This window comes from Pseudomonas sp. PA-6-3C (assembly GCF_021605825.1).
Lineage (GTDB): Bacteria > Pseudomonadota > Gammaproteobacteria > Pseudomonadales > Pseudomonadaceae > Aquipseudomonas > Aquipseudomonas edaphica.
Map to the genome: position 1 here is coordinate 56,806 of NZ_WKDV01000006.1, position 115,343 is coordinate 172,148.

Consider the following 115,343-nt stretch of genomic DNA (forward strand, 5'->3'; position numbering starts at 1 on the left):
AGTCAGCACGCATTCCTCAGTGCGCCCCAGCTTGAGTTAACCGTCAATCTGCGTTACGCCACCGCCATCGCCTGGCTGCTGGTGGAGCAGCACAGCCCTGCCCTGCCGCAGCCGGGCGATGTACTGGCAATGGCACGTATCTGGAAAGAAATTTTTCACCCACAAGGTCGGCTGCGGGACTTCACCCAAGCCTGGCAGACCTGTGTTTCACCCATGAATCAGGTCACTTGTTGACCAGGCGTTTTGCAAGATTCGGCTAAAAACCCCGATTTTGGTCGGATTGTCCTACAAAACCGCTCTATCTCCTGCATTACAGCCTATAGCGCTAACCTAAATTTATTGTTACTTTCCGCAGCGGTGATCACCACGGAGTTCTAATAATGAAAAAAGTAATGCTCAAGACCACACTTAGCCTCGCCGTTGCCATGGCCTCCACCCAACTGTTCGCGAGCGGCTTTGCCCTCAACGAGCAAAGCATCAGTGGGATGGGTACAGGTTTCGCCGGCCGCTCCTCATCTGCCGATGATGCAAGCACTGTCGCTGGCAACCCTGCCGGCATGTCACGCCTCAAGCGCGATCAAATCACTGCCGGTGTCGCAGCTATCGACGCCAAGACCGATATCAAAAACACCAGCGGTGGCCCACCCGGCAGCAGCAACGACGGTGACATGGTTCCTTTTACCAAAGTCCCGATGTTGTTTGCCGTGAAAAAAGCGACCGATGACCTGGCGTTCGGCCTGGGCGTGTATGCGCCGTTCGGCCTGATCACCAACTACGAAGACAGCTTCGGCGGCCGTTACTACGGCAAGAAGAGTGACGTTAAAGTCGTCACCCTCCAGCCGACTGTCAGCTACGCCTTCAACGAATACGTGTCCGTGGGTATCGGCCCGACGTTCAACAAGATCAGCGGTAACCTGACCTCGTCGACGCCGCTGGCGCAAACCTTCGGCCGCAATGATGGCCTGGTGGACATCAAGGGCGATGACACCGCATGGGGCTACAAAGTCGGTATCCTGGTGACGCCATGGGCGAGCACCAACATCGGCCTGACGTACACCTCCAAGGTTTCCTACAACCTGTCGGGTCACACCGATATTTCCGGCCGTGGTTTTGGTCCGTTCAACGGCGGGCGTTTTGACGCCAAGTTGAACATCACCACCCCAGAATCCTACGACATGTCCATCACCCACAAGCTGGATGACCAATGGACGTTGTATGCGGGTACCACATGGACCCGTTGGAGCCGCCTGAAAGAAATCACCGTCAACAACTCGGGCGTTTCGCCTGCACTGGGTGGCGCGGCTGGCCCGATCGGTCGCATCAACGAGCCACAGAACTGGCATGACACCTGGGCCTCGGCCATCGGTGCTTCGTTCCAGGTCAACAAACAGTGGGTACTGCGCACCGGCTTCTCGGTTGACCAATCGCCTACCAACAACACCGACCGTTCGGTGCGTATCCCGACTGGCGACCGTAAGGCTGTCAGCTTTGGTGCCGGCTTCAGCCCTACCGAAGACTGGACGATCGACGCTGCCGTCTCCTACCTGTGGGAAGAAGAAGTCAACGTCAACCGTACCGGCAAGGGCAACGCCTACAACGCCGAGTACAAAAACAGCGCTTGGGGTTACGGCCTGGGTGCGACTTACAAGTTCTGATTCACTGCGAGCCTGACCGGCTCGCCAGCTGAATCTAAAAAAGCCCCGCTCTCCTGCACAGGAGGCGGGGCTTTTTAATCGCCGACGATCAGGGTTTGGAAGCCAAGGCTTCTTCCACTGCCTTGATCAAGTCCGGGCTGTCCGGCTTGGTCAAACTGGAGAAGTTGGCAATTACCTTGCCTTGGCGGTCGACCACGTACTTGTAGAAATTCCATTTCGGCGCGCTGGTCTGCTGCGCCAGCACCTTGAACAGGTGTACCGCGTCCGGTCCTTTGACTTTTTGCGGTTCGGTCATGGTGAAGGTCACGCCGTAATTCACGTAACAGACCTTGGCGGTCTCTTCACCGGTCTTGGCTTCCTGCTTGAAGTCATCGGACGGCACGCCAATCACTTCCAGCCCCTGGCCCTTGTAGCGCTGGTACAAGGCTTCGAGGCCTTTGAACTGTGGTGCGAACCCGCAGAAGCTGGCGGTGTTGACGATAACCAGGGGTTTGCCGGCAAAGCGCTGGCACAAATCGATGGATTCCTTGGCGCGCAGCTTGGGCAATTGGCCCTCAAGCAACGGTGGGCAATCAGCGGCCATGGCAACACTGCCAATGGCCATCAGGACGGGTACTGCAAGCCAGCGCATCTGCATGTCGTGAGTCCTTAACATTTCCAGACCACGAACTTAACAGATCGACATACCCAGTTGCATCAACGCCAGCCCACCACGCTGCCAGCCCCACCAGGCCAGCAGCATCAGCACGACCAGCGCCGCTACCGTCAAACACCGTGCCGTCACACTCATGCCGCCTCCATCTGCGCCTGCAAGCGCGCCACCGGCCGCTCGCGCACCGGCCAGTTCAGCGCGGCGGCGAGCACGCTCAGCAGAATCGCCACCTGCCAGATCAAATCGTAGTTGCCGGTTCGATCATAGACCACCCCGCCCAACCAGCCGCCGAGGAACGACCCGATTTGGTGGAACAGGAACACGATCCCACCGAGCATCGAGAGGTTTCGCACACCAAACAAGGTTGCGACGGTGCCATTAGTCAGCGGCACCGTAGACAGCCACAAAAAGCCCATGGCCATGCCAAACAGGTAGGCCGTGATTTCGGTGACCGGCGCCCACAGGAACAACACAATGACGACCGCACGCAGCAGGTACAGGCCGGTAAGCAAGCGCGGCTTGGACATGCGCCCGCCGAGCCAGCCGGCGGTGTAGGTGCCGAATACATTAAACAGACCGATCAAGGCCAGCACCGTGGTGCCCACCGTGGCCGGCAAATGCTGGTCGACCAGATACGCCGGCAGGTGCACGCCGATAAACACCACCTGGAAACCGCACACAAAAAAGCCGAATGCCAGCAACCAGAAGCCGGAATGGGAACAGGCTTCCTTCAAGGCTTCACGCAAGGTTTGCTGGCCAGTCACCACCGGCAGCGGCTTGTCCTTGAGCATCGCCACCAGCGGCAGAATCAGCGCCACCATCAGCCCCAGCGCCAACAAGGCGGCCGACCAGCCCAGCCAGCCGATCAAGCCCAATGTGCCGGGCACCATGGCGAACTGACCAAAAGAGCCTGCGGCGCTGGCGATGCCCATGGCCATGCTGCGTTTTTCCGGCGGTACGGCGCGGCCCACCACGCCGAGAATCACCGAAAACGAGGTGCCCGACAGGCCGATACCAATCAGCAAGCCGGCACTTAGTGACAATGACCACGCCGAATCGGACATGCCCATCAACACCAGGCCCACGGCGTACAGTACGCCGCCGACGAACACCGTTTTGGTCGCGCCGAAACGGTCGGCCAGGGCGCCGGTAAACGGCTGCGCCAAGCCCCAGATCAGGTTCTGCAGGGCAATCGCGAAGGCAAACGTCTCACGCCCCCAGCCAAATTCGTTGCTCATCGGCGCCAGGAACAGGCCGAAACCGTGCCGCACGCCCAAGGACAACGCCAGGATCAGCGCACTCCCCACAAGGATCCAACCACTGGTGCGCCACATCGAGGTCATGTTCTTATTCTCCGCTCGCGGGTATATACCCGCTTGTAATCGAACAAACCCGCGCTCAGGCGAGTTCATCCAGCAAGGCCAGCAAGGTTTCGCGCTTTTCGGCGCCTAACTGATCAATCAATTTTTGCTGCGCCGCTTCCCACGCCGGCAACGCCGCAGCCAGCCGTTCTTCGCCGGCTTGCGTCAACAGCACCAGGCGGTTGCGCAAGTCATCACCCTCGACCAACTGCACCAGGCCTTCGCCTTCCAGCACCCGCAAGTTGCGCCCCAAGGTGCTGCGATCCAGGCCCATGGCGTCGGCCAGGCTGGAAATGCTCGGTTGGTCGAGACGCTGCAAGTTGCACAGCAAAGAATACTGGGCGACGTTGATCCCGAAGCCGTCGAGGGCGCCGTCGTAATGCCTGCTGACGCCACGGGCGGCACGTCGCAGGTTGGTGCATAAACATTGGGAGGCAAGCATGGAACGTGTATATACCCGCGATTAAGGAAATGCAAGAAAGTGTTACAGAGCCAAACCGATCAACACCGCGACTTCCAGCAACTCCAGGAGTGCGCCAGCTGTGTCGCCGGTGGTGCCACCCAGCCGGTTGACCATCAATTGGCGCAGGCCGATAAAACACAGCGCCGCCAGCAGAACAGCCATGCCGCCGCTGAAACCGCCGATCAGAATGCAGGCCAGGCCACTGAGGATCAGCACCTGTTGGCCGACAACCCGCGGTAAATGGTCCGACAGCGCCTGACCCAAACCGCCTGCACGCACATAGCGCGTGGTAAGGAACAGCGCCAGCATCGACGCCCGCCCGATCAATGGCGCCAGGATCAATGCCGCGCCATTACGTTGCTCGATCAACGCCACCAGCGCGGTGAACTTGAGCAACAGCACCAAGCCCAGGGTAACCACCGCAATCGGCCCGCTGCGCGGGTCTTTCATGATGGTCAGGGTGCGCTCGCGGTCGCCAAAACCACCGAGCCAGGCATCGGCGCTGTCCGCCAGGCCGTCCAGGTGCAGGCCACCGCTAAGCAACACCCACGCGGTCAGCAATAAGGCGGCATGCAGCAACAACGGCGCGCCCATCAATACGCTGTTCAGCGCCCATAACAGCACGCCGAACAACAGCCCGACCACGGGATAAAACAGCAGCGAACGCCCCAACTCTTGTGGCTGCGGCATGCCCGGCAAACGAATCGGCAGGCTGCTGAGAAATTGCAGGGCGATCCAGAATGGCAGCATCGTCAGGTTCCTTCCTTCAACACACCATCGGCAGCCACATGCAGGTTGAACAGCCCACCATGGCCGACCTCAACATTCAACAACTGCTCGCGCGGCAAACCTCGCGCTCGCGCCAATAGCAGACGCATCACGCCACCGTGGCTGATCAGCAACACGCGCTCACCGGCATAAGCCTGGTGCAAGCGCGAGACGGCGCTGAGGACACGGTGTGAAAAGTCACTGACCGGCTCGCCCTCAGGCGGTGTGAAGCTGTAGGGGTCGGCCCAGAACAGGCCGAGCCCTTCGGCGTCGGTTTCCATCAGCGCCGCTGCGCTATGCCCTTCCCAGGCGCCGAAGTGCAATTCCTGCAGGTCTTTTTCCAGGTTCACCGGCACATCGAGGCGTGCGCCCAACTCTTGGGCGAACAGCGCGCAACGCTGCAGCGGCGAGCTGACCAGGCGGTCCCAAGGGCCCTGCTCTGCTACGGCGGCGCGCATCTGCGCCCAGCCCTTGTCGGTGAGCGCGTCGTCAAGGCTGCCGCGCAGACCGCCACCCAGCTCGGTTTCGCCGTGGCGCAGCAGGTCCAGGTGCAAGGTCATGCCGGGCGGTCTGCCACGGCCGCTTCGGCGAATGTCGCCATTTGCCCGTGCAGCGCACACGCAAGGCGCAGCAACGGCACCGCCAGCGCCGCACCACTGCCCTCGCCCAGGCGCAGGCCGAGTTGCAGCAAGGGTTCGGCGTTGAGGCTTTGCAGTACGTGACGATGGCCCGGCTCGGCGCCACCATGGCCGAATACCAGCCATTCTCGACACGCCGGGTTCAGCCGCGTGGCGACCAGTGCGGCGACGGTGCAGATAAACCCGTCCACCAGCACGACGATGCCTTCTTGTGCGCAGGCCAGGTAGGCACCGACCAGCGCGGCAATTTCAAACCCGCCGAGGTTGAACAGGGTGTGCAATGCGTCATCGCGCTGTCCGGCATGCAGCGCCAGTGCGCGCTCGATAACTGCCACTTTGTGGCTGACGCCCTGGGCGTTCAAACCGGTGCCTGGGCCTGTAAGGTCGCTGACCTTGCAATCGAGCAGCGCACAGGCCAAGGCGCTGGCGGCGGTGGTATTACCGATGCCCATTTCACCGCCGATAAACAGCTGGGCGCCACCGGCCAAAGCGCGCCGAGCGCTATCGCGACCGGCTTGCAGCGCCAGGCAGCCCTGAGCTTCAGTCATGGCTGGGCCGTTGACGAAATTGGCCGTGCCCGCGCCGATGTTCAGGTGACGCACTCCGGGCAGGTTCAGCGAGGGCGTCACCGTGCCGAGGTCGACCACTTCCAGCTGCGCATCCAGCTGACGTGCCAACACACTGATGGCCGCGCCGCCAGTGACGAAGTTGTGCAGCATCTGCCCGGTCACTTCCTGGGGAAACGCCGACACGCCTTCTGCGACGACGCCATGGTCACCGGCAAAAATGGCGATCCACACCTGGTCCACCAACGGTTTGACCTGGCCTTGCAGGCCGGCCAGTTGCACCGCTACAGCTTCGAGCTGGCCGAGCGAACCGGCCGGTTTAGTCAGCTGTTGTTGGCGCGCCAGCGCTTGTTCGTACGCTGAGGCGTCGACAGCCTTACAAGGGTTGAGCCACCAGGTGTCAGTCATAACGCAGTACCTTTCAAAGTCAGGGGCAGGCCGGCAACCGTCAGGACAACACGCTGACACCGCTCGGCCAAGGCTTGATGCAGCCAACCGGCTTCATCCACATAGCGGCGAGTCAATTCGCCCAGCGGCACGACACCCATTCCGGTCTCGTTGCTGACAAAAATGATTTCACCCGGCAGTGCAGCCAGGGTTTGCAGCAATTGATCGCGCTCCAGCGCCAGGCGCGCCGGGTCTTCGAGCATCAGCAGGTTGGTGAGCCACAGGGTCAGGCAGTCCACTAGCAGGCAGCGATCGGCAGCAGCGTTTTCGCGCAGTACGCGGGCCAGCTCGATGGGTTCTTCAATCAGGCCCCAATGATCGGGACGCCGCGCACGGTGATGCGCGACGCGCGCGCTCATCTCGCCATCCAGCGGCTGGCTGGTGGCGATGTAGATGACGGGCAAGGTGCTGTCGCTGGCGAGTTTTTCGGCCAGGCGGCTTTTGCCGGAGCGGGCACCGCCGAGGATTAATTGATGCATGGGGTGGCACCTTGTTCGGCGGGTGGAGAGGTTGAGGTGTGCCGCGGCAAGTGGGGTGAGTCAGGTAGGCATGCAGTGGCTGAGCCATGGCCATCGCAGGCAAGCCAGCTCCCACAGAAAGGCAGATCTGCTTTTGATCTGGCTTTTGATTTTGATCTCAGTCGCCCCGTTAAACCACGCTGGCCGAACGCAGGTTTGAATCCGTGGGTAACCCGGCAGGACGCCGGGTTAGCCGCGCTGGGCCAAGGATGGCCCATCGCGGCGGCCCACGGATTCAAGCCTGCGTTCGGGTACACCGAGCCCAGGCGAGGTGCCGAGTGGTGGGGCGAAGACTTTTTGGTTACTTTTGTGTCTTTACAAAAGTGACCCGCTGTAAGAGCGGAACCATAAGTGGCCGTTACCCAGCTGAGGGATATGTACACCGACAAACCGCCATCGCAGGCAAGCCAGCTCCCACATTTGGACTGGGTGTACACCGTCAGAGCCCGCATAGCTTGCGCAACAACGCGGTATCCAGGTGGTTCTCCACCAGGTCCGCCAAACGCTCGATATCGCGCTCGCGCAAGGCGTGGTAATCCACCTCCTGCACATCCTGCAACCCAGCCCAGCGCAACAAGGCGCTGCACGCCGCGGGGCTTTCGAACAGGCCATGCAGGTAGGTGCCGAGAATCTGCCCGTCGGCACTCTGGGCGCCGTCACTGCGGCCGTCATCCAACCGCACGGCGGCGTTCGCCAGCGCTTCACCGCAAGTCACGCCGGCGTGGATCTCATAACCACTGACCTCGGCATCTTCCAGCAACAAGCGCCCACGCACATTGCGCAGCTGCTTCTCTTCCTCCAGCGTCGTACTGAACGCCAACAGCCCCAAGCCTTCACTGGAGCCAGCCGGCCCTTCCAGCCCGAGCGGGTCATGCAGCTGCTCGCCGAGCATCTGCAAGCCGCCGCAAATCCCCAGCACCTTGCCGCCATAACGCAAGTGCCGCGCCACGGCAGTGTCCCAGCCGTTGGCGCGCAAATAGGCCAAGTCACTGCGCACGCTTTTGGAGCCCGGCAGGATAATCAGGTCGGCAGGCGGAATCGGCTGGCCCGGCCCGACAAACTGCAAATCCACCTGCGGGTGCAGGCGCAGCGGGTCGAAATCGGTGTGGTTGCTGATGCGCGGCAATACCGGCACCACCACCTTGAGCACTTGGGCGGCCTTGTCGATCTGGCGCTGGTCGATGCCGTCTTCGGCTTCCAGGTGCAGGTCCATCACGTAGGGCAGTACGCCCACCACGGGCTTGCCGGTGCGCGCTTCCAACCAGTCGAGGCCAGGCTGCAGCAAGGCGATATCGCCGCGAAAACGGTTGATAATGAAGCCCTTGACCCGCGCCTGTTCGGTTGGCGAAAGCAATTCCAGAGTGCCGACCAGGTGGGCGAACACGCCGCCGCGATTGATGTCGGCAATCAGTAGCACCGGGCAATCCACAGCCTCGGCAAAACCCATATTGGCAATGTCATTGGCGCGCAGATTGATCTCGGCAGGCGACCCCGCGCCTTCCACCATCACCACCGGGTAAGCCGCGCTCAGGCGTGTGTGAGAGGCCAGCACCGCCTGCATCGCGATGGCTTTATAGTCGTGATAGGCCACAGCGTTCATGCTGGTCACGGCGCGGCCATGGATGATGACTTGGGAGCCGGTGTCGCTGTTGGGTTTGAGCAGCACCGGGTTCATGTCAGTGTGTGGCGCCAGGTTGGCGGCCTGGGCTTGCACCGCCTGGGCGCGGCCGATCTCGCCACCTTCAGCGGTCACGGCACTGTTGAGCGCCATGTTCTGCGGCTTGAACGGCGCCACCGCGATGCCTTGGCGCACCAGCCAGCGACACAGCGCGGTCACCAGGGTACTTTTGCCCGCGTCGGAGGTGGTGCCTTGCACCATCAGCGTACTCATGGTGCTTCCTTGTAGACAGCCAGGGCTTCGTCGAGTCGCAGCCAATCTGCCTCGGTATCGGGCAAGCCAAAGCGCAGGCTGCTGTCGTGGACAAACAGGCGCAGCAGAATGCCGCGCTGGGCCATGAATTCATGCATGCGTTCGGCGTGCGGGGTGATCAGCCACTGGAACAGGGCGCAGCCACCGTGGGGTTGAAAGCCGTGGCGTTCGAGCAGGTCAAACAAGCGCCGGCCCGCTTCGACACAGCGCTCACGCTGACGAACCTGCCCGGCGGTATCACGCAGGCACACTTGCCCGAGCACGCGGGTCGGCCCGCTGACGGCCCACGGCCCAACCTGCTCGGCCAACAGCCGCAGCAACCGGCGCTCAGCCAGCACGAAGCCCAGGCGCACACCGGCCAGGCCGAAAAATTTGCCGAACGAGCGCAATACAATCAGGCCGACATGATGGGTGTGGCTGGCCAGGCTGAGCTCTGGTGTGACGTCCATGAATGCCTCGTCCACCACCAGCCAACCGCCGCGTTGGGCCAGCCGCGCGTGCCAGTCCAGCAGGCGTTGCGGGCTCAGGCTAAGGCCGGTGGGGTTGTTGGGGTTAACCACCACCAGCACGTCAAGGCTGTCGAGAAAGAAGTCGACTTCCTGCTCCTGCACTTCGCGCACCACATACCCGGCGCGGCGCCAGGCTTCGGCGTGCTCGGCGTAACAGGGCGACAACACGCCAACCTTGCCGGAGCGGCGCAGACGCGGCAGCAGCTGGATCGCGGCCTGGGAGCCCGGCACCGGCAGCAGGTGGGCGGCACCGTAATAGTCGCAGGCGGCCTTTTCCAGGCCGTCGTCGGCTTCCGGCAAACGCGCCCAGGCGCGCAGCGGGATGTCCGGGATCGACCAGGGCCAGGGCGCGAGGCCGCTGGACAGGTCAAGCCAATCGGCCTCGGCAATCCCGTATTCAATCACCGCCTTACGCAGGCGCCCACCGTGCTCAAGCATACAATTGCGCCCCCGCGCAGAGGATCAACAGCCATAACCAAACGCCACGCTGCACCAGTTGCCAGCCACGGTCGATGGCGTCGGCATCGGCGGCCGGGCCTTCGCCCAACTGCGGACGCTGATGCAGCTCGCCGTGATAGATCGCCGCGCCACCCAGCTCGACGCCCAGGGCGCCCGCCCCGGCCGCCATCACCGGACCCGCGTTGGGACTGTCCCAGGTGGGGCCTTGGGTGCGCCAGCATCTGAGCGCCAAGCGAGTTTTGCCTAAAACGGCGTAGGTCAGCGCCACCAGCCGTGCAGGAATATAGTTGAGTACATCGTCGATCTTGGCGGCTGCCCAGCCGAAGCGCTCGAAGCGTTCGTTGCGATAGCCCCACATGGCGTCGAGGGTATTGCTCAGGCGGTACAGCACCACGCCCGGCACACCGGCGACCACAAACCAGAACAACGCGGCGAATACCGCGTCGCTGCCGTTCTCCAGCACTGACTCGGTGGCGGCGCGGGCGACTTCGGTGCTGTCCAGCTCGCTGGTCTGGCGACTGACCAGATAACTCACACGTTTGCGCGCTTCATCCAGGTCACCGCTGCGCAACGCCTGCGCAACCGGGATCACATGTTCACCCAGGCTGCGCATGCCGAGCGCCAGGTACAGCGCCAGGATTTCCAGGACCCAGCCGATATAGGGCGCCCACGATAACGCGGTCGCCAGCAGTGTCAGCGGCACCACGGCGATAAACCATGCGGTCACGCCGTGGCTGCGCCAGCCACGGCCACCGGTGTTGAAACGTTGCTCGATGCGCCCGGCGAAATTGCCGAACGCCACCAGCGGATGCCAGCGCCTGGGTTCACCCAGCAGCGCATCCAGCGCCACCGCAGCGACACACAGCAAGGCCACACTCATTGACTCACTCCCCACACATTCTCATACAACATGTCACTCAGCGGCCGTGGTTCGGTCCAGCCTTCGAGTTGCAACATCGGTGCCGGGTAGAACTCGGCCACCGGGCCCAGGCACAAGACGGCCAGGGGTTTGGCGCCGGGCGGCAGGCCCAGCAGGTCGGCCAGGGCTTGTGGCTCGAACAGCGAGACCCAGCCCATACCAATGCCCTCGACACGGGCGGCCAGCCAGAGATTCTGGATCGCGCAGGACAGCGACGCCATGTCCATCTCCGGCAAGGTGCGCCGGCCAAAAATATGGCGCTCGCGGTCGTCCATCAACGCGGCCACCAATACTTCGGCGCAGTCGTGGATGCCTTCGACCTTGAGCTTCATGAATTCGTCGGAGCGCTCGCCCAGGGCTTCGGCGGTGCGCACGCGTTCTTCCTCCACCAATTGCTGAATATTCCCACGCAGTTGACGGTCGCTGATGCGGATAAACCGCCAGGGTTGCATCAAGCCCACGCTGGGCGCCTGGTGTGCGGCCTGGAGCAGGCGGTGCAGCAATTCGGGCGCGACCGTGCCGCCGGTGAAGTGGCGCATGTCGCGGCGTTCGGCGATGGCGCGGTAGACGGCTTGGCGGTCGGCTTGGGGATAGGCGTTGTTGGTCATGGCCCTATCGCGGGCAAGCCCGCTCCCACATTTGCAATGCATTCCCCTGTGGGAGCTGGCTTGTCGGGTCGCCGCATCGCTGCGATAGCGGTCTCAATGCTCGGCGCGAAGAGTGCGGCCACCGCCGTTGGATTCGACGGAAAATAAAAGTGCACGTATGAAGCCGTCATCCGCCCCTGCCGATACACCGCCTCCGCCCCGCGCCCGCCATTGGGGCTCAGGCCGCGGGCAATCGGCTGCCATTCGGTGCTGGTCAGGGAATGGTGATAGGTATGGCCGCGCAGCACGCCTTCGGGCAACTCGACACTTTGCAGGGCCAGGGCGGCAAGTTTCTTTTGCATCACCGCATCGCCTTGCAGCAGGCCGACCAGTTCGGCACGGGCGCCGTCCACATCGGTGAGCGAATCCAGCAGGTAGAGCATGCCGCCACATTCAGCCAGCAGTGGTTTGCCAGCCGCATGATGGGTGCGAATAGCCGCAAGCATCCGGGTGTTTTCAGACAGTGCCTGGTGATGCAATTCGGGATAGCCGCCGGGCAAGTACAGGCTGTCGGCGTCGGGCAATTGGTGATCATGGATCGGCGAGAAAAACTTCAACTCAGCGCCCATTGCCCGCAACAGATCCAGGCTGGCGCCGTAGGTAAAAGCGAAGGCTTCATCACGGGCTACGGCAATACGCACACCGGCCAACAGCGGCTCAGCCTCAATCAGTTGCGGCGCGGCGAACGTCACCGGCGGCGGCAACGCCACTTCGCAGCTGCTGCCCAGCGCCTGGGCTGCGGCGTCCAGGCGCGCATCGAGGTCATTGAGTTCACTGGCTTGCACCAGGCCCAGGTGACGGCTCGGTAATTCAATCCCGGTTTCACGGGACAGCGCGCCATACCAGCGCAGGCCTTCGGTGAGGCTGCCCTCGAGCAGCTGCGCATGACGCAGGGTGCCAACGCGATTGGCCAGCACACCGGCGAATGGCAAGTCCGGCTGGTAGCGCGCCAGGCCCAAGGCCAAGGCACCAAAGGTCTGGGCCATGGCGGTGCCATCAATGACCCCGAGCACCGGCACACCAAAGTGCCGCGCCAGGTCGGCGCTCGACGGTGTGCCGTCAAACAGCCCCATTACGCCTTCGATGAGAATAAGGTCAGCCTCGCCGGCTGCTTCCCACAGCAAGCGGCGACTTTCTTGCTCGCCCACCATCCACATGTCCAACTGATACACCGGCGCACCGCTGGCGCGCTCGTGGATCATCGGGTCGAGAAAATCCGGCCCGCATTTGAACACGCGCACCTTGCGCCCCAGGTTGCGGTGCAAGCGGGCGAGCGCGGCGGTGACGGTGGTTTTGCCCTGGCCGGACGCCGGTGCGGCGATCAATACGGCTGGGCAATGACGGGGCTGATTCAAAGTTCGACGCCCTTCTGTGCCTTGATACCGGCTTGGAACGCGTGCTTGAGCATGCCCATTTCGGTGACGGTGTCGCCCATTTCGATCAGTTCAGGCTTGGCGCCACGGCCAGTCACCACAACGTGCTGCATGGGTGGGCGGGCCTGCAGGTCGCTGAGCACCTGGTCCAGATCGAGGTAGCCGTGCTTGAGGGCGATGTTCAACTCGTCCAGCACCACCAGGCCGATGGACGGGTCTTGCAGCAATTCGCGGGAAACCGCCCAGGCGGCTTCGGCGGCGGCGATGTCGCGCTGGCGGTCCTGGGTTTCCCAGGTGAAGCCTTCGCCCATTACATGGAAACGCACTTGCTCGGGGAAACGCCGGAAGAACAACTCTTCGCCGGTGCTGTTACGCCCCTTGATGAACTGCACCACGCCGCACTGCATGCCGTGGCCCATGGCGCGGGCGAGCATGCCGAATGCCGAGCTGCTTTTGCCTTTGCCGTTACCGGTCAGCACCAGCAGCAAGCCGCATTCGTTTGGGGAATTGGCGATACGCTCGTCGATCACGGCTTTTTTGCGCAGCATGCGCGCCAGGTGGCGTTCGTCGCGGTCGGGGGAATCAGTCATGGCAGCTCTCCGTTGGGGCTGGACAAAAACGGCGGGCAGGAAAAAGAAAAACAGACAGCCAAGCATCGCCCACCGTGATGCTGTTGGATGATCCAGGCCGGTCTCCGGGCTCATGAGTGGCGCTCTGCTGATAGCGCGAGCAGGCCAACGGCGCGCCTTCCCATATCACGCGGATACAGTGGCAAAAGGCACCGTTTTGACTCATTTACCGTTGCGGGGGCAGCGCCGGAATTGCGGCTGCGCTGTGTACAAACGCGCTCACTCACCGGCTTCCCTGTTTCACTCTGTCGGCACATGGGCCACAGAGCACCTGGAACAAGCCGCGAAGGTTAGTGGGTTGGGGGTGGAGCGTCAATTAAAGCTGGCCTTGCACTTGAACCATCCGACTGCCGCGCTTCTCTACCTTTACAGGTATTAAGGAGAAAACCATGTACAAAACCAGACTCGCCTTACTGATCATGCTGGCAGGCACCCTCGCCGCCTGCGGTGAAAGCTCTACCCTGCAGGTCTCGGACGGCACCGGGCCATCGCCCAAGCTGCCGGAGCCGAACAAAACCCTGATCCCCACCGTAAACATCGCCCCGGCGATCGGCTGGCCGGAGGGTGCCAAGCCGACAGCCGCTGCCGGGACTCAAGTAGCGGCATTTGCCGAAGGCCTGGATCACCCGCGCTGGCTCTACGTTTTGCCTAACGGGGATGTGCTGGTAGCCGAAACCAATTCGCCACCCAAACCGGATGACGCCACGGGCATTCGTGGCTGGGTGATGGAGAAGGTCATGGGCCGCGCGGGCGCGGGCGTGCCGAGCCCGAACCGCATCACACTGCTGCGCGATGCCGACCATGATGGCGTGGCCGAGACGCGCACGGTGTTTCTGGAGAACCTCAATTCACCGTTTGGCATGACCCTGGTGGGTAACGACCTGTACGTCGCCGATTCGGACAAGCTGCTGCGCTTCCCTTACCAGCCGGGTGAAACCGCGATCAAGGAGGCCGGTACCAAGGTGGTCGACCTGCCGGGCGGCAGTATCAACCACCACTGGACCAAAAATGTGGTGGCCAGCAAGGACGGCAGCAAGTTGTATGTGAGTGTCGGCTCCAACAGCAATGTCGGTGAGAACGGCCTGGCGGCGGAGGAAGGCCGAGCGGCGATCTGGGAGGTCGACCGCGCCACGGGCCAGCACCGTATCTTTGCCTCCGGTTTGCGCAACCCCAATGGCATGGCCTGGGAACCGCAGAGCGGCAAGCTGTGGACGGCGGTCAACGAGCGCGATGAAATCGGCAGCGACCTGGTGCCGGACTACATCACCTCGGTCAAGGATGGCGCGTTTTATGGCTGGCCCTTCAGTTACTACGGCCAACATGTGGACGTGCGGGTCTCACCGCAAAACCCCGACCTGGTCGCCAAGGCCATCGCCCCGGACTATGCCGTGGGGCCGCATACCGCGTCCCTTGGGTTGACGTTTGCCGAGGGCAGTAAACTCCCGGCACAGTTCAGCAACGGCGCTTTTATTGGCCAGCATGGTTCGTGGAACCGCAAACCGCACAGTGGCTACAAGGTGATCTTCGTGCCGTTCGAGGGTGGGCAACCCAAGGGGCAGCCGGTGGACGTGCTGACCGGGTTTCTCAATAAAGACGAAAAAGCCATGGGCCGGCCGGTGGGCGTGGTGATTGATCAGCAAGGGGATTTGCTGGTGGCCGATGATGTGGGGAATAAGGTGTGGCGGGTGTCGGCGGTTAAGTAACTGCCTTGTATGGGGCCCATGTGGGAGCTGGCTTGCCTGCGATGGAATCGCCTCGGTTTAACTGACAGACCGAGCCGCCTGAATCGCAGGCAAGCCAGCTCCCACACAAGCCGGCTCAGACACTTGGGCCCGAGTGGCTTAAGGATTACGCGCCAGGCTTGCCGGCAACACGCGCTTGGCGCTCAGGTAGGCATTCTGCCAATAGGCCTTGGACAAGGTGTCCAACTTCACCGTACCGCCCGTTTGCGGGGCATGTACGAATCGCCCCTCACCCACGTAGATACCTGCGTGGCTTACCCGCGAGCCGCCACCGGTGGCGAAGAAGATCAAGTCGCCGGTTTGCAGGTTGTTCTCGCTCACATCCTGAGCGCGCATCACGATCAGTTCGCGGGTGGTGCGCGGCAGGCTGATGCCGGCGGCGTCACGGTACACAAAGCCGATCAGGCCGCTGCAATCGAACCCGGAGTCCGGGGTGTTGCCGCCCCAACGGTAAGGCGTGCCGACCAGGCCCAGCGCACGGAAGAGCACGTCTTCGGCAGCTGGCGAGAAATTTTGGGTCGAATAGTTGAACACCGGCCTGGGCTTGACCGCGACAGGCGCAGGCGGCGGTGGACGGCTTGCGCAGGCGCTGAGGAGCGCGGCGCAAACAAGAAGAATGAGGCGGGCTGAGGTCGACATGGGCAGAACAATCCTGATCTGGATGCGGCTTTCGCTGCCGAACGCTGAAAACCAGAACGCGCAAGCAAAGCTCGCGCGAACGGATTACAACAATGTCCAGGGATTCTAGCGCTTACGCGTCAAACTTCAAGTATCACTTTAACTTTACTTACTAGCGGTAACCGTAGTCGGGGCCATGGCGAGGGCGCGCTTGGCTTCGATGAAGGTTTTGCTCCAGTAGCTGTCACCCAGGTTGTCGACTCGAACACCGCCACTGCGACGGCTGCTGGAGTGGATAAACTGGTTATCGCCCAAGTAGATACCGGCGTGGCTTACACGACCACGGCCTGCCGTACTAAAGAAAAGCAGATCACCGGGCTTGAGGTTGTTGCGTGCGACCAACGGTGCATCCACGTTGATCATTTCGCGTGTCGAGCGTGGCAAGTTCATGCCGGCTTCTTCACGGAACAGGTAGCCGATAAAGCCGCTGCAGTCGAAACCGGCTTCAGAGGTACCGCCGAAACGGTAACGGGTACCGATCAGGGACATGCCGCGTTCGAGGATGCTGTCGGCCAGAACGGGAAGCTGGTAAGGCTTGTTGCCGGCGAAGGCAGCCAGTTCTTTCTCAGTAGCCTGCTCTTCTTTATAAAGAGCTTCTTCATAGACAGTAGAAGACTGCGCTGCAACGAACTTTGCCTGATTTTGAACCTGTGGTTTTTGCTGCTCAGCCACGTTTTGAGTGTGGGTGGCGCAACCAAACAACAGGGTAACGAGTGCGAGAGGCACGAGGGGTGCAAAGCGATTTAGCATGGGCACGACCGTGGCTGATGTGTAAAGAAGTCGAGACTATGCCCTCTATCACATCGATTTGCAAATTCAATCGTGATCTATGTGACTTCTGGTTTGGACTATGACATCTAAGCCCTTAACACCCTATTCATGCCTGTTGCGTGGCCAAACCGGCCCAAACGCAGGTTTTCTGGCGCCTGGAAGTTGCCGAAAACCCCACTGGACAAGGGCTGGCTACCAGCCGAGGGTTTCCTTGAGAAACGGAATGGTCAGCTTGCGCTGGGCCTGCAGCGAGGCCTGATCGAGCTGTTCGAGCAAATCGAACAACGCGCTCATGCTGCGGGTGCCACGGGTAAGGATAAAGTGCCCGACCTCATCGGTCAGGTGCAGGCCACGACGCGATGCACGCAATTGCAGGGCACGCAGCTTGTCTTCGTCGGAGAGTGGGCGCATTTGAAAGATGAGCGCCAGGGTCAGGCGTGACTTGAGATCAGCCAGTTTCACCGGCAGCTCACGCGGCGAGGTGGACGCAGCAATCAACAAGCGCCGGCCGCTGTCACGCAGGCGGTTGAACAGGTGAAACAGCGCCTCTTCCCAATCTGCCTTGCCGGCGATGGCCTGCAGGTCATCCAGACACACCAGTTCGTATTGCTCAAGGTGGTCGAAGATGCCGATGCCACGGTCCATCAGCTCAGCCAGCGGCAAGTAAACCGCCGGCTCGCCCATCTGCTCGAAGCGCAGGCACGCGGCCTGCAACAGGTGGGTACGCCCCACGCCGTGTTTGCCCCACAGATAGATCAGGCTTTCAGTCCACCCGGCGTCGGCTTCGCAGAGTCGCTCGACATAGCCGAGTGCAGCGGCATTGGCGCCTGGGTAGTAATTGATAAAGGTGGCGTCGTCACGCAGACGCACACCCAAGGGCAGCTGAATCGGTTTCATGCTGACTGAACGGCTCCAAACGAACCGTTAGTGGCCTCTGTGTAAAGTTTGCAAAGTTTATACCCGTGAAGCCGGGCGCACAATGCAGCAGACCACAAGCAAAATCAAAGGTTTGCGTTAACTTGGGGCGATTTGCGCAATTTGTTTGACACCCCGCCCCAGAAACAACAAACCCGGCTTAGGCCGGGTTTGTTGCGAAACGGTTACAGGTCCGGGTCTTCAACCCCGGTATACGCATCCGAATCCTTATATAGATCATGGACGTGACGCACCAACACCATGATCACCGCCGCCACCGGCAGCGCAAGCAAGATGCCAGTAAAGCCAAACAGCTCACCACCCGCCAGGATCGCAAAGATCACCGCTACCGGGTGCAAGCCAATGCGGTCACCCACCAGCAACGGCGTCAGTACCATGCCTTCCAAAGCCTGGCCGACCATGAATACCGCCACGATCCCAAGCATCGGGTACAGGTCGCCGCCAAACTGGAACAGCCCGGCCACCAGCGCGGCGCCGATGCCAATCACAAAGCCCATGTACGGCACGATGGCGGCCAAGCCGGCGATCAAGCCGATCAACAGTCCCAGCTCCAAACCAATCGCCATCAAGCCGGCGGCATAGATGATCCCCAGCGCCAGCATTACCAGCAACTGACCGCGTACAAACGCGCCGAGCACCTCATGGCACTCTTGTGCCAGGGAAACGATGCGCTCTTCGTTATTGCGTGGCAGCAGGCTGCGGATCTTGGCCATCATGATGTCCCAGTCACGCAGCAGGTAGAACGCCACCACCGGGATCAGCACCAGGTTGGTCAGCCAGCCGATCAATGCAAGGCTGGAGGCCGTGGCCTGGCTGAGCACCACACCGACAATGTCGGTGGTCTGGCCCATATGCTCACTGATCGCGGCCTTGACCTTGTCGAACTTCCAGAAGCCATCCGCCAGCCCCAGCTTGGCCTGAGCCCACGGCATCGCCGTGTGCTGCAACCAGTCGAGCATTTGCGGCGCCAGCTCATAGAGACGGAACAGCTGCTTGGCCAGCATCGGCACCAACACCAACACCAGCACCGTGATAATCAATGTGAACAGCGCAAACACCGTCACCACACCCCAGGTGCGCGACATGCCGATTTTCTCCAGTCGATCCACCACGGGATCGAACAGGTAGGCGAGCAGCAACGCCACCAGGAACGGCGTCAGGATCGAATGCAGCAAGAACACAAAAACGCACAGCAGGACAACCCCACCAAGCCACACCCAACGACGCGTATCCGCCATAAACCACTCCATCTATCATTTGTTTCCTTCTATCTATATAGAAGGAAGATCACCTACCAACGAAAACGTAACTGCGCCTGGGGCTCCGGGGCAGCCGGCGGCTGCGTACCATCGGCCACCGGCGGTTGAACCGGCGCTTCGCCCGCAGGCACTTCCTGCAACTTGGCCAGGCTCAACTGAGTGCGCAACTGATCGGCACTGCCGTTGACCCGATACACAATGCGATTGCCATCCACCCGCTGTGGCTGAGCGCCAAAGGGTTCGAGCAGATGGCCCAAGGCGGCATAGCGCTCCAGATTCATGCCCTGCACTTCGAGCAGCTGTTCGGTGCTCACACCTGGTTTGACGGCAAAACGCGGTGCCAGTTTTTGACTGACCGCCAACATCACGGCATCGGCCACCGCGCCAGTGTCAGCGCCCTGGGCGGTGCCCTGCTCGCTTTTGTCGCCCAGCCACAGGCGCCATTTGGCCTGCCACTGGCTGCCTTCCTGGCGCGCGTGCACGGCCAGCAACGCGTCGGCGCCGTAGCGTTCGGAGGCGGCGCGCAAGGGCGTGGCATCGGCACTTTCCAGATTCGGTGCAGTGGCGACGACCTGCTCATCCAAGTCACCCAAGGGCAAACGCAACGGCAAGCCGCGGTGTTGCGCGGCACGACGCAGTGCACCGGCTATCGCCTGGCCATCACCGACCAGGCTGCTGCCGTCAGTAGAATCGTTGAGCCACCAGCCGAGGATCGACGGCCGATTGCTGCCCCAGATCGACAAGCCGGCCTCACGCAATGCGCGATCAGTGCTCACAGGGTCGAAGTCAACTTGCAGGCTTTCCGGCGGGCCGGCGTCGTAGCCGTATTGGCTGATGATTTGCTGCGGGTCTTTGCGGATCGCCGCCAGGCCTGGGCCATCGGCAGCCTTGGCATCGCCGGTCAGGCGGATCACCAGGGTTTGCACGGCGCGCTGGGTGGCCTGGTCACGCTCTTGGGGCGACTGGCTGGCAACCGGTTCAAGTACTTGATAAAGGCCATTGAGGGTTTCGGCATGACTCGCCAGGCTGACCAACGACAAGCAGCCTACAAAGAAGAAATTACACAGACGCATGGAAGATTCCCGAACGACAAATTTAGCGGCTGGAACAGACCGCGCGAACTCGGCTTGGCAAGGCTGTGACCACAGCAGCCGGTAAAACATTCACAGGGTCATGGCAGTTTTTGTACTGTCATAACGATAGCGGGTTAAAGGCTATACCTTAATACACGCCATTACCGGCACGTTTAGCATTTTTTTAACCGGCTTTTTTAACCTATATGGCCCTGCCCGTCGGCCCGAGGATGGCCGCTGCCCCTCAAGCCTGATAAAATCGCGCGCCTTCGCAGACCGTCAGCGGCTGGGCCTTTTACCAAAAGCGCCTGCCGGCTCGGTCGTTACCCAGAAATCCCCCCTAAAGGCCTGGATCATGAGCAAGCAACCCTCCCTGAGCTACAAGGACGCCGGTGTAGACATCGACGCCGGTGAAGCATTGGTCGAACGCATCAAGAGCGTCGCCAAGCGCACTGCGCGCCCCGAAGTCATGGGCGGCCTGGGCGGTTTTGGCGCCCTCTGCGAAATCCCGGCCGGCTACAAGCAGCCTGTGCTGGTGTCCGGCACCGACGGCGTGGGCACCAAGCTGCGCCTGGCGCTGAACCTGAACAAGCACGACACCATCGGTATTGACCTGGTTGCCATGTGCGTCAACGACCTGGTGGTGTGTGGCGCAGAGCCGCTGTTCTTCCTCGACTACTACGCCACCGGCAAGCTGAACGTGGACACCGCTGCTCAAGTGGTCACCGGCATCGGCGCCGGCTGCGAGCTGTCGGGTTGCTCTCTGGTCGGCGGCGAAACCGCTGAAATGCCAGGCATGTACGAAGGCGAAGACTACGACCTGGCCGGTTTCTGCGTCGGTGTTGTCGAAAAAGCTGAAATCATCGACGGTTCCAAAGTCGCAGCCGGTGACGCCCTGCTCGCCCTGCCATCGTCCGGCCCGCACTCCAACGGCTACTCGCTGATCCGCAAGATCATCGAAGTGTCCGGCGCCGACATCGAGAATACCCAGCTCGACGGCCAGCCGCTGACCGACCTGCTGATGGCCCCGACCCGCATCTACGTGAAGCCTTTGCTCAAGCTGATCAAGGACACCGGCGCCGTCAAAGCCATGGCCCACATCACCGGTGGTGGCCTGCTGGACAACATCCCGCGCGTGCTGCCTAAAGGCGCACAGGCGATTGTCGACGTGGCAAGCTGGACGCGTCCTGCCGTGTTCGACTGGCTGCAAGCGCAAGGCAATGTCAACGAAACCGAAATGCACCGCGTGCTGAACTGCGGCGTAGGCATGGTTATCTGCGTGGCTCAAGAGCACGTTGAAACCGCGCTGAACGTACTGCGTGAAGCGGGCGAGCAGCCTTGGGTTATCGGCCAGATCGCAACCGCTCCAGAAGGCGCGGCCCAGGTTGAACTGAAGAACCTCAAGGCTCACTGATGCCTGAGACCTGTGATGTCGTGGTGCTGCTCTCCGGCACCGGCAGTAACTTGCAGGCCCTGATCGACAGCACGCGCACCGGCGATAGCCCGGTGCGCATCGCTGCGGTGATCTCCAACCGCAGCGACGCCTACGGCCTGCAACGCGCCAGGGACGCGGGTATCGACACCCGCTCCCTGGATCACAAGGCTTTCGAAGGTCGCGAGGCCTTCGACAGCGCCTTGATCGAACTGATCGACGCCTTCAATCCCAAACTCGTGGTGCTTGCCGGTTTCATGCGCATCCTCAGCGCCGATTTCGTGCGGCACTACCAAGGGCGCCTGCTCAATATTCACCCGTCCCTGCTGCCCAAATACAAAGGGTTACACACACACCAACGCGCCCTTGAGGCCGGCGACACGGAGCATGGCTGCAGCGTGCACTTTGTCACCGAGGAACTCGATGGCGGGCCTCTGGTCGTACAGGCAGTGGTTCCGGTAGAGTCTGCAGATTCGGCGCAGACACTTGCGCAACGGGTTCACACCCAGGAACACAGGATTTACCCGCTGGCTGTTCGCTGGTTTGCCGAGGGACGATTGATTCTCGGCGAACAGGGTGCATTATTGGACGGTCAGTTACTCGCGGCCAGCGGCCACTTGATTCGAACCTAGGAGATTTTATGCGTCGCGCCCTGCTCTTCGCTTTTGCGCTGTTCGCCTTGCCCGCTGTGCAAGCAGCAGACCTTCACCCGTTCTCCGCCAGCTACACCGCCGACTGGAAGCAGTTGCCCATGAGCGGCTCGGCCGAGCGCAGCCTGGTCAAGAATGACAATGGCTCGTGGACCTTGAATTTCAAGGCGTCCATGATGATCGCCAGCCTCACCGAGACCAGTGTTATCCGTCTCGACAAAGATGCCCTGCAGCCCGTGAGCTACAGCTTCGAACGTGGCGGCCTGGGTAAGTCGAAGAAGATCAACCTGGACTTCGACCAGACGGCCAAGAAAGTCACCGGCTTTGAAAACAAAGACCCGGTCAACGTCGCCCTGCAAAGCGGCATGCTCGACAAGTCGACTTACCAGTTGGCACTGCAACGCGATGTGGCGGCCGGCAAGAAGAGCATGAGCTACATCGTCGTTGAAGGCACCGACACCGACACCTACGACTTCCGCGTGATCGGCCCGGAAAAAGTCCAGACCAAGGTCGGCGCCATCGATGCGATCAAGGTTGAACGTGTACGTGACCCGACGCAAAGCAAGCGCATCACCCAGATGTGGTTTGCCAAGGACCTGGGCGGCATTTTGGTAGCCTTGCGCCAGGTGGAAACCGACGGCAAGGAATACAACATCATGCTGCAGGACGGTACCGTTGATGGCCAGGCTATCAAAGGTAGCTGATACCGTGATGTGATTAAAAAGAGCCTCGCTGAATGCGGGGCTTTTTTTCGCCTGGAGGTTTTGTGTTGAAACCACTACCGCTATCGCAGGCAAGCCAGCTCCCACAGGTGAATGCATTTCAAATGTGGGAGCTGGCTTGCCTGCGATAGGGCCAACACGGTCACCACAAGACTTTAAGCCCATCCGAACATGAAACTTTTGTCATAAAACTCAGCACCCTGCGACGCAATGTCGCGATTTGCGTGGCCTGCAGCACTGTTGCATTTCCTGCAATAAATAGTTGCGCGCAAAATCGGTTTACTTAGCAAGCTAACAAAACATATAAAAGAGACCTGCGACGACTTGCCGCAGATCAACCAGAGATTGGAGCAAGCAGATGACTGTAAAAGTAACTGAACGCGACGATGCACACATGTCCCACGAAGCACTGGGCCATGGGATTCACATCTGGGATGTACATCAACAAGACCAACTGGTCGGCATGTTCCACAACGAGAACGAAGCCCACAATTATAAAAACGAGCTCGAATCTCTTGAGATGAAACGCCAGGCTGAAGGCTCCTGAAACTCTGAAATCTGCCAGTCACCCAGCCCCACACAGCAGCTGGTGTGCCTACACACAAAAACCCCGCCTTTGAGCGGGGTTTTTCGTTTCTAACAGCCACCGTTTTCCTGTGTTCTGCCACGACCGCATGAAAGCAGATACACCCTACAGAACCCCAGGCTTCGTACTACAAGTCACCTCAAAGACACTGAACCAGCCTGACTTAGCCCCTTCAACCCTGATTCCAGACCTGCATGGTCGCTCTCTCCGGCTTCGAACCGCCCTCCTTTCGCCCCTGAATAATCGTTTCCGCAAAAAGCGTAACAACAAATAGACATTTGGTAATGATTCTCGATAGTATCCGTTCGCTTTTCACTCAGCCCTACGGATAAGGAGTTCGATTTGATGCACGGACAGGTCGCCACACCGGAAAAACTACTGCTGGAACGCTGGGGTGAAGCACTCTCCACTCGCCAATTCCTGGCTAAGCACGTCACGCTTGATGCCCTGATCGATACCCTCGCACCTGCCGCCGAACGCAGCTTCCAGCGCCTGATCCAAGCCCTGTTCCGTGAAGGCCTGCTCAACCCCACCACACGCACTTATGACGAACACAATCGCTGCTGGCTGGAGCTACCCGACCACACCCGCCTATGTTTTGATCACCTGCGCCCAGGCCGCATGGCCAGCTGGGATTTGCGCGGCACGGTGAGTGTCCTGCGCGCTGGCCAGCCCGAACAAAAAATCCGATTCCCCTCGCAGTTGCTGACATTACTCAACAGCAGCCTCGAATCATCTGCCGCCCCAGACGTCTTGAGCCGCCTCAACCGGGAGATAGACGACAGCTTTATCAACGATACGCTGTGCCTCGCCTTCCACGAGCAGTGGACCCTCGAGCTGCACGCCGCAATGGCCCCCGCGCATCAAAACAATTTGCTCAGCTACCTCAAGAACAACCCAAGCGTTTCCAACCCGACATCAGTACTCGAGCAGTGGGGCACCTTGGGCCATCCATGGCACCCCAACTACAAGACGAAGTTGGGCTTGGGTACAGAGCAGGTGATTGAATTCTCGCCGGAGTTCGAGGCGCGCTTTCCGGTATTGCTCTGCGCGCTGCACCGCCAGTTCGCCCATGTCGAAAGCCTGGCCGGTACTGCAGATTACTGGCAGTGGTGGCAAAACCACTTCCCGCAGGCCGCCCGCCAACTGACAGCGCACTTAAGCGCTCAAGGCCTTGAGGCTGGCGACTACCTGCCGATGCCCGCTCACCCTTGGCAAGCTCGCCAAGAGCTGCCGCAACTGTTCGCCAATGAAATCGGTGACAGGCTGCTGGTGCTGAGCGACATCGTCGCGTTCACCGCCCACCCCACCATGTCATTCAGGACCGTGTTGCCTGAAGGCCGGTGCGACGCGCCAATGGTTAAACTTCCCGTGTCGCTGCGCTTGACCAGTGTGCAGCGCACAGTGTCGCCACGCTCCGCGCGCATGGGGCCACGGATCAGCCATTTACTGCAAACCATCCTGGCACGCGAGCCACACATTCAAAAAATCCTGAGCATCGTGCCCGAACGACTCGGCGTGCATTTCCAACCACAACCTGCCAATGACGAGCACTCCCGGCACCTGGCCGTCCTGTACCGTGACAACCCGCAGAGCCTGCTCGAACCGGGCGAAATGGCCATTCCGGTAGGCAGCCTGTTTGCCATTGATCAGCATGGGCACCCCTTGCTCAAGCAGTGGGTACGCCTGAGCAAAGGCGCTGATGACGCGCAGGCCATGCAGGCGTTTTTTAAAGACTATGCATCGATTGCAGTGCCGGCACTGCTGGGCATGTACTTGCGTTATGGCGTGGCCTTCGAGGCCCATCAGCAGAACTCCTTTATGGTCATGGGCACAAACGGGCAAGCAAACCGCCTGTTGCTGCGTGATTTCGGTGATATCCGCATCGACCGCAAGACCTTGCATGCCCATGGTCTGGACATCGAACTGCACGACCCGAAGATGACCTTGTACGACGATGCCGGCTTCGTGCGCGACAAGTTGCTGCACACCGTGTTCATGTGTCACTTGGGCGAACTGGTATTGCTCAGTGCGCGCCATTTCGATATTCCGGAGGGGCTGCTGTGGGACGAGCTGTCAGCCCAGGTCCGCGAGTGTTTCGATAATTTGCGCAGCCAGGTCGAACCCCAACGTTGGCAGACCGAACGTGCCGCGCTGCTGGAGCAGGACTGGCCAGCCAAGTCGTTTATGCGCATGCGCCTGATGGAAAGCCACGCCGATATCGTCGGACGCCTGCCGAACCCGCTGAGCACTGCCGCCAATGTCGGCTAACAACACTGCATTGCGCCTGTTGGTGGTGATTCAGTTGGTGTCGATGGGCGCCATGGAGATGAGCGGCCCCTTCTGGCCGTTGCAGATCCAGAAACTGCTGGGCGTTGCCAACGCCCAGTACACCGGCCTGCTGTCGTCGCTGGTGTATGCCGGGCCGATGATGGCGGCGATGATCCTCACGCCAATGTGGGGGCGCCTGGGTGATCGTACCGGCCACAAGCCGATGATCATTCGCGCGCTGCTGGCCCTGGCGGTATGCCAGGCGCTGGCCGCTGTCACCACCGACCCGTGGCTGCTGGTGGTCATCCGCGTGGCGCAAGGTGCGCTGGCAGGTTTTATTGCAGCAGCCCAAGCCTATGCGCTGGCGTACTGCGCCGAAGGTGGGCGCGGGCACATTCTGGCGCGGTTGCAATCGGCCACCGCCGTGGGCTCGCTGGCCGGGCCGGTGCTGGGTGGCTGGCTGATGGATATTTCCGGTTTCGCGTTGCTGTGCTACAGCGCCACGGCGGTCTGCCTGCTGTGCGCGCTGATCAGCCTGTTTCTACCCAGCGATGCGCCGCGCTCAAGACCGGTACGCGCCTCAACGCCTACGGCACTGCCCAAAGGCTGGCTCGGCGCAATGCTCGCCATCATCGTGCTGATCCAGGCCGCCAAGATGATGCCCCAACCGTTTTATGCCCTGTACGTCGCCGATGTTCTACACGCTCCTGCCTGGCTGATCGGCGCCAGCTACGCCGCCAGCGCACTGACGCTCGCGCTGTCCGCGCCGCTGTGGGGCCGCCTGTTTGACCGACACCCCGCGGCGCAAACATTACGCATCATCGAATGGGTCACGTGGTTTTGCGCCTTGACGCTGGCCTTCACGGCGATGGCCGGCGAATGGCTGGGGTTCCTCGCCAGCCGGCTGCTGTGGGGCGTGTGGCAAGGCGCGCTGCTGCCGGTCGCCTACACGTTGATCGCCAACACCGTTGCACCCAGCCAGCAAGGGTTTGCCTTGGGCCTGGGCAATAGCGCCGCAAAAGGTGGCGCGTTGTGCGGTGCACTGTTGGGTGGCGTCGGCATGGCAATGGTGGGCTTGGCGCACAGCTTTTGGCTGGTGGCACTGACCTATGCCTTGGCGGCCCTGGGTATCCGCGCCATCCGTTCGTTCACCCGAACACCTGAGACTACCGATTTTTCTGTCAATACTTCTAATAACTCAAAGGCAAGATCATGAACAAATCACAATGGGCCGTCCTGCTGCCCCTGCTCGGTTCGATAAGCGCGCCTGTCTGGGCCGATCAACCTGAAGACGCGCCAGCGGCGGCTACCAACCTGCAATTGCAGGCGACGGTCGTTTCGGCCACTCGCAGTGAAACCAGCATTGCCGCGATCCCAGGCTCGGTGCAGGTCATCGACGAAGCACAGATCCGCCAGCAGACAGCAGCAGGACGCCGGGTTGCCGATATCCTCGGGCAACTGGTCCCGGGCATAGCACCCTCCAGCGGTGGCATGAGCAACTTCGGCCAAACGCTGCGCGGGCGCAACACGCTGATCCTGATTGATGGCGTGTCCCAGAACGCCACGCGTGACAACTTCCGCCAGCTCAACAGCGTGGCACCGGAAAGCATCGAGCGCATCGAAGTGATTTCCGGCGCCAGCAGCGTCTACGGCGCCGGCGCCTCAGGCGGCATCATCAACATCATTACCAAGCGCAACAAAGGCGAAGACCTGGCCTTCAGCAGCAAGATCGGCATGACCGCCGGTAACAATTTCAGCCACAAGGGGTTTTCCTACGAAGCCTTCCAAAGTGCCACCGGCCGCAAAGGCCCGGTGGACTGGTATGTGTCGGGCAATACGGTGCAACGCAACGACCAGTTCGACGGTAACGGCAAACGCATTCCCCAGGACACGTCCCAGGGCAGCAACATGGACACCGACACCTACGACCTGCAAGGTCGCTTCGGCTACGAGCTGGATGACGACAAGAAGATCAGTCTGTCGCTGCAAGACTATAAAGATGAACAGGACACCCGCTACACCAAGAACCCACGCATCACCAGCACTGCCGTCGCGGTAAAAGGCCTGGACCTGGATGACCAACCCTTCACCCACAACCAGGCGGTCAACCTCAATTACGCCGACAAGGACTTCTACGGCCAGGGCTTGCAGGTCGAAAGTTACTGGCGGCGTGCCGATGCACTGTTCTTCCCGGACCTGTCTCGCGGTCGTGCCGGGGTGTCCGACAACAACAGTGTGCAAGACGTCTATGGTGTGCGGGCAGCGATTGATACACAAATGCCGGACATCGGCTCGGCGACCGGTAATCTGGTCTGGGGCGCCGACTATGACCATGAAACCTCGCGCCAACGCGGCGACCAATACCGGGTCAACGGCCTGAGCTATACCAAGACCGGCACCACCTTTGAGATGGGCCCGGACATCGCAACCAGCACCAAAGCCATTTTTGGTCAGCTGTCCTACGATATCGATGACTGGACCTTACGTGGCGGCATCCGTCGTGAGTGGATCGAAAGCGAAGTGTCCGACAGCATTGCCTACGGCGAGATCGTGCAGACCGGCAACCGCGCCACACTGCCGGGCGGCACCCTCAAATACGATGACACGCTCTACAACCTGGGTGCGGTGTACCACCTGAATGAAAACCAGGATGTGTTCGTCAATTTCAGCCAGGGGTTTTCCCTGCCGGATATCCAGCGCTTCCTGCGGGACGTCAACAGCAAATACGACATCCAGGACCTGAACGCCCAAGCCCTCAAGGTCGACAGTTACGAGCTGGGCTGGCGTGGCAACTGGGACAAGTGGCTGGCCAACGTCACCGCGTATGAGAACACCTCGGACGTCACCCAGTTTTATGATGCCAATGACCGTGTGTTGCGCCTGATCAACCAGAAAGAGCGCGTGCGCGGCATCGAAACCAGCCTGACCTACAACGTCACCGATCAATGGTCGGTAGGCGGCACGTACGCCTACGCCAAAGGCGAGACCCAGCAAAACGGCAAATGGATCGACCTGCCCGCCACACGTATCTCGCCTGCCAAGACCACCGCCTTTGTCGGTTATGACCGTGGCGACTACAGCCTACGCCTGCAAGGCATGCAACTGGCCGACTATGATGCCGCGGCCAAAGACAACAACGGCCGCGATATCAAAGGTTATACGCTGGTCGATCTGCTCGGTTCGGTCAGGTTGCCAGTCGGTCGCCTGGAAGGCGCGATCTACAACCTCAGTAACCGCAATTACCAGAACATGTTTGCCCAGGCCAACGCCCGTGCGCCGTACCCGAACGCTGAAGGGCGTACCTTCAGCGTGAGTTATGCAGTGGATTGGTGATCGGCTGAAGCTGCAGGTTAAAAACACAAACCCCGCCTTTTGAGCGGGGTTTGTTGTTTTTAACGCCTTACCACATCAGATCATCCGGGATCTGGTAGGCCGCGTATGGATCGTCCTCATCCGGCACCTGGCTTTCGGTGAGGATATTGAGCTGCACGATACGCTCTGGTGCGCGCTCCTGGATCTTCAGCGCCGCTTCACGCGGGATCACCTCGTAGCCGCCACCGTGGTGCACGATCGCCAGGGAGCCGTTGCTCAGTTTGTTGCGCATCAACGTGTTGACCGACAGGCGCTTGACCTTCTTGTCATCCACGAAGTTGTAGTAGTCCTCGGTAGTCAGCTTGGGCAGGCGCGAGGTTTCGATCAGTTGTTTAACCTGAGCCGTGCGGGCCTTGGCCTCGGCTTTTTCCTGCTGCTGGCGGTTCAGTTCCTGGTCGCGCTTGACCTTTTCGGCATGCGCTTCGGCGGCCAGGCGCGCCTGGGTGTCATCAGCCTCGATCTGGCCCTTGTGGACCAGGCGCTGCTGCTTCTGTTTGTCTTTGCCGACCTGCTTGGCCTGCTTTTGGTTGACCAGACCTGCTTTGAGCAACTGGTCGCGAAGGGAAAGGCTCATGGTGCTTACTCACTTAGGCAACTGCTCAACCGCAGCTGGACACATTCTTTTCCTGGCGTTTGGCTTTGCCCCACAGGGCGTCCAACTCTTCGAGGGTGCAATCTTCTATGGGTTTGTGCGTATCGCGCAATGCCTGTTCGATAAATCGGAAACGTCGTTCGAACTTGGCGTTGGCGCCACGCAGCGCGGTTTCCGGGTCGACCTTGAGGTGACGGGCCAGGTTGACCGCCGCAAACAACAGGTCACCGACCTCATCGGCGATCGCCACCGAATCGTTATCAGCCATGGCTTCGAGCACTTCATCCAGCTCTTCACGCACGTTGTCGACCACCGGCAAGGCAGCCGGCCAGTCGAAACCTACCTGGCTGGCGCGCTTTTGCAATTTGGCGGCGCGGGATAACGCGGGCAAGGCCGCAGGTACGTCATCGAGCAGGGACAATTGCTCGGGTGCGTCGGATTTTTCTGCGCGCTCCTCGGCCTTGATCTGCTCCCAGCGTTCTTTAACCTGTTCTTCGCTTAACTGGGGAATATCCAGCGGCGCGTACAAATCACCCGTCGGGAATACGTGCGGATGGCGACGAACCAGCTTGCGCGTAATGCTGTCGATTACCCCGGCAAATTCAAAGCGCCCTTCTTCCCGCGCCAGCTGGCTGTAATACACCACCTGGAACAACAGGTCGCCCAACTCGCCTTGCAGATGATCAAAGTCGCCGCGCTCGATGGCATCGGCAACCTCGTAGGCTTCTTCAAGGGTGTGCGGCACGATGGTCGCGTAGGTTTGCTTGATGTCCCACGGGCACCCGTATTGCGGGTCGCGCAGGCGATTCATCAGGTGCAGCAGGTCTTCAAGTGAATACATCGGTCAATCTCTGCCCATTGTCTGGAACCGCTGAAGATCTAATGTGGGAGCTGGCTTGCCTGCGACAGCCTCGACTCGGTCTATCAGACAGACCGAGTCGCCTGCATCGCGGGCAAGCCCGGCTCCCACAGAAAGCAGCCCACAGATATTTTCAGACCGCATCAAGGTGTGCGATTACGCCGAGTCTCGATGATGTTCGGCAACTGGGAAATCCGCCCCAGCAACCGCCCCAACGCGTCCAGCCCCGGGATCTCGATGGTCAGGGACATCAACGCGGTGTTGTCCTCTTTGTTCGAGCGGGTGTTGACCGCCAGCACGTTGATGCGCTCGTTGAGCAGCACTTGCGACACGTCACGCAGCAAACCGGAACGGTCGTAGGCACGGATGATGATGTCCACCGGGTAGGTGAGCACCGGCACCGGGCCCCAACTGACCTGGATGATGCGCTCGGGCTCGCGCCCGCCCAGTTGCAGCACCGAGGCGCAATCCTGGCGGTGAATGCTCACGCCACGCCCCTGGGTGATGTAGCCGACGATGGCATCGCCCGGCAATGGCTGGCAGCAGCCGGCCATTTGCGTCATCAGGTTGCCCACGCCCTGGATCTGGATATCGCCGCGCTTGCCAGGCTTGTAGCCGGTGGCTTTGCGCGGAATCAGTTCCAACTGCTCGCTGCCGCGCTCCGGCTCGACCAGTTGCTGGGCCAGATTGACCAATTGCGCCAGGCGCAAGTCGCCAGCACCGAGGGCTGCGAACATGTCTTCGGCGATCTTCATGTTGGCTTTTTCGGCCAATTTGTCGAAGTCCACCTGTGGCAGGCCCAGGCGCGCCAATTCGCGTTCAAGCAAGGTCTTCCCGGCCGCGACGTTCTGGTCGCGTGCCTGCAACTTGAACCAGTGAACGATCTTCGCCCGCGCCCGCGATGTGGTGATGTAGCCCAGGTTCGGGTTCAGCCAGTCGCGGCTCGGCGTGCCGTGCTTGCTGGTGATGATCTCGACCTGTTCACCGGTTTGCAGGCTGTAGTTGAGCGGCACGATGCGCCCGTTGATCTTGGCGCCCCGGCAGTTGTGGCCGATTTCGGTGTGTACGCGATAGGCGAAGTCCAGCGGCGTGGCGCCCTTGGGCAAGTCGATGGCGTGGCCGTCGGGGGTGAAGATATAGACCCGGTCCGGCTCGATATCCACCCGCAGCTGCTCGGCCAGGCCGCCGATATCGCCCAGTTCTTCGTGCCATTCCAGCACTTGGCGCAACCAGGAGATCTTCTCTTCGTACTGGTTGGACCCGGCCTTGACGTCCGTGCCCTTGTAACGCCAGTGCGCGCAAACTCCAAGCTCGGCCTCTTCGTGCATGGCGTGGGTGCGGATCTGCACTTCCAGCACCTTGCCCTCAGGGCCGATCACGGCGGTGTGCAGCGAGCGATAGCCGTTTTCCTTGGGGTTGGCGATGTAGTCGTCGAATTCCTTGGGGATGTGCCGCCACAACGTGTGCACGATGCCCAGCGCGGTGTAGCAGTCGCGCATTTCCGGCACCAGTACGCGCACGGCGCGCACGTCGTAGATCTGGCTGAAGGCCAGGCCCTTGCGCTGCATTTTGCGCCAAATGGAATAGATGTGCTTGGCGCGGCCGCTGATGTCGGCGTCGACGCCGGTGGCTTGCAACTCGGAACGCAGCTGGCCCATCACGTCGGTGATAAAGCGCTCACGGTCGAGCCGCCGCTCGTGCAACAGCGTGGCAATTTGTTTGTATTGGTCGGGTTCGAGGTAGCGGAAGGACAAATCCTCCAGCTCCCACTTGATATGGCCGATGCCCAAGCGGTGCGCCAGCGGCGCGTAGATGTCGAACACCTCGCGGGCCACGCGGTTGCGCTTTTCGTCGTCGGCGGTCTTCACCGCACGGATCGCGCAGGTACGTTCGGCCAGCTTGATCAGCGCGACGCGCACGTCGTCGACCATGGCCACCAGCATTTTGCGCAGGTTTTCGACCTGGCCCTGGGTGCCCAGCACCATGGACTGACGCGGGCTGAGGCTGGCGCTGATGGCGGCCATGCGCAGCACGCCGTCGATCAGCTTGGCCACCACCGCGCCGAAACGCTGGCTGACCGTCGGCAACGGGATATGCCCTTCACGCACGCCACGATAAAGCACGGCGGCGATCAGCGAATCCTGGTCCAGCTTGAGATCGGCGAGGATCTCGGCGATTTCCAACCCGGTGCGAAAGCTTGAAGTGCCTTCGGCCCACAGGTTCTTGGCCGCATTGTCTTGCTGTTCAGACTCACGAGCGAACTCGCAGGCTGCTTTCAAGGCTTCACGGTCCAGTGCCGGGTCGACACTGACGGCATGATCCAGCCATGCCTCGAGATTGATACTGCCGTCGGTGTTGATCGGCTGGTGTGCTCTCACCTGTACCATCTTGCTTACCTTCCCTACGACGCACCTTGGATGCGCCAAAAATCATCGCTGACCTGCTGCGTAACCCTAGCGGTGCAACCATTAGGCTAGGTACCACTCCCTGACAGGTCACGGCCCAGGAGACGACAGGCCAGTCGGATTAAACGGGCATCCTAGCCCGCTTCAAATAACGCCATGGCCTCGACATGCGCTGTTTGCGGAAACATGTCGAGGATCCCGGCACGTTTTAGCCGGTAGCCTTGCTTGACCAACTCAACCGTGTCCCGCGCCAGCGTGGCCGGGTTGCAGGACACATACACCAAGCGCTTGGCCCCCAGGGTGGCGAGCTTGCGCACAACCTCCAGGGCACCGTCACGGGGTGGGTCCAAGAGTACCGCAGAAAAGCCCTGTTTGGCCCACTCCGCGTCGGTCAAAGGCTGGGACAGATCGGCCTGAAAAAACTGCACATTATGCAAATTGTTGCTGACGGCGTTCTGCGCCGCCCGCTCGACCATGGCTTGCACGCCCTCTACCGCCACCACTTCGCGCACCTGTTTGGCCAGTGGCAGGGCAAAGTTGCCCAGCCCGCAAAACAGGTCCAGCACCCGTTCTTCGGCCTTTGGCGCCAACCACTCCAGGGCCTGGGCGACCATCGCATCGTTGACTCCGGCGTTGACCTGGACAAAATCTCCCGGACGGTAAGCCAGTTCCAGATCCCATGCCGCCAGTCTAAAACCAAGCGCCTGACCCGGCTCTACCGGCTCCGGCTGGCCCTCGCCATGCAGCCACAATTGGGCGTCATGGAAGGTGCAAAATTCTTTCAATACCTGCAGGTCCGCTTCGGACAGCGGCGCCATGTGCCGCAGCAACACGGCAATTGACGAACCACTGAACAACTCCACATGCCCCAACGCCTGTGGTTTGCTCAGGCGGCGCAGCATGTTCGGCAAACGCTGCATGATCGGTTGCAAGGCTTGTACCAGCACCGGGCAATCATCGATAGCGACGATATCCTGGCTGGCCACGGCGCGAAAACCCACCTCAAGCTGTTTGGCCTTGGCATCCCAGCGCACCGCCACACGGGCGCGGCGACGGTAGCCGAACTCCGGCCCGCTCAACGGTGCCGCCCACTCTTGCGGTTCGACACCGGCCACACGGGTCAGTTGCTCGGCGAGCATGCGCTGTTTCAGGGCAAGTTGTTCGTCATGGGGCAGGTGCTGCACGCTGCAACCGCCACAGCGGCCGAAGTGCGCGCACGGTGCCGGGCGACGCAGTTCGCTGGCCTTGAACACACGCTCGGTACGCGCCTCGACGATTTTGCCGTGGGCGCCCAACACCCGCGCTTCGACTTCTTCGCCGGCCAGCGCGCCATTAACGAACCAGGTGCGGCCTTCAAAGAACACAATGCCGCGGCCATCGTTAGCCAGGCGCTCGATGGTCAGGCGTTGCTTCTTGCCCACCGGAATCTGCGGGGCGCGGCTGCCGCCCGTCGGCTGAAAGCGCAGGCCTCTCTCGTACTTGGCCATCAGTTGGGTTCGTCGAAGATGCCGGTCGACAGGTAGCGGTCGCCTCGGTCACAGATGATCGCGACGATCACCGCGTTTTCAACTTCTTTGGACAGACGCAACATACCGGCCACAGCGCCACCGGAGGACACGCCACAGAAGATGCCTTCTTCACGCGCCAGACGGCGGGTGGTGTCTTCGGCTTCACGTTGGGCCATGTCGATGATGCGGTCCACGCGCGTCGCGTTGTAGATCTTGGGCAGGTACTCTTCAGGCCAACGACGGATACCGGGAATGGCCGCGCCTTCCATCGGTTGCAGGCCGACGATCTGGATCGCCGGGTTCTGCTCCTTGAGGTAGCGCGAGTTACCCATGATGGTGCCGGTGGTGCCCATGGAACTGACGAAATGGGTGATGCTGCCTTGGGTCTGGCGCCAGATTTCCGGGCCGGTGCTGGTGTAGTGTGCCTCGGGGTTATCGCCGTTGGCGAACTGGTCGAGCACCACGCCACGGCCTTCGGCGGCCATGCGCTCAGCGAGGTCACGCGCGCCTTCCATGCCTTCTTCCTGGGTGACCAGGATGAGTTGGGCGCCATAGGCGGTCATCGCCGCCTTGCGCTCGGCACTGCCGTTGTCGGGCATGATCAAGACCATCTTGTAACCCTTGATCGCCGCGGCCATGGCCAGGGCGATGCCGGTGTTACCCGAGGTGGCTTCGATCAGGGTGTCGCCCGGCTTGATCTGCCCACGCAGCTCGGCGCGGGTGATCATCGACAACGCCGGGCGGTCCTTGACGGAACCGGCCGGGTTGTTGCCTTCGAGCTTGAGCAGCAAGGTATTGCTGGTTTCACCCGCCATGCGTTGCAAGCGGACCAGGGGCGTGTTGCCGACGCAATCGGCGATTGTAGGGTACTGCAAGGTCATGGCGTATTCGCAATCCAGACTGCGGGGGCGAACATCATACCGGGAAAGGCCGGCGGGCCATATCACGCAAAGTGTGGTGCTTATTCAATACAGATATAAGCGCAGTCAGTCGCTGCCGACAAATGCCGCCCATTCCTGCGCCGTCAACTGCAGAACGAGGTCATTCTTGGCTGAGAGCATTGCCACAGCAATCTCGCCCCCCTTGATAAGGTAAGCATTTTCGCTCAAATCCCCGATTTTGACCTGCTCCAAAGCCTGCTGATACCGCTCATCGTACGGGCTTCGCGCCGCCTCAAACATTAAAGGGTATTTGAGCTCCAGAAACGTCACCCAATATTCTTTATCCTTGAGTAAATCCGGCCAATTTATTCGAGCCTCATCACGAATAATGCCCAGGCGATATTCATTCAACACCTGCGGATCAATTTCCACGACGGGTGTAGAAAAACGCATCGTGAGCGGCAGGGGTAGATTCAGATCCTGCGCCAGGGCGAGCCGACAACCCAGCAAGAACATGCTGTGTTCAACGCCTGAATGGGCTGGATAGTCTAAAGTGGCTCGCTGCTTGATGGACGCGATCCGATTAGATCCTCGGTAATAATTCAAAAAGTCTGCTGCCACGGCTTGACTGCCTGGTGCCAGCATCTGCAACGGCAACACTGCAAGCTCCAGATCATTCAGGCACAGCAGCCAGCCATCAGCCTGGGCCCGGATGTACTCCAAGGGCTGCTCAAACAAAACCCGTTCAATGTGTGTGTCATGGGTGGCGCAGTCAATCAATTGCCAGACTCTGCGGCTGATGTCCTCGCGCAATGCTCGATACTTGGCAGCTAAAAATGGCGGATAGGCGGCAAAAACCCCTAGCAGCACGCGAAAGTTCTGGGAATTACGATTCGCATCGATCAAAGACCAAAGCGCTCGACGTTGCGCTGTCTCGCCGGCGGGAATCGATATCAACCAGGGGTCAACGGAAGACAACACCGTGAGTGGAGCGTCCGACACGCCGAAATGAACATTCTGGTAACCCGGTCTTTGTTGGTATTGGCGGATCACCTCCAATGTGCTCGCAGCCAACTCGTTGCCCTGCAAATCCATTGCACGATGGACATTGAGGTTCAGGCCCAGATCCATTTCGGTCAGTACATGAAGCTGATTGTCGCGCAGATCGAAGGTACTCAGACGTCGCAGAGTCACCGCGCCCCGGGGCAACTGATGGATGTGTGTATTCTTGAGGTTGAGGACTTCCAACGCCTTCAGACGATACAGGTTCAGCCGGCTGCCTTGCCCCAGAGGGTTATAGGACAGGTCCAGCCAGGTCAGGCGTGTCAACTCTTTCAGACCCAGAACATCCTGCAAATTGGGCCGAATACGATTGTTCGACAAATTCAGTTGCTGCAAATACCGCAGCTCTGACAACCCTTGAGGCAGATGATCCAACAGGTTGCCATCAACAGAGAGACTGCGCAGAAACCCAAAGCACCGGAGGAACTCTGTCGGCAGTGTTTGCAACTGATTGTTCCTCAAGCTCAGCAGATCGACGTGGGAAAAGCTCGCAGTCGTCTCAGGCAGGTCATTCAGGGCAAGGTCGTCGAGGTAAAGCTCATAGGGCATACCACGTACGGACTCCTGTCGGCTCCAGCAACGTCGAATACGTTCAGAGGCTTGAAGGTGTGCGCTCAAGTTCACACTATCGCCCAGCAAGCACCATCGCTCCAGGCTGGCATTCAAGGCCTCCTGTTCAGAAAAAAGTTGATTGATGGCGGACTGTCGCTCCGCGAAGGATTCCCCCAGGTTGAGGACTCTCTCACTCGCCTCTGCATCGGTCTTGGTCGGAAACAACTTGCGCCACTGCGCCACCTGCGCAGCCGCTACGCCACCTGAACCGCCATCGCCGCTCAGCGGATAACCAATACGCCCATCACTGAGCCGTTGCGGCGGGTTAAACCAGGGGCGTGGCTCCATACCGAGCAGCTTTTCAATATTGAACCGAGAGTCGCCGAGCGCTGGCTGGGTTTCCAGTCGCCGCGCAATTTCCTGTGTCAGTTCTTCAACACCCGTCACATGGGTGTAGCCCAAGGCCTGGCGCTCCGCCGTCGGCAGTGCATTTAACAAAACCACCAGAAACTCACCGTAGCCGCCTATCGGTTGGCGCCCGCCGTTGATTTGCACCGTGTACGCCTGGTACTGACCGTCCTGCACCTCCAGCACACGCTTATGCGGCGAGTCAGTGGCGCCGATGCTGTCAATCAGACGCCCTCTTTCCCACACCTCGACCCGCAGGTTCTTTGGCCATCCATTGATGTCCGACAGTGTCCGCAGGATTAATTTCGCGCTGTCTTCATCACCGGTGATAGGCATATGTACCCCCTCCAAGGCGCGCGCCTTGCGCAGAGAATGCAACCACCAACGCACGAGTGGCGTAAGCGTCAACGGCACGCGACCGGCCTCCAGACTACTTCGCTCAGCAGGCGTGGACTGACTCACCAAGTCTTGGGCAATGACCGCAGTCAAACCGGGAAAATCGCGCTGCAGCACTTGCGCCAGAGGGTCGGACGACTGCGCGCTTTTATGACACAACGCCTTGAAAAAAAGCCGCTCCATCCTGGGTTTATTGGTCATAACCTTGGCCTCCAGCACGGACACCTGGTCCGCCCTGCTGACTCCGGCGCGCCCGACCAGTGCATCGGCATTGGCCGGCCCAATCTCTCCCAGCAGCTCATCAAGGAAATCGCGCCCCAACGCGGTGCCCTCAAGCGTCTCCATACCTTCCAGGTGCGTCTTGAGCCGCTGATGAATCGTGAAGCGCTCGACGGTCTCTCTCAAGATAGCGGGAGGCCGTTCATTACGTGCGTGCATCCGGCGCAGGATGTCCGGCGTCACTCCACTTATCTGCTGGATCTGCACAATGGCATCCGGCGTCAACGCACGAAACGATGGCCCCAGGCGATAAAACGGCTTCTGCCCGTCCCAGGTCAGCGGGTTCTCCCATTCGTGGCGCCAGGCGCCCGCGCCATTGTGGGTCAGCACGGGTGCATAGGCCTGCTCCAGCAATGGGTGTTGAATACGCCAGGGGACCAACCCTTGCCCCTGGATGACTTTGAAATAATTTCCCTCGATAAACACGAAGCGATCGTTGCCCGGGCTGTAAAGGCCGAGCGCGTCAGGCTCGGGCACCATATTTGACGTCTCGACAACGCTGGCGTATTGCCCGATCTCACGGCGTGCCGGATAAAACCTGCCATCGGCCGTACGGTTATTGAGCAAGGCCTGGGCGACTGTGTGCCGGAACTGAGAGGCAGCGCCCTGCTCGTCCCACCCCAACCGTAACAGGTCGGTTTCAGAGATTTGGCTCACGACCGTTTGATATAAATCATCGGTTTCGGTCGACCTTGGTTTGGGGGATTGAATGTCAAACAACGAGAACTGTCCGCGCCCGTGATCGATCACGACGATGGTTTTGTCCAGCGGTCCCCGCGAAACATAAGGTATCGCTTGCGCTTCAGGGCTGATGACGAGTACCTGGCCGGTCAGGTCGCGCAGTGCTTGGACGGCAAACTCCGTAGCCCAGTTCTGAATTTTCTGACTGAAGCGCCGAGGATGGAGTACGCCGTCAACCATGGTTTCTGCGCGTGCCACCTGACGGGCAGAGCGCAGCGCGGTGTAAAGCGCTTCGGGTTGCAGTTGCGATTGCAGGAGTTGTGCCTGCTGATGTTCCGACAACGGATTTCGGCGCAGCACTTCCAGCAACCGTGCCCGGCTCAATCCGGGGTGCAAGGTATGTAACTGCTCAATCACGGGGTGCGGCGGGGTAGCGCTGGCAACGCTGTCAGGCAGTAATCGAAGCACTGATGCTGGTGCGCCCGTGGCCGCGGATCGACTGGTATCGGCATACACCGTGAGTGCCTCAAACAGATCAATGCGCAACGCGTCGGCTTTATCGGCAAGTTGCTCGACCAACGTCGACCTGCGCGATAAAAAAACGTCGGGTAGCAAATCGACAATAGCCTGGGGCAAATGAGCGCTGATCCGGCGTGGCGTTGAATAAGCGAACAGTCCGCTTTCCAACACGGTGACCGTGACCACTGCCGTGGTCTTGTGATCCGCACGTTTGCTATAGCGCCGTACTTCCACGCCTTGCGGGTTTTGAATGCTCAAGGATGTGCTTTTCGGCCAATCCTTATGCTGGGTGAGTAGCGGAGCGAGAATCTCAACGGCACCGACCGCCTCGGGAAGGTTAGCGTCGGCCCCCTTGGCAGCCCAGTCGATCAGCTTGTCGACGTTAAACCGATTCACCGCCTCAACCAGCGATGCCGAGGGCGGTGCTCCATCCCATACCTGGTCCAGGTCGGCTCGCGAGCTATTACTGAGGCTGACGATCCGCTCTAACGTTTGTGTGGGTACGTCGGTGGCGCCCATCATTTTTTCAACCAGTTGGCCGCCTGTCTGACTCTTGCGCTCAGTGGTCGTCATCAGTCTGCTTTGCTGGGCCAGCCGGCTATACAACGCTTGATGCCGGCGCCTGACCGTCGGGGCCAAACGTCGGTGCAAAAACCTGCTGCTGAGCAAGTCAGCGATATCTATCGCCAATTGCACCAAGTTTGCGCGGCTATCCTCTTGCAGCGCCTGGAAAAATGTCAGCCCTATTGAAGTGAACAGGGCGAACGCTCTCAACCGCCCAAGGCCTTTCAAAGGCCCTGGCACCGGGATCAACAGCAGGTTGATGATTTCACCGAACAGCGTCTGGGAAAACTCAAGCAAGGTGGCCATGGCGCCCGGCGTTTCATGCGCCAATACCTTGAGGTTGGCTCGGCAACGCTCGATGTAAAAACGATAGAGGCTGACTGTCGGCGCGTTGTAAACGCTATCGCGCTTGTAGCCGATGTGGTTGACCTGGGTAAGCCTGCTTGCACGCCCGCACAACCGGTATAAGAACTGCGCAAATGCATTGAGCTCCTCCGGCCTGCTTTCTTTCGCCGGCCTGGCGTTCAAGCGCGCGTAGTCTGACAGCGACATGGACTGATACAACCACCCCATTTCCTTTCGCGCATGAAACGCCTTGAAGCCGACATAAAATTCATTGGCAGCCTCCGAAAACTTGTCGTAGTGCTTGAGGGCACCGCCAGGCCGGTCGGGGAAATAGCTGAACGCGCCTTTGCATCCTTTGACCGAGAAAATCACATAAGGAATGCTCAGGTAGTCACCTCTTGGCAGGTCCGTGTATACGCCAAGCAGGCCATAGCGTTCGGTCCCATTGATATTGTTCGGGCCATAGGGAATGAACAGTTTCACTTCTTGAGTGACATCCCAAGGCGACTCGCCTGACAACGCACCCACCACAGCGTGGTATTTTTCCCGGTCAACCCGGCTCCGGTCGGTGGTCCTCAAGGCCTCTATCAACGCGAATTCAAGTTCTGCAGTTGCCAGCGCCAACACCTGCGCGCCCAATAGCGTGGAGCTCTGCAGCGCGCTGTCCAGGCGCGTGCGCAATTGGGTGCCAAGATTGAGTTCGCGCACCAGCTCGATGAAATCCGCCGCGCTGATTCCGACATTCGAATCCAGATAGCTGGCCTCCTTCAGGCTGACATGCCCCGGAAAGCCCCACCCCGACAAACCGCTGTAGTTCATGCAGGCGGCCTCCCACAGGGTGACGCTGGACAGGCCCTCGCTGTCCACGCGGTCATCTATCGCGCGTGGAACTCGCAGGGTTGGGTTGTTTGGCGTCGATGTATCAGCCGGTTTCACATAGCGGGTATGGATACGCGCAACCTTGGGATCAACCTCTTTGCCGGCCAGTGCTTTCAGCCTTGCAGTCAGGCTCGCCAACAAGGTGGTTTCAAGGTCCGCGCCGAGTTGCTTGATAGCCGCTTCGAATGTGGTTTGTGCGCTGACGTAGGCCTTTTGCAAACGTATGTAGTCTTGCTGCTCTTGCTCATCAAGGCCGCCGAAAAAGCGCTCAAGTGTCTTGCGCAAAGGTAACAAGACGCGTGTTATGGACCACTCTGCGCCAGTCATCAACGGCCCTTGGGCTTGTTGTTCCTGGATATACGCAGACAACGTATCCATGGGTCGAAGTGGGAGTGTCTCTTCAGGCTCTGTCATTTTTCCCTCAAAGGGTGTGATAAATGACGAGCCTAATCAGCGGCGCTTACGCCAGGCGGTAGCTATGTAGCCTCTACGTGATTACGCTGGTAGACCGCCTCGCCCATGGCGGCAATCTGGCCTTCGATCAACGCATCGAAAGGCTTGAGCAACGCGTCAAATGAAGCCGGGGCTTCGAGTACCTGCAACGCTTGCACGATTGCTTCCACCGTCGACAAAGCGCCCGGGCCGGGTGCCTTGCGTAACCGATAACGCGACACGCGCTCGCTCGCCAGGGCCACGCGCGGCAAAGCCGCCAACAACGGGTTGAGGTGCAGCAGCTTGCGCGCCTTGCGCCAAGTGCCATCGGGCACCACCAGCAACAGCGGTTGATCGCTCGGCGTATAGGTTTGCAACGGCTCAGCATCGTCCGCCGGGAACAGCAGGCGTGCCTGATAACCCGGCGGGCTCAACAGCATGGCCAGGTCATCAAACACCTCGCCCACCACCAACTGCGCATTGTTCAAGCCCAGTGCCGCCAAGCGCGCAGTATTGAGCGCGTGATTGACCTCACTCGGGTGCTGCAACAGCAAGATGCGTGTGCGGCTGTCGAGGCTGGGGATCAGCGCGCACAGACAGTGGGTAACGGGCCTGAGGCAGCGAGGGCATTGGGGTCTGGACATGGTTTATCAGGCCTGGTTGAGCTGCGCTTTGAGCAGATCGCGGAAAGTCTGGATCAGCGGTTCGCGACTGCGGCCACGGCGCATGATCATGGAAAACGGCGCCTGGTAGCCGAAGGTTGCCGGCAACAAAACGCGCAAGTCACCCTTGTCGGCCCAGGCTTGGGCGTAGTGCTCGGGCAGGTAGCCGATATAGGCGCCGGACAGCACCAGGATCAACTGGGCTTCCATACTTTCCACGGTGGCCGCGCTGTGTTTGAAACCATGCCGCGCCAGTTCGGCCTGGCTCCAATAGCCACGGCCGACCATGCGTTGCTGGGTGATCACTTGTTCGGGGATACGCCGCTCGTTGAACAGCGGGTGGCGCGTGCTGCAATACAGCCAGTGCTGTTCGCGATACAGCGGCATGTAGATCAGCCCGCTCATGCGGTTGGAGAACGCGCCGATGGCCAGGTCCAGGCGATTGTCCTGCACGCCCAGTTGCAGCTCGTAAGGGCTCATCACCGACAGATGCAGATGCACGGCCGGGTGTTCGAGGCTGTAGGCGCCGATCACTTCGGCGAACGGCAAGGCCTTGTCGCTGACGGTGGAGTCCAGCACGCCCAGCTTGAGGGTGCCGCGCAGCTCGCCTTTGAGGGCGGCGGCGTATTGCTCGAAGCCTTCGAGTTCACCTAAGAGACGCAAGGTTTCCTGATGGAACAGCTCGCCTTTGCTGGTCAGGCTGAATCCGCCCCGGCCGCGATGGCACAGCACCAGGCCCAAGGCCGATTCGAGTTGGCTCATGTAGGTGCTGATGGCCGACGTCGACAGGTTGAGTTCGTGCTGGGCATTGGCAAAACCCTGGTGGCGCACGACGCTGACGAAGATGCGCAGGAGTTTCAGGTCGGGCAAGGCGTTGGCCATTTGTTCTCCGCGGAACACAAAAATCCTGTGGGGGCTGGCTTGCCTGCGATCGCAACAGTGAATTCAACGCCGCCATCGCAGGCAAGCCAGCTCCCACATTTGGGCCGAGTTTAACTCAAGCATTAGTTTAGAAAAATCTGAACTAAGTATTTGCCTCTGCCGATTCTTCCCGCCACGGGCTTTTCGCAGAATCGGCCCCTAATAAACAAAACAACGATGAGGCACTCCCGTGGACAAGATTTTCCACCAACCACTGGGCGGCAACGAAATGCCGCGCTTCGCCGGCATCGCCACCATGATGCGACTTCCCCACCTGCAAACGGCCAAAGGCCTGGATGCTGCCTTTATCGGCGTGCCTCTGGATATCGGCACGTCGCTGCGCGCCGGCACCCGCTTCGGGCCGCGTGAAATCCGCGCTGAATCAGTGATGATCCGCCCTTACAACATGGCCACCGGCGCCGCACCGTTCGACTCGCTGTCGGTTGCGGACATTGGCGATGTGGCGATCAACACCTTCAACCTGCTCGACGCCGTACGCATCATCGAAGAAGCCTACGACGAGATCCTTGAGCACGACGTGATCCCGATGACATTGGGCGGTGACCACACCATCACCCTGCCGATCCTGCGTGCTATCCACAAAAAGCACGGCAAGGTCGGGCTGGTGCACATCGATGCCCACGCTGACGTCAACGACCATATGTTCGGCGAGAAAATCGCCCACGGCACCACCTTCCGCCGCGCCGTGGAAGAAGGCCTGCTCGATTGCGATCGTGTTGTACAAATCGGCCTGCGTGCCCAGGGCTACACGGCCGAAGACTTCAACTGGAGCCGCAAACAGGGGTTTCGCGTGGTCCAGGCCGAAGAATGCTGGCACCACTCCCTCGCCCCCTTGATGGCCGAAGTGCGCGAAAAAGTCGGTGGCGGCCCGGTGTACCTGAGCTTTGATATCGACGGCATCGACCCCGCCTGGGCGCCCGGCACCGGCACACCGGAAATCGGCGGGCTGACCACTATTCAGGCGATCGAGATCATCCGTGGTTGCCAGGGCCTCGACCTGGTTGGTTGTGATCTGGTAGAAGTTTCGCCGCCTTACGACACCACCGGCAACACCTCGCTGCTCGGCGCCAACCTGCTGTACGAGATGCTCTGCGTACTGCCCGGCGTGGCGCACCGCTGATGAGCGCCCAAGAGGTGCTGAAAGCCGCCGCCGACCTGGTGGCGGCCTTCGCCGCTAATGACCGCGAGGCTTACTTTGGCGCGTTCACGGCCGATGCCAGCTTCGTGTTTTACACCCTGCCCCAGCCTCTGCTCAGTCGCGATGCCTACCAGGCGTTGTGGGACAGCTGGCGCGCGGACGAGGGGTTTGAAGTGCTGTCCTGCAGCTCAAGCAATGCGGTGGTCAGCCTGCAGGGTGACGCGGCGATTTTTATTCATGACGTGGCCACCGAGCTGCGCATGAACGGGGAGCAATTTTTTAGCCAGGAGCGCGAGACCATTGTCTTCAAACGGCAAGCGTCTCACCTAAAACAACAAGGCCTGTGGCTGGCCTGTCACGAACATTTGTCCGCTATGCCGGAAGGGCTGCCGCCCCCTTAGCCAATGTGATCGGAGCTGATCATGAATAATAAAAACAACGAAAACAGTATTCGCAGAATAGAAACCAACGGGGTCGAACAGATCCCGGACCACGAACGTACCGCCAGGCCCAAGGATCTGTTTCGCCTGATCTTCGGCGGTGCCAACACCTTTGCCACCGCCGTGCTGGGCTCGTTTCCGGTGCTGTTCGGTTTGTCGTTCCAGGCTGGGGTCTGGGCGATTGTGCTGGGCGTGTTGGTGGGCGCGCTGATCCTGGCGCCCATGGGCTTGTTCGGGCCGATCAATGGCACCAACAACGCCGTGTCTTCCGGCGCGCACTTTGGTGTGCATGGGCGGATTGTCGGCTCGTTTCTGTCGCTGCTGACGGCGATTGCCTTCTTCTCACTGTCGGTGTGGAGTTCGGGTGATGCGCTGGTCGGTGGTGCGAAACGCCTGATTGGCCTGCCGGAAACCGACCTGACGCTGGGCTTGGCTTACGGCCTGTTTGCCCTGCTGGTACTGACCGTGTGCATCTACGGCTTTCGCTTCATGCTGTGGGTCAACCGCATTGCGGTGTGGGCGGCGAGCCTGCTGTTTCTGCTGGGCATCTTCGCGTTCGCACCAGCGTTCGACAGCCACTTCGCCGGCACCGTCGCCATGGGCCAGGCTGGTTTTTGGGCTGCCTTTATAGGCTCGGCGCTGGTGGCCATGAGCAACCCGATTTCCTTCGGCGCGTTCCTGGGTGACTGGTCGCGCTACATCCCGCGTGAGACGCCGAAAATGCGCATCATGCTAGCGGTCGTGCTGGCGCAGATCGCCACCTTGATTCCGTTCCTGTTCGGCCTCGCCACCGCGACCATCGTGGCGATCAAGGCGCCGGACTATATCGCGGCCAACAACTATGTCGGCGGTTTGCTGGCCGTATCACCGAGCTGGTTCTTCCTGCCGGTGTGCCTGATCGCGGTGATCGGCGGCATGTCCACCGGCACCACCTCGCTGTATGGCACCGGGCTGGACATGTCCAGCGTGTTCCCGCGCTTGCTGTCGCGGGTCAAGGCCACGTTGCTGATCGGGGTGATGTCGATTGCCTTCATCTTTATCGGACGTTTCGCCGCCAACCTGGTGCAGAGCGTGTCGACCTTCGCCGTGCTGATCATCACCTGCACCACGCCGTGGATGGTGATGATGATCATCGGCCTGATCGTGCGCCGCGGCTTCTACTGCCCGGATGACTTGCAGGTGTTCACTCGCGGTGAGACCGGCGGGCGCTACTGGTTCAGCCACGGCTGGAACTGGCGCGGCCTGGGCGCCTGGGTCCCGAGCGCACTGGTGGGCCTGTGCTTCGTCAACCTGCCGGGGCAGTTTGTCGGGCCGCTGGGCAACCTGGCCGATGGCATCGATATCAGCCTGCCGGTGACGCTGGGGCTGGCGTCGGTGGTGTACCTGACCTTGCTTCGTGTGTTCCCGGAGCCGGCCGAAGTCTATGGCCCGGCCGTAGTGGCGAGGGAGCTTGCTCCCGCTGGGGTGCTTGCTCCCGCTGGGGTGCTTGCTCCCGATGGGGTGCGGAGCGGCCCTAAAAAAGCCGGCTCCAGCTTCGCTGTCGAACGGGAGCAAGCTCCCTCGCCACAGCAAGCTCCCTCACCACAGCAAGCGCCCTCGCCAGAGCAGGCTCCCTTCCTGCAGAAAACCTCTCAATAGCCTAAAAAAATAAACGGAGAACCGCCGTCATGGCTTTGGATTTATTCGTCGTACTCATCTACGCCGCCGGCATGCTCGTGCTCGGCTATTACGGCATGCGCCGTGCCAAGACCCACGAAGACTACCTGGTGGCCGGTCGTAACCTGGGCCCGTCGCTGTACATGGGTACCATGGCCGCCACGGTATTGGGCGGCGCATCCACCGTCGGCACCGTGCGTCTGGGTTATGTGCACGGCATTTCCGGCTTCTGGCTGTGCGCCGCACTGGGCGCAGGGATCATTGCGCTGAACCTGTTCCTGGCCAAGCCGCTGCTCAAGTTGAAGATCTTCACCGTCACCCAGGTGCTGGAAAAACGTTACAACCCGATGGCCCGCCAAGCGAGTGCGGTGATCATGCTGGCCTACGCGCTGATGATCGGCGTGACCTCGATCCTGGCCATCGGCACCGTGCTGCAAGTGCTGTTCGGCCTGCCGTTCTGGGTGTCGGTGCTGCTCGGCGGTGGCGTGGTGGTGGTGTATTCGACCATCGGCGGCATGTGGTCGCTGACCCTTACCGATATCGTGCAGTTCGTGATCAAGACCGTCGGCCTGATGTTTATTCTGCTGCCGATCTGCCTGTACCGCGTCGGCGGCTGGGATCAACTGGTGGCCAAGCTGCCGGCGTCGAATTTCAGCTTCACCGAAATCGGCTGGGACACGATCATCACCTACTTCATGATCTACTTCTTCGGCATCCTGATCGGCCAGGACATCTGGCAACGCGTGTTCACCGCCCGTGACGAAAAAGTCGCCCAGTACGCAGGCACGTTCGCCGGTTTCTACTGCATCCTCTACGGCCTGGCCTGTGCCCTGATCGGCATGGCCGCGCATGTGCTGCTGCCGAACCTGGACAACGTCAACAACGCCTTCGCCGCCATCGTCAAAGCCTCGCTGCCAGACGGCATCCGTGGCCTGGTGATCGCCGCCGCACTGGCCGCGATGATGTCCACCGCCAGCGCCGGCCTGCTCGCCGCTTCCACCGTACTGACCGAAGACCTGCTGCCACGCCTGCGTGGCGGCAAGCAGTCGAGCCTGAGCATCAACCGTCTGTTTACGATGCTGACCGGTATCGCCGTGCTGGGTATCGCGCTGGTGGTCAACGACGTGATCAGCGCCCTGACCCTGGCCTACAACCTGCTGGTGGGCGGCATGCTGATCCCGCTGATGGGCGCAATTTTCTGGAAGCGCGCCACCACCTCCGGCGCCATTGCATCCATGACATTGGGCTTTGTGACGGCGCTGGTGTTTATGTTCAAAGACGGCTTGGACGCGAATACGCCGATCTACTACAGCCTGGCGGTTGGGCTGGTGAGTTTTGTATTGGTGAGCTTGTTGTCACGTCGGCCAGAGGCTTCGGTGGCCAGGGCCATTTGACAGGTAACAGGATTTAAAGCGGTTTCTTCAGCGGGCGCGACGTCGGATGTCGCGCCCGTTTTTTTGCCTTGCACAAAACGACTGTGGGAGCGGGCTTGCCCGCGATAACTGTGTGTCAGTCAACTTTAAATCGACTGATACACCGCTATCGCGGGCAAGCCCGCTCCCACATTCTAAAACCTGTTGCTAACTGAGCTTAGCGGCGACGCGGACGACGCTGCTCGTCATCCGTGCGAATCGGTATCGGCTGCAGTGGCGGTTCAATCAGGCCCAGCGCAACGCCGAGGTCGTGGAGCCAGTTTTGAATTTTCTCTTTCATGGTTGCCCCCTTTGAGGGTAATGCGGCTAGGCGGGAGTTCTGTCGCCTTTTCCTACAGTGATAGTAGCTCTAAGTCTTACGTAATGCTTGAACGAAACCACAACGAACTATTACAGGATTGATCTGAATCCTGACGGATCGTTCAAGCAATCGCGCGCGCGTCTTGCAGGAAATCGGCCTTGCCCTCTTGTTGCAGATCGATCCATGCATTGAGGTTAGCGCCGAGCATGCCCTTGCGCCACATTAACCAGGTAGTAGCAGTGGCAAAAGGCCCGGTCAACGGATGAACGGACACACTGTCCTTGCCTGGCAGGCTGTCGAGCATTGATTCGGACATCAACGCCACGCCGGAACCGGCGATCACGCAGGCGAGCATGCCTTGGTAAGACTCAATCTCGATGGCGCGGCCCATGGCCACACGCTCGTGGGAAAACCAGGTTTCCAGGCGCGCACGGTAGGCGCAACTGCGTCGGAAGGTGAACACCGAGCGGCCGGCGACGTCCTGGGGGCCACGCACGGGCGGGTGATCCGCCTCGCAAATGATCACCAGGCGCTCTTCGCACAGCGGCACGCCGTCCAGCGTCGCGATCGTTATCGGGCCATCCACAAAGGCCGCGTCCAGACGCCCGGTGATCAAGCCCTCTAGCAACTCGCCGCTGGGCGCCGATTGCACCTGGAGGTTCACCATCGGATACGCCTTGTGATAGCGCGCCAACAGTTTGGGCAAATGCACTGCGGCCGTGCTGTACATGCTGCCCAATACAAAATCGCCCGCCGGCTGCCCTCCTTGCACCGCGCCGTGGGCTTCATCATGCAGCGCCAGCAGTCGAGTGCTGTAGTCCAGCAACACTTTGCCTGCGGGAGAAAGCTGCAAGCGCTGGCGTTCGCGCACGAACAACTCGACGCCCAGTTGCTCCTCCATTTGCTTGAGCCGTGTCGACAGATTCGAGGGCACGCGATGCAGGCGCTCAGCCGCGCGGGTGATGGAGCCCTCTTCCGCCACGGCCTGGAAGATGCGCAATTGACTGAACTCCATACCTTTCTCCAAAACTGAACAAGTTACTCACTATTATTCATTTTTACAGAAAGTCAATCCGCTTTAGCCTACAGGTCATTCGCTTCCCCGTAGGAAACCTGCACATGTCACCGCTGATTCGCTTAACCGCCAGCTTTATCGCCCTGATGATGGCCATGGGCATTGGCCGCTTCGCCCTCACCCCGCAGATGCCGCATTTGCTCAGCGAGGGGCAGATTGACCTGACGGGCGCGGGCCTGATTGCCGCCGCCAACTACCTGGGCTATTTCGTCGGCGCGGTGGACTCGATCTTCGCCCGCAGCCATCACCACATAAAAGCGCGTTTGTATGGCGGGCTGTGGCTGTGCGTGCTGCTGACCCTGGGGTCGTACTGGGCGCATGGCTTCTGGCCGCATTTGCTGCTGCGCTTTGGTACCGGCGTGGCGAGCGCCTGGGCGCTGGTAATGATCACCAGTTTGAGCCAGCCGCTGGCAATAGCCGCCGAGCGTCCGCGTTTGGGAGCATTGGTGTTTGCCGGGCCTGGCCTGGGGATTCTGCTGACAGGATTGCTGGCACTGGGCTCCAATCTACTGGGCGAAGACTCTGCGACCTTGTGGCTGGTCTATGGCGTGGTGGCATTGGTGATGTTGCTGGCCATCCTGCCCTTTTTACCGAAACCGACCGTGACGGTGACCCATGCCACTAGCGCGGGCAGCAACGCCAGCATCGCGCACCTGTGCTGGATCTACTTCTTGTATGGCCTGGGCTACATCATCCCCGCAACCTTCTTATCGCAGATGGCCAACGCGCAGTTCAAAGGCGCCTGGCAAGCCGACCTGTTCTGGCCGTGCTTTGGCCTGGCGGCGGCGCTGGGTGTGGTGGTGGCGAGCCTGCGTCGCAAGGACCCGGATACCACCCGCCGCTGGTTGATGACGACCTTGTGGCTGCAAGCGGCCGGGGTATTCGCCTGCCTGCTGGGCAATGGCTGGGGCCTGGCGCTGGGTGTGTTGCTGTGTGGTGCGCCGTTCCTGGCATGCATGCAACTGGTGATGGCGCGTTTGCGCGAGGTGGCGCCCCACGGCTACCAGCGCAGCACCGGGTTGCTCACCGCCAGCTTTGCCATTGGCCAATTGTGCGGCCCGTTGCTGGCCTCGGTGAGCAGCCACTTAAGCGGCGGCCTGCAACCGGCGCTGGTGATCGCCGGCTGTGGCTTGGTGGTGGCGGGCGCGGTGTTGGTCAACCGGCAACCAGCGACGTCGGCGCACGAACCTGCTCGCGCCGCGCCAGCACCAGGAAAAACAGCCCTCCCAGGAAGCACCCGGTAAACCAGGCAAAGTTGGCCATGCCCTGCAACGCGGGCGTGAAGGTGATAGCGACGCCCACCAGCGTCGCAGGCACCAAGGCTTTGACGGCGGTCCAGTTCACGCCGCCGTCGTAGTAATAACGGCCGTTGGGGCTGTCGTCGAACAGGGCATCCACGTCGATTTTCTGCTTTTTGATCAGGTAAAAATCCACAATCAAAATCCCGAACAGCGGGCCGATAAACGCAGCGAGAATGTCCAGGGTGTAGTGGATCATCAGCGGGTTGTTGAACAGGTTCCACGGCGTGATAAAGATTGAGGCCACAGCCGCGATCATGCCACCTGCGCGCCAACTGATCTTGCTCGGCGCGACGTTGGCGAAATCAAACGCGGGTGACACGAAGTTGGCGACAATGTTGATGCCGATGGTGGCGGTCACGAAGGCAAAGGCGCCGAGCAGCACGGCCATGCTGTTGTCGATGCGCGAAACCGTAGCGATTGGGTCATGCAACATTTCGCCAAACACCGGCAAAGTGCCCGAAACGATGACGACAGTCACCAGCGAGAACGCCAGAAAGTTAACCGGCAACCCCCAGAAATTGCCGCGTCGCACGTCGTGCATGCTGCGGCAGTAGCGGCTGAAATCACCGAAATTGAGCGTAGGCCCGGAGAAGTACGACACCACCAGCGCCGTCGCCACAATCACTTGGCCAAATGCCTGCCAGCCTGACAGGGATTTTTCCGCCAGGGTGAAACTGATATTCGCCCAACCTGCCCTCCACACGATCCAGCCGGCCAGGGCAAACATCACCGCATAGACCACCGGCCCCGCCCAGTCGATAAAGCGGCGGATGGATTCCATGCCAGCCCAGAATACGGCTGCCTGCAGCGTCCATAAGCTGAGGAAACCAAACCAGCCCAGGTAGGACAGGCCCGCAAAATGCGGCTCTGCATACACCGCCATCTGCGGGAAAAAGCGCAGCACTACGATAATCAAGGCACTCGACGCCAAGTACGTCTGGATACCGTACCAGGCCACGGCGATCAAACCGCGAATCACCGCCGGAATATTCGCCCCAAACACGCCAAATGCCAGCCGGCAGATGACCGGGTATGGCACCGCCGCTTGCTGGCTCGGCTTGGCCACCAGGTTGGCAATCAACTGCACGATGCAAATGCCGGTGAGCAAGGCGATCAACACCTGCCAACTGGCCAACCCGAGGGCAAACAGGCTGGCGGCGAACACGTAGCCGCCGACGCTGTGCACGTCGCTCATCCAGAAGGCGAAAATGTTGTACCAGGTCCATTTCTGCGGCAGCGGCCCGAGGTCCTGGTTGTACAGGCGCGGGCTGTAGCCTTTGGGCAATTGTTCGGTCATCGCTTGGCTCCTCGAAATACCGGCCTGCGCTGCCGTAACGGTGTGCATACGGGAGGCGGCCTGGTTTGTATACGAGGTATTCAGCAGAATATGTGCCAATGGCACACAATCCCTCTGAAACGGTGTTCCAAAGAGATTTATGAAGGGTTGTTGGCGGGGGTTATGCTCAGCAACGGTGCACGTCAATCCTGTACACAATCAATGCCGCACCCGATGTGCACACAAATAGCCGACACTGCAACAGACGGCCGTCAGGAAGGTGCCCCAGGCCATGTCCATCAGTGCCAGTCCGGCTGACCAACCTTGCAATGTGGCCCAGTTGCTCAGGTCATACGTGCCGTAGGCCACCAGGCCGAGCAGAGCGCCAAGGCCTGCTGCACGTTGCCAGCTGCCGCTGGGCAAAACCACGAACACCACACAACCGAGGGCATACAGCAGATAAAACAGCACAGCAGGCAGCAAGCGAGGCTGATCAAGCATCAGCGAGCCGAGCAGGGATCTGTAGGTCTGGCCCATGAAAACGCCGAGCCAGAGGCCGTCGAGCACCAGAAACGCGAGTAAAGTGCCGAGGTAAGCGAAGCGTATTTTGCGGGTCATGGTTGCAGCCTCCATAGGCGCCGAGCGGCACCTACAGAAGAGCAAAACGCGATCAGCTTAGTTCAATGCGATCGGCGTGAATCACAATCTGGCCCTGCTTGTAGAGCGCACCAATGGCTTTCTTGAAGTTGCCTTTGCTGACACCGAACAAATTGCTGATCACCGCCGGGTCGCTCTTGTCGCTGACCGGCAGGGTGCCGTTGTTTTCACGCAACTTGGCGAGGATCTTCGAGTTCAGGCTCGAGGCCGCTTCCTGGCCAACCGGTTGCAGGCTCAGGCTGATGTTGCCATCGGCGCGAATCTCTTTAATGAAGCCTTTCTCTTCCTTGCCCGGGCGCAGGAACTTGAACACTTCGTTCTTGTGGATCAGGCCCCAGTGCTTGTTGTTGATGATCGCCTTGAAACCCATGTCGGTGGCTTCGGCCACCAGCAGGTCGACTTCCTGGCCCACCTGGTAGTTGGCAGGTGTCTTATCCAGGTAGCGGTCAAGTCGCGCGGTGGCGGTGATGCGTTTGGTGTGCTTGTCGAGGTAGACGTGCACCACGCAGTATTCACCTGCGGTCAGCTGGCGTTTTTCTTCCGAATACGGCAGCAACAGGTCTTTTGGCAAACCCCAGTCGAGGAATACGCCGATGCTGTTGACTTCGACGACTTTCAAACTGGCGAATTCGCCGACTTGAACTTTCGGCTTTTCAGTCGTCGCGATAAGTTTGTCATCGCTGTCCAGATAAATGAAAACGTTAAGCCAGTCTTCATCTTCACTGGGAATATCTTTGGGGATATACCGATTAGGCAAGAGGATTTCGCCATCTTGCGCACCATCCAGGTACAAACCAAAGTTAGTGTGTTTAACCACTTGCAAGCTGTTGTAGCGCCCGACTAAAGCCATTTCCAGATACCTTCGTTACGTGGGCGGCATTCTACCCGAGTTGCGCCCGCCACGCGCGTGCGCCTGAAAAATCGCGGGCTGGCGTGGCCTCGTAATGGCACCGCCCCGCTCGTCTGATCAATCGATCGAATTTTACCCGCGGGCAGCAGCCGAATAAACCCTGTGGTTTCGAGTTAAAACAGTAAGTTAGGGGCTTATTTCAAGGTCAAATTTTGGCCGATTACAACGGCTTTGGTTATTCCCAGAGGATATTTGCCAAGCAATTGTCAAGTATTTCCTGTACGATGCCTGGCCAAGTTAATTTTCTACAGGTTAGTGGCCGCCATGCGCGTAAAAGCATCCAACAGCAAAGCAAAGCCAGCTCCCGCCGTTGAAACCAGCGAATCGATCAACAGCCAAATTGCTGCTTTCCTCAAGTCCGGCGGCGAAATCCAGCAAATTGCCAAGGGCGTGAGCGGCCAGACTTTCGGCCCGTCCAAGCAGATCAGCCTGGGCAAAAAGTAATACCCGCGCGTCGCATCTAGCTCCTAAGCGTCTTGCCTTCCAAGGCGCCAGGACTAGAGTCTGAAACACCCTCCTGCTACTTATCTTGATGTGCTAATCGACGAACGGGGCTCACCGCGAAGCATTCGCCGGTATGCTTGCACCCGTCTAGCACGGGCATCTGTCCGATTTTTTCATTACTGCTCCTCGCTTTTCATGGAGTGAAGCATGCTCAAGCCCTGCTTGTTTCTCATCGCAGCCCTTACAGCAAGCCCCCTCGCATACGCGCAGATTTTTCAGCGTGAACTGGGTGACTTCGACCTCAAATTAGGCACCACGCCCAGCCGCAGCATGGCCCAGGGTTTGGTCAAGCCCACCTCGCCGGGCAGCGATTCCTTCCACGGCGGCCTGGACCTGAGCCACGACAGCGGCCTGTATTTCGGCCAGTTTTCGCCCAATATGGGCCTGTCCTCGGCCAACAACCTTGAAGTCGACTCCTACATGGGCTTCAAGCGCCCCTTCGACCAGACCCTCGGCTACGAAGTCGGTATGATCCACTACAGCTACCCCAAGCTCAGCCCGCTCGACAGCCAGGAGTTCTACGGCGGCTTGAACCTGCTGGGCAATCGCTTCGGCGTGTCGTTCAGCAACGATCCGGATCGCCAGGACAGCACGCTGTTTGCCGACCTCGGCGGTACACAGCCCTTCGGCATCGGCGTCAGCATGAAGTACACCACTCACCAGCTCGGCACTCCAACTGCGGTGGAAGGCGGCACCATCAGCAGCTTCAGCGACTGGTCAGTGCAGTTCTCCCGCGCATGGAAAGGCGTTGACCTGGACCTGATCTATAGCGGCTCCAGCCTCAGCGGTGGAGACTGCTCGGCCTACTCCGGACACAATTCGCAATGCGACGGCCTGTTGACCTTGAAGGCCGCGCGGTCGTTTTATTGATGGGCTGAACTGTCGCGCCTCGCACAGGTTCACATGCATGAACCCTCCCTGCGCAAGGACACGCCCATGCTGCGTCGGATCAAATTACTGGTGGTATTACTGACGTTGAGCCTGGTGCTCGCCGGCTGCAATCGCGTGGGCCTGGCCTACCGCAACCTTGATGTGATCATCCCCTGGACGCTCAACGACTACCTGGACATGAACGCCGGGCAAAAGAGCTGGTTCAATGACACCCTCAAGGAACATCTGGCCTGGCACTGCACCACTCAACTGCCGGGCTACCTGGACTGGCTTGATCGCCTGCAACAAATGGTCGACAACAACCAGATCACCGACGCCGCGCTGCAAGCGCGCACCAGCGAAGCCAAGCAGGCGATCGCTGAAGTGGCCCGTGAGATCACCCCGTCAGCCATCCAGTTGCTGCAGGGCCTGGATGATCAACAAGTCAAAGACATGGGAGATGCGCTGGCCAAAGACCTGCGCAAGCGCCAGGACGAATACCTCAAACCGCCACTGGCTCAGCAGATCAAGGAGCGCGCCGAGCGCATGAGCAAACGCCTGGATGCGTGGATGGGGCCTTTGAGTCCCAGCCAGCAGAACCGAGTGACGGCGTGGTCAATCGCGCTGGGTGAACAGAATCAGGAATGGATCGGTAATCGCGCCCATTGGCAGGCGCAATTTATCGACGCCTTGCAGCAGCGTCACAGCGCTGACTTCCCACAGAAAATCCAACAGCTGCTGGTGGATCGCGAGAGCCTGTGGACCCCGCAATACCGCACCGCCTATGCACAGACCGAAGCCGCTGCCCGCGGCCTGATCATCGACCTGATGGCCGAAAGCACGGCGCAGCAGCGCCAGACACTCACACAAAAAATCCGCAAGGTTCGCAGTGACTTCCAGGCCCTCAAATGCCTCAAGGCCGCGTCGATTTAAAATGTGGAAGCGGGCTTGCTCGCGAATGCGGTGAATCAGTCGATGAATCTATTGACTGACACACTGTATTCGCGAGCAAGCCCGCTCCCACATTTTGATTTGGGGTGTGCTCTTTCAGGCAATCTGCGCCTTGGAAGCCACCTCGGCGAACGTCGCCGGGTCCAGCGCGTCGGCCTGCTCGTCCAGCACCTGGCGCGGGTGGTCGTTGCCCGGAATTGAGCTGTCGATCAGGGCCAGCAACTGCGCGCCCAGCGCCGTGAGGATGAAGTTCTCACCATTGCCGCCCTCTTCTTCCGGGCGCGATTCAATGAAACCGCGTTTGAACAACAGCGCTTCGTAATCGGCGGCGGTCTTTTTCAACACGTCCAGGTTACCGGTGGATTCGCCCGCCGTGGCCTTCTCGGCGGCTTCCTGCTCGGCGTATTTGCGCGGCGCAAAGCTGCCTTCGCCGTTCTGCACTTCATGCAGTAGACGTTCGATCAGATCCCAGTTGTAAGTCGTCATCCTGATTACTCCCGCGGGCAGATTAAAAAGTGGCCCGTCATAGGTAGTGACATGACCTGACACTGGCCGTTCATCCCAATAGACGAGCGTCATTTCTCTGAACTTTCCAGACGTTCGCGCCCTCAACTGAACACCACTGCCAAGGAGGTCCGACCATGAAAACCCTGATGAACCTGGCCATCGCCGCCGCCCTGCTGAGCGCCCTGCCCGCCTGGGCCTGCACGCCGGAAGAGGCCACGGCCAAACGCGAACAACTGGCCAGGGAAGTGACCAAACTGACCCAGCAAAACCCGGCCAAGGCCAAGGAAATCAACGATGAGTTGCAACACATGAACCTGGAGACTGCCAGCGCGGATCTGCCGGACAAGTGCCAACTGATCGACCAGCGCCTCAAGGAGCTGGACGAGGCGGCCGCCAAAGCAAAAAATTAACCACCACAACGGGACGCGGAGCGCCCCTGGCGGCATTCCCACGCAGAGCGTAGGAACGATCAACTGAGGGCATAAAAAAACCGGACAGCGTCCGGTTTTTTTATATCAGCGGCCTTATTCGGCAGCTGGCGCTTCTGGCTTGCGGCGCTTGAGCGGCGCCATGCCGTCCTTGCTGACGAGCGACAGGTTGTCGGTCTTCGGCCGGTTGGCAATCTTGCGCTTGGTTGGCGACTTGGCGCCGGTTTTCTTCTTGTCACCCTTGGCGTCGGTCTTTTTCTTCTTCACGCCGACGGCTTTGCCCGACGCCTTGACCTTCTTCGGCCCGGTGTAGGTGCCTTTGACTTCCTTGAGGGTGCGGCGCTCGAACGACTGCTTGAGGTAGCGTTCGATACTCGACATCAGGTTCCAGTCGCCGTGGCAGATCAGCGAGATCGCCAGACCATCATTGCCGGCGCGCCCGGTACGACCAATACGGTGCACGTATTCGTCGCCGCTGCGCGGCATGTCGAAGTTGATGACCATGTCCAGGCCATCCACGTCCAGGCCGCGGGCGGCAACGTCGGTGGCGACCAGGATCTTCACGCCGCCAGCCTTGAGGCGGTCGATGGCCAGTTTGCGATCCTTCTGGTCTTTCTCGCCGTGCAGCACGAACGCCTTGTATTCCTGAGCCACCAGACGACCGTAGATGCGGTCGGCTGCTGCACGGGTGTTGGTGAAGACGATGGCCTTCTGATAGGTCTCGTTGGCCAGCAGCCAGTTCAGGATCTGTTCTTTGTGTACGTTGTGGTCGGCCATCACGATCTGCTGACGCGTGGTCGCGTTCAGGTCGCTGACGTTGTTGACCTGCAAGTGCTCAGGGTTGTTCAGCACCTTGGCAACCATATCGCGCAAGGTCGAACCGCCGGTGGTGGCGGAGAACAGCATGGTCTGCTGGCGATTGACGCACTCGGCAACAAGACGCTGCACGTCATCGGCAAAGCCCATGTCGAGCATGCGGTCGGCTTCGTCGAGCACCAGCACTTCGACTTCCTTGAGGTCGAGGTTACCGGCGTTGAGTTGCTCGATCATCCGGCCTGGGGTGCCGATCAGGATGTCGGGCACCTTGCGCAGCATGGCGGCCTGGACCTTGAAGTCTTCACCGCCGGTGATGATGCCGGACTTGATGAAGGTGAACTGCGAAAAGCGCTCCACTTCTTTCAAGGTCTGCTGGGCCAGCTCGCGGGTCGGCAACAGGATCAGGGTCTTGATGCTCACGCGGACTTTGGCCGGGCCAATCAGGCGGTTCAGCACCGGCAGGACGAAAGCGGCGGTTTTACCGCTGCCGGTTTGTGCCGTCACCCGCAGGTCACGCCCTTGGAGCGCGAGCGGGATGGCCGCTGCTTGCACAGGCGTAGGCTCGACAAATTTAAGCTCGGCCACGGCTTTGAGCAGGCGTTCGTGCAGGGCGAATTGGGAAAACACGGGTGCTACCTCGAAGAAATACAAAATATCAGCTGCATAGGGTAACGGTTTCGGGCGCTCAAACCGAGTTTCTTTACGCGAACGAGGCTAATCAGCTGCTTTTTTGTCAGCAGATTTGTCCGCAAAACCAACTTTGTTGCACATAAATGCTCTAATCGACCCGTGTTGTCTTACAGAAGAATCGGTTTTACCCATGGATATCAAACAGCTCTGGCTCAACGTCCAAGACCTTTGGGGCGCCCTCGATGAACACCCGCTGCTGCATGCCAGCCTGGGTTTGCTGATACTGCTGGTAGTCGCCCTATTGGTCGGACGGGTAGCACGCTACCTCATCCTCCACGCCGTCAAACTGCTCGGCCGGCAACCGGCGCTGCACTGGCTCAATGACCTGCGGCATAACAAAGTCTTCCACCGCCTGGCGCAAATGACGCCCTCGCTGGTGATCCAGTTCGGCCTGTACCTGGTACCCGACCTGAGCAAGACCGCCACCCTGTTTATCGGCAATGTGGCGCTGGCGTTCACCATCCTGTTCATGACGCTGGCCGTGAGCGCCCTGCTCAACGCCTTGCTGGATATCTACGCGCGCACCGAACATGCCCGCACCCGCTCGATCAAGGGCTATGTGCAGTTGGCAAAGATGGTGCTGTTCGTGTTCGCCGCGATCATCATCGTCGCTACCTTGATCGACCGTTCGCCGCTGTTGCTGCTCTCGGGTCTGGGTGCAATGTCAGCGGTGATTTTGTTGGTGTACAAGGACACGCTGCTGTCGTTTGTGGCCAGCGTGCAGCTGACCAGCAACGACATGCTGCGGGTCGGCGACTGGATCGAGATGCCTCAGGTCGGCGCCGACGGTGACGTGGTGGATATCACCCTGCACACGGTCAAGGTGCAGAACTTCGACAAAACCATTGTCTCGATCCCCACTTGGCGCCTGATGTCCGAGTCGTTCAAAAACTGGCGCGGCATGCAGGCTTCCGGCGGGCGCCGCATCAAACGCAGCCTGTATATCGACGCCAGCGGCGTGCGCTTTTTGCGCGACGACGAAGAAGTGCGCATGACCCAGGTACACCTGCTCACCGACTACATCAGCCGCAAGCAGGCCGAACTCAAGGCCTGGAACGCAGCTCAGGGCCATAGTGCGCAACTGTCGGCCAACCGCCGCCGCATGACCAACCTCGGCACCTTCCGCGCCTACGCCCTGGCGTACCTGAAAAGCCACCCGGACATCCAGCCGAACATGACCTGCATGGTGCGCCAGATGCAAACCACCGCCCAAGGCGTGCCGCTGGAAATCTACTGCTTCACCCGCACCACGGCGTGGGCCGATTACGAGCGCATCCAGGGCGATATCTTTGATTATTTGCTGGCGGTGTTGCCGGAGTTTGGCTTGAGCCTGTATCAGCAGCCGAGTGGCAATGATTTGCGCGCGGGGATGGTGCCGGCGGTGTTGGGGGCCAGCCATTTGCCAGCCCTGGAAAACGAATCTGCCTGACGCCATCCATTCCCTGTGGGAGCGGGCTTGCCCGCGATAGCGGTGTATCAGTCGAAATATTTGCCGACTGACACCCCCTATCGCGGGCCGCTCCCACATCTGGATCAGCTTATGACCGGCACCTTGCGCACACCCAAGCGACTGATCCACACCGCCCCCAGAATCACCAAACCTCCCAACGCCAAGCGCCCCAGCGGCTCGTGCTGATTCCAGATCAGCAGGTTCAGCAACAACCCCACCGGCACATGCAGGTTGTTCATCACCGCCAATGTACCGCCGTTGACCAGGCAGGCGCCTTTGTTCCACCAGTACATGCCCAGCGCAGTGCTGACCAGCCCAAGGAACACCAGTACGCCCCATTGCAGCGGCGCTTCGGGCAAAAAGTTGCTTTTCCCGAACAGCAGAAATGCCGGCAGCACCACGATCAAGGCGCCCAGGTAGAAGTAGCCGAAGCGCCGGTAGTGCGGCAGGTCGCTCGGATAACGCGCCACCAGGTGCTTGTACATCACCTGCCCGGCGGCGTAGGTGAAGTTGGCCAGTTGCAGCAGCAAGAAGCCCATCAGGAAGTTCGGCGTGATCTGGTCGAAGCGAATCACCGCCGCGCCGCCCACGGCAACCAGCGCAGCAATCAGCGCCCAAGAGTTGAATCGGCGGTTAAGCGCGTCTTCGATCAGGGTCACGTGCAACGGCGTGAGGATGGTGAACAGCAACACTTCCGGCACCGTAAGTACGCGAAAGCTCAAGTAAAGGCATACATAGGTCACGCCGAACTGCAGCGCACCGATCAGCAACATGCCGCGCATGAAGGGTGGCGCCACCGAACGCCAACGGGTCAGCGGGATGAAGATCAACCCGGCCAATACCACGCGCACCAGCACGGCGAAGTAGCTGTCGACGTGACCGGCGAGGTATTCGCCGATCAAGCTGAAGGAAAATGCCTGAATCAGGGTGACAACCAGTAAGTAGCCCATGCGCGCCTCGTTTCGAATGGGCGGGACATTAAAGGTTTTCGCCGTTTACTGAAACTCAAGGCAAAAAAAACCCGACCTCGCTAAAGCGGCAGTCGGGCAGGAGCACTCAGGAGCAACAAGTGCAAAGGGAGGTTCGATACGCGTACTTGAAGGGTTTGCGTGGAGCGATATAAACACCACGCGATTATGTGACGATTAAAACGTCAGGCGACCTGTGCCAGCAGCGCTTTGGCGTGGTTGATGCCCTTCTCCTGGAAGTCACCGCTCAAGTTCACGCCTTCGGCATGAATGAAGGTGACGTCATGAATCCCGATAAAGGCCATGACCTGACGCAGGTACGGTTCCTGATGGTCGGAGCTGGCGCCGGTGTGGATGCCACCGCGTGCGGTCAGCACAATGGCGCGCTTGCCGGTCAGCAAACCCTGCGGGCCGGTGGCGGTGTACTTGAAGGTCACACCGGCACGCAACACGTGGTCCAGCCAGGCTTTGAGGGTGCTGGGAATGGCGAAGTTGTACATCGGCGCGGCCATCACCAGCACATCGGCGGCGAGCAATTCGTCGGTCAGTTCGTTGGAGCGGTCCAGGGACGCCTGCTCGACGCGGCTGCGCTGGTCGGCGGGTTTCATCCAGCCGCCGAGCAGGTTGGCGTCCAGGTGCGGAACCGGGTTGAGGGCCACATCACGCACAGTGATCTGATCCGCCGGGTGGGCGGCCTGCCATTGGCTGATGAACTGTTGAGTCAGCTGGCGGGAGATCGAATCCTGCTGGCGGGCGCTGCTTTCGATGATCAGAACATTGGACATGGCTGGGTAGGCTCCATCTGTAAATGCTGTAAGACGATGGAGTGAAGATTAAACAGAGCCAATTCGATAAAAAAGCGTAAAAAACTGCTATAACCCATCTATAAATTTGTTTATAAGCGGAGTATTGCTGTGGGCATGCTCCGCTGTCGGTTTATTTTGGGGTGCAGGTCAGTGCGATACGCATTTTGATAATGGCGCGGCTGAAATTCACCGTGGTGTTGGTGGTTTTCCCCGCCGCAACTGTGACCTTGCGAGTACGCGGGGCTTCCGGGCCGTTGGTAAAACGCACCTTGCACTCCGCATCATTTGAGCCGTAATTGGTCAGTCGGATCGAACTAATATTGCTGTCGACATCCGAGGCGCTGTAATCGATCTTCACACCCTGAATGTCTTTCGTCACATCGGTGCTGAATGCAAACGCGCCCATCGGCAGCAGCGCCAGCAACACACAACAGAATTTTCTCATTCGGCAGTCTCCAATAAGGACCGCCAGCTTAGGACAAGAGGAGCTCATCTTGAAAGCGCCCCGCGTTACCCTCGATCAATGGCGCACGCTGCAGGCCGTGGTCGACCACGGCGGCTTCGCCCAGGCGGCTGAAGCACTGCACCGTTCGCAGTCCTCGGTGAGCTACACCGTGGCCCGCATGCAAGACCAGCTCGGCGTGCCATTGCTGCGCATCGACGGACGCAAGGCCGTGCTCACCGAGGCCGGTGAAGTGCTGTTGCGCCGCTCGCGGCAACTGGTCAAAAACGCCAGCCAACTGGAAGACCTCGCCCATCATATGGAACAGGGCTGGGAAGCCGAAGTACGCCTGGTGGTGGACGCCGCCTACCCGAATGCACGCCTGGTGCGGGCGCTCACCGCCTTTATGCCGCAAAGCCGTGGCTGCCGCGTGCGCCTGCGTGAAGAAGTGCTGTCGGGCGTTGAAGAGCTGTTGATGGATGGCATGGCGGACCTGGCCATCAGCGGCTTCATCATTCCAGGCTACCTGGGCACCGAAATGAGCGACGTGGAATTTATCGCTGTGGCCCACCCCGACCACTCACTGCATCGCCTGAACCGCGAGTTGAGCTTCCAGGACCTGGAAAGCCAGATGCAAGTGGTGATCCGTGACTCTGGCCGCCAGCAGCCGCGCGACGTCGGCTGGCTCGGCGCCGAACAGCGCTGGACCGTCGGCAGCTTGCCCACCGCCGCCACCTTCGTCAGCAGCGGCCTGGGCTTCGCCTGGTTGCCCCGACACCTGATCGAACGCGAACTCAAGGATGGCCTGCTCAAGCAGCTGCCATTGGAAAAGGGCGGCAGCCGCAACCCGACGTTCTACCTGTACTCGAACAAAGACAAACCCCTGGGGCCGGCCACGCAGATTCTTATCGATTTGTTGCGCACCTTCGACACCGCTCCCCTGGACGCACCTTTCGCCGCCCCCCAGCAAGCCTGAAACGGAGTTCACCCATGGCCTGGTTCGACCACGAAGGCTGCAGCCTGCATTACGAGGAATACGGTCACGGCGCTCCGCTGATCCTGATCCACGGCCTGGGCTCCAGCAGCCAGGATTGGGAACTGCAGATTCCGGTCCTGGCCCGGCATTACCGCCTGATCGTGGTGGATATACGCGGTCACGGTCGCTCCGACAAACCCCGCGAACGCTACAGCATCCAGGGTTTTACCTTCGATCTGGTGGCGTTGATCGAACACCTGAACCTGCCGCCCGCCCATGTGGTGGGTTTATCCATGGGCGGCATGATCGCATTCCAGCTGGCCGTGGACGACCCCGCTCAGGTCAAGAGCCTGTGCATCGTCAACAGCGCGCCCGAGGTCAAGGTGCGCAGCGCCGATGATTACTGGCAATGGGCCAAGCGCTGGAGCCTGGCGCGCGTGCTTAGCCTTGCCACCATCGGCAAAGCGCTGGGCGATCGGCTGTTCCCCAAACCCGAGCAAGCCGACCTGCGGCGCAAAATGGCCGAACGCTGGGCAAAAAACGACAAACGTGCTTATCTCGCCAGCTTCGATGCGATTGTCGGCTGGGGCGTGCAGGAACAACTTTCCAGAATTACCTGTCCTACCCTGGTCATCAGCGCCGACCACGACTACACCCCCGTGGCGCAGAAAGAAAACTATGTAAAACTGCTGCCCGATGCGCGGCTGGTGGTAATCGAAGATTCCCGCCATGCCACGCCCTTGGATCAACCCGAAGTCTTTAACGCTACCTTGCTCGATTTTCTAAAGACAGTCGAAACCACTACCCAGGATCACTGACCCATGCTGAAAAAAATCGCCTTCTTTGCCGGCTCCGTATTGTTCGCAGCCAACCTGATGGCTGCTGAGCCTGCCAAGGCCCCTCACGTCCTGATCACCACCACCAATGGCGACATTGAAATCGAACTGGACCCGGTCAAGGCGCCGATCAGTACCAAGAACTTCCTGGCCTATGTCGACAAAGGCTTCTACACCAACACCATTTTCCACCGCGTGATCCCGGGTTTCATGGTCCAGGGCGGCGGTTTCACCGCGCAGATGTCGCAGAAGCCGACCGAAGCACCGATCAAGAACGAAGCCAGCAACGGCCTGCATAACGTTCGTGGCACCTTGTCGATGGCACGCACCAACGATCCAAATTCGGCCACCAGCCAATTCTTCATCAACGTGGCTGACAATGCCTTCCTCGACCCTGGCCGCGATGCGGGTTATGCCGTGTTCGCCAAGGTGGTCAAGGGCATGGACGTCGTCGACGTCATCGTCAACTCGCAAACCACTACCAAGCAAGGCATGCAGAACGTGCCAATCGATCCTGTTGTGATCAAGTCGGCCAAGCGCATCGACTGAGGTCCGCAGCAAGCTCCGCACGCGGCCCACAACGCCGCGTGCGCATTTGAAAGGAGAGCCCGCAACGCGGGCGTCAGACTGAATGCTCTATCGTCGCTTTGAACAACTGATCGACATTTTCCGCGACGCTCCCAGCGCCGCCCCTCCTGATAAAGTCCTGCCCTTCTACCTCTACTACCTGCGCCAGGTGTGGCCAAGTTTTGCCGCCTTGCTGGTGGTCGGCCTGATCGGCGCGTTGATCGAAGTGGCATTGTTCAGCTACCTCAGCCGCATTATCGATTTGGCCCAAGGCACGCCGCCCGCCAACTTCTTCCAGATTCACAGCGCCGAGCTGATCTGGATGGCCGTGGTTGCCCTGCTGCTGCGCCCGATCTTCAATGGCCTGCATGACTTACTGGTGCACCAGACCATCAACCCAGGCATGACCAGCCTGATCCGCTGGCAGAACCATAGCTACGTACTCAAGCAGAGCTTGAACTTCTTCCAGAACGATTTCGCCGGGCGCATTGCCCAGCGCATCATGCAAACCGGCAACTCCTTGCGCGATTCGGCAGTGGCGACGGCGGAAGCCATCTGGCATGTGTCGATCTACGCCATCAGCGCCCTGGTGCTGTTTGCCGAGGCGGACTGGCGCCTGATGATCCCGCTGATCACCTGGATCATTCTTTACAGCCTTGCGTTGCGTTACTTCGTGCCTCGCGTGAAAGAACGCTCGGTGATTTCCTCCGAGGCGCGCTCCAAATTGATGGGCCGCATTGTCGACGGCTACACCAACATCACCACCTTGAAGCTGTTCGCCCATACGCAAAATGAGCAGGAATACGCCAAGGAAGCGATCATCGAGCAGACCGAAAAAACCCAGTTGGCCGCGCGCGTGCTCACCAGCATGGACGTGGTGATCTGCACCTTGAACGGCGTGCTGATCGTCACCACCACCGGCCTGGCATTGTGGCTGTGGACGCAGTCACTGATTTCGGTGGGCGCCATCGCCCTCGCCACAGGCCTGGTGATCCGTATCGTCAACATGTCCGGCTGGATCATGTGGGTGGTCAACGGCATCTTCGAAAACATCGGCATGGTGCAGGACGGCCTGAAAACCATCGCTGCACCGCTGGCAGTGACCGACCGCGACAATGCCCCGCGCCTGAACGTGCCGCACGGCGAAGTGCGTTTCGAGCAGGTGGATTTCCACTATGGCAAAAAGAGCGGGATCATTGGCGGCCTGAACCTTCAGATCAAAGCCGGTGAGAAAATCGGCCTGATCGGCCCCTCCGGCGCGGGCAAATCAACCCTGGTCAACTTGCTGCTGCGCCTGTACGACCTGCAAGGCGGGCGCATCCTGATCGACGGCCAGAACATCGCCGAAGTCGCCCAGGAGTCCTTGCGGGCACAGATCGGCATGATCACCCAGGACACCTCGCTGCTGCACCGCTCGATCCGTGACAACTTGCTGTACGGCAAGCCGGATGCCACCGATGAGGAACTCAACGCCGCCATCCACAAAGCCCGCGCCGATGAATTCATCCCGCTGCTGTCGGATGCCGAAGGGCGCACAGGGCTGGATGCGCACGTGGGCGAGCGCGGGGTGAAACTCTCGGGCGGGCAACGTCAGCGCATTGCCATTGCGCGGGTGCTGCTCAAGGACGCGCCGCTTCTGATCATGGACGAGGCCACCTCGGCACTCGATTCGGAAGTGGAAGCGGCGATTCAGGAAAGCCTGGAGACCTTAATGCAAGGCAAGACGGTGATTGCGATTGCGCACCGGTTGTCGACCATTGCGCGCATGGACCGGCTGGTAGTGCTGGAGAAAGGCCAGATTGCCGAGACCGGCAGCCATGCCGAACTGCTGGCCCATGGCGGCTTGTATGCCAGGTTGTGGCAGCACCAAACGGGTGGGTTCGTCGGCATCGATTAAAAACACACCGCAAAACAGTGTGGGAGCTGGCTTGCCTGCGATAGCGCACTGTCAGTACCGAATTGGTTATCTGGCACACCGCAATCGCAGGCAAGCCAGCTCCCACCTTTAATCAGCGCCAAGCCCCTAATCCACGGGCCCCTGGCGCTTTTTTTATGGCCTGGATTTGTATCAAAAGCGTGCTGTAATCAGTGCAGTGCCTAGAGGGGCGCTGAAGTAAATCTGCAGGGAGCATCACTGATTTGCTGATTCGGTAGAGCTATCTATCAAGGACGTGTCGCATGTCTTTGTTCAAACGTTCAATCACAGAGGGGTTAGGTACGTTTTGGCTGGTGTTGGGCGGTTGCGGGAGTGCGGTGTTGGCCGCAGCGTTTCCCGCCGTCGGGATCGGGTTCCTCGGTGTGGCCCTGGCCTTCGGGCTGACGGTGCTGACCATGGCGTTTGCCATCGGGCATATCAGCGGGTGCCACCTCAACCCGGCAGTGTCAGTGGGGCTGGTCGTGGGCGGGCGGTTTCCGGCCAGGGAGTTACCGGCTTACATCGTCGCGCAGGTAATCGGCGCCACTGTCGCCGCTGCGCTGTTGTACTTCATTGCCAGTGGCAAGCCGGGGTTCGAACTGGCGTCGGGCCTGGCCTCCAACGGCTACGGCGAGCATTCGCCGGGTGGCTACTCGATGGCTGCGGGGTTTGTCTGTGAGCTGGTGATGACGGCGATGTTCGTGCTGATCATCCTCGGCGCCACCGACCGTCGTGCTCCGCCGGGTCTTGCACCCATCGCCATCGGCCTGGCCTTGACCTTGATCCACTTGATCTCCATTCCCGTGACCAACACTTCGGTCAACCCGGCCCGCAGTACCGGCCCGGCACTGATCGTTGGCGGATGGGCGATCCAGCAGTTGTGGATGTTCTGGCTGGCGCCGATCCTCGGTGCTGTAATCGGCGGCGTGACCTATCGATGGCTGGGCAAGGAGCAGCCAGCCTGAGGCAAACGGGTTCAGCCCTGCCGATAAGGCAGGGCTGCCCTTGCCTCTTCGGCATACGCCAGAATCCCAACCCGCTCGCGCTCCAGGAAGTCTTCCACGGCATTCTTCAAACCCGGATGGCGCAGGTAGTGCCATGACCGTGTGATCACCGGTTCAAAGCCGCGAATCAACTTGTGTTCGCCCTGGGCGCCAGCGTCAAAACGTTGCAGGCCGTGGGCGATGGCGTAGTCCATGCCTTGGTAGAAGCAGGTTTCGAAGTGCAGGCGGTCGAACTCCGCGAGGCAGCCCCAGTAGCGGCCATAGAAACTGTCGCCACCGATCAGGCTGAAGGCCATGGCCACCGGGCGTGCGCCTTGTTTGGCCAGCACCACGCGGATCGCCTCGGGCATGCGTTCGGCCAGCAGGCTGAAAAAGGCGCGGGTCAGGTAGGGTGACTGGCGACGCACCGCGTAGGTGTTGGCGTAACAGGCGTAGACAAAATCCCACTGCGCCTCGCTTAACTCGTGGCCTTGCAACCATTCAAAATCGATGCCCTGCCCCGCCACTTGCTCGCGCTCTTTGCGCATTTGTTTGCGCTTGCGTGAACTCAAGGCATCGAGGAAGTCCTGGAAGTCGCGATAGCCGCGGTTTTGCCAGTGGAACTGGCAGCCCAGGCGCTGCAACCAACCCGCCTGCCCAGCCAATGCGGCATCGGCCAACGGGTCGGTGAAGTTGATATGGGCACTGGAGAGCCCTTCGATTTCCAGATACCCGGGCAAGCTACCCAGCAGTTCAACCCCGTCCTCGGCATTCCTGGCCAACAAACGTGGGCCACTCACCGGACTGAACGGCACCGCCGTCAGCAACTTGGGGTAGTACTCGATGCCCGCGCGCGCGCACGCATCCGCCCAGCCATGATCAAACACGTACTCGCCGTAGGAGTGCCACTTGCGGTAGCTGGGCAGGGCCGCCACCAGCCGCTCGCCTTCCCAATGCAGCAAATGCTCGGGCTGCCAACCGGACTGCGGGCCCAGGCTGGCGCTGTCTTCCAGGGCACTCAGAAAGGCGTGCCGCACAAAGGGTTGGGCCTGCGGCACCAGGGCATCCCAGACTTGCGGGGCAATTGCAGACAGCTTGTCCAGGCGTTGCAGCGGCATCGGCATCCTCACTGTTTCTTGGCGTGAAAGCCTGGCGAGTATCGCCTATCGCGGCGCCAGGCACACCTCGAAACGAGCGCGACAAACCTCGAAACAATTAGTTCCAGATTAAATAATTTGTCATCTAGGTGAAATCACTTAGCCACTACTCCGTCATAAACGATCGCGATACTGACGCCTGTTTTTAGAGCGCCTGGTTCTACCAGGCGGCTATTTTCCGTCCGTCATCGGTCGGTTGTGTCCTGGATGGTTTGCCATCCCTCCTCACTTTCGGAGATTGATATGCGTCTTGCTTCCACTAAAACTGCGGCGGCCCTGTGTGGCGGCCTGTTGCTGGCCCTGAGCGTTCCGGCCAGCGCTGCAGTCGACGCTAAATTGCTCGACATGCTCAAGGCCAACGGCCAGATCACCGCTGCGCAGTACACCGAACTGCAAACGGAATTAGCCAAGGACCAGAAAGAAAAGCAGATCGCACAGCAAGCTCAACAAGAGACCAACGAGCAGATCGCGGCCACCGCGAAAAAAACCAACGACCTCAGCGTCTTCGATCAGAAGCTGGCCTGGGCCGCACGCACTCAGCTCAAGGGTGATGTGCGCTTCCGTCAGGAAACCGTGAAGATCCAGGGCGAATCCAACAACGGCGGCCGCGACAAAGACCGTCAGCGCATCCGTGCCCGCCTGGGTGCCTACACCGAAATCAACTCCCAGGTCGACACCGGCATCCGCGTAGCCACCGGCAGCAGCGACGACGCGCGCTCCACCAACCAGGACCAGGACAACTACTTCGACAAGAAGTCGATCTGGCTGGACCTGGGCTACATCGACTACCACCCGGACCAGATCAAGAACCTGCACGTGATCGGCGGCAAGATGCTGCAGCCGTGGGTAAACATGGGCGACGTGATCTGGGATAGCGACATCAACCCTGAAGGCCTGGCCGTCACCTACAAGTACCCATTGGGCGGCAGCGCCGAGCTGTTCGGCAGCCTGGGTAACTACAACCTCAAGGACAACGTAGACGGCGACGGCGTGCAATTTCGCCACGACCTGCGCCTGACCTCCGGCCAGTTGGGCACGCGCTTCTCGCTCACCGACAACCTGAAAATGACCCTGGGCGGCAGCGTCTACGCCTACCAGAACGACAAGGACAGCCGCTGCACAACCACCACCACGCCATGCGCGCTGGCGGTCAACGGCAACTCGGCCAACAACGAATTCCGTCTTTATGAAGGCTTTGCCCAAGCCGACATCGGCGGCCTGGCCGTGCCTTTGGCGTTCTACGGCCAGTACGTGAAAAACAACGATGCGGTGACCGACCAGGACACCGCCTGGTTGATCGGTGCCAAATCCAAGGTGTTCGGTTTCAACCTGGACTACAACTACCGCGATACGCAACGTGATGCAGTGGTTGGCGCCTTCACCGATTCGGACTTCGCCAACGGCACCACCGGTTCGCGCGGTCACAAGCTCAAAGTCAGCTACGACATCGACAAGAACTTCGCCCTCGGCGCCACGTACTTCCTGACCAAGGCTGACTACGCCAGCCGCACGCAGCGTGATGCCAACACCAACACCTTGCAGTTGGATGCTGAAGCCAAGTTCTAAATGTGCATGCAATAACCCTTGGGCCAGGACGGCCCGAGGGGGTTTCAACAGCCTTGCGTGGGTGGGTCGATCCCCATCATCCGTTAGACTCACCCACGCGAGCCTGCCTCTTTCCCACCGTTACTGATCTTTGAGCCTTTCGGCCACCAGCCGATCAGCCAGTGCATCAGCGTCCTTTACCGGCTCCTCCGGCATGATCTTCAAAGTCGCCTGCATCAGGCGCATCTGACGAATAAATCGCCGGCAGTTGGGGCAGAACATCAAGTGATGACGCACCAGCAAACGCTCTCGAAAGGTCAATTGCCCATCGAGGTAGTCACTGGACCGCGCCACTTGTTCCTTACAGGTCAACATTCGCCCGTTTCCTCAAAATGCTCCACCGTGGCGAAGACTTTAAGCCGTGCTCGATGCAACAGCACACGGACATTGGAGAGCGAGAGGGTCAGAAGATTACAAATCTCCTCCAACTCCAGGCCCTGACGTTCACGCAACACCAGTACGCTGCTTTGCAGCTCCGACAAGCTCAGGATTGTATGCTCCAGGCATTTGCGCAGTTCATCCTCGGTCAGCAAGGCTTCCGGGGTGTCCTGGTGCCAGGCGTAAGGCGCAACGGCCCAGTGGCCGTCGTCGGGGACGAAGCGGTCATCGCCAATGGTGCCGTGGGGCGAAGGCAAATCGTCGAGCAATACTTCCCGGCGATTCTGTTTGTAGCGGCCCTTGGCAGAATTGGCGGTGATGGTCAGCAGCCAGGTTTTGAGGCTGGAGCGCCCTTCGAACTTGGCCAGGTTGCGTACCACTGACAACCAGGCGTCTTGCACCACTTCATCGGCGTGGCGCTGGCCGACAATGGCATAGGCAACCGCGCGCATGGCGCTCTGATAGGTAGTGACCAGTTCCTTGTAGGCCCGCTGCTCGCCCTTGAGCAGCCGTTCAAGCAGGTGCGCGTCGTCCGCTGCTGCCATTCAAACCTCGATCTTGCCTTGGAAATAGGATCAATGTGGGAGCTGGCTTGCCTGCGATGCAAGCACCTCGGTGGATCAGTCACACCACAGTGATGCCATCGCAGGCAAGCCAGCTCCCACAAGATTAGCGCTTGCGCAGGATCACGCTGCCGATCGAGTAACCCGCACCGAACGAGCTGAGCACTGCAACCGAGCCCTTGGGCAGATCGTCCTGATAGGTGTGAAACGCGATCACCGAGCCCGCCGAGCTGGTATTGGCGTATGTATCAAGGATCACCGGCGCTTCTTCCACCGAGGCTTCGCGGCCCAGCAGCTTCTTCACAATCAGGTGGTTCATGCTCAGGTTGGCCTGGTGCAGCCAGAAGCGCTTCACGTCGGTCACGCTCAGTTGGTTTTCTTGCAGGTGTACACCGATCAACTCGGCAACCATCGGGCAGACATCACGGAAGACTTTGCGGCCTTCCTGCACGAACAGCTTGTCCGGCGCGCCGATGCCTTCTTCGGCGGTACGGTTGAGGAAACCGAAATTGTTGCGGATGTTATTGGAAAACTTGGTCAGCAGCTTGGTGCTGACCACGTCGAACTGGTGCTCGGAGGTCGCCAGATCAGCACGCTCAAGAATCACCGCCGTGGCCGCATCACCGAAGATGAAATGGCTGTCGCGGTCGCGAAAATTCAAGTGGCCGGTGCAGACTTCCGGGTTGACCATCAGGATCGCCCGGGCCTGGCCCAACTGAATGCTGTTGGCAGCGTTCTGGATGCCGAAGGTGGCCGAAGAACACGCCACGTTCATGTCGAAGCCGAAACCCTGGATGCCCAGGGCTTCCTGGACTTCAATGGCGATGGCCGGGTAGGCGCGCTGCAGGTTGGAGCAGGCGACAATCACGCCATCGATGTCGGCGGCGGTCTTGCCGGCGCGCTGCAGGGCTTGTTCGGCGGCGCCGACGGCCATCTGGCAGAGTACCGACCACTCGTCGTTGCTGCGCTCGGGCAGGCGCGGGGCCATGCGTTGTGGGTCAAGGATGCCGTCCTTGTCCATCACAAAGCGGCTCTTGATGCCCGACGCTTTCTCGATAAAGGCGGCGCTGGACTCGGTCAATGCCTGCACGTCACCGCGCTCAATGGCGGCAGCGTTGTCTGAATTGAACTGTTGCACGTAAGCATTGAAAGACTGCACCAGCTCTTCGTTGGAGATGCTGTTGGCCGGGGTGTACAGGCCAGTGCCGCTGATGACGACGTTATGCACGGTCGTTCCTCTAAATCTGTCAGGCAGAGAAGATATTGGTACCGTCGTACCAAACTTTAATTCGTTCGATACCCTCCAGCGGGCATCAAACTGGCAACGCTTTATCCCATCGCACCACAGTGTTTCGCGGCGTTACCGGTCTTTATGACTGCGAAGTTTGCCACAACCTCGCGCATTTGGCGCCATCCCCAGGATTAACCCCCACAGGGGTTGGGCGTTGCCTGGAGGATCGAGGAAGAACTCAGGCCTCGACCAGGCTCCACTGTTTGCTCAAACGCTTATCGGAAATCGGCACCTTGGTGCCCAACTGCTGGGCAAACAGCGACACCCTGTATTCCTCCAACCACCAGCGGTAAAGCTCCAGCTGCGGGTCGCGCTTGCCTTCCTGGGCGTGTTTGTTCAGGCGGTTCTGGTACTGCGCCCACAAGCCGCCCAATTCCGAGCTCCAGACCCGATCCTTTTGCACCTGGCTTGGCAACTTCTCCAAGCGCAGCTCGATGGCCTTGAGAAAGCGCGGCAATTCCTTGAACCACTGCGCCGGGGTTTCGCGCACAAAACCGGGATACACCAGGTTGCTGAGTTGCTGTTTGATGTCGTTCAACGCCACCGCCTGGGCCAGGTCGATCTTGCCTTTGAAGCGTTTCTGCAAGCCATGCCAGAGTTTCAGCACGTCCAGGGTCAAGCGCGCCAGGCGTTCGGCGTGTTCGGTCCAACTGCCGCGCTTGCGTTCGGCCAACGCAGCCAGACCCGCGCCGTCACGCGGCAGGCTGGCTTCGCCTTCGAGCACGCAGGTGTCGAGGCTGGCCAACAGAATATCTTCCACCAGCGCATCAATGCGCCCCAGCTCGCGGTACATCAGGCCCAGCTCAGTCAACCCAGGCAATTTGCCGCGCAGGAATTTTGCCGGTTCCGCCAGTTGCTGCATGAGCAGGCGCTGCAAGGCGCGGCGGTGCTGAAACTCGGCTTCGGCGGCAGTGGAGAAACGCCCTTCCTTGACCGTGCCGTTTTCTTCGACCAGTGCCGGATACACCGTCATCGACAGGCCAGCAATCTTTTGCTGGGTCTTTTCCGCCACGGCGGCAAACACCTTGGCTTCCACCGGCTGTTGGCTTTTCGCGGTTTGCGGTACAGCCAATGCGGCCTGGCTGGCCTCGGCGAAACGTGCGGTCAGCTCGGCCAGGTCGCGGCCTTCGCCCAGGAACTTGCCCTGGCCGTCAACCACCTCCAGGTTCATCTTCAGGTGGCTTTCCACCTGCTGCGCCGCCTCGGCCCAGGCTTCATCGCTGACCCGCGCGCCGGTCATGCGCAGCAATTCGCGGCCCAGCGCCTGGGGCAACGAGCCCTGGCCAAATTCGATACGTTGCAGGGCGGCCTTGACGAAATCCGGCACCGGCACAAAGTTCTTGCGCAGCGCCTTGGGCAAGTTGCGCACCAGCGCAATGCACTTGGCTTCGATCACACCCGGCACCAACCACTCCAGGCGCTCGGGCGGCAACGCCGGCAGCAATGGCGCCGGTACGCGCAGGGTTACGCCGTCGCGGGGGTGGTTGGGTTCAAAGTGGTAACTCAGGGCCAGTTCCAGGTCGCCCAGGTGCAGGGTGTCGGGGTAATGCGCGGCCGTGACTTCACTGGCCTCGCGGGCCAGCACGTCCTCTTCACGCATGATCAGCAGTTGCGGGTCTTTCTGGCTGTTGACCTTGTACCAACTGTCGAACGTGGCGGTCTGGTGGATCTCTGCCGGCAAGCGCGCGTCATAAAAGGCGTACAGGGTTTCTTCATCCGCCAGAATGTCGCGACGACGGGCCTTGGCCTCCAGTTCATCGAGCTGTTCCAGCAGTTGCTGGTTGGCCGTGAGGCACTTGGCGCGGGATTGAATCTCGCCGCGTACCAACCCTTCACGAATAAACAACTCGCGGGACACCACCGGGTCAATCGGCCCGTAATGTACCGGCCGGCGCCCGACCACAATCAGCCCGAACAGGGTGATCTGCTCAAACGCCACCACTTGGCCGCGCTTCTTTTCCCAGTGCGGTTCGAAGTGGTTTTTCTTGATCAGGTGCCCGGCCAGCGGCTCGATCCAGTCGGCATCGATCTTGGCGACCATGCGCGCATACAGCTTGGTGGTTTCCACCAGTTCGGCGGTCATCAGCCATTGCGGACGTTTTTTACCGATGCCCGAAGATGGGTGAATCCAGAAGCGCCGCTGCCGTGCGCCGAGGTAATCGCCGTCTTCGGTTTTCTGGCCGATCTGGCTGAGTAAACCGGACAGCACCGCCTTGTGCAGTTTCGCAAAGTCGGCCGGCTCCTTGTTGACCGTCAGCTGCATATCGCGGCAGATCAGGCTCAACTGGCGATGGGAGTCACGCCACTCGCGCAGGCGCAGGTAATTCAGGAAGTTCTTGCGGCACCAGTTACGCAACGGGCTGGCGGTCAGTGCCTGGCGCTGTTCTTCAAAGCCGCGCCACAGATTAACCAGCCCGGCGAAGTCCGAATCTGCATCCTTCCATTGCGCGTGGGCCTGGTCGGCGGCTTGCTGGCGCTCCGGCGGACGCTCGCGTGGGTCCTGGATCGACATGGCACTGGCCACAATCAACACTTCCTGCAAACTGCCAAGCTTGGCCGCTTCGAGCAGCATGCGGCCCATGCGCGGGTCCACCGGCAAGCGCGCCAACTGCCGGCCCAGGGGCGTGAGCTGGCTGTTGCGGTCGACTGCCGAGAGCTCTTGCAGCAGGTTAAAACCGTCGCTGATCGCCTTGCCATCCGGCGGCTCGATAAACGGGAAGTCAGTGATTTCGCCCAGGCGCAGGTGCAGCATCTGCAAGATCACGGCGGCGAGGTTGGTGCGCAGGATTTCCGGGTCGGTAAATTCCGGGCGGCCGATAAAATCTTCTTCGCTGTACAAGCGAATGCAAATGCCCGGCTCAACCCGGCCGCAGCGGCCTTTACGCTGGTTGGCACTGGCCTGGGAAATCGCCTCGATCGGCAGGCGCTGCACCTTGGCGCGGTAGCTGTAGCGGCTAATGCGCGCGGTGCCGCTGTCGATCACATAGCGAATGCCCGGCACGGTCAGCGAGGTTTCCGCGACGTTGGTCGCCAACACCACGCGGCGGCCTGGGTGGGACTGGAAAATCCGCTGCTGTTCGGCCGGCGACAGGCGCGCGTAGAGCGGCAGAATTTCAGTGTGCTTGAGCTGGGCCTTGCGCAGCATGTCGGCGGCGTCGCGAATTTCGCGTTCGCCCGGCAAAAACACCAGCACATCGCCGGGGCTGCGGCGTTCGCTGCGCTCATAGGCGGCAATTTCGTCGAGGGTGGCGAGGATCGCCTGGTCGACCGTCAAGTCATCCTCGACGCGGTTGCCCTCCTCGTCCTGCTCCAGCGTCAGGGGGCGATACCAGGTGTCGACCGGGAAGGTGCGGCCCGAGACCTCGACAATCGGCGCATCGTCGAAGTGCTTGGAAAAGCGCTCCAGGTCGATGGTCGCCGAGGTGATGATGACTTTCAGGTCCGGGCGACGCGGCAGCAGGGTTTTCAGGTAACCGAGCAGGAAGTCGATGTTCAGGCTGCGTTCGTGGGCTTCGTCGACGATGATGGTGTCGTAGCGTTCCAGATAACGGTCGTTCTGGGTTTCCGCCAGCAAAATACCGTCGGTCATCAGCTTGATCAGCGTGTTGGAGTCACTCTGATCTTCGAAACGCACCTGATAGCCGACCAGCGCGCCCAATGGCGTAGCAAGCTCTTCGGCAACCCGGCTGGCAACGCTGCGCGCAGCAATCCGGCGCGGCTGGGTGTGGCCGATCAGGCCGTACTGGCCGCGACCGATCTCCAGGCAGATCTTCGGCAACTGGGTGGTTTTACCCGAACCGGTTTCACCGGCAATGATCAGCACCTGATGCTTGAGCAACGCGGCCTTGATCTCGTCGCGCTTGGCGGCGATCGGCAGGCTGTCGTCATAGCGAATCACTGGCAGGCTGGCACGCCGCGCGGTGACCTGGGCGCAGGACGCCTGCATACGCGTAACCCACTGCGCCAGCTTCTGCTCGTCGGGCTTCTTGCGCAGCTCAAGCAACTGGCGCCGCAAGCGGTGGCGGTCGGCGAGCATGGCGTGATCGAGGTTTTTGAGCAGTTGGTCGATAGCGGGCGCTTGGTCAGTCATCAGGTACTTTGCAGGTCGTCTATTTATGCACGGCCGGCAAGTGTGGCAGAAAAGCAGCTGATCTGGCAGACGGCTAAGTAAACCGGATCAAATGTGGGAGCAACTGTCTTAATCCACGCTCCTCTGTGGCGAGCAGGCTTGCCCTGCGTTGGGCTGCGCAGCAGCCTCATTGTAGACACCGAGATACTCCTGAAAGAACTCTGAGTCTGTTTTTGGGGCCGCTGCGCAGCCCAACGCAGGGCAAGCCTGCTCGCCACAACAGCCCACTTCGCACAGACGTTGTTAAATTGGAGCAAGCCTCCTCCCAAACGGTATATGCGTTTACAGCGGGTCTTTGCGCCGATACGGAAACACATCAATCACCTTGCCCGCGCGAATCGCTTCCTGCAGGCCTTTCCAGTAGTCGGCGTTGTACAACTCGCCATGCAACTCGTCGAACAGCTTGCGCTGGCCGGCATCGGCAAACAGGAACGGCGGGAACTCTTCCGGGAATACGTCCAGTGGGCCGATGGAGTACCAAGGCTCCGAGGCCATTTCATCTTCGGGCGTGCGCGGCGCGGGGATGTGGCGGAAGTTGGCTTCGGTGAGAAAGCAGATCTCGTCATAGTCATAGAACACCACACGACCGTGGCGGGTGACGCCGAAGTTCTTCAGCAGCATGTCGCCGGGAAAGATGTTCGCCGCCGCCAGTTGCTTGATCGCCAGGCCGTAGTCTTCCAGGGCTTCACGCACTTGGGCGGGGTTGGCGTTGTCGAGGTAGAGGTTGAGCGGGGTCATGCGCCGCTCGGTCCAGCAGTGGCGAATCAGTACCGTATCGCCCTCCACCTGCACCGTACCAGCGGCCACTTCGAGCAGTTCGGCCAGGCATTCGGGCTCGAATTTGCTCAAGGGAAAACGGAAGTCGGCGAACTCCTGGGTGTCGGCCATGCGCCCCACGCGATCAACGCTTTTAACCAGCCGGTACTTCTCGATCACCGTGGCGCGGTTGACGTTCTTCGACGGCGAAAAACGGTCCTTGATGATCTTGAACACGGTGTTAAAACCCGGCAGCGTAAACACACTCATAACCATGCCGCGCACGCCGGGCGCCATGATGAATTGATCATCGGTGGTCGCCAGGTGGTTGATCAACGCGCGGTAGAACTCCGACTTGCCGTGCTTGTAGAAACCGATCGAGGTGTACAGCTCGGCAATATGCTTGCCAGGCAGGATGCGCTTGAGAAAGCCGATAAACTCGGCCGGCACCGGCACATCGACCATGAAGTAGGAGCGCGTGAAGGAGAAGATGATCGACACATCGGCTTCGTCGGTGATCAGCGCATCGATCTGGATGCCGCGCCCTTCGCGGTGCAACAACGGGATCACCAGTGGCCACTGCTCGTCGCGGGTAAAAATGCGCCCAACCAGATAGGCGCCTTTATTCCGGTAAAGCACCGACGAAAACAGCTCGATGCTCAGCTGCGGGTCTTTGCACACCCAATCCGGCAGGTTTTCGCGCAACTGCGCCTGGAGGCGGCGCAGGTCGCCGTCGAGGTCGGCGTAGGCTTCGCTGAAGCGGTAATCGGCGAAGATCTGCGCCAGCGTCGCCGCCAGGTCGCCCGCAGGCTTATAGGTACGCGTTTGCGCCGCACGTGCCCGGCGCAGGCTGGGCCGCGTGGTGTGGATGAACATGCAGCCGTCGCTGATCAGGTCATGGCTGAACAGCCCGCAAAAGATCGAGTTGTACCAGGTCTCGGACAGCTCATCGTCAAAGCGCAGGTCGATCAGGCCGATGTACGCGCTTTTGACCAATGGCCACTCGTCCACTGCCAGCAACGCCGCCTCATCGAAGTGGGCACGCAGACGCGCCGTGACTTCAGCGACCTTCTCTTCATACAAATTGATCCGCGCCGCCGACGCCGCCTGCCCTTGTTGCCACTGAGCCTTTTCGAAACGCTCGCGAGCGCCGTCGGTGATCTGGCGAAAGTGCTCACGGTAATCGTCGAAGCCATCGAGGATCATGCGGGCGATGGCAGGGGCGGATGGCGACATGCGGGAAACCTCGAACGGGTATCTGGATGCCTGAGCTTAGCCAGTGAATCGAGGCAGGAGAAGGATGATTTGCACATCCGAACTGTACAACTTCATGCAATTTGTACATTTATTTTCAATTTTCACCAATCGACCGTACGGTCAGCAAAAACACCATAAAGTCGCGCCGCCCACCGCTACAGGCCTCGAGCAGCGGGGCTTGACGCTCGTTGCCAGGAAACCGCGCAAACCTGTGAATTCTCAACGTATGTAACACCCTTGATACCACTTAGGGGAAACCCCGATTACCACCTTGATGGCACTTTGATATATAGCGCGCCCTTCCCAACCTAACAAGGTCTGAAGACCGACCCGGGAACCGGTTCAAATCGCCTAAGGAGCACTAAGATGTCATTGAGGAATATGCCGATCGGTCTGCGCGCCAGCCTGAGTTTTGGGGTGTTGGCCAGCATGCTGGTGATCGTCGGAATGTTTGGCCTGGGGCAGATGGCCAAGCTGCGCGAAAGCGCGTTGGTGATTGAAGAATCGTGGATGCCGAGCATCGAGAATATCCACGACGCTGCCGCCTGCATCGCCAGCATCCGCCTGGAGTCGATGCGCATGGCGACCACTGACGAATCACGGATCCGCGACAACAGCAAAAGCCTGATCGCCAACCAGCGCAGCGAACTCAACACCCTGCTGGAGCACCACGCAGACCTGCTCAGCGGCGACGACGAACGCGCCATGCTCAAGCAGCTCAACATCAATGTGAACACTTACAACAGTATCGTCAGCCAGATGGTGGAGCTGGTCGACAAGGACCAGCAGCAAGACGCCATCGACCTGCTCAGCACGCGCCTCGGCCCGCAGGGCACGCTCCTGAATAAAAGCCTGGAGGACATGATTACCTTCAACCAAAAAGGCGTGGAAACCGCAGCAGACACGGCGGCGCAGATGTATACCAGCGCGCAGTGGGTGGTCGGCCTGATCATTGTGTGCGCGCTGATCGCGACCTTGTTGCTCGCCTGGCTGCTGACCCGCAGCATCACCGCCCCGCTCGGCCAGGCCCTGGCCGTGGCGCGCACCATTGCCGGTGGTGATTTGAGCCAGCCCGTCGTGGTCAAAGGCAGCGACGAACCGGCGCAACTGTTGACGGCCCTGGCCACCATGCAGGACCAGTTGCGCACCACCCTCCATGGCATCAGCGAGTCGGCGCAGCAACTGGCGTCCGCAGCCGAAGAGATGAGTTCGGTGATGGAGCAGAGCACCCGTGGCTTGCAAGCGCAGAACGATGAGATCGAACAGGCCGCCACCGCCGTCAACGAGATGAGCGCAGCAGTGGACGAAGTCGCGGCCAATGCAGTGTCCAGCGCCGAGGCATCCAAGGCCTCCGACGAAGACAGCAAGCACGGTCATTACCAGATCAGCGAAACCATCAGCTCGATCCAGAACCTGGTGGACGAAGTGCTCGGCGCCTCGAACAAGGCCGAAGGGTTGGCCGTACAAGCCCAGGACATCAGCAAAGTGCTGGAAGTGATCCGCGGCATCGCCGGGCAAACCAACCTGCTGGCGCTGAATGCCGCCATCGAAGCCGCCCGCGCAGGTGAGGCCGGGCGTGGGTTTGCAGTGGTGGCCGACGAGGTGCGCTCGCTGGCGCAACGCACTCAGGACTCCACCGAAGAAATCGAGCAGATGATCAACGGCATCCAGCAAGGCACCCAAGGCACCGTCGAAGCGCTCAACAGCAGCGCCGAGCACGCCGGCCAGACCTTGCAGCGGGCCAACAACGCCGGCAGCGCCCTGGAAAAAATCACCGCCGCTATCTCGCAAATCAGTGAACGCAACCTGGTGATCGCCAGCGCCGCCGAGCAACAGGCGCTGGTGGCCCGCGACGTCGACCGCAGCCTGGTTAACATTCGCGACCTGTCGACCCAGACCGCCGCCGGTGCCACCCAGACCTCTGCGGCCAGCCACGAATTGTCGCGCCTGGCGGTGGACCTCAACGGCATGGTCACGCGGTTTGTCCTGTAATTAGCGATTGTGTCGCGCAGGCCACTGGGCAACACTCGCCGCCTTATTGATGTAGGAGTGTTCCGTGAGACCTGTCGACACCCTGTACCTGTTGGGGCTGGCTGCCATTTGGGGCGCCAGCTTCCTGTTCATGCGCATCATTGCGCCGGAAATCGGCACGGTGCCGACTGCGTTTTTTCGCGTGTCGATTGCTGCCGCCGGGTTGCTGGTAATTCTCACGATGATGCGCGTGAACTGGGACTTCCAGGGCAAGTTCAAAACCGTGCTGCTGCTCGGCGTGATCAACTCCGGGATTCCCGCCACCATGTACTCCGTGGCGGCCCAGGTGCTGCCGGCAGGCTACTCGGCGATCTTCAACGCCACCACGCCGTTGATGGGCGTGTTGATTGGTGGGCTGTTCTTCAGTGAACGCCTGACGCCTTCGAAAATCGCCGGTGTGTGTTTGGGCCTGTTTGGCGTAGGAGTCCTGACCCGAGCCGGGCCGGTAGCCTTTGATCTGGACTTGTTGATGGGCGCACTAGCCTGTCTGCTGGCCACCACGTGCTACGGCTTTGCCGGTTTCCTTGCGCGGCGCTGGCTCGATCAACGTGGCGGCCTGGACAGCCGGCTTGCGGCGTTGGGCAGCATGCTCGGCGCTACCCTTTTCTTACTGCCGTTCTTTGCCTACAGCGCCATCAGCCATCCACCAGCGAGCTGGGGTGGTTGGCAGGTATGGTCTTCGTTGCTGGGGTTGGGGCTGGTGTGTACGGCGTTTGCCTACATCCTGTACTTCCGTTTGCTGTCGTCCATTGGGCCGGTGAAGTCGATGACGGTGACGTTTATGATTCCGCCGTTTGGGGTGTTGTGGGGGGCGTTGTTGCTGGGGGAGCCGTTGTCGATGGCGCATTTGTATGGGGGGGTGTTGATTGGGGGGGCGTTGTGGTTGGTGTTGCGCCGAACACATTGACTAAGGCGCTGTAAAGTCAGCAGGCTTGCTGCCCTTTTTTGAACCGACAATCGTCAAAACAAACGGCCAATTACCCTCGTGTCCACTCCCAACCTGAGTGGACGCGTTAAGACTACTGAAACGAGGATTCGACTAAGGGAAGGTTTCAGCATCCACCAAACTTTTGGCATTTGTGTCTTTAGCCGAAAGTGTAGGCGGTTCGGAAATCGGCCACTCAATAGCGACATGCGCGTCATTCCACGCAAGACTGCGCTCGTGCTCCGGCGCCCAATAATCGGTCGTTTTGTAGAGAAACTCAGCCGATTCCGAAAGCACCACAAAACCATGGGCGAACCCTTCCGGTATCCAGAGCTGCGCACGGTTACTGGCACTGAGGTGGGCGCCCACCCACTTGCCGAATGTAGGCGAGCTTTGACGTAAGTCCACGGCCACGTCAAAGACTTCTCCTTGTACAACACGAACTAGCTTTCCTTGGGCCTGCTTGATCTGGTAATGCAGCCCGCGAAGTACGCCGCGCACTGACTTGGAATGGTTGTCTTGCACGAATTGAACAGGTTTTCCGACGGCCTCTTCGAAAACTTTCTGATTGAAACTTTCATAGAAAAAACCGCGCTCGTCCCCGAATACGTTCGGTTCAAACAGAAGAACATCTGGAATGGCGAGGGAAGTGGCTTTCATCTTTACGATGTCTCCAAGGTGTTATCAGAGCCGGCTTGGCGGCGGTACAGGGCAAATAAACTTAAGGCAACATCACACGATGCCGCCTTACAGTCGGCTCTTTAAAAAATCTTTTCGTGCAGCAGGCGCTTCAGGTATTTACCGTAACCGCTTTTAGAAAGCGGTGCCGCAAGCATCTCCAACTGCTCTGCATCAATCCACTTTTGACGAAATGCAATCTCTTCGGGGCAAGCCACTTTAAGCCCCTGACGATGCTCGAGCGTAGCGATGAAACTACTGGCCTCCAGCAACGAATCGTGGGTGCCGGTGTCGAGCCATGCATAACCGCGGCCCATGATTTCCACCGACAGCTTGCCGCGTTCCATATAAACACGGTTGAGATCAGTAATCTCGAGTTCGCCACGAGGTGATGGCTTGATGCTCTTGGCAATTTCAACGACGTCGTGGTCGTAGAAATAAAGGCCTGTTACCGCGTAATTTGACTTGGGTTGCAGCGGTTTCTCTTCAAGACTGATGGCTTTGCCTTGCGCATCAAAATCTACAACGCCATAACGCTCCGGATCGTTCACGTGGTAGGCAAAAACGCTGGCGCCGTCCTCACGCAGCATCGCACTCTTGAGCAGCTCATCAAAATGATGACCGTGGTAGATATTGTCACCCAACACCAAGGCAGACAGATCATTACCAATAAACTCCTCACCGATAATGAACGCTTGGGCCAGGCCGTCCGGTGATGCTTGTACGGCATAGGAGATATTCAACCCCCAATTACTGCCATCCCCCAAAAGCTGTTCGAAGCGCGGGGTGTCCTGCGGCGTGGAAATAATCAGAATGTCGCGGATACCTGCCAACATCAATGTGGTCAGCGGATAATAAATCATCGGCTTGTCATAAACGGGCAGCAGCTGCTTGGAAATAGCCAGGGTCGCAGGGTGCAGGCGTGTGCCCGAACCACCCGCCAAAATAATTCCTTTACGTTTGAGCATTTTCATTTCTCTAGAATTTCTATCAGCATCCGTGCCACACCGCCCTGCCAATCTGGCAAACGAAGTGAGAAGGCATTCTGCAATTTGTGAGTGTTAAGTCGAGAGTTGCCCGGGCGCTTGGCAGGTGTCGGATACGCAGTGGTCGCAATCGCACCTATCGATGCAGGCGCAACCTTGAGTACCACACCGGCCGCTTGCGCTTGCTCGAGTACAAAACGAGCGTAGCGGTGCCAGGTGGTCTCGCCTGCAGCCGCAAGATGGTAAACGCCTCCCAGTTGAGGGTCCATGCGCATCGCGCGGATAGCATGAGCAGTGACATCCGCCAGAAGGTCCGCGCCGGTCGGCGTGCCAAACTGATCGTCGATGACATTCAGGCTGTCACACTCGATAGCCAGGCGCAGCATGGTTTTGGCGAAGTTGTTACCTCGCGCTGCGTACACCCAACTTGTACGGAAGATAAGATGCGCGCAACCAGATGTCTGAATGGCGTGCTCACCTTGTAGCTTGGTAGTGCCATAAACGCTCAGAGGCCCCGTCGGGTCGCTTTCCTGCCAGGGCGTATCGCCGTCGCCGGCGAACACATAGTCAGTCGAATAATGCACCAGTAAGGCATTCAGCTTTCGGGCTTCTGCTGCCAATACTGCCGGAGCCTCAGCGTTGACTCGCAACGCTTGCTCAGGCTCACTTTCGGCCTTATCAACGGCAGTGTAGGCCGCGGCGTTAACAATTATGTCAGGCGCAAAGCGCTGCACAGTGGCCGCCAATCCTTTCAAGTCGGCCAAGTCACCGCAGTAATCCTGGCTTTTTGAGTCCAGCGCCAGGACTTGACCCAAAGGCGCCAAACTGCGTTGGAGTTCCCAGCCTACCTGGCCATTTTTGCCCAGCAGAAGAATCCTCATGCCATTTGGCCGGAGTAATTATTCTCCACGCAACCCGATACAAAACCTGCATCGATAAAGCCTGAACCACCGGTTACTAAAATAATCATTAAGTCACATCTTTTTCTGTAGGGTTGCAAGAACGGGCCCGAGGTTCCTCTGTCCACATCGGCCAGCCGCCCCCCAGCCTTCGTCGTGTAAAACATCTCGACGAGTAACGCACAAGTCACCCGATTGAAAACCATCGTGTGGCTGCATGCAACCATCTGAACGAGCAGGGTTGGCAAGCGCGGGATGTGACGGGTGCGCAAGGAACCCGCTCGACGCCGGATACCCGCCTCTTCTCAGCACCACCAAAATAGCGACGGTCGCTGACAGAGGGAACTCGTACAGTAACTTTGTCACCTGCAGCTTATTTTAGTTGCAGTTAGTGTCCAGATAGTACCCGCCGCCAGGCACTACCTCAACGATCGCTATTCGGGGGGAGATCAACGGGGTTGAACACGCTCTCTCAAGGCTCGCTTAAAGAAGGGATCATCCCCATCGAGTGCCGAGTTCCCGTTTCGATAACGACAATTGCAACGGCATCGGGATTGAACTGTTCAATGAGATCCGTTCGAAAAAAACCATCTTGCACGTGAGCCATCACGATCGTATCAAAATGCTTTTTCAGGAGTGGCAGCAACTCAGTTGAAAATGAATCTCTCAGGAGCAGCAGGGTTTTTCCAGTCTTGGCCTCGGTGTGAAGAACCTGCGGTGCAACCCAGCTATGGTTATCGCTTAAAAAAGTGGTTTTTTCGGGTGGATGGGTCTGCATACCCGCAAATGACACACGATCGTGCGGGACAAAATCTGATATCCCCAACATCAACGACAAATCTCTCGGAGTACCCGCCTTCGTAACCGGAACCGGGGTAAAGGCGGCCATCGGCAAAGGCTGCAGGTCGGCGAAATCTTTAGACATCCTTGTCATTAACTGCTGATAAGCAATATAGGCACCCAATCCTGTCCAATGCGTGTCGAACTCATCATAAAGTTTTTGATTTTGGCGCTCCAAGAAAATAGCTTCCCGCGGGTCGATAATTTGGTCGAAGCCTGCTTTTCTTGAAGCGTTGATGATCTCATCGATTTCGGTAGTCACGCGAACTTCAGGCATCCATTTGGGTCGATTTTCGGGATAAATATCCTCCTTGACCGGGGCCACCATGAAGTAAAACTTCGTATCTCTTTTCTTCAGATAATCTACCCGCTGCCTGAACCCACTCACCCAAGCATCAACACTCGGTTTGTCCAAAATAAGGCTACCCGACATCAGAGACAGATGACTACCGTCGTCATAAAAAAGCCAACCATTCTGCCCCACAATGATGCGTTTCGAGCCTGAGTAACCCACCGTGTATCGGACAAAATTCAGCCGCGTAATCATCTGGGTGCGAAGTGGAAACTGGTCAATCACAAACGCATCCAGTTTCGCCGGTAACGCCGCCCACTCAGGAACACTTTTCGGAAAAGGAGGGAGGCTCGCCAGCACCCTGTTTTCCGCCATTTCGGGTTCCTTAACTTTGAATAAAGGAAACACATGAACGACGGTCATTATCAGAATCACGCCAACAATCAAGAACCACCAATGGTACGTAAGCTTGGTCTCTGTTGGCAGTTCGACACTTTCGGAAACATGGCTCATATGCACGCCTTAGAATCGGAAATAAAGAAATGGGTTAAGCGTACTGCTGGCAAGCAAGAACATGCAGCATCCCCACCCAACTAGCAGAAAATAGGCTGGCAGTGCATGAACGTCCGCCGCATCTCTACCGTGCATGCCAGGCTCCGTAGAACCATTGACTTTGGTTAACCTAAGCTGTGTTCCTAACCAAGGAATAACAGGAAATGAAAGGATGGCTCCGGCGATGAGGGCCAAGACTGTTTCAGGCGTCATCCAGACCATCATGGGCTGCCATACTTGTACGGCACCTCCGAATCCCACCAGCGCCTTGATGATGATCCAAGCCTGGTCAAAACTATCGGCTCTGAAGTACACCCACCCCACCATGACTACAGCCAAAGTGTACGCCCGAGCCAGTAGAGCGGGAGCCGCTTCGAGTATGCCTTTTAAGAACACCCTCTCCAGCACGACAAACAAGCCGTGAAACATGCCCCAAAATATGAAAGTCCACGCCGCACCATGCCAAAGGCCTGTGACAAAAAAAACTATCAGCAGGTTTCGAACCGTTGAAATCTCTCCTCCACGGCTGCCCCCCAACGGAATATAAACATAGTCCCTAAACCAAAAAGATAGGGACATATGCCAGCGACGCCAAAATTCGGTTATAGACTTCGAAGAGTAAGGATAGTCAAAATTTTTGGGAAACCTGAACCCCAACATAAAGGCAAGGCCAATGGCCATATTGGAGTAGCCACAGAAATCAAAGTAGATTTGCAATGTGTAGGCCAGCGTGCCAATCCAAGCGACTACTAAGGTAACGCCCGATGGATCGAGCCCAAATAAATGGTCCGCGGCCGGTGCAACCGAGTTTGCGATCATTACCTTTTGGCACAGCCCGACGATAAAGTACTGAACACCCAGACCAAACTTCTCCACCCCTACCGTTCGATGACGCAACTCTCCTTCGATATCGGTGTATCTAACAATCGGACCCGCAACCAAATGTGGAAACATCATCACATAGGTGGAGAGGCGAACAATACTGGTCTCCGGGCGAATCGTCCGCCTGTACACCTCTACAAGGTAAGACACTAACTGAAAAATAAAGAATGAAATACCCAGTGGTAAATGCATACCAATATGAGTGGATTCAACACCGATTACCCCGGATACAATATCAACAACGAACTGGCTATACTTGAAAACACCGAGAACCAATAAATCCACAACAACAAACACCGCCAGCGCTAATTTTCGATTTCGCCCAACCGCTGCCCCTATTACTTTCCCCGCACTAAAGTTTACCGCCAACAACGCGACCAGCAGTAATAAATAGAGCCCCTCTCCCCACACATAAAATATGGCGCTTGCCGTCAGCAATACCGCATTCTTGATGCCCGTCAAATAATACAGGCACAAAAAAACAGGCAAGAAGTAAAAAATGAACACGACCGAACTGAATACCATTTCTCATTCTTCCATAGCGATTTTTTCGCGGCAATCTACCACAAAACCAGAACAACTCAACTCATTCTGAATATATTGGTCGCAAAGGGGTGTTCCTGCGCTAAAAACGCAGCCATCCGCCAGTTCAATTTGGCCAGACTGGGCATCTGTCTCTTACGCAAGGGAATTACCGACCGCTGCGTCCAAGCTCATTTGAACACTCCAATGGAATGTATGGGCCGCAAAAAAGTGCCAGGCTCTCCAATCATAAGCACCTTGCGCCATACGTGACTCGTCATGTCGAGAGCTGCCATTTGGCCGTCAGACGTTCGCTTTTAGTGCACTACGTGGACTCGAAATAAAAAATAGCACACCACTTGAAGCCAGGGCGTCGACATTTAAGAAAAGCTGAACCGAATCAAAATACCTGGAGGGCTCAGCCTAGTCAATTATAACTCAACCCTAGCTATATGACGCCTCGTCACGGTAGTCGCGCACAACAAAACGATGCTGCCATCTGCTTAGAACCAGAATTCCACCCGAAGACTGAGCTCACCTGCTACCTAAGGGATCGTCAAAATGGAGTTTAAAATATGCGTGGATTAGGGTTGATACTTTTATACATCATAACCGAATATAATCTAATCCCGACATGCGACAACAACATAAAAACAATGGAAAAATAGACGTATAGAAAATCAGAGTAGACACGTATACATGCCTACAGGATTAATAAATTTTGCATATAGAAACAGCTTTGACTACGGCGCACTTAACGATCACAGAAACATGAAAAGGATTCCCTGAAAAACATCAAAACCCCTAAAGTTGATCCCCCCTAACCTTAAGAGAGCGCCTAAACTCCATCATGCTGGATAGCCTTTCCAATTCATCAACAATGAGCTTTAAGTTTCCCAAGCGATCAAGCTTGAGCTAATTGAGCGGGCGGTTACGCTACATTTAAAAAACAATAAGCTCTGCCTTCCAACCGCCAAAAATGTGTGTCTAGCGGAACAACTCAGAAGCTAAAGATTGCCAAGAAGACCATTCACTGCATTGGTAAACAAATGTGATTTTGGATGGCGGAACGTATCATCCTGTTGACGTCTTTCCAGACTCGCGATGCCTTAATTAACGACCATCTCGTCTCAAAATGACCTGGTTCCCGCTTTGGAAAAGGCCGCCACCCCAATCCGGACCTGCTGCATACCACTGTCGCTGAATTACTTACCAAGAGGTTCGCGACCTCCAGTACTGGACTGGTATTCAGGCCCCCGCGAACCGTTGGTACCGTACACCACTGGTCAAAAGTCAACCGTCACGGGCCCCCTTGAGCAACTGGTTCACGCGTCCGGGAGCGACAAGGAGCTTATAAAATGCCCGAACGACCTTTCACCGCCTCACAAGTTCAAACACGCTACCCGTTTCGGCGCTAGTTTTACACCTTCATGAGCAGGGTCTTGATGAGGGCTATCAACGCCAGCCCGTAAACATAGGGCTCCCGCACATTTGTTGCTTGCATGACGTTAAAGTCAACAATATTAATGTTGTCAACCGAGGATATTACGGTGAGGCAGGAAAGAATTTTAATGCAGATCCCTGTTCTTCATTACACTTGAATATGTTAGGCTCCCTTACAATTTTTTTTGCATGAGAGATGGAGCACTCGCGTGTCTGATCAAGCTACGACAATAGCGGTTCTGATTCCCAGCTATAAAGTGAAGAATCACATATTAGACGTAATTCGGCTGATCGGGCCGGAAGTTTCTAAAATCTACGTAGTTGACGATTGCTGCCCGGATGGATCGGGAGATTTCGTTATTGAACACTGTACCGACGAACGCGTAGTAGTATTGCGCAACCCCGTCAACCTGGGCGTCGGCGGAGCGGTGATGACTGGCTACAAGGCCGCCATCGCGGATGGAATCGATATCATCGTGAAGATCGACGGTGATGGACAGATGGACCCCAGCCTGATCAGTGACTTTGTCTCTCCCATCATCGCCGGCAACGCTGACTACACCAAAGGCAATCGCTTTTTCAATTTGGAAAAGATATCCGAAATGCCAAAAATTCGGCTGTTCGGTAATGCTGTCCTGTCATTTATGACGAAATTGTCTTCGGGCTATTGGGAGCTATTCGACCCGACCAACGGCTATACAGCAATTCACAGTGAAATAGCCAAACACCTACCCCTTAACAAGATAAGCCAGCGTTACTTCTTTGAAACTGACATGCTTTTTCGCCTCAACACATTGGGCGGCGTTGTCATTGACATCCCTATGGATGCCAAGTATGAAGATGAAGTCAGCAATCTGAAAATCTCCAAAGTAATTGGAGAGTTTCTCGTCAAACATATCCGAAACTTCGGCAAACGCATTTTTTACAATTATTACCTTCGCGGCATGTCGCTGGCATCGATTGAGCTTCCGCTAGGCATAATACTGTTAGTCGCGGGGTCAACCTTCGGCATTAGCCATTGGATCGAGTCTATGCAATCCAATGTATCGACACCAGCCGGCACTGTGATGCTATCCGCTTTACCTGTCATTGTCGGAATTCAATTTTTACTGGCATTCATCGGCCATGACATTTCATCCTCCCCGCGCCAAGCTTTCCACGTGTTACGCAAAAAACATATCCTGCCTAACAAGGACCACTCAGCATGATTTACCTGATAGCGTTTGCTTGTGTTGTCGGAATTGCCATCGGGCAAATTCTATTTAAGCTTAGCGCTGCGGCCTTGCATCAAAGTGGTAGCTGGTTTGATACCAAAACACTGATTACATTATTTTCAGCTTTCGCACTGTATGGCATCACTACAATTGCCTGGATATGGGTACTGCAGAAGATTGAATTAGGCAAAGCCTACCCATTGATGGCACTTGCATTCGTGCTAGTACCGATTGGAAGTCACTTCATATTGGGAGAGCGCTTCCAACCACAATACTTCGCCGGGGTTGCCATTATCATTTTGGGTATCGTTGTTATCGTAAAGTCTTGAAATCTTCTACGCTAACTCCCGCTCATCAAGATATGCCAATACCCTTGAGACCAGCGTCGACACGTCGTGCTCCAACGTATTAAGGTGAATATCGGGGGCACGTGGGGCTTCGTAAACAGAGTCGATGCCGGTGAATTTTTTGATCAACCCCTTACGGGCTTTCACGTAAAGCCCCTTTGGGTCCCGCCGCTCACACTCAGAAAGTGGGGCATCAATAAAAATCTCAATAAATGCATCAGCGCCGATGACCTCGCGCGCGAGCGTTCGATCTCGCTCGAACGGAGAGATGAATGAGGTGATCACAATAAGACCGGCATCAACGAATAATCGCGATACCTCTGCTACACGCCGGATATTCTCCTCACGATCGGCATCGCTGAACGCCAGATCTCGACACAACCCAAGGCGAACATTGTCGCCATCGATCAAAAAGGTGTGGTGACCCCGCTCAACCAACGCCACTTCAATGGCGTTGGCGACGGTAGTTTTCCCCGCACCGCTAAGCCCGGTCAACCATAATACGAGTGGCTTTTGACCTTTGATCTTGGCTCTCGTGTCGGAACTGACGCTGGAGACCTGAAATACCAAATTATTGCCCATCACTCAAAATCCAATGAGAGTTATTTATTCGAGTGTCGAATACTTTCGCCACTGGAGATTAATACATCGGGAACACATTTAAAATCTATAACCCCGGTCGCTAATTGCTCGGTAACCGGTAACACTCGGAATAAACAGGCATCCAATAGCCGATGCAGGTAGGTCTCTCCCTCCTTGATAGCACCCAACACCCCGGCATTCACGAAATACGTACCTGGATTCAAGTTACACTCAAATGCGAACTCAACTTGGATCACAGTTCCGGCTGATACATAACTGATGGCATCTTGAGGATTTAGAGCGGTCGCAGCACCACCCAGTTCGACGCCGGCTAACGTTTTGATCATCATGCCAAAGCGCACACCCGTCGCAGCGACTGCAAACTCAACTTTGTAGGTGTAACGATAGGTACGCCCGCGCTTCAAACAATTAACAGGCTCGCCGGCAAGATCGACGATCCTCGGTAAATGAATGACCGCACCATGGGACTCATAGGCGAATTCACTTTTGGAAATCAGATGAGGGTCATAGAACTCTTCCACCTCATCAACATGACTCTTCGATGCCGACGACTGTGCCGGCTCAGACATTGAGTTCAATGTCAATAGCGCTACATCGCCTTCACTGCTGACCGCTGCACGGATACTCTCAATTTTTTCGCTAGGCGCATAAAGCAGTTTTTGATATTTTCCGATAACGCTTTTAGGCGTACCTTCCGTGAGCTTATCGCCATTATCCAAAAGAATGGCGCGATCACACAGCTCAACAATCGCGCTGCCCGAATGTGATACAAACAGGATTGTTGCACCGTTGGCTTTGATCGCCTCGATTCGTGCAAAACATTTGCGTTGAAATAGCTCATCCCCTACCGACAATGCTTCATCGACGATAAGAATTTGAGGGTCGACGTTAATTGCCACAGCGAACGCAAGGCGAACCATCATCCCACTTGAATACGTCTTGACCGGCTGATCAATAAAGTTGCCGATCTCAGCGAACGCTTCTATTTCAGAAAATCGTGCATCGGTTTCCTCTCGTGACAGCCCGAGCACAGCAGCATTCATATAGACGTTTTCACGCCCACTAAAGTCTGGATTAAAGCCGGACCCCAACTCTAGCAATGCCGCAACTCGCCCAGACGTTTGAACATCCCCTGAGGTTGGCGTTAACGTACCACAGATGATTTGCAACAACGTGGACTTGCCGCTACCGTTGCGCCCGATAATACCCACGGTCTCACCTTTGCGGACCGCAAAGGAGACGTCACGCAGCGCCCAAAACTCTCTAAAGTATTGTTTGCGTCGACCATTAAACATTTGTAAAAACCGGTCGCGAGGATTGTCGTAAATGTGAAAGCATTTACTGACGCCGCTTACTTTTATCGCAATATCAGAGCACATCGGAGAACCCTTTTCGCATTTTCTGGAACCATACAAATCCTGCCCAGAATACGACTAACGCAATGAGTAAGTACTGGAAAAGCCCCACAAAGTCTGGCGCCTTGCCCCAAATTAAGACATCTCGGGCTTGCTCAATGATAAACGTCAAAGGGTTTGCCATGATGAGTGGTTGGAATTCCAGCGGCAAGTTCTTTACTGGGAAAAACACCGGCGCCAAAAACATCATCATGGTTGTAATAATGGTCACCGTTTGCCCTACGTCCCGAAGGAAAACGCCAAGCGATGCGAGAAACCATGCCAATCCCAGTGCAAGAACCAATAGCGGAAAAAGCACCAACGGAAGGTACAACATATGCCAATCGGGCATATCAATAAGAATGGAGTACGCGAACAGCCAAACAGTCAAGCTGACCAACGCGTGAAATAGCGCAGCGCAGGCTGCGACGACGGGCAAAATCTCGAGGGGGAAAACCACTTTTTTCACATAGTTGACATTTCCCACGATCAAGCCCGGGGCACGGTTAAGAATCTCCGCAAAAAGACCGTAGACAATCATGCCGATAAAAAGCACGACAGCAAACATCGCTTTGCTTTCTTCTACCCCATTTTCTGCCATTCCCCAACGAGAGCGGAATACCACGGAAAATACAAAAGTGTAGACAGCGAGCATCAGTAAAGGGTTGAGAAAAGACCACCCTAATCCGAGAAACGACCCTTTGTAACGACCTATCACTTCACGTTTGGTCATTTGGCCAATTAACTGGCGATTCACCCACAGACTACGCAGCAACGCCCATATCGATATGGGTTGGGGAGCATGCGGGTTCATAGCTTGACTCCTGGATTCACTGTTACAGCACGTTGAATATAAATAATGATAACCGCTCTCCTAATACCCGACTCACCTGCTTCCGAGTAGAAAGTGGATAGGCAGTCGTAGTGTCACAATGTGTAAAATACTAAAGGCCGTCCCAGAAACCGCCAAGGGGCTCCTCTAAATAGAAGGAGCCACTGAAGCGAAGGCTTTCAGTCATACATTCGCGTGTGACCGTTAAAAGCCCGAATCATCCACAACGCACCTAATAATGAGCCTGACACTGGACAACATCCTGCAACCTCACCCTTTACGCTTGCCGCTTCTCTTCGACACCGAGTAATAGTACCAAGCCTAATACCATGATTAAGGGTATTGCCCCAAACAGGTACCTGAAATCCGAAGCAATACTGGTCGGTAGGAACGAGCCATACATCAAGATCGTAGCGAGTGCAATACTTGCGCCTATCGCCTTTACAGCACCGGGTAAGGTCTTGCGCCCACCAACGACAGCAATAACAACTAGTAACCCCATCCAGAAAAAATGTCGATAGATTGGCCAATTGAAAAAATAGGCGGCCATGTCATAGACTTTCTGAGCACGCTGCGTTGTACCTTGTTTAATGCTAACCGCTGCGAAGTAGTCAGGGCGACCCTCAACCCCAACGAAGACCGGCAACGTACCATTAAGCCCACGCATTCCTAGCAAAGTTGCAAAGGTAGTTGCTCGATGCTCCAGATAAGCGCCTGGGTTTTGTTTAACCATCGCCCACCAGGCCTGTCGTAGAGTTTCGGGTGGAATGGCCGCCAACCAGTCGTGCACAACCGGGTTCAGATCAAGGAAATCAATTCTGCTTGGATCATAGGCAGCCTTGATCGCAGTAAACTGCTCTTCAGTAATCGGGAAAACAAAATCACCAGGGGAGCGTTTTGAATCACTGATGATCCCCGCCAAGTCAAACTGCATGATACCGCGGAAGCCAACAGAGCTCGCGCGATCATCGGCGCCCTTGATCGTGGAGTTGACCTGGTGCTGAATACCCCAGACAACGCCCACGAACAACACGACAATCACTGCAGCCGCCAGGAGCTTTCTACTGGGTTTGAAAGAGTAATAAGCGAGGATTGGCGACAGCAAAAGTACCGGCGCCATGAATACCCCTTGCTGACGAGCCTGATAGCCAGCGCCAAGCAGGACGATGGACAAACCGATGCAAGAGTAACGACGTAGCGATGACCCCACGGTGGCGGCAATCGCACAGGCGCATGCGGCGGTTAATAAAGATGCAAACAACACATCCTTCCATACGATCCCTGCGTAAATGAAAATGATCGGGTTCATTATCAACAGGAATGCAAGGACCACTCGCCATGTAGCAATTTCATCAAAGCCACACGCTGCGCGTATTTGCAACATCGTCAATGCGACAGCGGCAAAGGCACCGTAAAGCAGCACCGCATTGATCAGCACGAACATGGCGGTTGAGAGTTCCCCCCCTCCGAGCCAATGGAGCAAAGCCGACATGAACGGCGGACTCCAACTCACGGACTGCCCTGTATAGGCCTCGTACAGTTGTATGCTGGAGTCCATCGACATTTGCCCTGGCGCATGTATAGCAATCGCTGCACAGGCAAGCAGCGCGGTGAGCAAAATGATAAGGCGGCTCACGTGGCCAGCCCTGATAGCGCCCAATGCATTTGCCCTCTTGTTTTGAAGCGTACCTTCCCGCTGCTGATTAACATCCGTTAACGGCATCACATCTAATCCTTTTCAAGCAATCGGGGTCATCGCGAAATACGTTTGACGATACCGGGAACACCTTCTGTACGCAGCACTTCCCACGCACGTTTAGCCAACTTCACACCGTGACTTGGATCGTCTAGCGCCTGGCCTAAATGTTCACGGACGCGACTGGAACTGAATACGGCCGGCACTCCACCCGCTTGATATCCTGGAGTCAGCGCAGACGTGACCCGCAACGTCTCAGCGGCCGACGTCTTGGCGTCGAAAAACGCAGGGAACTCAACACGTCCCTGGGACTCCCACCAAGCCAGATAGCCACCGCCTTCGGTTGCAAAAGGATCCGGAAACGCTTGTTGCAAGTCCAGACGCTCCCGATAAATGAGGCGTGCGGCCTTTGGAATAGGGGTACCGTCCGCAAAACGCGAGAATGCCCAAGGCACTTGGCTCAAAGGGTCTTTGCCAAGATCAGCAATAGTCTCTGTGTACCATTTGATCAACGCATGCGCGGTCGGCTGGTCAGCGGCATTTTTCCAAGCCATGGTCTTATGCGCACCGCTGTCAAAACCAGTGAAGTGATAGAAGCCAAGAGGCTGGCCGTCCACCAACACTTTATCTGGCAATTCACCGGTAATCTGGCGAGTTGTAATGTTCCACGGTGCCACGTTCAGGCGCGACGTGCGAAGGATGCATACGCCTTCAAAGAACGCCGGCACGAGATCAATCCAGCGCTGATCGGTGAACAACCCGTTGTGAATCTCGGCACGACAGAAGTAGTAAAGGCGATCCGACCACCAGCGAGCAAACTGCTTACCAATTTCCGTAGGGGCTACCGCGAGGAAGCCCAGATTATAAATACCGTGCTTCAGGCTCGATATTTCGTTATCCATGATCGCAGCCAAGTTAGGCTCTGGAGTCACTTGATGAGGCGTCAGCGCGATATTTGAATGCTGGATAGCTTCCAGCACGTCATTAAGTGGTGAAAACAGCACGGTGTCAGGGTCGAGGTAGATCACCCCTGCACAGTCAGGACGATCAAGCAGGTGAGCAAGAAGGAACGGCTTGATGGCCGTCGACAGCTCTACGATGGTATGGCAAAACGCCCAACCATTTGCATCCGGAATATCGAGGCTGCTGATGGGATGAATTTCATCAAACGGCTCTGCGGACAGGTCTAAACCGGCGGGCACTTCATCCGATAACGCCAAATGCACGACCCAGTCAGGATGGTATTTTTTAATCGATTCGACCAATGCCCGTACTTTTGGAATGTAATTACAGGCCGCGCTGGTATAAACATGTATTTTTTTCAAGAGATGACCTTAAGACTTAAAGGGTGAAGAGAACGATCGAAAGCCAAGATATCCTCGAGCAAGCCCGGCCCATCTTGTCGTTTTGCGATGTAACCGGTGTCGAGACTGCGCACCAAATCGGCTTGAGCTCCCAGGTCGAGACATATCAATGGAAGTTTCATCGAGAGGATTTCATGCGCAACAAAGGAAAATGTTTCAGGGCAAATTGAAGGCAGGAACGCAATGCTGATGCCATGTTTTTCTACAATCTTTGGCAAATCGTCTTGTGCATAGGGACCTGTTTCCTTCACCACATCCGCAGGACAAGGCGCATCAACGTTTCCAATTACGACAATTCGAACTGGCGCGTCCGCTTGACGAATAGCTTCGGCCAACCCCTCCAATACACCTGCCCCTTTGTGATGGGAAATCGCGCCAATGACGCCAATCGTCAGGTACTTTTGCGGCTGTTTTGGGAGGCTAACTTCGCGCAGCGGCTCCACATAATGCGGAGAAAGCTTGGCACGGGCTCCCAGGCCCGGATAAGCGCGCTCAAGTAGCGTTCGAGATGAAGTTGAAAAACAACGGATCTCGTCAGCTGCACGCAGCAATTCACCCCACATCTCACGCCAGCGTTCAATTGAACGTTCGCCCGCCAGAGAGACAAATCCATCAGGATGATTACTCAGGCACTCATTACAACGCGATACTGAAGGTATGCCGCAGTACTGCCCCTTATCATCCAGAAGGAAATGCGACGGGCAGACAAGAAAGTATTCATGTATCGCCACCACCAGGTTAGTCTTGGTTCGCTGTTTCAACGCCAGCATGAACGCCCTGACGCTTTGGGGCTGTGGAAAAGAGACAGCGCAGTTAAAAAACACTTCCTTAAGATTTGCACGCACTAACAGTTCGGCCAGGCTGTCCAAATTCGCGAGTTTGCACGAATAAGACCCGCTACGATCCCGAATTTCTACGAACGTCTGCATTGAGGACACGCGAAAGCTGAGCAAGATGACGGTATCACCTGCCGCCCTCCAATCAGCAGCCACCCGTTCGCGGAAAAGATTGGCGCCGCCGCCCATCGAATGATCAATCAATAAACGGCATGGGCGGTTCTTCAAACGGGCAGCAAGAGCGACCTCGTCCTGACTCAGCAGCGCTGGATTGCGCCCGCGATAACGCAGGCACTTCCTGATCAGCGTTTTAAAATTCCCACGGCGCAAATAAGCCCAGGCTCGCTTGGCAAGATATATGTTTTCCGCGACTTCAGTGTTGGGTGTAGCGTCAGGCGCCGACAGAACCAGTTCGTGGCGACCGACGGCGCCAGCCGCCATTTCAAACACCAGCTCGACCTTTACAGGATCCTCGGCGCCCCAACCGGCAATCACCATAAAACCTGAGTTGGCCGCGCGATCGTTATTCGGAAACGCTGCAGCGACGTCTTCGCGCGCTCTGCCCAACGACACCGCAACGCGCTCCACACGCCCATCCGCAAACCCCATGCAAAGGTGCGCCTGAAAAATCGTATGCTCATGGTCAAGCGCCCACCCGAAGCCGAACAGACCATAGGGGTGGCGAACGAAATGATCCATTTGGCAGATTAGGGTTGTCGAGCGTACCTCAGGTTGCTTGAGACGCTGAAGGTTGGGATCAACTACATCCATGTATATCGGTTCCAGTATCGATTTATTGCCACAAAGTTCTTCGACATGAGCCAAAGTCACCTACTTAAGTTTAGGGCCCAGCTCTGGTCTGTCTTGCAACGACTCTGCTGCAATCACTTGCGTCACACCGAAATTCGATGCCTGTAAATTAGCCAGTTCTAATGCCTCTTGCTGCTGCCCCACGATCTGTTCGGCGTAAGCCAAAGCATTGCTGGTCAGCATGAGTTGAGCATCAAGCTTTTGCATCTGCTCCAGACGCTCAAATGCGAGAGACTCTGCCTCTTGGAAGTGCAACTGCATCTCATCGCTTCGCTTGGATGCTTCCTGCTGTTCGCTTACAAGCCGCTCAGCGAGTGCGAGTGCAGCACTTGTTTGAATCAATTGGGCATCGAGCTTTTGCATCTGCTCCAAGCGCTCAATCGCTAACAGCTCGGTTTCACGGAATCGAGAGCAGGCTTCATCCTGACGTGCGATTAAATGATGCTGGTCCAACACGATCTGCTCGGCACGTGCGAGTGCGGTGCTGGTTTCCATTAACTGGGCGTCCAACTTCTGCATTTGCTCCAAACGCTGGATGGCTAACAACTCCGCCTCCCGAAAACGCGCCGACACCTCTGCTGTACGCTCGAACGCTTCGCGCTGCTCACTGACAATTTGTTCCGCGCGGTTGAGTGCTGCGCTCGTTTCAAGTAATTGGGCATCCAGCTGTTGCATTTGCTCCAAGCGCTGGATCGCTAATAGTTCCGTCTCTTGAAAATGCGCCAGCACATCATTTGTTCGCTGGGACGCGTCCTGTTGTTCTAGGACAATCCGCTCTGCACGGGAAAGCGCTGCACTTGTTTCGAGCAGTTGAGCATCAAGCCGTTGCATGTGCTCCAGACGCTCAATCGCTAACAGCTCAACCTCATGGAATCGCGAGCACACCTCGTTCTGACGCTCGATGACACCTTGCTGATCAAACACGATCTTCTCGGCACGCGCGAGCGCATCACTTGTCTGGTTCATCTGAGCATCAAGCTTTTGCATTTGCTCTAGACGCTCAACTGCCAGTAATTCGAATCGGTGAAGACGAGAACATGCATCATCCCTATGTTTAGCCTCTTCCTGCTGACGCAACACTATCTGCTCGGCTCGAGCCAGAGCATCGCTGGTCTGTATCAGTTGAGCATCAAGCTTCTGAGTCTGGTCCAGACGGTCAAGCGCCATTTTTTCGGCCGCTTCCAGTCCCTTGCTCAACGCACCAATGCGTGATTCCATGACCGAAAGCTGCCGATCATTCTGAAAGAATTTCTGTACGGAAATTAGTTCCGGGATGATATCACATTGATACTGACCGATTATCCCCTTCCACTGAACGCTCTCTCGGAAAGCCCTCGGAGACATGCCAACTTTTATTGCGCTGCATAAAGCCTCATAGGCCTTCACGACCAGCGGCGGCAGAGTTTCCTGACTCGTATCAGCACCATGGGTCAGCGCAGGGGCAATGAAGTCGCTCGCGAAACTTGTAACGATGTCCGGATCAGGTGTCAAACTCAACCAATCTGCAACGTCGGTTAAAAAAGCCGCTGGTTCATTAAGCAAATGATCAAATGCGAAAAATCTCATGTCCTCAGCGACGTCCAGATACTCCAACGCTCCGAACAAGTGAGTCATCCACAGCCACGCTGCTCGCTCAGCGGAAATACCATCACGCCGAGCCAGAGAATGCGCAACCTCAGTTGGATTGCGCACCACCATCATCAGCTTCGGTTTGACGCTTAATCGAGAGAACACTTGCCCCCAAAACGGCGCAAGCTGACACATCCTAGGATCTTTAAATCCCCAAGCGGGCGTATCACCAAATAGACCTCGAACCAAATCGACAGCCTCGTCGACAGACTCATCCCATCGGCTATCTCGCTCAAGACTAGGAGGCAGCGGCGAGTCCCAGCGACGATCATATAAGGCCAGCAATCTGTTATTAAATTCGACAACCCGGCGCTCTTCGAAATACCCCTTGGGGTTCCATTCGTCACCTTGAAACAACGAACTGCCCATCACCAGACCTAACTGTTCAAGGCCTGCCGCGATGGCGCTGGTGCCACTACGATGCATACCCAGCACGATCACTACATTCTTATTCGCGTCAACTGGATACATTATTGAGAACTCTGCTTATTGACATTCTGACGAAAATGGCCGATGACCTTTTAACGAATTGGATAACCTGCTCAGAGGGCAATGGATGTATCGTAAATGACACACCACTGGAACGCCGAGCAAGCGACGCGCCTATGGGCTAATGGAGAAGTAGCGGGCGACCACTTTTCCTAGCATAGAGCCCCTAAGCGCGCATAGGGGTTCAGATTTTTTTCATGACGGTTGCAAGCATAAGCCCTAGATTTCCAAGGAACGTCTGCCGATACAACCCCGCCAACCACATACCCGAAACTCGCCGAACAATACTCTGCTTGCGCGCTCCCTTGAAATGAGCAAGCGTTACCTGATTGTCACTGCGCAGCCGATGATGCATGACCTCCAACGCCTGTATATTTTGCTCGTTCCATTCGTGAAAGCGCCCTTGAAAAACCATTCGCAACCGAATCAAGCGCGCAAGCCAACCGGAGTTGCTGCCAACCACATTCTCAGCATGCTGCCTATATTTCATTTTGGGCTCTGGGTCGTAATAAACGTCACCGCCCACACCTGACACCAACTGATAAAGCCACCAATCATGCGCAGGGACATTCAACTCCGAGCCCGCCTCGCACAATAGCGAATGGGCAGCCCGATTGAAGACCATCGTGTTACCACCAGCAATACTTTGAACCAGCGCATTACTGAAGCGTGGCGCGAGTCGAAAGTGAGGTGAGTAACCTATGTGGGCACCGTCCTCCCCGATCAGTTGAGTTCGACCACAGTAAAGTCCAGGGCGGTCAGCTGGCACGGTCTGCAACCAAGACAGCGCATGCTCCAACTTGTCGTCATTCCAGATGTCATCCTGATCGGACCAGGCGAAAAAGTCGGCCTCAATGTCTACCTGAGAACTCAGCGACAAAAAATTGGCAGCAAACCCTCGTTTTGGGCCGTCTAAAATTCGCAGGCGATCATACCCCCATCGATTACGGCAGCCTTCCAAAAGCGCAACAGTCCCGTCTTGAGAGCCGTCATCAGACACCATCAAGGTCCAGTTGGGATGAGTCTGGCGCTCCAATGAATCGAGCTGCTCAGTAAGAAATGCCTCGCCGTTGTAGGTGCACATTAGCACCACGACTTTAGCTCCGCGAATATCGCGCGATTGCAAGCGAGAAGGACTACACAATGTGGTAATAGACACGAATATCCCGTCGCGACGAACTGCCAAACCTGTAGGAAACAGGGATGTACGCCGTAAGAAAGTACGAATTATTACAGCTATTTTCAAAACGTACAATCTGACGCATTGACCAATGGTCGATATTCAAAACTCAAAGCACCAATATCGCAGCAGTTTGCGTCAAGAAACCGACTTTAGAGCCTTCGCCCGCCCCTGAACCGCTAATACAGTAGTGGCGCGAGCGACAGCAGAGAGCGGCATTTTGCCATCATCTATATATTCACAGACCTCACCAATAAGGTTGATGATTTCAAATAAAACCGCCATCGGCAGATGCCGACAAAATTCAATGCCAAAAAGTTCATTACTTTTTTTAGATATAATTGTTTTTAAACCACTGGCATTTATAACAGGCGTGTATAGAGCGAACAATGCGATGCCATTCGCACCAAAGTGAAGCGTGATCCACATCAAATGATCCTGAATGCACGCAAAAGGTACTGGAGTACCACCTTGATTCATTCCACTATATGGACCACACATGCCTTCGCCTGCTCGCAAACGGCACCGAATGAGTCGCTAAAAATTAGCCAGATGGCACGAAACACCCTATTCAAGTTGGAGCAAGGATGAAGACCAAAACCATCGCGATTATTGGCGCAGGCTTCTGCGGCTCAGTATTAGCAGTGCATTTATTGCGTACCCCCACCTCCACTCCCGTTAAAGTCCTACTAATCAGTCGGCCCGGCGCCAAGGCCCGAGGGGTGGCCTACGGCACCCGCGCGTCTTCACATGTACTCAACGTACCCGCAGGCAGAATGAGTGCTCTGACTGACAATGACGACAGCTTTTACGAGTACGCAAAACGCCTTTATCCGGACGTCACCCCCGCCTCATTTGTCCAAAGACAACTGTATGGTGACTATCTAGAAGCATTGCTTAACGATGCCTCGCATAACGCGGCTCATGACAACGAGCTATGCAACGTGACTGGCGAGGTGCTGGAAGTAGTCCCCAATACAGAGAGCGACGGAGCTCGCGTCCTGATGAAAAATGGGGACCATTTTGATGTCGAGACAGTCGTCCTGAGCATCGGCAGCTGCGCTCGCCAACGACCGTCAACGACAGCAGAGAGTCAGACGTTTTACGAAGACCCGCGCTACATTCATGACCCATGGCAGGCCGAGTCGTTAGCCCGTATAGAAAAAAACAGCCCGGTGTTCTTGATTGGCAGCGGATTGACCATGCTGGACGTAGTACTTGACCTGCGCGATCGCGGACACCAGGGCATGATCCATGCAGTTTCTCGTCGCGGTCTATCCCCCCAACCTCACCGAGTACTGAGCTCACACCCCCAGTATGATGGCCAGCTGTCTCAACACATGCTTGAGCACTGCACAATACGCCACTATCTGCGTGAAGTTCGCAACGCAATAAAGCTTCAGGCGCTTGAGGGGGGCGATTGGCGTGACGTGATTGGCGGACTGAGATCCACCACCTCTCAACTGTGGCATGCACTCCCTATCCCCGAGCGACAACGCTTTTTGCGCCACGTACGCCCTTACTGGGACACCCATCGCCACCGCTGCGCACCGCAGGCGGGAGCACGCTTGCAGGCCGAGATTGACAGCGGCAGCCTCAATCTCTTCGCAGCACGGGTAACCGGCTACGAATCAAACTCGGAAGGCGTCAGCGTTCATATTCGCCGCCGCAAAGCAAAGAACGAGGAAAACATTAAAGTGGATGCCGTCATTAATTGCACGACACCAGCGTTTGATCTCCGACAATTGGACGATCCACTTCTCGAGTCGCTGCGAACTAGGGGCCTGCTGAAACCCGATGCACTAGGGACCGGCATGGAGATCACCCCTTCAGGCGCGCTGGTCAATAGCGACGGCGCGGAGTCGCGTTGGCTGTATTACGTCGGCCCCTTCCTACAAGCACGCGACTGGGAAGCCACCGCCGTACCCGAGCTACGGGAATACGTAAAGCGCATGGCGGACACCCTTGCTAGCGCACTCGTCCGTCAGTAATCCGCGAATCTTGCCCTCCTCCGCCCACAAAGGCGAAGGAGGGAGATACAGCCTGCTAACCTCTACGAAACACAACCCCCAACCCAACAACGATCAACCCCATCCCCAGCACGCTCAACAGCGCAAGCCGATTGCCAAAGATCAGGTAATCCATAACCGCCGTTACCGCCGGCACCAGGTAAAACAGGCTGGTGACATTCACCAGATTGCCACGCGCGATCAGTCGATACAGCAGCAGCGTCGCCAGCAACGACACCACCAGGCCCATCCACAGCACCGGCAGGTAAAAGCTCGCGCTTTGCTCAAAGTGGAACGGCTGGAACGGCACAAACACCGCGCACAGCAGCAGCCCTGCCACGTACTGCACCGGCAGCGTGCCCAACGGATTGTCGGTGATGCGTTTTTGCATGATCGAACCCAGCGTCATGCTGGCCAGCGCCAGCAAGCCGAACAGCATCCCGGCCAGGGACATACCCGACAGCCCGATGCCCTGATAGACCACCATGATCAACCCCGCCAACCCCAGCCCAAGGCCGAATAACCGGCTTAACGAGCGCTGACGCTCCATCAGCACCACCGTGAGGATCGGCTGCACGCCCATGATGGTGGCCATCATTCCTGGCGTGACTCTGAGGTCCAGGGCCAGCAGGTAGAAAATCTGATACGCGCCCAACAACACCAGGCCGGTCGCCGCCGCATACAGCATGGGTTTGCCGGGGCGCGGCAGTTTCAGCTTGAGCATTGGCACCAGGATGACCAGGCCCGCCAGGGCGATGGCAAAACGGATCAATAAGAAGGCAAAGGGTGAAGCGTGGGCCAGGCCCCACTTGGAGAAAATCGCCCCGCTGCTCCACAGCAGGACAAACAGGCTCGTCGAGGCCGCCGCGGCCACGGATTGTTTCGAAAGAACAGACATGGTTACCACCTGTCATCAGGCAAAAAAAGCCGATTCAGCAGACGCTGAGATTCAATAGGTTTTTTTCAGGCGGGCAGACGGGAACAGCAATTTGCTGATCAGCCCGAAATGCCAACACCCGGCGGTGATACGACTGCGTACACCGGCGTGCTACTGACAGGTGGGGGATAGTGACTGATCTGCGCAGGCTGCTTATTCGCGCACGGCACGACCACAGCGTTGACCGCTGAATCGACTACCGCTATGCGCTGGAAAGCTGGCATGTGCTGATCTTTTTGAAGGGATTGAGACCTGCGGACTATAACCAGCTGCCAAGCGATTTTGCAATCACTTCACCCAGGCGTTTTGCGTGGAAGAGTTTTCATGCCTGCAACGAAAGTCGGTCGCTATAATGCCGGCCAGTTTTTTTCAAGGATTTCACATGATTGCTCTGCCCTGGCTGTACCTGCTGCTTCTTTCCATTGGCTATGTACTGGCCTTGACCTACGGGCAACTGGGCATGCTGGCGGCGGTTTCCGTAGTCATGCTGCTGATTGCGGGTTACGCCGTGCGCCAGCAACGCAATCCTTGGGCGCGTTACCTCGGACACGGCTTGTTTATCGTGCTGGCGCTGGGCCTGGCGATGCATTGGTTGCCAGGTTTCTACAACGGCCGCGGGATCGCGCCTCAACGCTTTACGCCTGATTCGGTGCCATTTTCGATGTACCTCAACCAGGACAAACCGTTGATCGGCTTCTGGCTGCTGCTGGCCTGCCCCTGGATCGTGGCACGCAGGTCATTGCGCCTGTCGATCTGCGTGACTGCGCTGGCGTTGACCCTGACAGCCGTTGCAGCGTTGGGCGGCGCAATGTTGCTGGGGATGATCAGTTGGGCGCCCAAATGGCCGGAACAGGCGTGGTTGTGGGTATTGAACAACCTGCTACTGGTGACCCTGGTTGAAGAGGCGTTGTTTCGTGGCTACATCCAGGGCGGCCTGAGCGAGCGCTTCAAACACCTGCCTTATGGCGAGAATGTGGCGCTGCTGCTGGCCTCGCTGCTATTCGGTTTGATGCACCTGGGCGCAGGTTGGCATTGGGTATTGCTGGCAAGCATCGCCGGGGTCGGTTATGGCCTGGCCTATCGCTTTGGAGGGTTGGGCGCGGCAATCGCCACGCACTTCGGGCTGAACCTGCTTCACTTCGGGCTGTTTACCTACCCGATGCTGGCCGGCTGATTATTGCAAAAATAAGTTAAATAAAAGCCCGCAAGCGCCGATAACCCCTGAAAGCCTTGCGGATTGAACAACCATGCGTAATAACCAACCCGTTACCCAGCGCGAACGTACCTTCCCCGCTCAGCAACGGTTGATCTCCACCACAGACGCCAAAGGTGTAATCACCTACTGCAACGACGCTTTTGTCGAAATCAGTGGGTTCACCCGCGACGAGCTGGTCCGAGCGCCGCACAACCTGGTGCGTCACCCGGATGTTCCGTCGGCTGTGTTCGCGCACATGTGGTCCACGCTCAAACAAGGCTTGCCATGGATGGGCATCGTCAAGAACCGCTGCAAGACCGGCGATCACTACTGGGTTAACGCCTACGTGACGCCGGTCTTCGATGGCAACCAGGTGATCGGCTACGAATCGGTGCGCATCAAGCCCACCGCCGAGCAGATCCGCCGGGCCGAAGCGCTCTATCAACGCATCAACCAGGGCAAGTCCGCCGTGCCGCAGCGCGACAAGTGGCTGCCGGTGTTGCAGGACTGGCTGCCGTTTATCCTGGTCAGCCAGCTGAGTTTCATGATCGGTGCATCGCTCAATTCCCACTGGGGTTTTGCCCTGGCGGCGGGCCTGTCGGTGCCACTGGGTCTATTGGGGCTGAGCTGGCAGCAGCGCGGCCTCAAGCGTTTGCTGCGTTTGGCTGAGCAGACCACCTCCGACCCGCTGATCGCGCAGATGTACACCGACAGCCGTGGCGCGCAGGCGCGGCTGGAGATGTCGATTCTCAGCCAGGAAGCGCGGCTGAAGACCTGTCTTACACGCTTGCAAGACACGGCTGAACACCTGAACGACCAAGCGGCGCAGTCCAATACCTTGGCGCATAACAGTTCCAGCGGCCTGGAACGCCAGCGTGTAGAGACCGAACAAGTAGCCACGGCGGTCAACCAGATGGCAGCGACCACTCAGGAAGTCGCCAGCCATGTACAGCGCACGGCGGACGCCACCCAGGAAGCCAATCGCCTGACCGGTCGCGGCCGCGACATCGCCGGGGAAACCCGCGAGGCGATCCAGCGCCTGTCGGTGGCCGTGGGCGAGACGGGTGTGACCGTCACCCAACTGGCCAAGGACAGCGATGAAATCGGCGGTGTGGTCGATGTGATCAAAGGCATTGCCGACCAGACCAACCTGCTGGCACTGAACGCAGCCATCGAAGCGGCCCGCGCCGGTGAGATGGGCCGAGGTTTTGCGGTGGTGGCTGACGAAGTTCGCCAACTGGCGCAGCGCACTGCCGAGTCCACCGGACAAATTCATACGCTGATCGCCAAGCTGCAACACACCGCAGCGGCGGCCGTGCAAACCATGGACGCCGGGCATCGCCAGGCCGAAGAAGGTGTGGCGCGGGTGATGGAGGCGGATCAGGCGCTGGTGGGCATCAGTGAGGCGGTGGCCAATATCACTGACATGACCACGCAGATTGCCGCAGCTACCGAAGAGCAAAGCGCAGTAGCCGAAGAGATCAGCCGTAACATCAGCACGATTGCGCTGTTGGCGGATCAGACCTCGGAACAGGCGATGAACTCGGCGCAGTTGAGTGAGGAGCTGACGCACACCGCCAATACCCAGTATTCGCTGGTAGAGCGTTTTAACCGGTAAATCGCTATCGCAGGCAAGCCAGCTCCCACATTTGAAGGTATTCACAATTCAAAATGTGGGAGCTGGCTTGCCTGCGATGGGGCCCTAACAGGCGCCCAAAAACCCAGCCACCTTCACCGCAGCCGCCTCCAAATGCTGCTCATGACCAAACCCCGAAGCCTTCAACGGCTTCAAATCATGATCCCCCGCCACCAGCCACATCACTTCGATGCTTGGCGATAACGCATACCCTTCCACCGCCGCCCGGTTACCCAGCGCATCGCGCTCGCCCTGCACAATCAACGTCGGCGTCTTCAACCCGGCCAGATGTTCGACTCGAGGTTTTTCCGGCTTGCCCACCGCATAAAACGGATAACCCAAACACACCAGCGCGTCAGCCCCCAGCTCATCGGCCAACAAACTGGCCATACGCCCACCCATGGACTTGCCGCCAACCGCCAGCGTCCCAGCGACATGACGTCGCACCTCGGCATACACCTCGCGCCAGCATTCGAGCAGTTTCGGCGCCGGGTTCGGCGGGCGTTTACCGCCGTCCACGCGGCGTTGAGCCATGTACGGGAACTCGAAGCGCAACACGTTCACGCCATGTCCGGCAAGGCGTGCAGCCATGTCGTTCATAAAGGCTGAGTCCATCGGTGCACCGGCGCCGTGGGCCAGGATCAGTGTCGCCGGCGCACGCGCGATAGACCCCGTCGCGGCATTCCACAACCAGCCATGTTCCCGTACACACTGCGCCCATTGATCCCCGTCAATACTGGCCTTGTGCTCTTTGCCCATGCTTGCCTCGCTTTTTAGTCTGCCTATAACTCCAGCCCAAGTGCCGCATTTGCTTGGGTTGAACCGTGGATGGGGAACCATGAACACTACTTTAAGTACCGCCTATAACTACAAGGTGGTCCGCCAATTCGCCATTATGACGGTGGTGTGGGGCATCGTCGGCATGGGGCTCGGGGTTTTTCTCGCCGCCCAATTGGTATGGCCTGCGCTCAACTTCGATTTACCCTGGACCAGCTTCGGCCGTTTGCGCCCGCTGCACACCAACGCGGTGATCTTTGCCTTTGGTGGCTGCGCACTGTTCGCCAGCTCGTTTTACTCGGTGCAACGCACCTGCCAAACCCAGCTGTTCGCGCCGAAAATCGCCGCGTTCTGCTTCTGGGGCTGGCAGCTTGTGATTGTGCTGGCCGCTATCAGCCTGCCACTGGGCTACACCACATCCAAGGAGTACGCCGAGCTGGAATGGCCGATCGCCATTCTTATCGCCGTGGTCTGGGTCGCCTACGGTGTGGTGTTCTTCGGCACGGTGATGAAGCGCAAGACCAAGCACATCTATGTCGGCAACTGGTTCTTCGGTGCGTTTATCATCACCGTGGCCATTCTGCACATCGTCAACCACGCGTCCCTGCCAGTGAGTTGGACCAAGTCCTACTCGGCCTATGGTGGTGCGACGGATGCGATGGTGCAGTGGTGGTACGGGCATAACGCGGTAGGCTTTTTCCTCACCGCAGGCTTCCTGGGGATGATGTACTACTTCGTACCCAAACAGGCCGAGCGTCCGGTGTATTCCTATCGCTTGTCCATCGTGCACTTCTGGGCGCTGATTACCCTGTACATCTGGGCCGGCCCCCACCACTTGCACTACACCGCGCTGCCGGACTGGGCACAGTCGCTGGGCATGGTGATGTCACTGGTACTGCTGGCACCCAGCTGGGGCGGCATGATCAACGGCATGATGACCCTCTCGGGCGCCTGGCATAAGTTGCGCAGCGACCCGATTCTGCGCTTCCTCGTGGTCTCCCTGGCCTTCTACGGCATGTCGACCTTCGAAGGGCCGATGATGGCCATCAAGACGGTCAACGCCCTCTCCCACTACACCGACTGGACCATCGGCCACGTACACGCCGGGGCGCTGGGTTGGGTAGCGATGATTTCCATCGGCGCGCTGTACCACATGATCCCGAAAGTCTTTGGCCGCGAGCAGATGTACAGCCTCGGCCTGATCAACGCGCACTTCTGGCTGGCCACCATCGGCACCGTGCTCTACATCGCTTCGATGTGGGTCAACGGCATCGCCCAGGGCCTGATGTGGCGTGCGGTCAACGAAGACGGCACCTTGACCTACTCCTTCGTCGAAACCCTGGTGGCCAGCCACCCTGGCTTCATCGTGCGGCTGGTGGGTGGTGCGATCTTCCTCAGCGGCATGTTGCTGATGGCTTACAACACCTGGCGCACCGTGCGTTCGGCGCAACCTGTCGAAGCCACTACCACTGCGCAGCTGGCCTGAGGAGTCGATGATGAAACACGAAACGATTGAAAAGAACGTCGGCCTGTTGATGCTGCTCATGGTGCTTGCCGTGAGCATCGGCGGCCTGACCCAGATCGTCCCGCTGTTCTTCCAGGACGTCACCAACAAACCGGTGGAAGGCATGAAGCCCTACACCGCGCTGCAGCTTGAAGGCCGCGACATCTACATCCGCGAAGGCTGTGTGCAGTGCCACTCGCAGATGATCCGCCCGTTCCGCGCCGAAACCGAGCGCTACGGCCACTACTCGGTAGCCGGTGAAAGCGTGTGGGACCACCCGTTCCTGTGGGGTTCCAAGCGCACCGGGCCGGACCTGGCACGCGTTGGCGCACGTTACTCGGACGACTGGCACCGCGCGCACTTGTACAACCCGCGCAACGTGGTGCCGGAGTCGAAAATGCCAGCCTACCCATGGCTGGTCACGGCCCCGGTCGACAGCAGCCACACCGAGACCAAGTTGAAGGTGATGCGCACCCTCGGCGTGCCGTACACCGACGACGACATCAGTGGCGCCGTCGCCAGCCTCAAGGGCAAGACCGAGATGGACGCGCTGGTTTCGTACCTGCAAGTGCTCGGCACTGCCATCAAGAGCAAGAGGTGAGCCATGGGATTTGAATTCGATGCGGGCACCATCCGCGGCCTTGGCACGCTGGTGGTCGCCATCGCCTTTATCGGCCTGTCGCTGTGGGTGTTCAACAACCGGCGCAATGCGGACTTCGAGCAGGCCCGCCTGCTGCCGTTTGCCGATGAACCTTCTCCATCCGACGCTCAAGAAGAGCCTGCAACAAGGAGCACCCGCCCATGACTACCTTCTGGAGTACATGGATCTGCGTACTGACCCTCGGCAGCCTGATCGGCCTGACCTGGCTACTGATCGGCACCCGCAAGGGCGAGACCAAGGGCAGCGTGGACCAGACCATGGGCCACGCCTTCGACGGTATCGAGGAATACGACAACCCGCTGCCCCAGTGGTGGTTCATGCTGTTCGCCGGCACCCTGGTGTTTGCCGTCGGCTACCTGATCCTCTACCCGGGCCTTGGCAACTGGAAAGGCGTGTTGCCGGGCTATGAAGACGGCTGGACCCAGACCAAGGAATGGGACAAGGAAATGGCCAAGGCTGATGCCAAGTTCGGGCCGATCTTCGCCAAATTCTCGGCCATGCCGGTGGAAGAAGTGGCCAAAGACCCGCAGGCGCTGAAAATGGGTGGGCGCCTGTTCGCCTCCAACTGCGCGGTGTGCCACGGCTCGGATGCCAAGGGCGCGTATGGTTTCCCGAACCTGGCGGACAACCTCTGGCGCTGGGGCGGCTCGGCTGAGGCGATCAAGGCCACGATCATGAGCGGGCGCCATGCGGCAATGCCGGCCTGGGGTGAAATCCTCGGTGAGGACGGCGTTAAGAACGTCGCCGCCTATGTGCGTCATGACTTGGCCAAGCTGCCATTGCCGGCTGACAACACGGCCGACCTGGTAGCCGGCCAAGCCGCGTTCAACACCACCTGCGTGGCGTGCCACGGCCCACAAGGCCACGGCATGGAGCCCATGGGCGCGCCGAACCTGACCGAGCCTGCCGGCTTCATCTACGGCACCAGCCTGGCCCAGTTGCAGCAGACCATCCGCCATGGTCGCCAAGGGCAGATGCCGGCGCAGGATGTACTGCAAGGCAATGACAAGGTGCACCTGCTGGCAGCCTATGTGTACAGCTTGTCCCACACCGCTGATGGCGCAACGCCAGAAAGCCAACCTGAGTAACTGCTGAATGCCTCCCCCTGATCAGGGGAGGCCCGCTTAACTGTGGCGAGGGAGCTTGCTCCCGCTGGGCTGCGAAGCGGCCCCAAAATCCTGGGAGCGCTACGCACTCCAGCGCGAGCAAGCTCCCTCGCCACAGGTTCACCTCGCGGCCAAGTGTCGCACCCTTCCCAAGTCCAACTTTCCCCTCCTCACTTTCGGGTCTACGCTTGTTCCCACAGTGGACCAATCCTGGCCTACGCGACGGTATTCGTTGCGCCCCTGAAAATTCCTGTCCACTTGATCAGCTTTCCATTTCCGATTTTGTCCCTACGTAAAACATGGAAAGGGCGCAGAATCTGGCTCGGAACGCATTGATACAGGTCAGTCATTGCGTTGCAATGGCCCCTCGCTTTCTACATACTTGCGGCCGATTTTACCTATAAAAAAACCTAAACCGTGGAACCTTAGAATGAGCACAGCAATCAGTCCGACTGCTTATAACTATAAGGTCGTCCGCCAGTTCGCCATCATGACGGTGGTCTGGGGGATCCTTGGCATGGGGCTCGGGGTGTTTATCGCCTCGCAACTGGTGTGGCCGGAATTGAATTTCGGTTTGCCCTGGACGACCTTCGGCCGCCTGCGCCCGCTGCACACCAACCTGGTGATTTTCGCCTTCGGTGGTTGTGCGTTATTTGCCACTTCCTACTATGTCGTGCAGCGAACCTGCCAGACGCGACTGATCTCCGATGGCCTCGCCGCCTTCACCTTCTGGGGCTGGCAAGCCGTAATCCTCGGCGCCATCATCACCCTGCCGCTGGGCTACACCACCACCAAGGAATACGCCGAGCTGGAATGGCCGATCGCGATTTTGCTCGCCATCGTCTGGGTGACCTACGCCCTGGTGTTCTTCGGCACCATCGTCAAGCGCAAGACCAAGCACATCTATGTCGGTAACTGGTTCTACGGTGCCTTCATCCTGGTGACGGCGATGCTGCACATCGTCAACCACGCTTCCCTGCCCGTGAGCTGGTTCAAGTCCTACTCGGCCTATGCCGGGGCGACCGATGCGATGATTCAGTGGTGGTACGGCCACAACGCCGTGGGGTTCTTCCTCACCACCGGTTTCCTGGGGATGATGTACTACTTCGTGCCCAAGCAGGCCGAACGCCCGATCTACTCGTATCGCCTGTCCATCGTGCACTTCTGGGCGCTGATCACCCTGTACATCTGGGCCGGTCCCCACCACCTGCACTACACCGCACTGCCGGATTGGGCGCAGTCGCTGGGCATGGCCATGTCGATCATCCTGCTGGCGCCAAGCTGGGGCGGCATGATCAACGGCATGATGACCCTGTCGGGCGCGTGGCATAAATTGCGCACCGACCCGATCCTGCGCTTTCTGGTGGTATCGCTGGCGTTCTACGGCATGTCGACCTTCGAAGGGCCGATGATGGCCATCAAGACGGTCAACTCGCTGTCCCACTACACCGACTGGACCATTGGCCATGTACACGCCGGCGCGCTCGGCTGGGTGGCGATGATCTCCATCGGCGCGCTGTACCACATGATCCCCAAACTGTTCGGCCGCCCACAGATGCACAGCGTTGGCCTGATCAACACCCACTTCTGGCTGGCCACCATCGGCACCGTGCTCTACATCGCCTCGATGTGGGTCAACGGCATCACCCAGGGCCTGATGTGGCGTGCCATCAACGATGACGGCACCCTCACCTACTCCTTCGTCGAAGCGTTGCAAGCCAGCCACCCGGGCTACATCGTCCGCGCCATCGGTGGTGCGTTCTTTGCCAGCGGCATGCTGTTCATGGCCTACAACGTCTGGCGCACCGTGCGTGCTTCCGACCCGGTAGAAGCCGAAGCCGCCACCAAGATCGCCGTTGTGGGAGCTCACTGATGAAGCATGAAGTAGTCGAGAAGAACATCGGCCTGCTGGCCTTCTTCATGGTCATCGCCGTGAGCATCGGCGGCCTGACCCAGATCGTTCCGCTATTTTTCCAGGACGTGACCAACAAACCCGTAGAAGGCATGAAGCCGCGCCCAGCGCTTGAAGTTGAAGGCCGTGACGTGTTCATCGCCAACGGCTGTGTAGGTTGCCACTCGCAGATGATCCGCCCATTCCGCGCCGAAACCGAACGCTACGGCCACTACTCGGTGGCCGGTGAAAGCGTCTGGGACCACCCGTTCCTGTGGGGTTCCAAACGAACCGGCCCGGACCTGGCCCGTGTCGGCGGGCGCTACTCCGATGACTGGCAGCGCGCGCACTTGTACAACCCGCGCAACGTAGTGCCTGAGTCGAAAATGCCGGCGTACCCGTTCCTGGTGGAAAACAAGCTCGACGGCAAGGACACCGCCAAGAAGCTCGAAGTCTTGCGCACTCTGGGCGTGCCCTACACCGATGAAGACATCGCCGGTGCAGCCGCTGCGGTGAAGGGCAAGACCGAAATGGACGCACTGGTGGCCTACCTGCAAGGCCTTGGCACCATCATCAAAAGCAAACGGTGATCTTCATGGATATCGGGATGATTCGTGGCCTGGGCACCGTTGTGGTGATGGTGGCCTTTGTCGGCCTGGCGCTGTGGGTGTTCAGCCCGCGCCGCAAGTCGGAGTTTGACGACGCGACCATGCTGCCCTTTGCAGATGATCCCGAGGCCATCAAGCACGTCGAGCAAGCTTCTAGGAGTAACAAAGAATGACTACGTTCTGGAGTCTGTACGTCACAGTCCTCAGTCTGGGTACCATTTTCGCCCTGACCTGGCTGCTGCTGTCGACCCGCAAGGGCCAGCGCACCGAGCAGACGGACGAGACCGTCGGCCACTCGTTCGACGGCATCGAGGAGTACGACAACCCGCTGCCCAAATGGTGGTTCATGCTGTTCGTCGGCACCATCATCTTCGCCCTCGGCTACCTGGCGCTGTACCCCGGCCTTGGCAACTGGAAAGGCCTGCTGCCAGGCTACAACTACCTCGACAACGACAAGCAAACCCCTTTCGCCAACGGCCAGACCGGCTGGACAGGCGTGCACGAATGGGAAAAGGAAATGGCCAAATCGGACGCCAAGTTCGGCCCGATCTTCGCCAAATTCGCTGCAATGCCGATTGAAGACGTCGCCAAAGACCCGCAAGCCTTGAAGATGGGTGGCCGTTTGTTCGCCTCCAACTGCTCGGTGTGCCACGGCTCCGACGCCAAGGGCGCCTACGGCTTCCCTAACCTGACCGACGCCGACTGGCGCTGGGGCGGCGAACCAGCCACCATCAAGGAAACCATCATGAAAGGCCGCCATGCGGTGATGCCGGCCTGGGCCGATGTCATTGGCGAACAAGGCGTGGCCGACGTGGCGGGCTTTGTGGTGACTAACCTCGATGGCCGCAAACTGCCGGAAGGCGCCAAGGCCGACGTGGCCAACGGCGCGAAACTGTTCGCCGCCAACTGCGTGGCCTGCCACGGCCCGGCCGGTAAAGGCACGCCAGCAATGGGCGCGCCGGACCTGACCCACCCGGGTGCATTCATCTACGGCTCAAGCTTCGCGCAATTGCAGCAGACCATTCGTTATGGCCGTCAGGGCCAGATGCCGGCGCAGGAGTTGCTGCAAGGCAATGACAAGGTGCACTTGCTGGCAGCGTATGTTTACAGCCTGTCCCATGGGGATAAGCAGGCTGAGGAGCAGTAAGCTCTCGGCAAACGACAAAGCCCCGCAGTGCGGGGCTTTTTTATGCCGGGATGGTTTTCTGCCGGGCTGGGACGATTGCAGCGCATGACCATTCGGAACCTTGCACTTGCTGCGCGCCGACGCAAAGTAGTAACGTTACTACATTAAATTTGCCGAAGGGGAATACCCCATGACCATCACTACCATTTCCAGCCGTGAATTCAATCAAGACACAAGTGGTGCCAAAAAAGCCGCCAGTAAAGGCCCGGTTTTTATCACCGATCGCGGCAAGCCTGCCCATGTACTGCTAAGCATTGAGGACTACCAGAAACTGACAGGTTTGAACGTCGACATCGTTGACCTGTTGGTGATGCCGGAAGCGGCCGAAATCGACTTCGAAACCGAACGCGCCGTGATCACCCACCGACCTGTGGACCTCTCTTGATGTATCTACTCGACACCAACGTAATCTCCGAACTTCGCAAACCCCAGGCCGACGCTAGAGTAGTAGCCTGGGCAAAAAGTGTTATCGCTCCGCGCATGTTCATCTCGGCCATTACGCTGAAGGAATTGGAAACCGGTGTACTGCGGATGGAACGCCGAGACCCGGTTCAGGGGAAAGTGTTACGGACATGGCTCAAACTCCACGTGATGCCAGCGTTCGATGCCAGGATACTGCCGGTTGATGCCGCCGTTGCGCTGCGTTGTGCCCATCTGCATGTGCCGGACCAGTCCAACGAGAGTGACGCGTTGATTGCCGCAACGGCTTTGGTGCACGGGCTCACCGTGGTGACGCGCAACGTCAGTGACTTCATGTCCAGCGGTGTGCCTCTGATCAATCCATGGGACGAATGACCTGCCTAGCGGCAAAAACCGGCCATACTTCACAAGTCAATTGATCCAGATCACGTACACCATCAATTGATTTCCCCCAACGCGACCAAAGGTCGCACCTGTTCAGCTGTACTAGAGGCGTATCATTACGCCACTGCAACACCCCCAATTTGACCACGGTTGGCACGTACTGGCCGAGGCAAATCTCCACCGCCGTGGGATGCAATGATGAGCAACCAGATACCGGTACATGACGTTACCCCGCCTGCCAAAAACGCCAGCAGCACTGTCGACCTCTACGCCTCGCGCGAGAAAATCTACACCCGCGCCTTTACCGGCCTGTTCCGCAACTTGCGCATGGTCGGTGGCGCCGCTCTGTTCTTGTTGTACTTCGGCACCGTGTGGCTGAACTGGGGTGGCCACCAGGCCGTCTGGTGGAACCTGCCGGAACGCAAATTCTTCATTTTTGGCGCCACTTTCTGGCCTCAGGATTTCATCCTGCTCTCGGGCATTCTTATTGTGGCGGCCTTTGGCCTGTTCTTTATCACCGTGTACGCCGGGCGCGTGTGGTGCGGTTATACCTGCCCGCAA

The 115,343-nt window shown here is 58.4% G+C and carries 101 protein-coding genes, 1 pseudogene and 1 riboswitch (2 of these 103 only partly in view); of the genes and pseudogenes, 44 read left to right on the forward strand and 58 right to left on the reverse strand.

Features of this window, described 5'->3' with window-relative positions; all coding sequences use genetic code 11:
- Positions 1 to 234 carry the end of a hypothetical protein gene (locus GIW48_RS06230; RefSeq protein WP_017134903.1) on the forward strand. 249 nt of this gene lie to the left of the window's left edge, so the window shows 234 of its 483 coding nt (coding positions 250-483); the start codon falls outside the window, past its left edge; it ends in the stop codon at positions 232 to 234.
- A 146-nt stretch (positions 235 to 380) separates the two neighbouring features.
- Positions 381 to 1,655, forward strand: a complete 1,275-nt coding sequence (locus GIW48_RS06235; RefSeq protein WP_017134902.1) for an OmpP1/FadL family transporter — start codon at positions 381 to 383, stop codon at positions 1,653 to 1,655.
- 88 nt (positions 1,656 to 1,743) lie between these two features.
- Here GIW48_RS06235 and GIW48_RS06240 read toward each other — a convergent pair whose 3' ends face one another.
- The 13 genes from GIW48_RS06240 to cobO all read right to left on the reverse strand — a co-directional run bounded on the left by GIW48_RS06240 (position 1,744) and on the right by cobO (position 13,495).
- The gene (locus GIW48_RS06240; RefSeq protein ID WP_017134901.1) at positions 1,744 to 2,292 is read right to left on the reverse strand and encodes a glutathione peroxidase; all 549 of its coding nucleotides are present in this window, start codon (positions 2,290 to 2,292) and stop codon (positions 1,744 to 1,746) included.
- Between the two features lie 149 nt (positions 2,293 to 2,441).
- On the reverse strand, positions 2,442 to 3,641 hold the full coding sequence (locus GIW48_RS06245) for an MFS transporter (protein WP_178075639.1): 1,200 nt from the start codon (positions 3,639 to 3,641) through the stop codon (positions 2,442 to 2,444).
- A gap of 64 nt (positions 3,642 to 3,705) precedes the next feature.
- The gene (locus GIW48_RS06250) at positions 3,706 to 4,110 is read right to left on the reverse strand and encodes a MarR family winged helix-turn-helix transcriptional regulator (protein ID WP_017134898.1); all 405 of its coding nucleotides are present in this window, start codon (positions 4,108 to 4,110) and stop codon (positions 3,706 to 3,708) included.
- 42 nt (positions 4,111 to 4,152) lie between these two features.
- The gene (locus GIW48_RS06255; protein WP_176991398.1) at positions 4,153 to 4,881 is read right to left on the reverse strand and encodes an adenosylcobinamide-GDP ribazoletransferase; all 729 of its coding nucleotides are present in this window, start codon (positions 4,879 to 4,881) and stop codon (positions 4,153 to 4,155) included.
- Positions 4,882 to 4,883: 2 nt separating this feature from the next.
- A complete protein-coding gene (gene cobC, locus GIW48_RS06260) occupies positions 4,884 to 5,459 on the reverse strand; it encodes an alpha-ribazole phosphatase family protein (protein WP_236460376.1) in 576 nt (191 codons plus the stop codon).
- Positions 5,456 to 6,511 carry a nicotinate-nucleotide--dimethylbenzimidazole phosphoribosyltransferase gene (gene cobT, locus GIW48_RS06265; protein ID WP_017134895.1) on the reverse strand — a complete coding sequence of 352 codons (1,056 nt, stop codon included), beginning with the start codon at positions 6,509 to 6,511 and terminating at the stop codon, positions 5,456 to 5,458. Before cobT ends, cobC begins: the two co-directional genes overlap by 4 nt.
- On the reverse strand, positions 6,508 to 7,029 hold the full coding sequence (gene cobU / locus GIW48_RS06270; protein WP_099548861.1) for a bifunctional adenosylcobinamide kinase/adenosylcobinamide-phosphate guanylyltransferase: 522 nt from the start codon (positions 7,027 to 7,029) through the stop codon (positions 6,508 to 6,510). Before cobU ends, cobT begins: the two co-directional genes overlap by 4 nt.
- Before the next feature lie 478 nt (positions 7,030 to 7,507).
- Positions 7,508 to 8,959 (reverse strand): cobyric acid synthase, encoded by a 1,452-nt coding sequence (locus GIW48_RS06275; protein ID WP_170039154.1) that lies wholly within the window; start codon positions 8,957 to 8,959, stop codon positions 7,508 to 7,510.
- Complete coding sequence (gene cobD / locus GIW48_RS06280; protein ID WP_017134892.1) at positions 8,956 to 9,945, reverse strand: threonine-phosphate decarboxylase CobD; 990 nt, start codon at positions 9,943 to 9,945, stop codon at positions 8,956 to 8,958. The genes GIW48_RS06275 and cobD overlap by 4 nt, the downstream gene beginning before the upstream one ends.
- Positions 9,938 to 10,846 carry an adenosylcobinamide-phosphate synthase CbiB gene (gene cbiB, locus GIW48_RS06285; RefSeq protein ID WP_017134891.1) on the reverse strand — a complete coding sequence of 303 codons (909 nt, stop codon included), beginning with the start codon at positions 10,844 to 10,846 and terminating at the stop codon, positions 9,938 to 9,940. The genes cobD and cbiB overlap by 8 nt, the downstream gene beginning before the upstream one ends.
- A complete protein-coding gene (gene bluB, locus GIW48_RS06290; RefSeq protein WP_017134890.1) occupies positions 10,843 to 11,493 on the reverse strand; it encodes a 5,6-dimethylbenzimidazole synthase in 651 nt (216 codons plus the stop codon). The genes cbiB and bluB overlap by 4 nt, the downstream gene beginning before the upstream one ends.
- Positions 11,490 to 12,887: a cobyrinate a,c-diamide synthase gene (locus tag GIW48_RS06295; RefSeq protein ID WP_099548859.1), complete on the reverse strand. Its 1,398-nt coding sequence runs from the start codon at positions 12,885 to 12,887 to the stop codon at positions 11,490 to 11,492. The genes bluB and GIW48_RS06295 overlap by 4 nt, the downstream gene beginning before the upstream one ends.
- On the reverse strand, positions 12,884 to 13,495 hold the full coding sequence (gene cobO, locus GIW48_RS06300) for a cob(I)yrinic acid a,c-diamide adenosyltransferase (protein ID WP_010208674.1): 612 nt from the start codon (positions 13,493 to 13,495) through the stop codon (positions 12,884 to 12,886). The genes GIW48_RS06295 and cobO overlap by 4 nt, the downstream gene beginning before the upstream one ends.
- A gap of 78 nt (positions 13,496 to 13,573) precedes the next feature.
- Positions 13,574 to 13,824, reverse strand: a riboswitch (cobalamin riboswitch).
- Positions 13,825 to 13,923: 99 nt separating this feature from the next.
- On the opposite strand from cobO, the gene GIW48_RS06305 reads away from it, so the two are divergent.
- Positions 13,924 to 15,237, forward strand: a complete 1,314-nt coding sequence (locus tag GIW48_RS06305) for a PQQ-dependent sugar dehydrogenase (protein WP_236460374.1) — start codon at positions 13,924 to 13,926, stop codon at positions 15,235 to 15,237.
- Between the two features lie 138 nt (positions 15,238 to 15,375).
- Here the strand turns inward: GIW48_RS06305 and GIW48_RS06310 are convergent, their stop codons facing one another.
- From GIW48_RS06310 to GIW48_RS06330, 5 genes are all read right to left on the reverse strand, one after another.
- On the reverse strand, positions 15,376 to 15,915 hold the full coding sequence (locus tag GIW48_RS06310) for a C40 family peptidase (RefSeq protein ID WP_017134887.1): 540 nt from the start codon (positions 15,913 to 15,915) through the stop codon (positions 15,376 to 15,378).
- Positions 15,916 to 16,059: 144 nt separating this feature from the next.
- Positions 16,060 to 16,704: a C40 family peptidase gene (locus tag GIW48_RS06315; RefSeq protein ID WP_017134885.1), complete on the reverse strand. Its 645-nt coding sequence runs from the start codon at positions 16,702 to 16,704 to the stop codon at positions 16,060 to 16,062.
- Between the two features lie 213 nt (positions 16,705 to 16,917).
- Complete coding sequence (hda, locus tag GIW48_RS06320; RefSeq protein WP_017134884.1) at positions 16,918 to 17,622, reverse strand: DnaA regulatory inactivator Hda; 705 nt, start codon at positions 17,620 to 17,622, stop codon at positions 16,918 to 16,920.
- A 203-nt stretch (positions 17,623 to 17,825) separates the two neighbouring features.
- Entirely contained in the window at positions 17,826 to 18,899 is a 1,074-nt protein-coding gene (locus GIW48_RS06325) for an AI-2E family transporter (RefSeq protein WP_026013513.1), read from the reverse strand.
- Positions 18,900 to 18,952: 53 nt separating this feature from the next.
- Positions 18,953 to 19,993, reverse strand: a complete 1,041-nt coding sequence (locus GIW48_RS06330) for a DUF2066 domain-containing protein (protein WP_017134882.1) — start codon at positions 19,991 to 19,993, stop codon at positions 18,953 to 18,955.
- 355 nt (positions 19,994 to 20,348) lie between these two features.
- On the opposite strand from GIW48_RS06330, the gene purM reads away from it, so the two are divergent.
- From purM to GIW48_RS06365, 7 genes are all read left to right on the forward strand, one after another.
- On the forward strand, positions 20,349 to 21,407 hold the full coding sequence (gene purM / locus GIW48_RS06335; protein WP_017134881.1) for a phosphoribosylformylglycinamidine cyclo-ligase: 1,059 nt from the start codon (positions 20,349 to 20,351) through the stop codon (positions 21,405 to 21,407).
- Positions 21,407 to 22,057 carry a phosphoribosylglycinamide formyltransferase gene (purN, locus tag GIW48_RS06340; protein WP_017134880.1) on the forward strand — a complete coding sequence of 217 codons (651 nt, stop codon included), beginning with the start codon at positions 21,407 to 21,409 and terminating at the stop codon, positions 22,055 to 22,057. Before purM ends, purN begins: the two co-directional genes overlap by 1 nt.
- An 8-nt stretch (positions 22,058 to 22,065) precedes the next feature.
- Positions 22,066 to 22,779: a DUF3108 domain-containing protein gene (locus GIW48_RS06345; RefSeq protein WP_017134879.1), complete on the forward strand. Its 714-nt coding sequence runs from the start codon at positions 22,066 to 22,068 to the stop codon at positions 22,777 to 22,779.
- A 376-nt stretch (positions 22,780 to 23,155) separates the two neighbouring features.
- Entirely contained in the window at positions 23,156 to 23,344 is a 189-nt protein-coding gene (locus tag GIW48_RS06350; protein ID WP_017134878.1) for a hypothetical protein, read from the forward strand.
- 384 nt (positions 23,345 to 23,728) lie between these two features.
- Entirely contained in the window at positions 23,729 to 25,654 is a 1,926-nt protein-coding gene (locus GIW48_RS06355) for an IucA/IucC family protein (RefSeq protein ID WP_236460373.1), read from the forward strand.
- Positions 25,644 to 26,870 (forward strand): MFS transporter, encoded by a 1,227-nt coding sequence (locus GIW48_RS06360; RefSeq protein WP_099548855.1) that lies wholly within the window; start codon positions 25,644 to 25,646, stop codon positions 26,868 to 26,870. Before GIW48_RS06355 ends, GIW48_RS06360 begins: the two co-directional genes overlap by 11 nt.
- Positions 26,867 to 28,987 (forward strand): TonB-dependent receptor, encoded by a 2,121-nt coding sequence (locus GIW48_RS06365; protein WP_099548854.1) that lies wholly within the window; start codon positions 26,867 to 26,869, stop codon positions 28,985 to 28,987. Before GIW48_RS06360 ends, GIW48_RS06365 begins: the two co-directional genes overlap by 4 nt.
- 67 nt (positions 28,988 to 29,054) lie before the next feature.
- Here GIW48_RS06365 and GIW48_RS06370 read toward each other — a convergent pair whose 3' ends face one another.
- The 8 genes from GIW48_RS06370 to GIW48_RS06405 form a co-directional block, all read right to left on the reverse strand.
- Positions 29,055 to 29,600, reverse strand: a complete 546-nt coding sequence (locus GIW48_RS06370; protein ID WP_017134874.1) for a DUF2058 domain-containing protein — start codon at positions 29,598 to 29,600, stop codon at positions 29,055 to 29,057.
- A gap of 25 nt (positions 29,601 to 29,625) precedes the next feature.
- The gene (gene mazG / locus GIW48_RS06375; protein ID WP_236460372.1) at positions 29,626 to 30,459 is read right to left on the reverse strand and encodes a nucleoside triphosphate pyrophosphohydrolase; all 834 of its coding nucleotides are present in this window, start codon (positions 30,457 to 30,459) and stop codon (positions 29,626 to 29,628) included.
- A gap of 161 nt (positions 30,460 to 30,620) precedes the next feature.
- The gene (gene relA, locus GIW48_RS06380) at positions 30,621 to 32,864 is read right to left on the reverse strand and encodes a GTP diphosphokinase (RefSeq protein ID WP_017134872.1); all 2,244 of its coding nucleotides are present in this window, start codon (positions 32,862 to 32,864) and stop codon (positions 30,621 to 30,623) included.
- A gap of 152 nt (positions 32,865 to 33,016) precedes the next feature.
- Entirely contained in the window at positions 33,017 to 34,369 is a 1,353-nt protein-coding gene (rlmD, locus tag GIW48_RS06385; protein ID WP_236460371.1) for a 23S rRNA (uracil(1939)-C(5))-methyltransferase RlmD, read from the reverse strand.
- Entirely contained in the window at positions 34,369 to 35,271 is a 903-nt protein-coding gene (gene cysM / locus GIW48_RS06390) for a cysteine synthase CysM (protein ID WP_017134870.1), read from the reverse strand. The genes rlmD and cysM overlap by 1 nt, the downstream gene beginning before the upstream one ends.
- A 105-nt stretch (positions 35,272 to 35,376) precedes the next feature.
- Entirely contained in the window at positions 35,377 to 41,370 is a 5,994-nt protein-coding gene (locus GIW48_RS06395; protein WP_236472907.1) for an NEL-type E3 ubiquitin ligase domain-containing protein, read from the reverse strand.
- A gap of 62 nt (positions 41,371 to 41,432) precedes the next feature.
- Positions 41,433 to 42,032 carry a tRNA-uridine aminocarboxypropyltransferase gene (locus GIW48_RS06400; RefSeq protein ID WP_170039178.1) on the reverse strand — a complete coding sequence of 200 codons (600 nt, stop codon included), beginning with the start codon at positions 42,030 to 42,032 and terminating at the stop codon, positions 41,433 to 41,435.
- Between the two features lie 6 nt (positions 42,033 to 42,038).
- Positions 42,039 to 42,932, reverse strand: a complete 894-nt coding sequence (locus GIW48_RS06405) for a LysR family transcriptional regulator (protein ID WP_017134867.1) — start codon at positions 42,930 to 42,932, stop codon at positions 42,039 to 42,041.
- A 229-nt stretch (positions 42,933 to 43,161) separates the two neighbouring features.
- Here GIW48_RS06405 and speB point away from each other — a divergent pair, with 229 nt between their 5' ends.
- The 4 genes and pseudogenes from speB (at position 43,162) to GIW48_RS06425 (ending at position 47,620) form a co-directional block, all read left to right on the forward strand.
- Complete coding sequence (gene speB / locus GIW48_RS06410) at positions 43,162 to 44,112, forward strand: agmatinase (RefSeq protein ID WP_017134866.1); 951 nt, start codon at positions 43,162 to 43,164, stop codon at positions 44,110 to 44,112.
- Positions 44,112 to 44,531, forward strand: coding sequence for a YybH family protein (locus tag GIW48_RS06415; RefSeq protein WP_170039182.1), 420 nt, complete (start codon positions 44,112 to 44,114; stop codon positions 44,529 to 44,531). The genes speB and GIW48_RS06415 overlap by 1 nt, the downstream gene beginning before the upstream one ends.
- 21 nt (positions 44,532 to 44,552) lie before the next feature.
- Positions 44,553 to 46,001, forward strand: a pseudogene (locus GIW48_RS06420) (purine-cytosine permease family protein); the annotation flags it as partial.
- A 236-nt stretch (positions 46,002 to 46,237) separates the two neighbouring features.
- Positions 46,238 to 47,620 (forward strand): sodium:solute symporter, encoded by a 1,383-nt coding sequence (locus GIW48_RS06425; protein ID WP_017134863.1) that lies wholly within the window; start codon positions 46,238 to 46,240, stop codon positions 47,618 to 47,620.
- Between the two features lie 196 nt (positions 47,621 to 47,816).
- Here GIW48_RS06425 and GIW48_RS29685 read toward each other — a convergent pair whose 3' ends face one another.
- Together GIW48_RS29685 and ptrR are read right to left on the reverse strand one after the other, a co-directional pair.
- Positions 47,817 to 47,939 carry a PA1414 family protein gene (locus GIW48_RS29685; protein ID WP_017134862.1) on the reverse strand — a complete coding sequence of 41 codons (123 nt, stop codon included), beginning with the start codon at positions 47,937 to 47,939 and terminating at the stop codon, positions 47,817 to 47,819.
- Positions 47,940 to 48,081: 142 nt separating this feature from the next.
- The gene (gene ptrR / locus GIW48_RS06430; protein WP_017134861.1) at positions 48,082 to 48,975 is read right to left on the reverse strand and encodes a putrescine utilization regulator PtrR; all 894 of its coding nucleotides are present in this window, start codon (positions 48,973 to 48,975) and stop codon (positions 48,082 to 48,084) included.
- A gap of 104 nt (positions 48,976 to 49,079) precedes the next feature.
- Between ptrR and GIW48_RS06435 the strand changes: the two genes are divergently transcribed.
- Entirely contained in the window at positions 49,080 to 50,279 is a 1,200-nt protein-coding gene (locus GIW48_RS06435) for an MFS transporter (protein ID WP_236460368.1), read from the forward strand.
- Here GIW48_RS06435 and GIW48_RS06440 read toward each other — a convergent pair.
- The 3 genes from GIW48_RS06440 to GIW48_RS06450 form a co-directional block, all read right to left on the reverse strand.
- Positions 50,191 to 51,633: an NCS1 family nucleobase:cation symporter-1 gene (locus tag GIW48_RS06440; protein WP_236460367.1), complete on the reverse strand. Its 1,443-nt coding sequence runs from the start codon at positions 51,631 to 51,633 to the stop codon at positions 50,191 to 50,193. The genes GIW48_RS06435 and GIW48_RS06440 overlap by 89 nt on opposite strands.
- Positions 51,634 to 51,831: 198 nt before the next feature.
- A complete protein-coding gene (locus GIW48_RS06445) occupies positions 51,832 to 52,230 on the reverse strand; it encodes a DUF2177 family protein (protein ID WP_017134858.1) in 399 nt (132 codons plus the stop codon).
- A gap of 52 nt (positions 52,231 to 52,282) precedes the next feature.
- Positions 52,283 to 53,119: a CvfB family protein gene (locus GIW48_RS06450; RefSeq protein ID WP_017134857.1), complete on the reverse strand. Its 837-nt coding sequence runs from the start codon at positions 53,117 to 53,119 to the stop codon at positions 52,283 to 52,285.
- A gap of 324 nt (positions 53,120 to 53,443) precedes the next feature.
- Here GIW48_RS06450 and GIW48_RS06455 point away from each other — a divergent pair, with 324 nt between their 5' ends.
- From GIW48_RS06455 to GIW48_RS06465, 3 genes are all read left to right on the forward strand, one after another.
- Complete coding sequence (locus GIW48_RS06455) at positions 53,444 to 53,623, forward strand: hypothetical protein (RefSeq protein ID WP_003193095.1); 180 nt, start codon at positions 53,444 to 53,446, stop codon at positions 53,621 to 53,623.
- Positions 53,624 to 53,830: 207 nt separating this feature from the next.
- Positions 53,831 to 54,553, forward strand: a complete 723-nt coding sequence (locus tag GIW48_RS06460; protein WP_186617163.1) for a TorF family putative porin — start codon at positions 53,831 to 53,833, stop codon at positions 54,551 to 54,553.
- Between the two features lie 66 nt (positions 54,554 to 54,619).
- Positions 54,620 to 55,486, forward strand: coding sequence for a DUF6279 family lipoprotein (locus GIW48_RS06465; protein ID WP_236460364.1), 867 nt, complete (start codon positions 54,620 to 54,622; stop codon positions 55,484 to 55,486).
- A 114-nt stretch (positions 55,487 to 55,600) separates the two neighbouring features.
- On the opposite strand, the gene GIW48_RS06470 is transcribed toward GIW48_RS06465, so the two are convergent.
- Positions 55,601 to 55,990 carry a transcriptional regulator gene (locus GIW48_RS06470; protein WP_186617167.1) on the reverse strand — a complete coding sequence of 130 codons (390 nt, stop codon included), beginning with the start codon at positions 55,988 to 55,990 and terminating at the stop codon, positions 55,601 to 55,603.
- Positions 55,991 to 56,145: 155 nt separating this feature from the next.
- Here GIW48_RS06470 and GIW48_RS06475 point away from each other — a divergent pair, with 155 nt between their 5' ends.
- Positions 56,146 to 56,421 (forward strand): hypothetical protein, encoded by a 276-nt coding sequence (locus tag GIW48_RS06475; RefSeq protein ID WP_017134853.1) that lies wholly within the window; start codon positions 56,146 to 56,148, stop codon positions 56,419 to 56,421.
- Positions 56,422 to 56,535: 114 nt separating this feature from the next.
- Here GIW48_RS06475 and GIW48_RS06480 read toward each other — a convergent pair whose 3' ends face one another.
- On the reverse strand, positions 56,536 to 57,882 hold the full coding sequence (locus GIW48_RS06480; protein WP_236460362.1) for a DEAD/DEAH box helicase: 1,347 nt from the start codon (positions 57,880 to 57,882) through the stop codon (positions 56,536 to 56,538).
- Positions 57,883 to 58,075: 193 nt separating this feature from the next.
- Here GIW48_RS06480 and GIW48_RS06485 point away from each other — a divergent pair, with 193 nt between their 5' ends.
- Entirely contained in the window at positions 58,076 to 59,374 is a 1,299-nt protein-coding gene (locus GIW48_RS06485) for a mechanosensitive ion channel family protein (RefSeq protein ID WP_138453987.1), read from the forward strand.
- Between the two features lie 104 nt (positions 59,375 to 59,478).
- On the opposite strand, the gene GIW48_RS06490 is transcribed toward GIW48_RS06485, so the two are convergent.
- The 3 genes from GIW48_RS06490 to GIW48_RS06500 all read right to left on the reverse strand — a co-directional run bounded on the left by GIW48_RS06490 (position 59,479) and on the right by GIW48_RS06500 (position 61,614).
- The gene (locus GIW48_RS06490) at positions 59,479 to 60,345 is read right to left on the reverse strand and encodes a carboxylate/amino acid/amine transporter (protein WP_017134850.1); all 867 of its coding nucleotides are present in this window, start codon (positions 60,343 to 60,345) and stop codon (positions 59,479 to 59,481) included.
- Positions 60,346 to 60,548: 203 nt separating this feature from the next.
- A complete protein-coding gene (locus GIW48_RS06495; protein WP_017134849.1) occupies positions 60,549 to 61,148 on the reverse strand; it encodes an FMN-dependent NADH-azoreductase in 600 nt (199 codons plus the stop codon).
- Positions 61,149 to 61,299: 151 nt separating this feature from the next.
- Positions 61,300 to 61,614: a 3-phosphoglycerate kinase gene (locus GIW48_RS06500; RefSeq protein WP_138454187.1), complete on the reverse strand. Its 315-nt coding sequence runs from the start codon at positions 61,612 to 61,614 to the stop codon at positions 61,300 to 61,302.
- Between the two features lie 49 nt (positions 61,615 to 61,663).
- Here GIW48_RS06500 and GIW48_RS06505 point away from each other — a divergent pair, with 49 nt between their 5' ends.
- The 5 genes from GIW48_RS06505 to aqpZ all read left to right on the forward strand — a co-directional run bounded on the left by GIW48_RS06505 (position 61,664) and on the right by aqpZ (position 66,870).
- Entirely contained in the window at positions 61,664 to 62,587 is a 924-nt protein-coding gene (locus GIW48_RS06505; RefSeq protein ID WP_017134847.1) for a LysR family transcriptional regulator, read from the forward strand.
- Between the two features lie 14 nt (positions 62,588 to 62,601).
- On the forward strand, positions 62,602 to 63,405 hold the full coding sequence (locus GIW48_RS06510; RefSeq protein ID WP_017134846.1) for an alpha/beta fold hydrolase: 804 nt from the start codon (positions 62,602 to 62,604) through the stop codon (positions 63,403 to 63,405).
- A gap of 3 nt (positions 63,406 to 63,408) precedes the next feature.
- On the forward strand, positions 63,409 to 63,972 hold the full coding sequence (locus tag GIW48_RS06515) for a peptidylprolyl isomerase A (RefSeq protein WP_016979352.1): 564 nt from the start codon (positions 63,409 to 63,411) through the stop codon (positions 63,970 to 63,972).
- Between the two features lie 82 nt (positions 63,973 to 64,054).
- Positions 64,055 to 65,887: an ABC transporter ATP-binding protein gene (locus tag GIW48_RS06520; protein ID WP_017134845.1), complete on the forward strand. Its 1,833-nt coding sequence runs from the start codon at positions 64,055 to 64,057 to the stop codon at positions 65,885 to 65,887.
- Between the two features lie 281 nt (positions 65,888 to 66,168).
- On the forward strand, positions 66,169 to 66,870 hold the full coding sequence (gene aqpZ, locus GIW48_RS06525) for an aquaporin Z (RefSeq protein ID WP_017134844.1): 702 nt from the start codon (positions 66,169 to 66,171) through the stop codon (positions 66,868 to 66,870).
- Positions 66,871 to 66,881: 11 nt separating this feature from the next.
- Here aqpZ and GIW48_RS06530 read toward each other — a convergent pair whose 3' ends face one another.
- On the reverse strand, positions 66,882 to 68,006 hold the full coding sequence (locus GIW48_RS06530) for a GNAT family N-acetyltransferase (protein WP_026013510.1): 1,125 nt from the start codon (positions 68,004 to 68,006) through the stop codon (positions 66,882 to 66,884).
- 282 nt (positions 68,007 to 68,288) lie between these two features.
- On the opposite strand from GIW48_RS06530, the gene GIW48_RS06535 reads away from it, so the two are divergent.
- Entirely contained in the window at positions 68,289 to 69,611 is a 1,323-nt protein-coding gene (locus GIW48_RS06535) for a putative porin (protein ID WP_017134842.1), read from the forward strand.
- A gap of 120 nt (positions 69,612 to 69,731) precedes the next feature.
- Here GIW48_RS06535 and GIW48_RS06540 read toward each other — a convergent pair whose 3' ends face one another.
- The 5 genes from GIW48_RS06540 to aceK all read right to left on the reverse strand — a co-directional run bounded on the left by GIW48_RS06540 (position 69,732) and on the right by aceK (position 78,003).
- On the reverse strand, positions 69,732 to 69,965 hold the full coding sequence (locus GIW48_RS06540) for an anti-sigma factor family protein (protein WP_017134841.1): 234 nt from the start codon (positions 69,963 to 69,965) through the stop codon (positions 69,732 to 69,734).
- Positions 69,959 to 70,573, reverse strand: coding sequence for an RNA polymerase sigma factor (locus tag GIW48_RS06545; RefSeq protein WP_016973332.1), 615 nt, complete (start codon positions 70,571 to 70,573; stop codon positions 69,959 to 69,961). Before GIW48_RS06545 ends, GIW48_RS06540 begins: the two co-directional genes overlap by 7 nt.
- 124 nt (positions 70,574 to 70,697) lie before the next feature.
- Complete coding sequence (locus GIW48_RS06550; protein ID WP_099548843.1) at positions 70,698 to 71,819, reverse strand: beta-ketoacyl-ACP synthase III; 1,122 nt, start codon at positions 71,817 to 71,819, stop codon at positions 70,698 to 70,700.
- Positions 71,820 to 72,060: 241 nt separating this feature from the next.
- Positions 72,061 to 75,972, reverse strand: coding sequence for an ATP-dependent RNA helicase HrpA (gene hrpA, locus GIW48_RS06555; protein WP_236460360.1), 3,912 nt, complete (start codon positions 75,970 to 75,972; stop codon positions 72,061 to 72,063).
- A gap of 321 nt (positions 75,973 to 76,293) precedes the next feature.
- Positions 76,294 to 78,003 (reverse strand): bifunctional isocitrate dehydrogenase kinase/phosphatase, encoded by a 1,710-nt coding sequence (aceK, locus tag GIW48_RS06560; RefSeq protein WP_099548841.1) that lies wholly within the window; start codon positions 78,001 to 78,003, stop codon positions 76,294 to 76,296.
- A 450-nt stretch (positions 78,004 to 78,453) separates the two neighbouring features.
- On the opposite strand from aceK, the gene GIW48_RS06565 reads away from it, so the two are divergent.
- Positions 78,454 to 80,016: a methyl-accepting chemotaxis protein gene (locus tag GIW48_RS06565; RefSeq protein ID WP_442963557.1), complete on the forward strand. Its 1,563-nt coding sequence runs from the start codon at positions 78,454 to 78,456 to the stop codon at positions 80,014 to 80,016.
- 64 nt (positions 80,017 to 80,080) lie between these two features.
- Complete coding sequence (locus tag GIW48_RS06570; RefSeq protein ID WP_176991413.1) at positions 80,081 to 80,962, forward strand: DMT family transporter; 882 nt, start codon at positions 80,081 to 80,083, stop codon at positions 80,960 to 80,962.
- A 132-nt stretch (positions 80,963 to 81,094) separates the two neighbouring features.
- On the opposite strand, the gene rfbC is transcribed toward GIW48_RS06570, so the two are convergent.
- The 5 genes from rfbC to GIW48_RS06595 form a co-directional block, all read right to left on the reverse strand.
- On the reverse strand, positions 81,095 to 81,640 hold the full coding sequence (gene rfbC / locus GIW48_RS06575) for a dTDP-4-dehydrorhamnose 3,5-epimerase (RefSeq protein ID WP_236460288.1): 546 nt from the start codon (positions 81,638 to 81,640) through the stop codon (positions 81,095 to 81,097).
- Between the two features lie 101 nt (positions 81,641 to 81,741).
- Positions 81,742 to 82,626 carry a glucose-1-phosphate thymidylyltransferase RfbA gene (rfbA, locus tag GIW48_RS06580; protein ID WP_032865395.1) on the reverse strand — a complete coding sequence of 295 codons (885 nt, stop codon included), beginning with the start codon at positions 82,624 to 82,626 and terminating at the stop codon, positions 81,742 to 81,744.
- Between the two features lie 2 nt (positions 82,627 to 82,628).
- A complete protein-coding gene (rfbD, locus tag GIW48_RS06585) occupies positions 82,629 to 83,525 on the reverse strand; it encodes a dTDP-4-dehydrorhamnose reductase (RefSeq protein WP_017134833.1) in 897 nt (298 codons plus the stop codon).
- 490 nt (positions 83,526 to 84,015) lie between these two features.
- On the reverse strand, positions 84,016 to 85,188 hold the full coding sequence (locus tag GIW48_RS06590) for an alginate O-acetyltransferase AlgX-related protein (protein ID WP_176991415.1): 1,173 nt from the start codon (positions 85,186 to 85,188) through the stop codon (positions 84,016 to 84,018).
- A 9-nt stretch (positions 85,189 to 85,197) separates the two neighbouring features.
- A complete protein-coding gene (locus tag GIW48_RS06595; RefSeq protein ID WP_236460287.1) occupies positions 85,198 to 86,634 on the reverse strand; it encodes an MBOAT family O-acyltransferase in 1,437 nt (478 codons plus the stop codon).
- A gap of 1,649 nt (positions 86,635 to 88,283) precedes the next feature.
- On the opposite strand from GIW48_RS06595, the gene GIW48_RS06600 reads away from it, so the two are divergent.
- Entirely contained in the window at positions 88,284 to 89,282 is a 999-nt protein-coding gene (locus GIW48_RS06600) for a glycosyltransferase (RefSeq protein WP_017134830.1), read from the forward strand.
- The gene (locus GIW48_RS06605; RefSeq protein ID WP_017134829.1) at positions 89,279 to 89,617 is read left to right on the forward strand and encodes an EamA family transporter; all 339 of its coding nucleotides are present in this window, start codon (positions 89,279 to 89,281) and stop codon (positions 89,615 to 89,617) included. The genes GIW48_RS06600 and GIW48_RS06605 overlap by 4 nt, the downstream gene beginning before the upstream one ends.
- 6 nt (positions 89,618 to 89,623) lie before the next feature.
- Here the strand turns inward: GIW48_RS06605 and cysC are convergent, their stop codons facing one another.
- The 9 genes from cysC to GIW48_RS06650 form a co-directional block, all read right to left on the reverse strand.
- Positions 89,624 to 90,217 carry an adenylyl-sulfate kinase gene (cysC, locus tag GIW48_RS06610; protein ID WP_017134828.1) on the reverse strand — a complete coding sequence of 198 codons (594 nt, stop codon included), beginning with the start codon at positions 90,215 to 90,217 and terminating at the stop codon, positions 89,624 to 89,626.
- A 20-nt stretch (positions 90,218 to 90,237) separates the two neighbouring features.
- Positions 90,238 to 91,617: an ABC transporter ATP-binding protein gene (locus GIW48_RS06615; RefSeq protein ID WP_017134827.1), complete on the reverse strand. Its 1,380-nt coding sequence runs from the start codon at positions 91,615 to 91,617 to the stop codon at positions 90,238 to 90,240.
- Positions 91,607 to 92,446, reverse strand: a complete 840-nt coding sequence (locus GIW48_RS06620; protein WP_236460286.1) for an ABC transporter permease — start codon at positions 92,444 to 92,446, stop codon at positions 91,607 to 91,609. The genes GIW48_RS06615 and GIW48_RS06620 overlap by 11 nt, the downstream gene beginning before the upstream one ends.
- 295 nt (positions 92,447 to 92,741) lie before the next feature.
- The gene (locus GIW48_RS06625; RefSeq protein ID WP_017134825.1) at positions 92,742 to 94,187 is read right to left on the reverse strand and encodes a hypothetical protein; all 1,446 of its coding nucleotides are present in this window, start codon (positions 94,185 to 94,187) and stop codon (positions 92,742 to 92,744) included.
- Between the two features lie 29 nt (positions 94,188 to 94,216).
- Positions 94,217 to 95,485: a hypothetical protein gene (locus GIW48_RS06630; RefSeq protein WP_026013508.1), complete on the reverse strand. Its 1,269-nt coding sequence runs from the start codon at positions 95,483 to 95,485 to the stop codon at positions 94,217 to 94,219.
- Complete coding sequence (locus tag GIW48_RS06635; protein ID WP_176991418.1) at positions 95,482 to 97,131, reverse strand: glycosyltransferase; 1,650 nt, start codon at positions 97,129 to 97,131, stop codon at positions 95,482 to 95,484. The genes GIW48_RS06630 and GIW48_RS06635 overlap by 4 nt, the downstream gene beginning before the upstream one ends.
- Positions 97,132 to 97,191: 60 nt before the next feature.
- Complete coding sequence (locus GIW48_RS06640) at positions 97,192 to 99,270, reverse strand: sulfotransferase family protein (RefSeq protein WP_017134822.1); 2,079 nt, start codon at positions 99,268 to 99,270, stop codon at positions 97,192 to 97,194.
- Positions 99,271 to 99,472: 202 nt separating this feature from the next.
- A complete protein-coding gene (locus GIW48_RS06645; protein ID WP_329606007.1) occupies positions 99,473 to 100,447 on the reverse strand; it encodes a glycosyltransferase family 2 protein in 975 nt (324 codons plus the stop codon).
- Positions 100,448 to 100,606: 159 nt separating this feature from the next.
- Entirely contained in the window at positions 100,607 to 100,897 is a 291-nt protein-coding gene (locus tag GIW48_RS06650) for a hypothetical protein (RefSeq protein ID WP_176991419.1), read from the reverse strand.
- A gap of 158 nt (positions 100,898 to 101,055) precedes the next feature.
- On the opposite strand from GIW48_RS06650, the gene GIW48_RS06655 reads away from it, so the two are divergent.
- The gene (locus tag GIW48_RS06655; protein WP_017134820.1) at positions 101,056 to 102,459 is read left to right on the forward strand and encodes an FAD/NAD(P)-binding protein; all 1,404 of its coding nucleotides are present in this window, start codon (positions 101,056 to 101,058) and stop codon (positions 102,457 to 102,459) included.
- A gap of 55 nt (positions 102,460 to 102,514) precedes the next feature.
- Here GIW48_RS06655 and GIW48_RS06660 read toward each other — a convergent pair whose 3' ends face one another.
- Positions 102,515 to 103,375 (reverse strand): DMT family transporter, encoded by an 861-nt coding sequence (locus tag GIW48_RS06660; protein WP_236460285.1) that lies wholly within the window; start codon positions 103,373 to 103,375, stop codon positions 102,515 to 102,517.
- A 421-nt stretch (positions 103,376 to 103,796) separates the two neighbouring features.
- On the opposite strand from GIW48_RS06660, the gene GIW48_RS06665 reads away from it, so the two are divergent.
- Both GIW48_RS06665 and GIW48_RS06670 read left to right on the forward strand, forming a co-directional pair.
- The gene (locus GIW48_RS06665) at positions 103,797 to 104,588 is read left to right on the forward strand and encodes a CPBP family intramembrane glutamic endopeptidase (RefSeq protein WP_026013506.1); all 792 of its coding nucleotides are present in this window, start codon (positions 103,797 to 103,799) and stop codon (positions 104,586 to 104,588) included.
- A gap of 73 nt (positions 104,589 to 104,661) precedes the next feature.
- Positions 104,662 to 106,227, forward strand: coding sequence for a methyl-accepting chemotaxis protein (locus GIW48_RS06670; protein WP_056861515.1), 1,566 nt, complete (start codon positions 104,662 to 104,664; stop codon positions 106,225 to 106,227).
- 84 nt (positions 106,228 to 106,311) lie between these two features.
- On the opposite strand, the gene GIW48_RS06675 is transcribed toward GIW48_RS06670, so the two are convergent.
- Positions 106,312 to 107,004, reverse strand: coding sequence for an alpha/beta family hydrolase (locus tag GIW48_RS06675; protein WP_236460284.1), 693 nt, complete (start codon positions 107,002 to 107,004; stop codon positions 106,312 to 106,314).
- Between the two features lie 79 nt (positions 107,005 to 107,083).
- Here GIW48_RS06675 and ccoN (GIW48_RS06680) point away from each other — a divergent pair, with 79 nt between their 5' ends.
- The 11 genes from ccoN (GIW48_RS06680) to ccoG all read left to right on the forward strand — a co-directional run.
- Positions 107,084 to 108,508: a cytochrome-c oxidase, cbb3-type subunit I gene (ccoN, locus tag GIW48_RS06680; protein WP_099548824.1), complete on the forward strand. Its 1,425-nt coding sequence runs from the start codon at positions 107,084 to 107,086 to the stop codon at positions 108,506 to 108,508.
- Positions 108,509 to 108,518: 10 nt separating this feature from the next.
- Positions 108,519 to 109,127: a cytochrome-c oxidase, cbb3-type subunit II gene (gene ccoO / locus GIW48_RS06685; protein ID WP_017134815.1), complete on the forward strand. Its 609-nt coding sequence runs from the start codon at positions 108,519 to 108,521 to the stop codon at positions 109,125 to 109,127.
- Positions 109,128 to 109,130: 3 nt separating this feature from the next.
- Entirely contained in the window at positions 109,131 to 109,331 is a 201-nt protein-coding gene (locus GIW48_RS06690) for a cbb3-type cytochrome oxidase subunit 3 (protein WP_017134814.1), read from the forward strand.
- Positions 109,328 to 110,275 (forward strand): cytochrome-c oxidase, cbb3-type subunit III, encoded by a 948-nt coding sequence (ccoP, locus tag GIW48_RS06695; RefSeq protein WP_170039234.1) that lies wholly within the window; start codon positions 109,328 to 109,330, stop codon positions 110,273 to 110,275. Before GIW48_RS06690 ends, ccoP (GIW48_RS06695) begins: the two co-directional genes overlap by 4 nt.
- A 448-nt stretch (positions 110,276 to 110,723) precedes the next feature.
- Positions 110,724 to 112,166 carry a cytochrome-c oxidase, cbb3-type subunit I gene (gene ccoN / locus GIW48_RS06700; RefSeq protein ID WP_099548822.1) on the forward strand — a complete coding sequence of 481 codons (1,443 nt, stop codon included), beginning with the start codon at positions 110,724 to 110,726 and terminating at the stop codon, positions 112,164 to 112,166.
- On the forward strand, positions 112,166 to 112,774 hold the full coding sequence (gene ccoO, locus GIW48_RS06705) for a cytochrome-c oxidase, cbb3-type subunit II (protein ID WP_053257425.1): 609 nt from the start codon (positions 112,166 to 112,168) through the stop codon (positions 112,772 to 112,774). The genes ccoN (GIW48_RS06700) and ccoO (GIW48_RS06705) overlap by 1 nt, the downstream gene beginning before the upstream one ends.
- Positions 112,775 to 112,779: 5 nt before the next feature.
- Entirely contained in the window at positions 112,780 to 112,965 is a 186-nt protein-coding gene (locus GIW48_RS06710; RefSeq protein WP_005790274.1) for a CcoQ/FixQ family Cbb3-type cytochrome c oxidase assembly chaperone, read from the forward strand.
- Positions 112,962 to 113,939 (forward strand): cytochrome-c oxidase, cbb3-type subunit III, encoded by a 978-nt coding sequence (ccoP, locus tag GIW48_RS06715; protein ID WP_017134812.1) that lies wholly within the window; start codon positions 112,962 to 112,964, stop codon positions 113,937 to 113,939. Before GIW48_RS06710 ends, ccoP (GIW48_RS06715) begins: the two co-directional genes overlap by 4 nt.
- Before the next feature lie 169 nt (positions 113,940 to 114,108).
- A complete protein-coding gene (locus GIW48_RS06720; protein WP_017134811.1) occupies positions 114,109 to 114,363 on the forward strand; it encodes a type II toxin-antitoxin system Phd/YefM family antitoxin in 255 nt (84 codons plus the stop codon).
- Complete coding sequence (locus GIW48_RS06725; RefSeq protein ID WP_236460283.1) at positions 114,363 to 114,773, forward strand: type II toxin-antitoxin system VapC family toxin; 411 nt, start codon at positions 114,363 to 114,365, stop codon at positions 114,771 to 114,773. The genes GIW48_RS06720 and GIW48_RS06725 overlap by 1 nt, the downstream gene beginning before the upstream one ends.
- A gap of 207 nt (positions 114,774 to 114,980) precedes the next feature.
- On the forward strand, positions 114,981 to 115,343 hold the start of the coding sequence (gene ccoG / locus GIW48_RS06730) for a cytochrome c oxidase accessory protein CcoG (protein ID WP_236460282.1). Its footprint extends 1,053 nt past the window's final position; only the first 363 of its 1,416 coding nucleotides appear in the window; its start codon is at positions 114,981 to 114,983; its stop codon lies off the right edge, out of view.

Bases quoted from the DNA above. Each gene is read 5' to 3' on its own strand.
- cobT (WP_017134895.1), bottom strand. From the start codon at position 6,511: ATGACTGACACCTGGTGGCTCAACCCTTGTAAGGCTGTCGACGCCTCA.
- GIW48_RS06400 (WP_170039178.1), bottom strand. From the start codon at position 42,032: ATGTCCAGACCCCAATGCCCTCGCTGCCTCAGGCCCGTTACCCACTGT.
- GIW48_RS06345 (WP_017134879.1), top strand. From the start codon at position 22,066: ATGCGTCGCGCCCTGCTCTTCGCTTTTGCGCTGTTCGCCTTGCCCGCT.
- GIW48_RS06650 (WP_176991419.1), bottom strand. From the start codon at position 100,897: ATGTGGATCACGCTTCACTTTGGTGCGAATGGCATCGCATTGTTCGCT.
- GIW48_RS06255 (WP_176991398.1), bottom strand. From the start codon at position 4,881: ATGCTGCCATTCTGGATCGCCCTGCAATTTCTCAGCAGCCTGCCGATT.
- GIW48_RS06490 (WP_017134850.1), bottom strand. From the start codon at position 60,345: ATGGGCTACTTACTGGTTGTCACCCTGATTCAGGCATTTTCCTTCAGC.
- GIW48_RS06500 (WP_138454187.1), bottom strand. From the start codon at position 61,614: ATGAGAAAATTCTGTTGTGTGTTGCTGGCGCTGCTGCCGATGGGCGCG.
- ccoO (WP_053257425.1), top strand. From the start codon at position 112,166: ATGAAGCATGAAGTAGTCGAGAAGAACATCGGCCTGCTGGCCTTCTTC.
- GIW48_RS06640 (WP_017134822.1), bottom strand. From the start codon at position 99,270: ATGTATCCAGTTGACGCGAATAAGAATGTAGTGATCGTGCTGGGTATG.
- GIW48_RS06620 (WP_236460286.1), bottom strand. From the start codon at position 92,446: ATGAACCCGCATGCTCCCCAACCCATATCGATATGGGCGTTGCTGCGT.
- ptrR (WP_017134861.1), bottom strand. From the start codon at position 48,975: ATGGAGTTCAGTCAATTGCGCATCTTCCAGGCCGTGGCGGAAGAGGGC.
- GIW48_RS06675 (WP_236460284.1), bottom strand. From the start codon at position 107,004: ATGGGCAAAGAGCACAAGGCCAGTATTGACGGGGATCAATGGGCGCAG.
- GIW48_RS06405 (WP_017134867.1), bottom strand. From the start codon at position 42,932: ATGGCCAACGCCTTGCCCGACCTGAAACTCCTGCGCATCTTCGTCAGC.
- GIW48_RS06250 (WP_017134898.1), bottom strand. From the start codon at position 4,110: ATGCTTGCCTCCCAATGTTTATGCACCAACCTGCGACGTGCCGCCCGT.
- GIW48_RS06540 (WP_017134841.1), bottom strand. From the start codon at position 69,965: ATGTTGACCTGTAAGGAACAAGTGGCGCGGTCCAGTGACTACCTCGAT.
- GIW48_RS06245 (WP_178075639.1), bottom strand. From the start codon at position 3,641: ATGTGGCGCACCAGTGGTTGGATCCTTGTGGGGAGTGCGCTGATCCTG.
- purM (WP_017134881.1), top strand. From the start codon at position 20,349: ATGAGCAAGCAACCCTCCCTGAGCTACAAGGACGCCGGTGTAGACATC.
- GIW48_RS06520 (WP_017134845.1), top strand. From the start codon at position 64,055: ATGCTCTATCGTCGCTTTGAACAACTGATCGACATTTTCCGCGACGCT.
- ccoO (WP_017134815.1), top strand. From the start codon at position 108,519: ATGAAACACGAAACGATTGAAAAGAACGTCGGCCTGTTGATGCTGCTC.
- relA (WP_017134872.1), bottom strand. From the start codon at position 32,864: ATGGTACAGGTGAGAGCACACCAGCCGATCAACACCGACGGCAGTATC.
- GIW48_RS06365 (WP_099548854.1), top strand. From the start codon at position 26,867: ATGAACAAATCACAATGGGCCGTCCTGCTGCCCCTGCTCGGTTCGATA.
- GIW48_RS06325 (WP_026013513.1), bottom strand. From the start codon at position 18,899: ATGGCGGATACGCGTCGTTGGGTGTGGCTTGGTGGGGTTGTCCTGCTG.
- GIW48_RS06725 (WP_236460283.1), top strand. From the start codon at position 114,363: ATGTATCTACTCGACACCAACGTAATCTCCGAACTTCGCAAACCCCAG.
- hda (WP_017134884.1), bottom strand. From the start codon at position 17,622: ATGAAACCGATTCAGCTGCCCTTGGGTGTGCGTCTGCGTGACGACGCC.
- GIW48_RS06425 (WP_017134863.1), top strand. From the start codon at position 46,238: ATGGCTTTGGATTTATTCGTCGTACTCATCTACGCCGCCGGCATGCTC.
- ccoN (WP_099548824.1), top strand. From the start codon at position 107,084: ATGAACACTACTTTAAGTACCGCCTATAACTACAAGGTGGTCCGCCAA.
- rfbA (WP_032865395.1), bottom strand. From the start codon at position 82,626: ATGCTCAAACGTAAAGGAATTATTTTGGCGGGTGGTTCGGGCACACGC.
- GIW48_RS06655 (WP_017134820.1), top strand. From the start codon at position 101,056: ATGAAGACCAAAACCATCGCGATTATTGGCGCAGGCTTCTGCGGCTCA.
- GIW48_RS06545 (WP_016973332.1), bottom strand. From the start codon at position 70,573: ATGGCAGCAGCGGACGACGCGCACCTGCTTGAACGGCTGCTCAAGGGC.
- GIW48_RS06595 (WP_236460287.1), bottom strand. From the start codon at position 86,634: ATGGTATTCAGTTCGGTCGTGTTCATTTTTTACTTCTTGCCTGTTTTT.
- bluB (WP_017134890.1), bottom strand. From the start codon at position 11,493: ATGACCAACAACGCCTATCCCCAAGCCGACCGCCAAGCCGTCTACCGC.
- GIW48_RS06565 (WP_442963557.1), top strand. From the start codon at position 78,454: ATGCTGGTGATCGTCGGAATGTTTGGCCTGGGGCAGATGGCCAAGCTG.
- GIW48_RS06415 (WP_170039182.1), top strand. From the start codon at position 44,112: ATGAGCGCCCAAGAGGTGCTGAAAGCCGCCGCCGACCTGGTGGCGGCC.
- GIW48_RS06305 (WP_236460374.1), top strand. From the start codon at position 13,924: ATGTACAAAACCAGACTCGCCTTACTGATCATGCTGGCAGGCACCCTC.
- rlmD (WP_236460371.1), bottom strand. From the start codon at position 34,369: ATGGCCAAGTACGAGAGAGGCCTGCGCTTTCAGCCGACGGGCGGCAGC.
- cobD (WP_017134892.1), bottom strand. From the start codon at position 9,945: ATGCTTGAGCACGGTGGGCGCCTGCGTAAGGCGGTGATTGAATACGGG.
- GIW48_RS06355 (WP_236460373.1), top strand. From the start codon at position 23,729: ATGCACGGACAGGTCGCCACACCGGAAAAACTACTGCTGGAACGCTGG.
- purN (WP_017134880.1), top strand. From the start codon at position 21,407: ATGCCTGAGACCTGTGATGTCGTGGTGCTGCTCTCCGGCACCGGCAGT.
- cysC (WP_017134828.1), bottom strand. From the start codon at position 90,217: ATGGGCAATAATTTGGTATTTCAGGTCTCCAGCGTCAGTTCCGACACG.
- GIW48_RS06450 (WP_017134857.1), bottom strand. From the start codon at position 53,119: ATGGCTTTAGTCGGGCGCTACAACAGCTTGCAAGTGGTTAAACACACT.
- GIW48_RS06720 (WP_017134811.1), top strand. From the start codon at position 114,109: ATGACCATCACTACCATTTCCAGCCGTGAATTCAATCAAGACACAAGT.
- GIW48_RS06465 (WP_236460364.1), top strand. From the start codon at position 54,620: ATGCTGCGTCGGATCAAATTACTGGTGGTATTACTGACGTTGAGCCTG.
- cysM (WP_017134870.1), bottom strand. From the start codon at position 35,271: ATGACCTTGCAGTACCCTACAATCGCCGATTGCGTCGGCAACACGCCC.
- GIW48_RS06530 (WP_026013510.1), bottom strand. From the start codon at position 68,006: ATGCCGCTGCAACGCCTGGACAAGCTGTCTGCAATTGCCCCGCAAGTC.
- aqpZ (WP_017134844.1), top strand. From the start codon at position 66,169: ATGTCTTTGTTCAAACGTTCAATCACAGAGGGGTTAGGTACGTTTTGG.
- GIW48_RS06470 (WP_186617167.1), bottom strand. From the start codon at position 55,990: ATGACGACTTACAACTGGGATCTGATCGAACGTCTACTGCATGAAGTG.
- GIW48_RS06360 (WP_099548855.1), top strand. From the start codon at position 25,644: ATGTCGGCTAACAACACTGCATTGCGCCTGTTGGTGGTGATTCAGTTG.
- cobU (WP_099548861.1), bottom strand. From the start codon at position 7,029: ATGCATCAATTAATCCTCGGCGGTGCCCGCTCCGGCAAAAGCCGCCTG.
- GIW48_RS06475 (WP_017134853.1), top strand. From the start codon at position 56,146: ATGAAAACCCTGATGAACCTGGCCATCGCCGCCGCCCTGCTGAGCGCC.
- GIW48_RS06460 (WP_186617163.1), top strand. From the start codon at position 53,831: ATGCTCAAGCCCTGCTTGTTTCTCATCGCAGCCCTTACAGCAAGCCCC.
- GIW48_RS06235 (WP_017134902.1), top strand. From the start codon at position 381: ATGAAAAAAGTAATGCTCAAGACCACACTTAGCCTCGCCGTTGCCATG.
- GIW48_RS06495 (WP_017134849.1), bottom strand. From the start codon at position 61,148: ATGTCCAATGTTCTGATCATCGAAAGCAGCGCCCGCCAGCAGGATTCG.
- cobC (WP_236460376.1), bottom strand. From the start codon at position 5,459: ATGACCTTGCACCTGGACCTGCTGCGCCACGGCGAAACCGAGCTGGGT.
- GIW48_RS06275 (WP_170039154.1), bottom strand. From the start codon at position 8,959: ATGAGTACGCTGATGGTGCAAGGCACCACCTCCGACGCGGGCAAAAGT.
- GIW48_RS06240 (WP_017134901.1), bottom strand. From the start codon at position 2,292: ATGCAGATGCGCTGGCTTGCAGTACCCGTCCTGATGGCCATTGGCAGT.
- GIW48_RS06535 (WP_017134842.1), top strand. From the start codon at position 68,289: ATGCGTCTTGCTTCCACTAAAACTGCGGCGGCCCTGTGTGGCGGCCTG.
- mazG (WP_236460372.1), bottom strand. From the start codon at position 30,459: ATGTATTCACTTGAAGACCTGCTGCACCTGATGAATCGCCTGCGCGAC.
- GIW48_RS06310 (WP_017134887.1), bottom strand. From the start codon at position 15,915: ATGTCGACCTCAGCCCGCCTCATTCTTCTTGTTTGCGCCGCGCTCCTC.
- rfbD (WP_017134833.1), bottom strand. From the start codon at position 83,525: ATGAGGATTCTTCTGCTGGGCAAAAATGGCCAGGTAGGCTGGGAACTC.
- GIW48_RS06690 (WP_017134814.1), top strand. From the start codon at position 109,131: ATGGGATTTGAATTCGATGCGGGCACCATCCGCGGCCTTGGCACGCTG.
- GIW48_RS06445 (WP_017134858.1), bottom strand. From the start codon at position 52,230: ATGACCCGCAAAATACGCTTCGCTTACCTCGGCACTTTACTCGCGTTT.
- GIW48_RS06635 (WP_176991418.1), bottom strand. From the start codon at position 97,131: ATGGATGTAGTTGATCCCAACCTTCAGCGTCTCAAGCAACCTGAGGTA.
- GIW48_RS06615 (WP_017134827.1), bottom strand. From the start codon at position 91,617: ATGTGCTCTGATATTGCGATAAAAGTAAGCGGCGTCAGTAAATGCTTT.
- GIW48_RS06605 (WP_017134829.1), top strand. From the start codon at position 89,279: ATGATTTACCTGATAGCGTTTGCTTGTGTTGTCGGAATTGCCATCGGG.
- GIW48_RS06510 (WP_017134846.1), top strand. From the start codon at position 62,602: ATGGCCTGGTTCGACCACGAAGGCTGCAGCCTGCATTACGAGGAATAC.
- GIW48_RS06315 (WP_017134885.1), bottom strand. From the start codon at position 16,704: ATGCTAAATCGCTTTGCACCCCTCGTGCCTCTCGCACTCGTTACCCTG.
- GIW48_RS06660 (WP_236460285.1), bottom strand. From the start codon at position 103,375: ATGTCTGTTCTTTCGAAACAATCCGTGGCCGCGGCGGCCTCGACGAGC.
- GIW48_RS06665 (WP_026013506.1), top strand. From the start codon at position 103,797: ATGATTGCTCTGCCCTGGCTGTACCTGCTGCTTCTTTCCATTGGCTAT.
- GIW48_RS06625 (WP_017134825.1), bottom strand. From the start codon at position 94,187: ATGCCGTTAACGGATGTTAATCAGCAGCGGGAAGGTACGCTTCAAAAC.
- rfbC (WP_236460288.1), bottom strand. From the start codon at position 81,640: ATGAAAGCCACTTCCCTCGCCATTCCAGATGTTCTTCTGTTTGAACCG.
- GIW48_RS06350 (WP_017134878.1), top strand. From the start codon at position 23,156: ATGACTGTAAAAGTAACTGAACGCGACGATGCACACATGTCCCACGAA.
- GIW48_RS06515 (WP_016979352.1), top strand. From the start codon at position 63,409: ATGCTGAAAAAAATCGCCTTCTTTGCCGGCTCCGTATTGTTCGCAGCC.
- GIW48_RS06330 (WP_017134882.1), bottom strand. From the start codon at position 19,993: ATGCGTCTGTGTAATTTCTTCTTTGTAGGCTGCTTGTCGTTGGTCAGC.
- GIW48_RS06370 (WP_017134874.1), bottom strand. From the start codon at position 29,600: ATGAGCCTTTCCCTTCGCGACCAGTTGCTCAAAGCAGGTCTGGTCAAC.
- GIW48_RS06590 (WP_176991415.1), bottom strand. From the start codon at position 85,188: ATGAGCCATGTTTCCGAAAGTGTCGAACTGCCAACAGAGACCAAGCTT.
- ccoN (WP_099548822.1), top strand. From the start codon at position 110,724: ATGAGCACAGCAATCAGTCCGACTGCTTATAACTATAAGGTCGTCCGC.
- aceK (WP_099548841.1), bottom strand. From the start codon at position 78,003: ATGTCGCCATCCGCCCCTGCCATCGCCCGCATGATCCTCGATGGCTTC.
- GIW48_RS06485 (WP_138453987.1), top strand. From the start codon at position 58,076: ATGGATATCAAACAGCTCTGGCTCAACGTCCAAGACCTTTGGGGCGCC.
- hrpA (WP_236460360.1), bottom strand. From the start codon at position 75,972: ATGACTGACCAAGCGCCCGCTATCGACCAACTGCTCAAAAACCTCGAT.
- GIW48_RS06395 (WP_236472907.1), bottom strand. From the start codon at position 41,370: ATGACAGAGCCTGAAGAGACACTCCCACTTCGACCCATGGATACGTTG.
- GIW48_RS06440 (WP_236460367.1), bottom strand. From the start codon at position 51,633: ATGACCGAACAATTGCCCAAAGGCTACAGCCCGCGCCTGTACAACCAG.
- GIW48_RS06670 (WP_056861515.1), top strand. From the start codon at position 104,662: ATGCGTAATAACCAACCCGTTACCCAGCGCGAACGTACCTTCCCCGCT.
- GIW48_RS06435 (WP_236460368.1), top strand. From the start codon at position 49,080: ATGTCACCGCTGATTCGCTTAACCGCCAGCTTTATCGCCCTGATGATG.
- GIW48_RS29685 (WP_017134862.1), bottom strand. From the start codon at position 47,939: ATGAAAGAGAAAATTCAAAACTGGCTCCACGACCTCGGCGTTGCGCTG.
- GIW48_RS06710 (WP_005790274.1), top strand. From the start codon at position 112,780: ATGGATATCGGGATGATTCGTGGCCTGGGCACCGTTGTGGTGATGGTG.
- GIW48_RS06455 (WP_003193095.1), top strand. From the start codon at position 53,444: ATGCGCGTAAAAGCATCCAACAGCAAAGCAAAGCCAGCTCCCGCCGTT.
- ccoP (WP_017134812.1), top strand. From the start codon at position 112,962: ATGACTACGTTCTGGAGTCTGTACGTCACAGTCCTCAGTCTGGGTACC.
- cbiB (WP_017134891.1), bottom strand. From the start codon at position 10,846: ATGAGTGTGGCCTTGCTGTGTGTCGCTGCGGTGGCGCTGGATGCGCTG.
- cobO (WP_010208674.1), bottom strand. From the start codon at position 13,495: ATGACTGATTCCCCCGACCGCGACGAACGCCACCTGGCGCGCATGCTG.
- ccoP (WP_170039234.1), top strand. From the start codon at position 109,328: ATGACTACCTTCTGGAGTACATGGATCTGCGTACTGACCCTCGGCAGC.